Annotated in this window: 103 protein-coding genes (2 of these 103 running past the window's edge); 51 read left to right on the top strand and 52 right to left on the bottom strand. The window is 60.0% G+C overall.

Annotated elements, in window-relative coordinates; genetic code table 11:
- Positions 1–72: the start of a putative type IX secretion system sortase PorU2 gene (porU2, locus tag LGH70_RS07215; RefSeq protein ID WP_226184182.1), read on the bottom strand. It extends 5097 nt beyond the left edge of the window; only the first 72 of its 5169 coding nucleotides appear in the window; its start codon is at positions 70–72; the stop codon falls past the left edge of the window.
- A 72-nt stretch (positions 73–144) separates the two neighbouring features.
- Positions 145–1257, bottom strand: coding sequence for a putative type IX sorting system protein PorV2 (locus LGH70_RS07220; RefSeq protein ID WP_226184184.1), 1113 nt, complete (start codon positions 1255–1257; stop codon positions 145–147).
- A 317-nt stretch (positions 1258–1574) separates the two neighbouring features.
- On the opposite strand from LGH70_RS07220, the gene LGH70_RS07225 reads away from it, so the two are divergent.
- Both LGH70_RS07225 and LGH70_RS07230 read left to right on the top strand, forming a co-directional pair.
- Positions 1575–1934: a PadR family transcriptional regulator gene (locus LGH70_RS07225; RefSeq protein WP_226184186.1), complete on the top strand. Its 360-nt coding sequence runs from the start codon at positions 1575–1577 to the stop codon at positions 1932–1934.
- 61 nt (positions 1935–1995) lie between these two features.
- Positions 1996–4677, top strand: a complete 2682-nt coding sequence (locus LGH70_RS07230; RefSeq protein WP_226184188.1) for a GIN domain-containing protein — start codon at positions 1996–1998, stop codon at positions 4675–4677.
- 179 nt (positions 4678–4856) lie between these two features.
- Here LGH70_RS07230 and LGH70_RS07235 read toward each other — a convergent pair whose 3' ends face one another.
- From LGH70_RS07235 to mce, 3 genes are all read right to left on the bottom strand, one after another.
- A complete protein-coding gene (locus LGH70_RS07235) occupies positions 4857–6287 on the bottom strand; it encodes a CCA tRNA nucleotidyltransferase (RefSeq protein ID WP_226184195.1) in 1431 nt (476 codons plus the stop codon).
- Positions 6288–6564: 277 nt separating this feature from the next.
- Complete coding sequence (locus LGH70_RS07240; RefSeq protein ID WP_226184197.1) at positions 6565–7158, bottom strand: L-threonylcarbamoyladenylate synthase; 594 nt, start codon at positions 7156–7158, stop codon at positions 6565–6567.
- Positions 7151–7570: a methylmalonyl-CoA epimerase gene (gene mce / locus LGH70_RS07245; RefSeq protein WP_226184199.1), complete on the bottom strand. Its 420-nt coding sequence runs from the start codon at positions 7568–7570 to the stop codon at positions 7151–7153. The genes LGH70_RS07240 and mce overlap by 8 nt, the downstream gene beginning before the upstream one ends.
- A gap of 163 nt (positions 7571–7733) precedes the next feature.
- Between mce and LGH70_RS07250 the strand changes: the two genes are divergently transcribed.
- From LGH70_RS07250 to LGH70_RS07265, 4 genes are all read left to right on the top strand, one after another.
- Positions 7734–8948 carry an IscS subfamily cysteine desulfurase gene (locus LGH70_RS07250; RefSeq protein ID WP_226184201.1) on the top strand — a complete coding sequence of 405 codons (1215 nt, stop codon included), beginning with the start codon at positions 7734–7736 and terminating at the stop codon, positions 8946–8948.
- A 93-nt stretch (positions 8949–9041) separates the two neighbouring features.
- Positions 9042–9458, top strand: coding sequence for a Fe-S cluster assembly scaffold IscU (gene iscU / locus LGH70_RS07255; RefSeq protein ID WP_100336707.1), 417 nt, complete (start codon positions 9042–9044; stop codon positions 9456–9458).
- Between the two features lie 89 nt (positions 9459–9547).
- Positions 9548–9955 carry a hypothetical protein gene (locus LGH70_RS07260; protein ID WP_226184203.1) on the top strand — a complete coding sequence of 136 codons (408 nt, stop codon included), beginning with the start codon at positions 9548–9550 and terminating at the stop codon, positions 9953–9955.
- Positions 9956–10053: 98 nt separating this feature from the next.
- Positions 10054–10380: a HesB/IscA family protein gene (locus LGH70_RS07265; protein ID WP_226184205.1), complete on the top strand. Its 327-nt coding sequence runs from the start codon at positions 10054–10056 to the stop codon at positions 10378–10380.
- 76 nt (positions 10381–10456) lie between these two features.
- Here LGH70_RS07265 and LGH70_RS07270 read toward each other — a convergent pair whose 3' ends face one another.
- From LGH70_RS07270 to murI, 6 genes are all read right to left on the bottom strand, one after another.
- Entirely contained in the window at positions 10457–11032 is a 576-nt protein-coding gene (locus tag LGH70_RS07270) for a T9SS type A sorting domain-containing protein (RefSeq protein ID WP_226184207.1), read from the bottom strand.
- An 813-nt stretch (positions 11033–11845) separates the two neighbouring features.
- Positions 11846–16357 (bottom strand): T9SS type A sorting domain-containing protein, encoded by a 4512-nt coding sequence (locus LGH70_RS23795; protein WP_226184209.1) that lies wholly within the window; start codon positions 16355–16357, stop codon positions 11846–11848.
- A gap of 470 nt (positions 16358–16827) precedes the next feature.
- Positions 16828–19995, bottom strand: a complete 3168-nt coding sequence (locus LGH70_RS07280) for a T9SS type A sorting domain-containing protein (protein ID WP_226184211.1) — start codon at positions 19993–19995, stop codon at positions 16828–16830.
- Positions 19996–21278: 1283 nt separating this feature from the next.
- Complete coding sequence (locus tag LGH70_RS07285) at positions 21279–22457, bottom strand: glutathionylspermidine synthase family protein (protein ID WP_226184212.1); 1179 nt, start codon at positions 22455–22457, stop codon at positions 21279–21281.
- A 30-nt stretch (positions 22458–22487) separates the two neighbouring features.
- Positions 22488–23168, bottom strand: coding sequence for a Cj0371 family chemotaxis-regulating polar lipoprotein (locus LGH70_RS07290; RefSeq protein ID WP_226184214.1), 681 nt, complete (start codon positions 23166–23168; stop codon positions 22488–22490).
- 103 nt (positions 23169–23271) lie between these two features.
- Positions 23272–24108, bottom strand: coding sequence for a glutamate racemase (gene murI / locus LGH70_RS07295; RefSeq protein ID WP_226184215.1), 837 nt, complete (start codon positions 24106–24108; stop codon positions 23272–23274).
- A gap of 120 nt (positions 24109–24228) precedes the next feature.
- On the opposite strand from murI, the gene LGH70_RS07300 reads away from it, so the two are divergent.
- Complete coding sequence (locus LGH70_RS07300; RefSeq protein ID WP_226184216.1) at positions 24229–24462, top strand: hypothetical protein; 234 nt, start codon at positions 24229–24231, stop codon at positions 24460–24462.
- 72 nt (positions 24463–24534) lie between these two features.
- The gene (locus LGH70_RS07305) at positions 24535–26448 is read left to right on the top strand and encodes an ABC-F family ATP-binding cassette domain-containing protein (RefSeq protein WP_226184217.1); all 1914 of its coding nucleotides are present in this window, start codon (positions 24535–24537) and stop codon (positions 26446–26448) included.
- 56 nt (positions 26449–26504) lie between these two features.
- Here the strand turns inward: LGH70_RS07305 and LGH70_RS07310 are convergent, their stop codons facing one another.
- From LGH70_RS07310 to LGH70_RS07320, 3 genes are all read right to left on the bottom strand, one after another.
- A complete protein-coding gene (locus LGH70_RS07310; RefSeq protein WP_226184219.1) occupies positions 26505–27386 on the bottom strand; it encodes a hypothetical protein in 882 nt (293 codons plus the stop codon).
- Between the two features lie 108 nt (positions 27387–27494).
- The gene (locus LGH70_RS07315; RefSeq protein ID WP_226184220.1) at positions 27495–27884 is read right to left on the bottom strand and encodes a DUF952 domain-containing protein; all 390 of its coding nucleotides are present in this window, start codon (positions 27882–27884) and stop codon (positions 27495–27497) included.
- Positions 27885–28024: 140 nt separating this feature from the next.
- Positions 28025–28423, bottom strand: a complete 399-nt coding sequence (locus tag LGH70_RS07320; protein ID WP_226184229.1) for a hypothetical protein — start codon at positions 28421–28423, stop codon at positions 28025–28027.
- Positions 28424–28612: 189 nt separating this feature from the next.
- On the opposite strand from LGH70_RS07320, the gene hppD reads away from it, so the two are divergent.
- Entirely contained in the window at positions 28613–29746 is a 1134-nt protein-coding gene (gene hppD / locus LGH70_RS07325) for a 4-hydroxyphenylpyruvate dioxygenase (protein ID WP_226184231.1), read from the top strand.
- 150 nt (positions 29747–29896) lie between these two features.
- Here hppD and LGH70_RS07330 read toward each other — a convergent pair whose 3' ends face one another.
- Positions 29897–30934, bottom strand: a complete 1038-nt coding sequence (locus LGH70_RS07330; protein ID WP_226184233.1) for a type VI secretion system baseplate subunit TssG — start codon at positions 30932–30934, stop codon at positions 29897–29899.
- A 204-nt stretch (positions 30935–31138) separates the two neighbouring features.
- Between LGH70_RS07330 and LGH70_RS07335 the strand changes: the two genes are divergently transcribed.
- From LGH70_RS07335 to LGH70_RS07355, 5 genes are all read left to right on the top strand, one after another.
- Positions 31139–31978 (top strand): TssN family type VI secretion system protein, encoded by an 840-nt coding sequence (locus LGH70_RS07335; RefSeq protein ID WP_262905262.1) that lies wholly within the window; start codon positions 31139–31141, stop codon positions 31976–31978.
- Positions 31979–32050: 72 nt separating this feature from the next.
- Complete coding sequence (locus LGH70_RS07340; protein WP_226184237.1) at positions 32051–33226, top strand: hypothetical protein; 1176 nt, start codon at positions 32051–32053, stop codon at positions 33224–33226.
- 33 nt (positions 33227–33259) lie between these two features.
- On the top strand, positions 33260–34174 hold the full coding sequence (locus LGH70_RS07345) for a hypothetical protein (RefSeq protein WP_226184239.1): 915 nt from the start codon (positions 33260–33262) through the stop codon (positions 34172–34174).
- Between the two features lie 12 nt (positions 34175–34186).
- Entirely contained in the window at positions 34187–34612 is a 426-nt protein-coding gene (locus LGH70_RS07350) for a GPW/gp25 family protein (protein ID WP_226184241.1), read from the top strand.
- 33 nt (positions 34613–34645) lie between these two features.
- Positions 34646–36493, top strand: coding sequence for a type VI secretion system baseplate subunit TssF (locus tag LGH70_RS07355; protein WP_226184242.1), 1848 nt, complete (start codon positions 34646–34648; stop codon positions 36491–36493).
- A gap of 81 nt (positions 36494–36574) precedes the next feature.
- Here the strand turns inward: LGH70_RS07355 and LGH70_RS07360 are convergent, their stop codons facing one another.
- From LGH70_RS07360 to LGH70_RS07370, 3 genes are all read right to left on the bottom strand, one after another.
- Positions 36575–37393: an ankyrin repeat domain-containing protein gene (locus LGH70_RS07360; protein WP_226184244.1), complete on the bottom strand. Its 819-nt coding sequence runs from the start codon at positions 37391–37393 to the stop codon at positions 36575–36577.
- Positions 37394–37575: 182 nt separating this feature from the next.
- The gene (gene tssD, locus LGH70_RS07365) at positions 37576–39000 is read right to left on the bottom strand and encodes a type VI secretion system tube protein TssD (protein WP_226184246.1); all 1425 of its coding nucleotides are present in this window, start codon (positions 38998–39000) and stop codon (positions 37576–37578) included.
- A gap of 47 nt (positions 39001–39047) precedes the next feature.
- Positions 39048–41594, bottom strand: coding sequence for an ATP-dependent Clp protease ATP-binding subunit (locus tag LGH70_RS07370; RefSeq protein ID WP_226184248.1), 2547 nt, complete (start codon positions 41592–41594; stop codon positions 39048–39050).
- Between the two features lie 328 nt (positions 41595–41922).
- Here LGH70_RS07370 and LGH70_RS07375 point away from each other — a divergent pair, with 328 nt between their 5' ends.
- From LGH70_RS07375 to LGH70_RS07390, 4 genes are all read left to right on the top strand, one after another.
- On the top strand, positions 41923–42363 hold the full coding sequence (locus tag LGH70_RS07375) for a hypothetical protein (protein WP_226184250.1): 441 nt from the start codon (positions 41923–41925) through the stop codon (positions 42361–42363).
- Between the two features lie 65 nt (positions 42364–42428).
- The gene (locus tag LGH70_RS07380) at positions 42429–43796 is read left to right on the top strand and encodes a DUF5458 family protein (RefSeq protein WP_226184252.1); all 1368 of its coding nucleotides are present in this window, start codon (positions 42429–42431) and stop codon (positions 43794–43796) included.
- Between the two features lie 119 nt (positions 43797–43915).
- The gene (gene tssD / locus LGH70_RS07385) at positions 43916–44317 is read left to right on the top strand and encodes a type VI secretion system tube protein TssD (protein ID WP_226184254.1); all 402 of its coding nucleotides are present in this window, start codon (positions 43916–43918) and stop codon (positions 44315–44317) included.
- Positions 44318–44374: 57 nt separating this feature from the next.
- Positions 44375–44635: a hypothetical protein gene (locus LGH70_RS07390; protein WP_226184707.1), complete on the top strand. Its 261-nt coding sequence runs from the start codon at positions 44375–44377 to the stop codon at positions 44633–44635.
- Here LGH70_RS07390 and LGH70_RS23915 read toward each other — a convergent pair.
- From LGH70_RS23915 to LGH70_RS07430, 8 genes are all read right to left on the bottom strand, one after another.
- Positions 44603–44953 carry a DUF4259 domain-containing protein gene (locus LGH70_RS23915; protein WP_226184256.1) on the bottom strand — a complete coding sequence of 117 codons (351 nt, stop codon included), beginning with the start codon at positions 44951–44953 and terminating at the stop codon, positions 44603–44605. The genes LGH70_RS07390 and LGH70_RS23915 overlap by 33 nt on opposite strands.
- 43 nt (positions 44954–44996) lie before the next feature.
- On the bottom strand, positions 44997–45344 hold the full coding sequence (locus tag LGH70_RS07400) for a cyclic nucleotide-binding domain-containing protein (RefSeq protein WP_226184258.1): 348 nt from the start codon (positions 45342–45344) through the stop codon (positions 44997–44999).
- Positions 45345–45353: 9 nt separating this feature from the next.
- The gene (locus LGH70_RS07405; RefSeq protein ID WP_226184266.1) at positions 45354–49529 is read right to left on the bottom strand and encodes an RHS repeat-associated core domain-containing protein; all 4176 of its coding nucleotides are present in this window, start codon (positions 49527–49529) and stop codon (positions 45354–45356) included.
- A 516-nt stretch (positions 49530–50045) separates the two neighbouring features.
- Positions 50046–50438, bottom strand: coding sequence for a VOC family protein (locus LGH70_RS07410; protein WP_226184268.1), 393 nt, complete (start codon positions 50436–50438; stop codon positions 50046–50048).
- Positions 50439–50594: 156 nt separating this feature from the next.
- The gene (locus LGH70_RS07415) at positions 50595–51056 is read right to left on the bottom strand and encodes a hypothetical protein (protein WP_226184270.1); all 462 of its coding nucleotides are present in this window, start codon (positions 51054–51056) and stop codon (positions 50595–50597) included.
- Positions 51056–55390: a DUF6531 domain-containing protein gene (locus tag LGH70_RS07420; RefSeq protein ID WP_226184272.1), complete on the bottom strand. Its 4335-nt coding sequence runs from the start codon at positions 55388–55390 to the stop codon at positions 51056–51058. Before LGH70_RS07420 ends, LGH70_RS07415 begins: the two co-directional genes overlap by 1 nt.
- 65 nt (positions 55391–55455) lie before the next feature.
- Positions 55456–56295 (bottom strand): hypothetical protein, encoded by an 840-nt coding sequence (locus LGH70_RS07425; RefSeq protein ID WP_226184274.1) that lies wholly within the window; start codon positions 56293–56295, stop codon positions 55456–55458.
- An 11-nt stretch (positions 56296–56306) separates the two neighbouring features.
- Positions 56307–58142 (bottom strand): type VI secretion system Vgr family protein, encoded by a 1836-nt coding sequence (locus LGH70_RS07430; protein WP_226184276.1) that lies wholly within the window; start codon positions 58140–58142, stop codon positions 56307–56309.
- A gap of 367 nt (positions 58143–58509) precedes the next feature.
- Here LGH70_RS07430 and LGH70_RS07435 point away from each other — a divergent pair, with 367 nt between their 5' ends.
- The 5 genes from LGH70_RS07435 to LGH70_RS07455 all read left to right on the top strand — a co-directional run bounded on the left by LGH70_RS07435 (position 58510) and on the right by LGH70_RS07455 (position 63647).
- The gene (locus LGH70_RS07435) at positions 58510–59391 is read left to right on the top strand and encodes a hypothetical protein (protein ID WP_226184278.1); all 882 of its coding nucleotides are present in this window, start codon (positions 58510–58512) and stop codon (positions 59389–59391) included.
- Between the two features lie 89 nt (positions 59392–59480).
- Positions 59481–60242, top strand: coding sequence for a toxin-antitoxin system YwqK family antitoxin (locus LGH70_RS07440; protein WP_226184280.1), 762 nt, complete (start codon positions 59481–59483; stop codon positions 60240–60242).
- A gap of 113 nt (positions 60243–60355) precedes the next feature.
- Positions 60356–60886 (top strand): hypothetical protein, encoded by a 531-nt coding sequence (locus LGH70_RS07445; protein WP_226184282.1) that lies wholly within the window; start codon positions 60356–60358, stop codon positions 60884–60886.
- Between the two features lie 419 nt (positions 60887–61305).
- Complete coding sequence (locus LGH70_RS07450; RefSeq protein ID WP_226184284.1) at positions 61306–63042, top strand: phospho-sugar mutase; 1737 nt, start codon at positions 61306–61308, stop codon at positions 63040–63042.
- A 113-nt stretch (positions 63043–63155) separates the two neighbouring features.
- Complete coding sequence (locus LGH70_RS07455) at positions 63156–63647, top strand: hypothetical protein (protein WP_226184286.1); 492 nt, start codon at positions 63156–63158, stop codon at positions 63645–63647.
- A gap of 57 nt (positions 63648–63704) precedes the next feature.
- On the opposite strand, the gene LGH70_RS07460 is transcribed toward LGH70_RS07455, so the two are convergent.
- The 3 genes from LGH70_RS07460 to LGH70_RS07470 all read right to left on the bottom strand — a co-directional run bounded on the left by LGH70_RS07460 (position 63705) and on the right by LGH70_RS07470 (position 67146).
- Positions 63705–64457 carry an SDR family NAD(P)-dependent oxidoreductase gene (locus tag LGH70_RS07460; RefSeq protein WP_226184295.1) on the bottom strand — a complete coding sequence of 251 codons (753 nt, stop codon included), beginning with the start codon at positions 64455–64457 and terminating at the stop codon, positions 63705–63707.
- Between the two features lie 92 nt (positions 64458–64549).
- A complete protein-coding gene (locus LGH70_RS07465) occupies positions 64550–65494 on the bottom strand; it encodes a helix-turn-helix transcriptional regulator (RefSeq protein ID WP_226184297.1) in 945 nt (314 codons plus the stop codon).
- Positions 65495–66051: 557 nt separating this feature from the next.
- Positions 66052–67146 carry a hypothetical protein gene (locus LGH70_RS07470; protein WP_226184299.1) on the bottom strand — a complete coding sequence of 365 codons (1095 nt, stop codon included), beginning with the start codon at positions 67144–67146 and terminating at the stop codon, positions 66052–66054.
- Positions 67147–67593: 447 nt separating this feature from the next.
- Here LGH70_RS07470 and LGH70_RS07475 point away from each other — a divergent pair, with 447 nt between their 5' ends.
- Together LGH70_RS07475 and LGH70_RS07480 are read left to right on the top strand one after the other, a co-directional pair.
- Positions 67594–67983 (top strand): nuclear transport factor 2 family protein, encoded by a 390-nt coding sequence (locus LGH70_RS07475; RefSeq protein WP_226184301.1) that lies wholly within the window; start codon positions 67594–67596, stop codon positions 67981–67983.
- A gap of 270 nt (positions 67984–68253) precedes the next feature.
- Complete coding sequence (locus tag LGH70_RS07480; RefSeq protein ID WP_226184303.1) at positions 68254–69375, top strand: hypothetical protein; 1122 nt, start codon at positions 68254–68256, stop codon at positions 69373–69375.
- Positions 69376–69385: 10 nt separating this feature from the next.
- Here the strand turns inward: LGH70_RS07480 and LGH70_RS07485 are convergent, their stop codons facing one another.
- From LGH70_RS07485 to LGH70_RS07515, 7 genes are all read right to left on the bottom strand, one after another.
- Complete coding sequence (locus LGH70_RS07485; RefSeq protein ID WP_226184304.1) at positions 69386–71068, bottom strand: ABC1 kinase family protein; 1683 nt, start codon at positions 71066–71068, stop codon at positions 69386–69388.
- A gap of 136 nt (positions 71069–71204) precedes the next feature.
- Entirely contained in the window at positions 71205–71756 is a 552-nt protein-coding gene (locus LGH70_RS07490; protein WP_226184311.1) for a phasin family protein, read from the bottom strand.
- 230 nt (positions 71757–71986) lie between these two features.
- A complete protein-coding gene (locus LGH70_RS07495; RefSeq protein WP_226184313.1) occupies positions 71987–72958 on the bottom strand; it encodes an alpha/beta hydrolase in 972 nt (323 codons plus the stop codon).
- A gap of 199 nt (positions 72959–73157) precedes the next feature.
- Positions 73158–74321, bottom strand: coding sequence for a lysophospholipid acyltransferase family protein (locus LGH70_RS07500; RefSeq protein WP_226184315.1), 1164 nt, complete (start codon positions 74319–74321; stop codon positions 73158–73160).
- A gap of 101 nt (positions 74322–74422) precedes the next feature.
- Positions 74423–75649 (bottom strand): aspartyl protease family protein, encoded by a 1227-nt coding sequence (locus LGH70_RS07505; RefSeq protein ID WP_226184320.1) that lies wholly within the window; start codon positions 75647–75649, stop codon positions 74423–74425.
- Between the two features lie 129 nt (positions 75650–75778).
- Entirely contained in the window at positions 75779–76849 is a 1071-nt protein-coding gene (locus LGH70_RS07510; RefSeq protein WP_226184322.1) for an o-succinylbenzoate synthase, read from the bottom strand.
- A 148-nt stretch (positions 76850–76997) separates the two neighbouring features.
- The gene (locus LGH70_RS07515; RefSeq protein WP_226184324.1) at positions 76998–77282 is read right to left on the bottom strand and encodes a KGG domain-containing protein; all 285 of its coding nucleotides are present in this window, start codon (positions 77280–77282) and stop codon (positions 76998–77000) included.
- Positions 77283–77582: 300 nt separating this feature from the next.
- Between LGH70_RS07515 and egtB the strand changes: the two genes are divergently transcribed.
- From egtB to LGH70_RS07545, 6 genes are all read left to right on the top strand, one after another.
- Positions 77583–78875: an ergothioneine biosynthesis protein EgtB gene (gene egtB, locus LGH70_RS07520; protein WP_226184326.1), complete on the top strand. Its 1293-nt coding sequence runs from the start codon at positions 77583–77585 to the stop codon at positions 78873–78875.
- 48 nt (positions 78876–78923) lie between these two features.
- Positions 78924–79904, top strand: coding sequence for an L-histidine N(alpha)-methyltransferase (gene egtD, locus LGH70_RS07525; RefSeq protein ID WP_226184328.1), 981 nt, complete (start codon positions 78924–78926; stop codon positions 79902–79904).
- A 57-nt stretch (positions 79905–79961) separates the two neighbouring features.
- Complete coding sequence (locus LGH70_RS07530; RefSeq protein ID WP_226184330.1) at positions 79962–81065, top strand: pyridoxal phosphate-dependent aminotransferase; 1104 nt, start codon at positions 79962–79964, stop codon at positions 81063–81065.
- 76 nt (positions 81066–81141) lie between these two features.
- Positions 81142–82509 carry an MATE family efflux transporter gene (locus tag LGH70_RS07535; RefSeq protein ID WP_226184332.1) on the top strand — a complete coding sequence of 456 codons (1368 nt, stop codon included), beginning with the start codon at positions 81142–81144 and terminating at the stop codon, positions 82507–82509.
- 136 nt (positions 82510–82645) lie between these two features.
- Positions 82646–83179, top strand: coding sequence for a DUF922 domain-containing protein (locus LGH70_RS07540; protein WP_226184334.1), 534 nt, complete (start codon positions 82646–82648; stop codon positions 83177–83179).
- A gap of 24 nt (positions 83180–83203) precedes the next feature.
- Positions 83204–83551, top strand: coding sequence for a tRNA-binding protein (locus tag LGH70_RS07545; RefSeq protein ID WP_226184337.1), 348 nt, complete (start codon positions 83204–83206; stop codon positions 83549–83551).
- A 12-nt stretch (positions 83552–83563) separates the two neighbouring features.
- On the opposite strand, the gene LGH70_RS07550 is transcribed toward LGH70_RS07545, so the two are convergent.
- The gene (locus LGH70_RS07550; RefSeq protein WP_226184339.1) at positions 83564–83929 is read right to left on the bottom strand and encodes a DUF4296 domain-containing protein; all 366 of its coding nucleotides are present in this window, start codon (positions 83927–83929) and stop codon (positions 83564–83566) included.
- 91 nt (positions 83930–84020) lie between these two features.
- On the opposite strand from LGH70_RS07550, the gene LGH70_RS07555 reads away from it, so the two are divergent.
- From LGH70_RS07555 to LGH70_RS07575, 5 genes are all read left to right on the top strand, one after another.
- Positions 84021–84869, top strand: coding sequence for a DUF58 domain-containing protein (locus tag LGH70_RS07555; protein ID WP_226184341.1), 849 nt, complete (start codon positions 84021–84023; stop codon positions 84867–84869).
- A gap of 2 nt (positions 84870–84871) precedes the next feature.
- Positions 84872–85789, top strand: a complete 918-nt coding sequence (locus LGH70_RS07560) for a hypothetical protein (RefSeq protein ID WP_226184343.1) — start codon at positions 84872–84874, stop codon at positions 85787–85789.
- A 32-nt stretch (positions 85790–85821) separates the two neighbouring features.
- Positions 85822–86871, top strand: a complete 1050-nt coding sequence (locus LGH70_RS07565; RefSeq protein WP_226184345.1) for a vWA domain-containing protein — start codon at positions 85822–85824, stop codon at positions 86869–86871.
- A 136-nt stretch (positions 86872–87007) separates the two neighbouring features.
- Positions 87008–87691 carry a YggS family pyridoxal phosphate-dependent enzyme gene (locus tag LGH70_RS07570; protein ID WP_226184347.1) on the top strand — a complete coding sequence of 228 codons (684 nt, stop codon included), beginning with the start codon at positions 87008–87010 and terminating at the stop codon, positions 87689–87691.
- An 89-nt stretch (positions 87692–87780) separates the two neighbouring features.
- The gene (locus LGH70_RS07575) at positions 87781–88158 is read left to right on the top strand and encodes a DUF423 domain-containing protein (RefSeq protein WP_226184349.1); all 378 of its coding nucleotides are present in this window, start codon (positions 87781–87783) and stop codon (positions 88156–88158) included.
- A 138-nt stretch (positions 88159–88296) separates the two neighbouring features.
- On the opposite strand, the gene LGH70_RS07580 is transcribed toward LGH70_RS07575, so the two are convergent.
- From LGH70_RS07580 to LGH70_RS07600, 5 genes are all read right to left on the bottom strand, one after another.
- Complete coding sequence (locus tag LGH70_RS07580) at positions 88297–88842, bottom strand: DUF1573 domain-containing protein (RefSeq protein ID WP_226184351.1); 546 nt, start codon at positions 88840–88842, stop codon at positions 88297–88299.
- Between the two features lie 170 nt (positions 88843–89012).
- On the bottom strand, positions 89013–89675 hold the full coding sequence (locus LGH70_RS07585; RefSeq protein WP_226184353.1) for a DUF4136 domain-containing protein: 663 nt from the start codon (positions 89673–89675) through the stop codon (positions 89013–89015).
- Between the two features lie 109 nt (positions 89676–89784).
- Positions 89785–91218: an ATP-dependent DNA helicase gene (locus tag LGH70_RS07590; RefSeq protein ID WP_226184355.1), complete on the bottom strand. Its 1434-nt coding sequence runs from the start codon at positions 91216–91218 to the stop codon at positions 89785–89787.
- A gap of 34 nt (positions 91219–91252) precedes the next feature.
- On the bottom strand, positions 91253–91768 hold the full coding sequence (locus tag LGH70_RS07595; protein ID WP_226184356.1) for a hypothetical protein: 516 nt from the start codon (positions 91766–91768) through the stop codon (positions 91253–91255).
- 80 nt (positions 91769–91848) lie between these two features.
- Entirely contained in the window at positions 91849–92283 is a 435-nt protein-coding gene (locus LGH70_RS07600) for a PaaI family thioesterase (protein ID WP_226184357.1), read from the bottom strand.
- Positions 92284–92372: 89 nt separating this feature from the next.
- Between LGH70_RS07600 and LGH70_RS07605 the strand changes: the two genes are divergently transcribed.
- The 4 genes from LGH70_RS07605 to coaD all read left to right on the top strand — a co-directional run bounded on the left by LGH70_RS07605 (position 92373) and on the right by coaD (position 95255).
- Positions 92373–92966, top strand: coding sequence for a DUF4126 domain-containing protein (locus LGH70_RS07605; protein WP_226184358.1), 594 nt, complete (start codon positions 92373–92375; stop codon positions 92964–92966).
- A gap of 19 nt (positions 92967–92985) precedes the next feature.
- Complete coding sequence (locus LGH70_RS07610) at positions 92986–93504, top strand: NUDIX domain-containing protein (protein WP_226184360.1); 519 nt, start codon at positions 92986–92988, stop codon at positions 93502–93504.
- Positions 93505–93623: 119 nt separating this feature from the next.
- Positions 93624–94493 (top strand): DUF3822 family protein, encoded by an 870-nt coding sequence (locus LGH70_RS07615; protein ID WP_226184362.1) that lies wholly within the window; start codon positions 93624–93626, stop codon positions 94491–94493.
- Positions 94494–94775: 282 nt separating this feature from the next.
- The gene (gene coaD, locus LGH70_RS07620; protein WP_226184364.1) at positions 94776–95255 is read left to right on the top strand and encodes a pantetheine-phosphate adenylyltransferase; all 480 of its coding nucleotides are present in this window, start codon (positions 94776–94778) and stop codon (positions 95253–95255) included.
- Positions 95256–95259: 4 nt separating this feature from the next.
- On the opposite strand, the gene LGH70_RS07625 is transcribed toward coaD, so the two are convergent.
- Both LGH70_RS07625 and LGH70_RS07630 read right to left on the bottom strand, forming a co-directional pair.
- Positions 95260–95742 (bottom strand): hypothetical protein, encoded by a 483-nt coding sequence (locus LGH70_RS07625; protein ID WP_226184366.1) that lies wholly within the window; start codon positions 95740–95742, stop codon positions 95260–95262.
- Positions 95743–95762: 20 nt separating this feature from the next.
- Positions 95763–96467 carry an NUDIX hydrolase gene (locus tag LGH70_RS07630; RefSeq protein ID WP_226184368.1) on the bottom strand — a complete coding sequence of 235 codons (705 nt, stop codon included), beginning with the start codon at positions 96465–96467 and terminating at the stop codon, positions 95763–95765.
- Positions 96468–96673: 206 nt separating this feature from the next.
- Between LGH70_RS07630 and LGH70_RS07635 the strand changes: the two genes are divergently transcribed.
- Positions 96674–97180: a metallophosphoesterase family protein gene (locus LGH70_RS07635; RefSeq protein WP_226184369.1), complete on the top strand. Its 507-nt coding sequence runs from the start codon at positions 96674–96676 to the stop codon at positions 97178–97180.
- Positions 97181–97380: 200 nt separating this feature from the next.
- Here the strand turns inward: LGH70_RS07635 and LGH70_RS07640 are convergent, their stop codons facing one another.
- Complete coding sequence (locus LGH70_RS07640; RefSeq protein ID WP_226184371.1) at positions 97381–97566, bottom strand: hypothetical protein; 186 nt, start codon at positions 97564–97566, stop codon at positions 97381–97383.
- 115 nt (positions 97567–97681) lie between these two features.
- On the opposite strand from LGH70_RS07640, the gene LGH70_RS07645 reads away from it, so the two are divergent.
- The gene (locus LGH70_RS07645; RefSeq protein WP_226184373.1) at positions 97682–98722 is read left to right on the top strand and encodes a threonine aldolase family protein; all 1041 of its coding nucleotides are present in this window, start codon (positions 97682–97684) and stop codon (positions 98720–98722) included.
- Here the strand turns inward: LGH70_RS07645 and nhaA are convergent.
- On the bottom strand, positions 98719–99906 hold the full coding sequence (gene nhaA / locus LGH70_RS07650) for a Na+/H+ antiporter NhaA (protein WP_226184379.1): 1188 nt from the start codon (positions 99904–99906) through the stop codon (positions 98719–98721). The genes LGH70_RS07645 and nhaA overlap by 4 nt on opposite strands.
- 247 nt (positions 99907–100153) lie before the next feature.
- Between nhaA and LGH70_RS07655 the strand changes: the two genes are divergently transcribed.
- A complete protein-coding gene (locus LGH70_RS07655; RefSeq protein ID WP_226184381.1) occupies positions 100154–100813 on the top strand; it encodes a metallophosphoesterase in 660 nt (219 codons plus the stop codon).
- The gene (locus LGH70_RS07660; RefSeq protein ID WP_226184383.1) at positions 100800–101459 is read left to right on the top strand and encodes a DNA-3-methyladenine glycosylase family protein; all 660 of its coding nucleotides are present in this window, start codon (positions 100800–100802) and stop codon (positions 101457–101459) included. The genes LGH70_RS07655 and LGH70_RS07660 overlap by 14 nt, the downstream gene beginning before the upstream one ends.
- 4 nt (positions 101460–101463) lie before the next feature.
- Here the strand turns inward: LGH70_RS07660 and LGH70_RS07665 are convergent, their stop codons facing one another.
- From LGH70_RS07665 to LGH70_RS07675, 3 genes are read right to left on the bottom strand one after another with little or no spacing between them, the layout of a single operon-like run.
- Positions 101464–101682, bottom strand: a complete 219-nt coding sequence (locus tag LGH70_RS07665; protein WP_226184385.1) for a CHASE3 domain-containing protein — start codon at positions 101680–101682, stop codon at positions 101464–101466.
- Between the two features lie 30 nt (positions 101683–101712).
- Entirely contained in the window at positions 101713–101970 is a 258-nt protein-coding gene (locus LGH70_RS07670; RefSeq protein ID WP_226184387.1) for a hypothetical protein, read from the bottom strand.
- 1 nt (position 101971) lies between these two features.
- A complete protein-coding gene (locus tag LGH70_RS07675) occupies positions 101972–102889 on the bottom strand; it encodes a DUF58 domain-containing protein (RefSeq protein WP_226184389.1) in 918 nt (305 codons plus the stop codon).
- Between the two features lie 274 nt (positions 102890–103163).
- On the opposite strand from LGH70_RS07675, the gene LGH70_RS07680 reads away from it, so the two are divergent.
- The 4 genes from LGH70_RS07680 (at position 103164) to LGH70_RS07695 (ending at position 105843) form a co-directional block, all read left to right on the top strand.
- Positions 103164–103520: a DUF3276 family protein gene (locus tag LGH70_RS07680; protein WP_226184391.1), complete on the top strand. Its 357-nt coding sequence runs from the start codon at positions 103164–103166 to the stop codon at positions 103518–103520.
- A 356-nt stretch (positions 103521–103876) separates the two neighbouring features.
- Positions 103877–104977, top strand: coding sequence for a redox-regulated ATPase YchF (ychF, locus tag LGH70_RS07685; protein WP_226184402.1), 1101 nt, complete (start codon positions 103877–103879; stop codon positions 104975–104977).
- Positions 104978–104997: 20 nt separating this feature from the next.
- On the top strand, positions 104998–105207 hold the full coding sequence (locus LGH70_RS07690; RefSeq protein WP_019947089.1) for a zinc ribbon domain-containing protein YjdM: 210 nt from the start codon (positions 104998–105000) through the stop codon (positions 105205–105207).
- 87 nt (positions 105208–105294) lie between these two features.
- On the top strand, positions 105295–105843 hold the full coding sequence (locus LGH70_RS07695) for a hypothetical protein (protein ID WP_226184404.1): 549 nt from the start codon (positions 105295–105297) through the stop codon (positions 105841–105843).
- 56 nt (positions 105844–105899) lie between these two features.
- On the opposite strand, the gene LGH70_RS07700 is transcribed toward LGH70_RS07695, so the two are convergent.
- Both LGH70_RS07700 and LGH70_RS07705 read right to left on the bottom strand, forming a co-directional pair.
- On the bottom strand, positions 105900–107339 hold the full coding sequence (locus LGH70_RS07700; RefSeq protein ID WP_226184413.1) for a M48 family metalloprotease: 1440 nt from the start codon (positions 107337–107339) through the stop codon (positions 105900–105902).
- 209 nt (positions 107340–107548) lie between these two features.
- Positions 107549–109003: a M48 family metalloprotease gene (locus LGH70_RS07705; protein WP_226184417.1), complete on the bottom strand. Its 1455-nt coding sequence runs from the start codon at positions 109001–109003 to the stop codon at positions 107549–107551.
- A gap of 267 nt (positions 109004–109270) precedes the next feature.
- Here LGH70_RS07705 and LGH70_RS07710 point away from each other — a divergent pair, with 267 nt between their 5' ends.
- Positions 109271–110269, top strand: coding sequence for a DUF2157 domain-containing protein (locus LGH70_RS07710; RefSeq protein WP_226184419.1), 999 nt, complete (start codon positions 109271–109273; stop codon positions 110267–110269).
- Entirely contained in the window at positions 110250–111476 is a 1227-nt protein-coding gene (locus LGH70_RS07715) for a hypothetical protein (protein WP_226184421.1), read from the top strand. The genes LGH70_RS07710 and LGH70_RS07715 overlap by 20 nt, the downstream gene beginning before the upstream one ends.
- A gap of 229 nt (positions 111477–111705) precedes the next feature.
- On the opposite strand, the gene LGH70_RS07720 is transcribed toward LGH70_RS07715, so the two are convergent.
- Complete coding sequence (locus tag LGH70_RS07720; protein WP_226184422.1) at positions 111706–113046, bottom strand: type IX secretion system plug protein; 1341 nt, start codon at positions 113044–113046, stop codon at positions 111706–111708.
- A 194-nt stretch (positions 113047–113240) separates the two neighbouring features.
- Here LGH70_RS07720 and LGH70_RS07725 point away from each other — a divergent pair, with 194 nt between their 5' ends.
- Positions 113241–114368 carry the 5' portion of an alkaline phosphatase PhoX gene (locus tag LGH70_RS07725; RefSeq protein WP_226184424.1) on the top strand. 543 nt of this gene lie beyond the right edge of the window, so 1128 of the gene's 1671 nt are visible here — the first part of the coding sequence; its start codon is at positions 113241–113243; its stop codon lies beyond the right edge, outside the window.

Consider the following 114368-nt stretch of genomic DNA (forward strand, 5'->3'; position numbering starts at 1 on the left):
GCCCAGCAACACCGCTCCTAGCAGAACGACGCACCAGCACAGCAGATGTCGAAATCGGTAAACGTTAGTCATATTCACAATATCTGGAAGTCTCTGAAATACCCAGGGGCCCAGGCGTCCGGGCCGGGGTGGCAAAAATCGGGCTTACTTGAAGCCGTAGCCCAACGAGACGATAACCGAATTGGTAGAGCCCTGGTCGCCCACCTTCTCGATGGCCAGCCGCGAGAGGGCCAGATCGAGGCGCAGGCCGCTGAAGGCCACCCCTACGCCCAGGCTGGGCTGGGGGCGCCAGCCGCCTTTGCCATCGAAGGATTTGGAGGCGTCGACCTTCTGAATGTTGCTGACGCCGCCGCGCAGGAAAATAAGGTCGCGGTAGCCCAGCTCCAGGCCCGCCTTGGGGTCGATGCTGACGGCACTGCTGGAAACCAGCGTGTTGCGCTGCCCGTCGGTGGTGATTTCCAGGTCGACGGCAGCCAGGGCCGTGAGCTGGGCCGGCAGCTTCACGGTGCGGCCCACGCCCAGAATAAAGCGGGGCAGCGTGATTTCGGTACTGTTAGCCGGAATGGGGTCTTCGCCGTTGGCCGTGCCCTTAAACTCGTCGGAGTTGATGGACCAGGCATTAAACGTGGTGGTAATGTCGCGGGCCATTAAGCCCAGGCGCCAGCCGCCCTTGTCGTACTGCACGCCGGCATCAATACCGAAGCCCCAGGCGTTGGCAAACTTGCCTACGTTGCGGTAGATAATCTTACCGTTGCCGGCCAGCTTCAGGCCTTCCACCGCGCCTATTTTGCGGGCGTAGGAGAGCAGCAGCGCGTAGTCGGCCACTGAGAAGTACGTAACCCGGTCGTAGGAAACCTGGCCGTACTCGTTCACCAGGGCGCGGGTGTCGGCAATGTTGTCGACGCCGACGCGGATGATGCTGGCTCCGATGGCGCTCTGCTCATCTAGCGGCATGGAAAAGGCCGCGTAGTCGTTCTTGACAATCCCCGAAAACAGCTCCGAGTGCATCAGCACCGCATCGTACTTGGCTTTCTGATTCAGTAGGCCCGCCGGGTTCCAGTAGCCGGCCGTGGCATCACCCACCAAGCTCACCTGCACGTTGCCCATGCCCAGGGCGCGGCCCCCGACCCCAATGTTGAGAAAGTCGTTGCTGTATTTAGGGGTCAGGTCCTGTGATTGGGCCGCAGCCGTCGTGGCCAGTCCCAGGCTTAAGCCGGCGCCCACGAGTGCGGGAGCAATTCGGAAAAAGTGCAGCATAGAGTTGTAATGAATAAAAAAGGGGTTTGTCCGCAGCAGCAACGCAAGATACTTATTAATAGTGCGCGGGCGAATTTGGGTGGGGCAAGCTGAGCGGGGTCAGTCAGACAAAAACCCAATTCAGACCTCGGAAACACGGTTTCATCCCGGCTATTTACCGTAGTACGCGGCCTTTTGGATTGGCGGCGCGGATACTTTTTTCACCCCACCGGACCTATGTTATACCCAGTACTAAAAATAAATTCGACAAGTACCTTGCGTCGCATAGTACCTTCCATTATCTTTGTTTCATTCTTCACCGATTTCTGCCCCAGCCCATGAAAGTAGAGAACACCCAAGTGCAGATGCGGAAGGGCATCCTGGAGTTCTGCATCCTGGAAATCATTGCCCGCGGCGAGGTGTATGCGTCAGACATGCTGGAGGAGCTCACCGCCGCCCGCATGATTGTAGTGGAAGGCACGCTCTATCCACTGCTGACGCGCCTCAAAAATGCCGGCTTGCTTGATTATACCTGGAAAGAGTCCACCTCCGGACCGCCCCGCAAGTACTACACGCTCACCCCCGACGGCCAGGATTTTCTGCACCAGCTGCGCCTGACCTGGGAGGAAGTGCAGGATTCGATCCGCATCATCCGCCAGAAACCTCACCTCAATGGCGCCGCAACCCCACTGCCGTAGCGGCAACTAGTTGGCCCGGCCCATTCCTCCTTTCGAGTTACTCTTGATTTGCAGCACTGAGATGAAAAAGAATATCAGCATTAACCTCCAAGGCCTCATCTTCCACATCGAAGAAGACGGCTACGATGTACTGAGCCGCTACCTGGCCGAAGTACGGGCGCACTTTTCCGGCTACCGGGGGCACGAGGAAATCGTGGCCGACATTGAGGCGCGCATCGCCGAGCTGTTTGCCGCCCGCACCTCCGCCACCAAGCAGGTCATTACCCTGACCGACGTGCAGGAGATGGTCGGCAAGATGGGCCGCGTCAGCGACTTCCAGTCGGCCGATGAAGCCGAGGAAGAGGAAGAAGCTCTGGCCGGCGGCCCCGAGGTGTACACTAGCTACGCCAAAGCCGCCGGGGCCACTGCTTCGGCCACAGCCACCGACACGGAGCCCAAACGCCTGTACCGCGACATGGCGCACCGCAAGATTGCCGGGGTAGCCGCCGGTATTGCCCGCTACTTCGCCGTCAACCCGCTCTGGATCCGGCTGGGCTTCCTGACCCTGCTCCTGCTGCCCCCCGTAGCCTTCGACAACCACAACGGCCACAATGACTTCGGGGGCAACTTGTCCGGCTTCTCGCTGCTTGTTTACATCATTCTTTGGATTGCCCTGCCCAAGCGCTACGACACGATTTCGGCCGAGGATGATCCGACCTTTAAGAAGCTCTACCGCGACACCGATACCGGAAAAGTCGGTGGGGTATCCGCTGGCCTGGCGGCTTACTTCAAGGTCGATGTGGTGCTGATTCGGGTGCTGTTCGTGGCCTTCGTCTTTGCCGGCGGCTTTGCCATCCCACTCTACATTGCCCTCTGGATTCTGCTGCCCGAAGCCAAAACCGTATCCGACCGGATGCGGATGCGCGGCGACGCCCTCACGCTTTCCAGCCTCGACAGCAACCTGCGCAGCAACCCGGACGGCGACCCCGAAGTGGGCGGCAACAACCGCCCCGTGGGCACCTTTCTGGAGAACTTCTTCCGCAACGTGCGGCCCTTGCTGAACTTCATCGGCTCGGCCCTGCGCATCTTCATCGGCGTGATGATGACGATAGTGGGCTTCGGCTTCCTGCTCACGCTGCTTATCACCCTGGGCATTGGCCTGGGCCTGATTCCCGAGTCGCAGAACTTCGTCATCGGCGACATAACGGCCAGTGTGCTGATGAACACCGTGCCTACCTGGGCGCTGCTGGCCTTCTTCCTGCTGACGGCCATTCCGGCCCTAGCCATGATGCTGGCCGGCCTGGGGCTGCTGCTGCGCCGCTCCATTCTGAGCCGCACCGCCAACCTGACCATGTTCGGCCTCTGGCTGCTGGGCGTAGTGGGCGTGTCGGTGGCCATGACCCAGATCAGCCGCAACTTCCAGGAGGAAGCCCAGGCCAGCCAGACCCAGCGCTTCGCCGGTTTCGGTGCCTCGCCCAGCCTGTATCTGGATGCCCGTAGCGTAGACCGCGGCTCCGACCAGTGGGTGAACGTGAAGCTGGCTCCGGCCGACAGCGGAGCGGCCGTCGAAGTAGAGAAAATCTTCTCCGCCAGCGGCATTACCGAAGAGGAAGCGCGCCAAACGGCCGTGAGCACCATTGCCTACTCCGTGCGCCAGAGCAACGACTCCACCCTGCTCTTCGACGACCACTTCTCTTTCCGGGCCGGCGCTAAGTTCCGCGGCCAGGACCTGGACGTACTCGTGCGCCTGCCCCGCGACAAGACCTTCCGCCTCAGCCGCGACTTCTCTTACATGCTCAATGACGAGAATTTCGTGAACGACCAGAAGCCTAACGACCCGGAAAACCACCGCTACCGCCTGCGCGGCAACCAGCTGGAGTGCATCGGCTGCACCGGCGAGGACCTGGAAGACGACTTCAGCCGCTTTGAGGACGAGGAAGAAGAAGCCGCGGAAGCGGACTCGACCGATACCACCGTCAACGTGGATGCCGACGGCGAGAGCTACCGGATTCGGGTGGACACCGACGATGACGAGGACGGCAACGTGGGCGTTGATATTGACATTGACGACAAAGGCTTCTCGGCCGACCCTAGCCGCTACGGCACCGGCCGCCGCAGCTTCGATGTGCAGGGCTTCCGTAGCATTGAGGCCAGCGGCGCCTACCGCGTGTATGTGCGGCAGGGTCCCGAGTTCAAAGTGGATGCCGCCGGCTCCGACCGGGACCTGCGCAACCTGCGCGTGGAAACCAACGGCGACGAGCTGATGATCCGCACCCGCGACCGGAACTCGTTTATGCCCAGCCTGAGCTTCAACCGCAAGCCCGTACTGATTCGGGTGCAGATGCCCGACCTAACCAACCTGGACCTCAACGGTGCCTGCGAGGCCAACGTGGCCGGTTTCAAGGACCAGGCCCTGCGCGTCGAGCAGTCGGGGGCGTGCTTCGCCAAGCTGAACGTGAATGTGCCGCGCCTGGACCTGGACCTGAACGGCGCCTGCCGCGCCGACCTGCGCGGCTCGGCCACCGACCTGAACGTGGAAAGCTCCGGTGCCTGCTCGGTGCAGGCCCTGCGCATGACCACCCAAACCGCCGACTTCGACCTGGCCGGTATGAGCAAGGCCCGGGTGAATGTGGCCAACCGCCTACGGGCGGAGCTCAGCGGCGCCAGCCGGGTAGAGTACGCCGGCTCGCCCAGTCGGATTCAGAAAGATCTGTCAGGCTCCTCGCGCGTCGTGCGTCTGAAAGGCAACGACACCAACGAGTAGCACTTTTCAACAACACACTGACAGACAACACGCTACTCCATTTACCAATGCTTTCACGCGGTGCTCACCGAGCAGCGCGCCTCCTTGGCATTATTATTACGGCTAGCCGTATGCCGGTCAGGCAACCCTTTGGGGCTGGCCGGCATCTTTCCCGCAACAACACACGAGTTTGGGTTTACTTATAGGTGAGAGAACGAGTGACCCGGAGGAAGACCTTTTGCCTGTCCGAGCTGCAACAGGTAGGCATAGGCTTCCTCCATCTCGTTGCGGATTTTGCCGTCCAGAATGGCTTCCAGCACCGCCTCTTTCAGCTCGCCCACCTCGCGTGAGGGCTTCAAGCCAAAGGTTTCCATGATGACTTCGCCGGTAATAACCGGCTTGAAGTTGCGCAGATGGTCTTTGGCCTCTACTTCCTTTAACTTCTCTTCCACCAATCCGAAGTTGCGCAAATAGCGCTCTTTGCGTTGGTGGTCTTTGCTTGTAATATCGGCCCGGCACAGCAGCATCAGCCGGTCGATGTCGTCGCCGGCCTCGAACAGCAGGCGGCGCACGGCCGAGTCGGTCACAGTTTCCTTCACCAGGGCAATGGGCCGCAGGTGCAGGCGCACCAGCTTTTGCACCATGCGCATCTCCTCGCCCAGGGGCAGTTTCAGATCCGTGAAAATACCGGGTACCCAGCGCGCCCCCTTGTCTTCATGACCGTGGAAGGTCCAGCCTACCTTTTTATCGTAGCGCTTGGTAGCGGGCTTGGCAATGTCGTGCAGAATGGCCGCCCAGCGCAGCCACAGGTCGCCGCCGGCCGCCACCACGTTGTCGAGCACCTGCAGGGTGTGGTAAAAGTTGTCCTTGTGGGCATGATTCCCCACTTTCTCCACGCCGTAGAGCAGAGCCATCTTCGGAAAAATGAGCTGCAGCAGGCCGGTCTGAAACAGCAGCTTGAAGCCGTAGCTAGGCTTGGGGGCGTTAATAATCTTGTTCAGCTCGTCGGTGATGCGCTCCTGCGACACAATCTTGATGCGGTCCTTGTTGCGGGCAATGGCATCGTAAGTGTCGGGCTCGATGTCGAAGTCGAGCTGGGTGGCAAAGCGTACGGCCCGCATCATGCGTAGCGGGTCGTCGGAGAAGGTAATATCGGGGTCGAGCGGAGTACGAATGATTTTCTGCTCCAAGTCGCGCATGCCCTCGTAGCGGTCCACGAGCGTACCGAAATCATCCGGGTTCAGGCTCAGGGCCAGGGCATTGATGGTGAAGTCGCGGCGGGCCAGGTCTTCCTCCAGGGTGCCGGCTTCTACCTCGGGCTTGCGGCTCTCGGCCCGGTAGCTTTCCTTGCGGGCGCCCACAAACTCCAGCTCCACGGTTTCGGTGGGCAGCATGGCCGTCCCGAAGTTCTTAAACACCGTCACGCGGGGCTTGCCCGGCAGCTTGCGCCCCACGGCCTGAGCCAGCTTGATTCCGTCGCCCACGCACACCACGTCCACATCCTTGCTGGGCCGCACCAGGGCCAAGTCCCGCACGAAGCCCCCGATGACGTAGGCCGGGTAGCCCAGCTCACCGGCCGCCTCGGCAATGGTACGAAACAACGGATTTTCGGGAAGCTGGGGCGTTTTCATAGGCATGGCAAAAGTCAAACGGCCGCAAAGGTAGCTTTTTAATGTGCTGATGTGGTTGAATGTGAGTAATGTGCTGAACTCGTGTCATTGCGAACGAAGAGCGGCCATCCGTCCTCTGCGCAGTACGACCTGCCCTTCTACCACAAAGCCCTTTCCCATTAGCAACAGGAACGGGCTTTTCACATTAGAAGGCTCGGTACATTTCAGCGGACGGATTGCTTCGTGCCTCGCAAGGACGCATTTCGCATATTCCCCACATTTAACCACGTTCTCTACATCAGCCCCGCACCACTTCCAGGCCACCATCGGGCAGCACCCGCACTACTTTGGATGGCTGGCTGCGCGTGTCATCCTCTTGGCGCCAGCTTACCACGTAGTCGGCAGCCCGCACGATGGCCGGGCTGACTTCCGTGTACACGGCCGGCGTAGGCTCGCCGCTGAGGTTGGCCGAGGTGGATACCAGCCCGTGGCCCAGGCGGCGCACTACTTTGCGGGTAAACTCGTCCTGCAGCACCACCCGCAGGCCCACCGTGCCGTCCGGGGCCAGCAGGTTGGGAGCCAAATGGCGGCTGCCTTGCACGATATAGGTAGTGGGCCGCTCCTGGGCCGCCAGCAGCTCGGCCAGATTGGGCGGCACCACGGCGGCGTACTTGGCAAACATAGCCTCGTCGGCCACCAGCACGATACAGCCTTTCTCGGCCGGCCGGTTCTTTATCTTATAAAGCTTCTCCACGGCCGGCGGCACTTCCGCGTCGCAGCCCAGGCCCCATACCGTGTCGGTGGGGTACAGAATTACCTGCTGGAGCAAAAGCGCATCGACGGCGGCATCTACCTCCTGGCGGAAGAAGTTGCTGTTGGTGTTATTAGTCATGGGTGGTGGGGCTGATGGTCTGGCAAAGCTCTACCAATACGCCGGCCGCACTTTTGGGATGCACAAAGCACACCAGCTTGTTGTCGGCGCCGCGCTTGGGCTCTTCGTTCAGCAGCGTGAAGCCTTCCTGCCGCAGGCGCGTCATTTCGGCCCGGATGTCGGCTACCTCGAAGGCTACGTGGTGAATTCCCTCCGGCTTTTTTTCCAGGAACTTGGTAATGGCACTCTCGGGCGAGGTGCCGGCCAGCAGCTCGATTTTGGAGCCACCCACCTGGAAAAACACCGTATCCACGGCCTCACTGGCTACGTGCTCCTTCTTATAGGGCCCTTGCCCGAGCAGCTTTGTGTAAAGGTCGGTGGCCGCGTCGAGGTCGTGCACGGCCAGGCCGAGATGTTCAAGATTGGTAAACATGAAAGTTGGGGTGGGAAGCTGATGGAGGCTATTTGGAATATATCTACTTTTGTGGGGGCAAAGTAAAACCAGTTCGCCGGTTTTCGTGTTCTACCTGCGAATCATTCTCCACTAGGATTCGCCTGCTTACTCTGGTTTTTCGCTGATTTACATACTCCGAGCCATGCTCAAGCTACCTATTTACCTCGACAACAACGCTACCACTCCGCTGGATCCACGCGTGTTGGAGGCCATGATGCCCTACCTGACCGAGGTGTTCGGCAACGCCGCTTCCCGCAACCACCCCTTCGGCTGGGCCGCGGAAGAAGCCGTTGACTACGCCCGTGAGCAGATTGCTTCGCTGATCAACTGCGACTCCAAGGAAATCATTTTCACCTCGGGTGCTACCGAGTCCGACAACCTGGGCATCAAAGGGGTGTTTGAGATGTACGCCCAGAAGGGCAACCACATCATCACGGCTACCACCGAGCACAAAGCTGTGCTCGACACCTGCAAGCACATCGAGAAGCTGGGCGGCCGCGTTACCTACCTGCCCGTCAACGAGGAAGGCCTCATCAGCCTCGCCGACCTGGAAGCAGCCATGACGCCCCAGACCATTCTGGTCACCATCATGTACGGCAACAACGAAACCGGCACCATTCAGCCGATTCGCGAAATTGCCGCCATTGCCCACAAGCACGGCGCCCTGTTTATGACCGATGGCACGCAAGCTGTGGGTAAGATTCCGGTGGACGTTATTGCCGACGGTATCGACATTATGGCTTTCACGGCCCACAAGATGTACGGCCCCAAAGGTGTGGGTGGCCTGTATGTGCGCCGCAAGAACCCCCGGGTGAAGGTAACGGCTCAGATGGACGGCGGCGGCCACGAGCGTGGTATGCGCTCCGGCACCTTGAACGTCCCCGGCATCGTGGGTCTCGGCAAAGCCTGTGAGCTGGCCCGCCTGGAAATGGCGGCCGACACGGCCCGCCTCTCGGCTCTGCGCGATAAGCTGGAGCGTGAGCTGCTGACGCTGGAAGAAAGCTACGTGAACGGCTCGCGCGAGCACCGCCTGCCCCACGTGACCAACATCTCCTTTAAGTATGTGGAAGGCGAGGGCCTGATGATGGGCGTAAAAGACTTGGCGGTTTCGTCGGGCTCGGCCTGCACCTCGGCCTCCTTGGAGCCTTCCTACGTATTAAAGGCCCTGGGTCTGAGCGACGACTTGGCCCACAGCTCCCTGCGTTTTGGCCTGAGCCGCTTTACCACCGAAGAGCAGATCGACTATGCCATCGGCCACGTAAAGGAGGCTGTAACCAAGCTCCGCGAAATGTCGCCCCTGTGGGAGATGTTCAAGGAAGGCATCGACCTCAGCAAGATTGAGTGGGCTGAGCATTAATAGCTTGGTTTAGGGCTAGTGGTTTTGGGTTGTTATTCAACCGAAGCCAACGCCCGAAAACAAGCAACCAACAACAGAAAACCAAACAAAGCCATGGCTTACTCCGATAAAGTTATCGACCATTACAGCAACCCCCGCAACGTGGGCACGCTGGACAAAAGCAAGAAGAACGTAGGTACCGGCCTGGTCGGCGCGCCTGAGTGCGGCGACGTAATGCGCCTGCAGATTGAAGTAGACGAAACGACCAATACCATCACCGACGCCAAGTTCAAAACCTTCGGCTGCGGCTCGGCTATTGCTTCTTCGTCGCTTGCTACTGAGTGGCTGAAGGGCAAAACCGTGGACGAGGCTTTGGCCATCGACAACATGGAAATTGTGGAAGAGCTGGCCTTGCCGCCCGTTAAAATCCACTGCTCGGTACTGGCTGAGGATGCCATCAAGTCGGCTATTAACGACTACCGCGTGAAAAACGGCATGCCTGCCCTGGAAGAGTCGAAAGCTCACCACTAGTAGCACCCCGAACACGGAGAAGTGAGAAGTCGGCCGAAGTATTGGGGCCGACTTCTCACTTCTGAGTTCTACCCTCATCCTTCTAGGCAATGGAAGTTTCGCCCGATATTCACGTCGAGAGCAGCCGCATTCAGAAACAGATTGAAGACCACCTGGGCATGGGCCCGGGCAACCTGCTGTTCGAATACCGGCAGTTGGACGGCTTGGTTCGCCTGGATCTGATTACCGTTAATCCGCGCCACCACCAAAGCTTCCTGTTCCGCTACGAGGAAGGCTACGACAAGCTCGATGCCCTGCGCAAGATGCTGACCTACGTGCAGCGCCTGCGCGACACGGAAAGCTCCTACACCATTCAGTGGCGCACCCACGGCGACAAAGAGCTGCAGACCTCCTACTTCCGGGCCCACAATGCCTACGAGGCGCTCGACAAACTGTATTACGGGCGCGACCTGAACACGATTACAGTATTCAGTGTTGTGCTTAACCCCTCTTCCTAGATAGGAGGTTTCCGGAATCTCGCGGGCGTTTTTTGTGTTACACAAACGGCACGTAGATCTTCCTGCACGAATTTTCAGCCTTCCAGTTCCCCATAGTCATGATTACTGTTTCAGATAAAGCCAAGGAAAAAGTAGAGCGCCTGATGACAGATGCTCAGCTCGATGAAACCTACCGTTTGCGTGCTTCCGTCGCGGGCGGCGGCTGCTCGGGGCTTTCCTATAAGCTCGACTTCGACAACGAGGTGAAGCCCATGGACCAGGAGTTTGAAGACAAGGGTGTGCGCGTGGTAGTCGACATGAAAAGCTTCTTGTACCTGGCCGGCACCCAGCTCGACTTCTCGGATGGGCTCAACGGCAAGGGCTTCTATTTCGACAACCCCAATGCTTCGCGCACCTGCGGCTGCGGTGAAAGCTTCTCGGTGTAGCTCAGCATTTTTTCAGCCAACAAAAAGGCCTCCCCAAATGGGGAGGCCTTTTTTATTTTGGGTAGTACCAGGCTTTCTACTGCCGGATGAATCGTTGGGTGGTCAGGTTGCGGCCACTGCCGATTTCAAGAAAGTAGCTGCCGGGTTTCAGCTCCAGCACATCCAGGGTACCCGTAGCCGGTACGGTGCCTTGTTTCAGCATTTGCCCTACCGTATTAAAAATCCGGTAGCGAGTACCGGCCGCCGCGCCCGGCAGGTTGAGCTGGTCGACGGTAGGACTGGGATAGGCCACCGCCAGCACCGCTCCTACTACCCGCACCGGAGAGAAGCTGCTGGTGCCATCCGTATCCACCTGGCGCAGGCGGTAGTAGCTGGTGCCCGCCAGCGGAGCCGCATCGTTGGCGGTATAGGTGGTGGCCTTGGTAGTGGTGCCGGCTCCTGCTACCGTACTGATGGTAGCAAAGTTCTGCCCGTCGGCGCTGCGCTGCACCTCAAACCGGTCGTTGTTGGTTTCACTGGCGGTGGCCCACTTCAGCTGCACCGCATTGCTCTGCCGACTGGCCTGGAACGAGAGCAGCTCCACGGGAAGCGGCTGGTTGCTGTCGAACTGCAGATCATCAATGTCCAGATTCGACTGTCGGGGTACCGTCAAGGTAATTCGAGCTTGTACCGAAGCGGTGTTGGCAGGCAGCGTAATGGATACTGTTCCGGCACCGTTACCGGCGGTGATGGCAGTTGAACCCAGAGAGCCCATCGTACCATTAACTGTTCCCGTTGTATAGCTCCACGGAACGTTGGTATTGCCAGAGGTTGGGCCCGTAATAGTCATTGTATTGCCGGCCGCACCATAAGCGTTGTTATTCGTCCTCAGCTCAATGACAACTGAACCATCATTGTTGCTCATCCCGGCGCCAGTCACGGCTAGATTAAACTTAAGCGTAGTTGTGCTTGAAGTAGTAATCGGTACTACACCCGTTTCCACCGTGCCGACTACTGCCGTGTTTCCGTTGTTGTTTTTGATAATACGGTAACCATTGGTGCCATTTATACCGATACCAGGCGTTATGCTACCTGTTCCAACTGCAGTATACGGCAATGAAGTATTCGTCTGGGCATCAAAAGTCTGGGTTAGGTTGCTGGTGCGCGTCTGCCCGAAACCGAATACAGGAACGAACAAAAAGCCAGTGAGTAGAAGGGGCGCTACAATAGGTCTTTTCATAGAACAAGGTGTTGTAATAAGACCTGGAGTGAGCCAAGCCTCATGTGGAAGGATCAGGCAACGCTAGACAAGTAGTAGCGCGTCGTGAGCACTAGTACATGCTTTAATATTAGCAATATATAAAATTATATAATTAAAGTAACAAACATAAATTATAACCTGACCGTACTACACACCCACAAACAAGAGAGAGCCGCTATACTATATAGCGGCTCTCTCTTGTTTGTAAATGAGTGCTTTTACAAGCTACTCTTTCACGATTTTCTGCACCATGCGAGTAGTGCCAGCTCCTACGTGGAGAAGATACGTGCCCGGTTGCAAGGCTCGCATATCCAATTGCCCATCATGCCCCACGGTACTAGTTAGCATCACCCGGCCCGACAGATCAGTGAGCTGAACTGGCATTTTTTCGCCTTGGGTGGGTGGCACCTGGATAGTGAGTATGTGTTGCACCGGGTTTGGGAAGACTACCACTTCCTGGGCTGCCTGCACTGTTGCGATGGGTGAGAAGGCTGTTGTACCATCTTGGTCTACCTGCTTCAGCCGGTAGTAGGCCAGCTGGTTTACCGGCTGCTGGTCAAGGGCTTCGTAGCGGTGCATCCGGCTGCTGTTTCCTTGCCCGGCTACGGTGGCAACTACGGCGAAATCTTTACCATTCGTGCTGCGCTCCACGTCAAAATGGGAGCTATTCTGCTCCGAGGCAGTAGTCCAGCGGACGGCTATTGTGGCCTGCTGCCGTTCGGCGGTGAAAGCCGTGAGCTTCACGGGCAGCACCACCGGTGAACCAGGTGCGAAGGAGATTCCCCGGAATGCCTGATTGGTGGGTGCAACGGCCAGGGAGGTAAGCGTAGTCGTGCTGGGCGCCGTATTGTAGGCCACGTTGTCGAGCACGGTGTACAGGTTGCCAGCATTGGTGGCAAACAAGCGGATGCCAGTAGCAGTGCGCGAGCCGGCCAGGCCCCGCAGTGCAGTTCCCCCCGTGATGGTAGCCCCATTCTGAACCCAGCTGCTGCCCACCAGAGAGTATTTGCGGATGCCGGCGTTGCCATCGGCTACATATACCACGTCGGGGCCGGCAACGGCATCGGTCAGGTCGAAGAAGACGTAGCCGTAGGCATCCCCCGCCGTCAGGCCCGCCAGCAGCGTAGTGGTATTTCCCGCATCAGTCGGGGTACCCGTGCCCACCGTGTTGATACCGACGTTGCTGCCGGAACCAGTGCTGACATACAGCTGATCAAAATAGATGGCGGCCACGCGGGTATTGGTTGGGGAAGTGCTCAGTTGGGTAGAGGCCCCGCTGCTGCCGAGGGCCACGTAACGGGTGCCACCCGAAGCCGTGCTGACCGCGCCGCCGCCGCCGTTGCCAGCCGTCCAGAAGCCCGTGCCGTCGGTGGTGACGGCCGTGCGGATATCCCCGCTCAGGTAGCCATCCGTAATACGCGTGGTGGTATTCACGGCGCCATTGGCGGTAATTACTCCTACTACCCGCTCCACATTGGCGGCCGTGGCCACGCTGGCCGTACCGGGAGCCGCATTGTAGCCGGCCAGGGTAACAAACTGCCGGTTGGGCGACATCGTCAGCAGGCCATTGGTAGTCGACGTGCCGTTCACCGTTAGGGCGAAGTTGCTGCCGGCGGGGGCCGTAGGCACCGTAATGCTTCGCACCAGCGTACCGGCCGGCGTATATTCATCAATGAAAATGGGAGTAGCGGCCGAGGTCAAAGCGGCACTGCCATCCCCTACCCGCACCAGTGCCAGGTTGCCGGGGGTAAACGGCGTAGTGGCGGCGGGCTCACTGGCATTGCCGGTCACGGTAACGGGCGCCGATAGTGCACCGCTGGTATTGCTGATCGTGGCCGTGGTGGTGCCGGCCGTGGCCGGGGCCGTGAAGCGCACCCGCACCGATTGGCTGATGCTGCCCGTGGCGCTAGCCGTTAGCGAGGCAGCGCTGACGTAGGTGGCCCCACCGTTCAGGGAGAACTCAACGGCGGCGTTATCACTGCCCAGCGCTACTGTGGCACTGGCCGGCAGGTTATTGCCTTCTAGCAGGTAATCCTGCGTGCCGGTCTGAGTGGTCGTGGCGTTAATGGTTAGCACGTTGGGAGTTGCCGTAAGCGTGGCAACCGGAGCCGTGACGGTAATAACCACCTCATTGCTGGTAACCGGGCCGCAGGCGGCAAACGTAGATACCACCGTAACATAATAAGTGCCGGCCGTGGCGAAGTTGGGCGTATAGGTCAGGCTCGTGGCCCCGGCAATAGCGGTGGTCGGGCCGTTGACGGCCGTGGCAAAAAACCACTGGCGCGACACGGCAGCCGGCGTTTCGGTGGCTACGAGAGGCGTACCGTTGGCGTTAACTGCCAGGCTCTGCGGAGTGCTGGGCGCGACGGTTACCGCTGGGGCATTCACCAGCGTAATAGCCGCCGAAGCCGCGCCGATGGTAACGGGGTCGTTGGCCACTACCCGCAGCCGGTAGCCCGTGCCGCTGGCCGTACCCGCCGGAATCGTGATGCTGGCCGTGATAGGGGCCGCACCGCCGGTATTGTCAGTTACAGTACCCACCACCACCGGGCTGGCAAAAGAGCCGGCGGCGTTGGAGAGCTGCACCGAGTAGTCGTTGGTTGCCGCGAAGCTACCCGTGGGCGTAAAGTCGACAGTGAGCGTAGCGGCCGTGGTGGTGCAGAAGCTGGTGCCCGTAAACGACGGCGCGGCAATGCTGGTAGCCGAGCCGGTGAAGTCGGTAATGGTGATGTCATCAATGTTGAGGCGGGGGTTGCTGCCAACCGTACCATCGGCATGACGCACCCGCAGCCGGATATTACCGGCCACGTTCACCGTAAACGAGGTGGCGGTGAGCGTGCTGGTTACCACAGTGGCCGGGCCGTTGTAGGCATCGAAGGTTACGCCGCCATCCGATGATATATCAACGGCATAGGATGACGGGTTGTCGGTGCCGAAAGCGGCGGCGCTGATAGTCACCACACCGGCGCCATTAGCCTTGTCGAAGTTCATGAACACGCTGCCACCCCGCAAACGAGCCGACTTGGTGCCGTTCTTCTTATCATTGGCCAGGTTGCCGACAGCCGCTTCGTTGAACGTCCAGCTACCGGTAGCGGTAACTACTGGACCGGAGCCGTACCCCGTCTTTATGATGTTCGTCACCTCGAAATCCTCAAACAACCCGGCAAATGCCGCCGTGGTGGTGAAGGTTTGGTCGGGGCCGTAGGTGGTGCCGAACTCACTGATGGCATAGGCCGCCACGTAGTAAACAGTCCCGGCAGTAAGCCCGGTGAGGTTGCTGCTGAAAGAGCCCGTGGTACCAGTGGCCGTCACCTGCCCAACGCCGGCGCCGCCAATACGAGGATTGGCCGTAGTGCTGAACACGACCCCGCGCCCGGTGATGGTAGCGTTGTTACCCGTCACGGCCCCGCCCGAGGTTGCCGTAGTAGTAGTAACGGCCGACGCTGCCGTTGTCGTTACCGAGGGTGCGGCTGTCACGGTGAAAATGCCCGGGGCATTGTAGATAGCCACGCCATCGGACAGCACCACGGCCGCGGCGCCCAGCGGAGTGCCCGCACCCACAGTGGCCGTCACGGCGGCGGCCGTGGCCGATACGTCGGTTGCGGCCACGCCCCCGAAGGTCACGCCGGTGATGGTATTCAGGTTGGAGCCCGCAATGGTAACAACCGTGCCGACGGGGCCCGCAACAGGGTCGAAGCCAGTAACGGCCGGAGGGGGCGCAAGGGTGGTTACGGTGAGGCTGACGGGAGCCGCCTGCAGATTTGCCACGGCATCATCGGCTACCACATACACACTATAGGTAGTGGCCGGGGCCAGCCCGGTAATAGTGCCGGTTACAGCCGAGTTGGCAGTAGTGTTGGTCAAGGTTCCTTTCAGGGCAGCCGCTGTACCGCTGGCATCCTGCCCGGCTTTCACCTGCGCCGCCGAAGGAGCCGTTGCGCCACTTGCCAGCACGACGTAATACGTAGCTCCCACTTCATCCAGAGTCGACGACAAGGTAAAGCCGCTAGACGTTATAGCCGAAGCAGCCGGAGAGCCGGCGGCAAAAACCGGCGGCGTTGTATCGGCTGAGGCTTGGGTCGTGACGTCGACTTTAACAGCCGCTGTCTGACTATTGGGCGTTGGCGTAATGTTGTCTTCAGCCACGAAGTAGACGTCATAACTGGTGCCCACGCTGAGCCCGGTAACTGCCAGGCTTGCTTCCGCCGCCGCGCCGCTGCTGATGTTGCCACTGGCTACCGGCGCCCCGCCCCCACTGCTCTGCCCACTTCTGACTTCTGCCACGGTAGGCGCCGCGGCGTTATTGGGCAGCACAACGAAATAGGTTTTGCCGGCCTCATCGAGCTTGGTCAGGGCAGTGAAGCCGGTGGCCGTAACGCTGGCCACCGTTGGATAACCGCTCAGAAAAGCGGGCGGGGTAGTATCGGTGCCGCTAAGTTTCAGGTTGTCGATTCGGTTGTTGCCGGTCGTAGCAGAACCACCGCTAAAAGTAATGCGGACTTTAAAGTTGGCATTGTTATCAGCCGCCGCAATAGTGGAGAAATTTACAGTCTGCAGTGTATACGAGGTAGGAACTGTGACGGTAGCAATGCTGGTATAGGCGGTGCCATCCGTTGAGTATTCAACAGTTTGCGTGCTGAAACCAGTAGTGCCGCTCTTCTGGGTTACATAGGTTAGTATGGGGTCCGTGTAACCGGTAGTGGGCAGGCTAAGAACAATGGCTTTACCGTTGTTCACATTCGACGCACCTACTTGTGGGGAGAAACTTAAGCCATTACTCACACTAGGCTCAGCGTTGATTGGTGAGCCTCCAAAGGCGTCCAACGAAACGGTGATATTGTGCGTCAGCTCTCCTGAACCAATATCTGCGGGCAAGGGAGAAGACCACCGAGGTGAGCTTGCAGAAGAAGGCGTGTTGAAGTTCCAGTAGTGAATGGTGCTTTGTGCCTGCCCGACGAATGGGAGCAGAATCAGCATAAACAAAAATGACCAAACCGCAGGGCGGAATGGCCGAAGTAGAGTACTGGTTGCTAGCATGCAGAAGGAAGCTAAGGTTCAGACTACATCAGGAGTAATGTAGCCTTCAAAGATAGAATTATAACCTTATCAGACTGCCTAGTAGCTTGATTACGGAATCTTTATCAATACCATAATCACAAAAAAAGGCCTCCCATCACTGGGAGGCCTTTTTTTAGCAGTGGCTTAGATTAGTTCTTCACCAGCTTACGGCTCACTTTCGCGGCGCCTTCACCAATGATAACAATGTAAGTACCGGCTTTCAGGTTCTGGGTGTTCAACTCGCCCTGGCTGCCCAGGCGGGTCTCGAGTACCTCACGACCCGTCAGGTCGGTGATGCGAACCAAGATACCTTCGGTCGAGCCGGCTGGCAGTGCAACGTTGACGATATCAGCACCCTGCGTTGGGTTTGGATATACCGTTACGTCGGTCATAGCAGCTTTCACAACAACAGCCTTCGAGTACGAAACCGTACCGTCCGTGTCGATCTGCTTTAGGCGGTAGTAAGAAACACCGGCCAGTGGCTTGCTATCAACGGCTTCGTAGTTGGTACGGGTAGTAGCGCTACCGGCGCCTTCCTTGAAGAGGATAGACTTGAAGGTCTTGGCATCCGAGCTGCGCTCTACTTCGAAACCACGGTTGTTGGTTTCGCTGGCAGTAGCCCAGTTCAGTACTACAGTATTGTCGCGCAGCTTGGCCGAGAACGATACCAGCTCCACGGGCAGTGGGTTCTGGGGCTCGTTGTTTGGCACACGGTAGTTCTCAGCGTTCAGTACACCGTCGTTGTTGAATTCGAAGGCGAAGAAGTAGTACGTCAGGTTCGGGTCCAGATTGCTTACCGTGAAGTTATCGGAAGCGGCGCTGAACACTACATAGGTGTTGCTGGAAGCTTCGATAGCCGTGCCGCTGCCGAACTGATAAGCACCACCCACGGTCGTACCGGGGTTGAAGTTCTGCTTGTCGCGGGGGAACAGGCTGGTGGGCAGCTGCTTGTAGGTACTGCTGGCAATTACCAAGCGGTTCTGGCCGTAGCTGGTGCCAGCGGGGGGGTTCGACAGGTTGAAAGTAATCGTTGCCGAGCTGCCGTTGCGCACGATAGTAGCCGTTGACTGTACGGTAGGCTCGGTAGCAATACCGAAGCCCGTGGTACGACCGAAGCCGCTGGTCAGAGCGAAGAAGTTGCCACCAAAGAAGCTGGCGTTGCTGAACTGCAGTTCCTGAGCAGCGTTACCTACGCGGGTCGGGGCGTAGCGCACCAACAGGTTGCGGGTGAAGTTGCCGGAGCTGTCGGGCGTAACGGTAGCCGTTTTCACGTAGGTCAGACCACCATCCAGCGAGAATTCGAACTGGGGAATCTGGGTAGGGTTACGCGTTGGGTCGTTAGCATCCGGAGGGAAGCGCAGCGTTACGTCGCCAGCCAGCAGGAAGCCATCCAGACGAACCGTAGTTGGGTTCGACTGCGTGCCTTTCACGATGTTGTCGGGGAAAGCACCAATGCCACGGTCCAAACGGATGGTAGGCTCACTGATACCGGTTACCGATACGTCGAAGTCAGGGGCCGGAGCGCTTGAGTTACGAATGTTGGCGCTCACCGTCACGGCGTTTACACCCGGCACGAAACGTACGTAGATCGGACGCTGGGTAACGTTGCCCTGGCCGTCTGGCGTAAATGACAGCTGCGATACGAAGTTGATGTTGTCGGACGACACCTGGAAGTAAGCAGCATTCGGACCGATAGGCTGGACAATCAGCGGATCAATCAGGTTGGTACCAGCTACCAAGTACGACTGCGAAACCGACTGGGTCGTGGGACGGGTTACGAAGGTGAATTCGTTGCCGTTGGGGTTCGATACCGAGATGTCCGAAATAGCACCGCTCGTGTTGGTACCGGTGATAGAAACAGCAGTTACAACACCCGTCGAGGTTACATCGATACGCTCATTGAAGTTGCCCTGGCCTACCAGTGGCACCAGGCGAACTTCGATAATCTGCGAAGCAACCGTACCACCGAATTGGTTAATAGTCAAAGGGCTCGACGAGAACGTGCCGCCAGCCGAAGCATTCCGGATCTGGATGTTGCTTACGCTCGGCGTCAGCACGATGGCCGACTGCAGGTCGGTACCGCTGATTTCGAAGCTCCGTACGCTCGTACCACCACTGCTGGTGATAGTGCCGAAGTTGATAGAAGCGGGGTCCAGGTTAACGATTGGCTGGCCCGAGCTGGCAGTACCTTCGCCCGTTACGCGCACCAGTTGATTGGCGGCGTTAGTAGAAGCTACCGTGATATCACTGGCGTACTGCTGAACAACCGTGGGGTTGAAGCGCACGTCAATCGTCGTGTTGGCCAGCGTACCGTTGGTGGGGGTCAGCGTAATAGCTGAGGTCGAGAAGAAGTTCGTGCCGGTGCGGATGCGGAAGCCAGCAGGAGGCGTGATGGTCACGGGGCCCTGCAGGTTCTGGCCGCTTACGGTGAACGAGCGGATGATGGTGCTCGAAGAGCCAACCGTTACCTGACCAAAGTCGGCCAGCGTGCCGGGCGTAGCCGTCAGAACTGGAGGAGGCAACGTACCCGTACCCGATACTGCCACGTTTTTGGTAACAGCACCAGTGCTGGCGAAGGTCACATTCACGTTGTCGTAGGTGATGGCCTGCGTAGGCACGAAACGGATATTCACCGTCGTGTTCACGCTACCACCCGTCTGGGGCAAGCTCAGCGAAGTGGAATAAGCACCACCGTTCACGCCGCTATTGCTTACTTCGTAGCCCGTAGGAGCGGTAACAATAATAGGGGCCGTCAGAGAGGAGGCATCTACTACTACTGCCTGCGGAGCCGAAGCCGTGTTGACGGTCGTAGGAGCGAAAATCCGGGCATCAGGCGTTACGCTGATCGTCGGCGTGCCGGCAACACCTGTACCGCGCACAAAGATGTTGCGCGAGTAGTTGTTGAAATCAGCATCCGAACCTGTAACGATGATACGGCCGCTGGTCTGGCTTACCGAAGTCGTGCCAATGAAGGTTGGGCGAAAACGAACAAACAGGGTACCACCAGCGGCGGGCAGCGAAACGCTCGAGCTGAAAGTGACACCATCCGCACTGCCTTCGAAGCCAGCAGCGGTGGAGAAGCTGGCGGTAATGCTACCTACCAAGTCAGTACCGGTTACGGTATACTGTCGGGCAGGCGAAGAAACCGAGCCTACTGCTACCGAGCCGTACTCATCTGGAGCAGCAACGGAGGTAACCGGACTTACGGTAAGAGACTGAGCCCGTCCTACGAACGGTAATGCCAGCAAAAGCAGCAGCAAAAACCGCAGGTGCGGTTTCTGAGCCCACTGCAGGGCATTCAAGTAAGTGTTTTTCATAGTATGTTCAGGTAAGGGTTACAAAAGAAGGGTAAGAGAAAAAGCGGTTCACAAGGCCGAGCCTTGAACTCAACGTCATTACGGGTAAACCCAAAAAATAGATTACTAAATTTCGCAGGTTACATGGTATTTTTTTGTGATCAAAGAGGATTGGAAGTTTTTCCAAAGCAGCGCTCTGCGTTCATATTTCGTGCCAAATACCCTATTTGTGAACGTTAGCATTAGAGAACTGGAAATAAGCGTACTATATCCGAATTTAACTTTATAGTTAAATTATAGTATTCCAGTATATATGTATTTATCATGATATTCCGTTCAGCGGTGCAAAGTTGCATCATTTTCTCCATATCCTTCGCACGAATAAAAAGTGAATAAAGGGGGTTAGCGGGTCGAAGCCGCAGAAAAATTAAAGACTTACATACTTGCCACTGTACCACAGGAAAAGCAGCGCTTATACAAGGCAGGAGGCCGTCTGGTTCAGTTATAGTTGCAATTACAGTGGAGATACATGCTAGCACCTTGAATCGCAGGCTTATACCTTTAAGCAGATTTGTTTGTTGCTGCCGAGCAAAAAAACCCTGACCAACAGGTTGCGGCAGCAACACTGTTGATCAGGGTATTCAGGGGAAGCAGAAAATATAAACGGGGGCCCTTAATTAAGGTGTAAGGAGTTGCTGTGCTTAAAAGCAGATACTCCACCTCAGCATTGGCATCTGTTCTTAAATACTGGCATCACGTTTATATATTAATATATAAATATATACCCGACTCGTAACCAGGCTACCTGATTCTTATAAAGTAGCAACATTCAACAGCCACTGCGGTGGGAGTATAACTAGCCAGAAGCGTTTGAGCCCGGGAGGCACTCCGCCTCCCTGTAGTCAGCAGCGTGAGGAGCCGTAGCAAACAGAGCAGCTAGGCCGTGGCAGAAGCCAAGACCAAACCCAACCAACACCCCAGCCCCATCATCCAAGGGCGCCACCACAACACCATAAGCGTGTGCGGAGTAGGAGAAGTGGAAACCGGCACTTCAATTTTGGGGCTTACACACTTATTCATAACGATACAGGCTTGCTGGAGGGTTGAGAGAAGAGAAAACCAAACTTTGCTAGCTAGGCAAGAGTAAGCTCAACTAACTATTCTACTGATTAAACTTAATTATTTAAAAGAATAATACAACACCATACTCTATCTTTTCGCATAATATTTTATCCGCATTGCTTGTATAGCAACGGTTTGCCCCCCAAAGCACCTTCTCCCATAGCTGCAGACCTGTTTTGAGGTCAGCTTAGCACATGCGGCACGAATTCCGATAAGTTGGTGATAACCCCGGCCTGCCGGCGGAAGCTTAGGGCGCAGGCTTCTCCGGCCCAGAATACTCCGGCCTGATAGCGCCGTTGCTGGGCGTCGCGGGGCAACTCGGCCCACCGCTGCCGCACCTGGGGTTGCTGGGCAAAGCTGCCGGGCTGTTCGTACAAAACTCGTCCGGCGTCAACTTCCACTACGTTCTGCCCCTCCCGGCCCAGGAGCGGCTTGCGCACGTAGCGCCCGGCCAGATCCTCCAACGAGGCCTCCAGCAGCAACGGGTGATGCGGATACACCTGCCACAGCCAGGCCAGCAGGCCCTTGCTTTGCAACAGCAGGGCATAGGCGGGATTGGCAACCACAACGTCGCGGCTAAGCAGCAGCTGGCTTAAATCGGCGGTGAGTTGCGGCTCTTCTTCGGCCAGAATCTCCCAGGGCACCAGCTTAAACAGGAAGCCAAACCGTAGCCACTCGCCTGGCTTTACCTCGGCCCACACGCCCCGCTCCTGCCCCGCTACCGACACCTGCATGGCATCGACGGGGCACACGTATACCTGACTAAACCCAGCTGCACGAGCTGCTTCCGCCACTACCGCGCAGTTGGCTTCATCTTCGGCACTATCCGGTAGGTGCACCAGCAACAGAGTGCTTTCCAAGTCGGAATTAAGGCCCAACCAGTGGCTAAGCTGCGCCTCCAGGCCCTCAAACAGCCCGTTGGCCTGCCGCTCATCATCATCCTGCTGGGCTGCTACCAGGCTGGCCCACTGCACTACTGCCGTTTCCGGAATACTGGTAGCTGTATCGGCATTGAACTCAATCAGCTTGGGTCCTTCGGGCGTGCTGGCCAGATCGAAGCGGCCGTAGAGGTGCCAGTGCCGGTCGTCGTTCCAGGAGTGGCGCACGGCGGCCCACAGGTTGGGCGGAATTGCCAGCAGCCGCAGCAGGTCGTCGGGCACATTATCAGGAATGGCGCGCACCATCATATCATATAAGGTGTCGGCGGCGGCCAGCAGGGCATCGGCTTCGGCCTCGGGCAATAGCACGGCTTCCTGAGCCACGTAGTTTTCGCAGGCTTCTTCCACTGCCCACTCCCACCCCAGGCCGCGCACAGCCGGGCCTACATTGCCAGGCAATGGCAACAGTTGAATTGTGTTCATCCCAATAGATTTTGCGAGTGGATGCTGAGCTTACCCTCCAAAGCCGCCGGAGCTGCTGCGGCCGCCAAAGCCACTGCTGCGCCCGAAGCGTGGGCCGCTGCTGCGCACCTGGGAGCGGGATACCGACGTGCTGGGCCGAATACCCGACGACGCGCTGCTCCCCGCAGTACCCGAAAAGCCACGGCCGAAGAAACCCCGCCCCTGCTGCCGCTCACCCTGCACGCGCTGGCGCCAGGCCCCGTTCTGCTGCATGATGCCCGGATTGGCGTAGTAGCCCGGGTTGGGCGTCAGGAAACGGCCGGCCATGTAGCCGATGCTGCTCCACATCAGCACATCCATCATGCTGGTGCCGCCCACCCGGTTTTCGGGATACTGCCGGCTGTAGTCCTGCATCTGCCGCTGCAAGGCCGCGCCCTGCAGGGTATCTACTTTGCCGTCGTGGTGGCGCATGATGGCAGCCACTTCCTCTTTGCCAGCGGGCCGCTCAGCCGTAATTTTCCACTGGCCGGGCGTGGTTTCGGTCATTTCTGTAATGACGCCTTCCGAGTAGCTGCCTTCGTTGCCGCTGCCCCACTCCTGTTGCGCACCGGCAGTATCAGAGCCCGAATCGGAGGAGCAGCCGGGCAACAGGCCGAGGCCCAGACTGGCGGCAGCGGCTACCAACAGCGCATTGCGGCGCCAGTCGCCCAGAGGATAATAGTTCTTTTTCATGGCGGTTAGATCGGGAGGAAAAGAATGAAGGCTCGTGGTTAGGGGCAATATAAAGTCCTGCGACTTAGTACGCGGGTTGCAGCCCGTTGGGTACCCACCGAGGCTACTCCCACAGCGGGTAATGCTCCAGGTGCACTTCCTGACCGAAGAAAATACGGGTGCTTTCCTCGAAGGAGCGCGTGAAGTCGGACACGTAGAACTGGTGGCGGGGCGGCGCAGCCTGCGCCGGCGCGGCCAGCCCGTTGGCTTCCAGATACGCTTTTACGTGGCTGGCCACTACGTCGGAGGCGTCGAGCACGGCCACGCGGCCTTCGTAGTACGCCTTTATCTGGTCCTGGATGAGCGGGTAGTGGGTGCAGGCCAGTACCAGGGCCTCAATATCGGCCAGCACCGGCTGGGCCAGGTAAGAGCTGATGATGTTTTCGCTGATGGTGTTATTAAAGAAGCCTTCCTCAACCATCGGGGCCAGCAGCGGTGTAGCCAACGAGCGAAGCTCCACGCCCACGTCAAGGTCGTCAATCTTCTTCTTGTACACGTTGGAATTGACCGTCTGCTTGGTCCCGATCAGGCCCACGGTGCGCTCGGCGTAGGCCTCGCCCACGTGGGCCACGATAGGGTCAATAACGTTGAGCACCCGGGCCTTGGAGCCCACGTACTCGCGCACCAGCTCGTAGGCCGCCGCCGAAGCCGAGTTGCAGGCAATCAGAATGACCTTACAGTGCTGCCGCAGCAGCAAATCGCAGATTTTAACGCTGTAGGCCTGAATAGCGGCTGTCGACTTGTCGCCGTAGGGCAAGTGAGCCGTGTCGCCGAAATACACGAGCTGCTCGTGGGGCAGCACCCGGCTCACGGCCCGGGCTACGGTCAGGCCGCCAATACCGCTGTCGAACACACCGATGGGGCGGCGGCTCAGATCGGAAGAAGTTGGAGAAGATGCCATACGGGGCGAAGGTAAGGCCTTTTTCAGCGGACGACAGCACCCGCATTTAAATGCTGTAGCGCTTCACTTATTTGGGCAATATTCTATATTACGGCACTCTGCACGCCCACCCTTCTCCCCATGAGTAAAATTCTGGAAGAAATTGACCGCGCCCTGGTCGCCTATGATTCCAGCCACGGCCGCCCCGTTGCCATTGAGCTAGGGGAGCGGAAATACACCCAGCTGGTGCTCGACGTGGCCGACCGGCACAGCGCCGGTGGCGAGCTAACGACCAACACTGGCCGGCCCCTGGCCTACAAGGGCCTGGAGATTCTGCGCGACGACCGCAACGTGGACCGCATCCGCGTTATTTAGTCTGGTTTCCCGCTGGATGCTTATTTGGCCGTTCGGGCTGGCTTACCGCGTTCAGTGCCGTACCTTTGCGGCATGAATCTGCTTTCCGGGGAAAACCTCTCAAAAAACTACGCGGACCGCTGGCTCTTCCGCGAGCTGGGCTTTGGTCTGAATCAAGGGCAGCGCGTGGCGCTGGTTGGTATCAACGGTACCGGCAAAACCACGTTGCTGAAAATACTGGCCGGCCTAGAGCAGCCCGACACCGGCTCGGTGAGCGTGCGCAAGGGCATTCGGGTGGCCTTCCTGGGCCAGCAGCCGGTGTTCGACGAAAACCTGACGGTGGAAGCCACCATCTTCGCCTCCCAGAACGACACGCTGGCCGCCATCCGCGACTACGAGCACGTCGTGAACGATGAGAACCACAAGCCCGACGATTTGCAGCGGGTAATGGAGCTTATGGACTCGCTCAACGCCTGGGACTACGAAGCCCAGGTGAAGCAGATTCTGGGCCGCCTGGGTATTCTGGGCGAGCTGCTGGAGCGCAAGGTGAGCATGCTCTCGGGCGGACAGCGCAAGCGCGTGGCCCTGGCCCGGGTGCTGATTGAGGAGCCCGAAGTGCTGATTCTCGACGAGCCCACCAACCATCTGGACCTCGACACCATCGAGTGGCTGGAAGGCCGTCTGGCCTCCCCTTCCCTCACGCTGCTGATGGTAACCCACGACCGGTATTTCCTGGACAAGGTTGCCAACGAAATCGTGGAAATGGACCAGGGCAAGGTGTACCGCTACCAGGGCAACTACTCCTACTTCGTGGAGAAAAAGGCCGAACGGGAGCAGATTGAGGTGGCTGAAGTGGAAAAGGCCCGCAACCTGCTGCGCAAGGAACTCGACTGGATGCGCCGCCAGCCCCAGGCCCGCGGTACCAAGCAGAAAGCCCGCATCGACGCCTTCTACGAAACCCAGGAGAAGGCCAAAACCAAAATCAGCGGCCCGCAGATGGAGTTGAGCGTGAAAACCACGCGCCAAGGCGGCAAAATTATCGAAGTTGAGCACCTACACAAGCAGTTCGGCGACCATGTGGTGCTCGACGACTTTAGCTACGTCTTCAAGAAGAAGGACCGCATCGGCCTGATCGGGCCCAACGGCGCGGGCAAGTCGACGCTGCTGAACATGCTGACCGGCAAGCTGCAGCCCGACTCCGGCACCGTAGACGCGGGCCAGACCACCGTGTTCGGCTACTACACCCAGACCGAGCTGGAGTTCGACGAAACCCAGCGCGTGATTGACATCGTGAAGGAAGTGGCCGAAGTGGTGGAAATGGCTAACGGCGAAGTCGTGACGGCCTCGCAGTTCCTGCAGCACTTCCAGTTTCCGCCGGCCCAGCAGTACACCATGGTCAGCAAGCTGAGCGGGGGCGAAAAGCGCCGCCTGCAACTGCTGCGCGTGCTCATCAAGAATCCAAACTTCCTGATTCTCGATGAGCCCACGAATGACCTGGACATCATCACGCTCAACATCCTGGAGGACTTCCTGCTGAATTTTGCGGGCTGCATCCTTATTGTGTCCCACGACCGGTACTTCATGGACGCCCTCGTGGAGCACGTATTCGTGCTGGAGCCCGGCGGCCAGATCCGGCAGTTCCCCGGCAACTACACCGACTACCGCGAGTGGCAGAAGGAGCACCAGGCCGAGGAATACGCCCGCGAAAAGGCCCAGACGGCCAAAGCCGCGGCCGGCATTGCGCCTTCGGCAGCGCCCGTAGCGGCCCCGCCAGCTTCGGCCGGAGCGCCTAAGCGTAAAGCTACTTTTGCCGAGAAAAAGGAGTACGAGACGCTCGAAAAGGACATTGAGAAGCTTGAAGCCCGCAAGCAGCAGCTCATCGAGCAACTCAACGCCGGTACCGGCTCCCACAAGGAGTTGGCCGACTGGGCCGCCGAACTCAAGCAAGCCGATAAGGACCTCGACGCCAAAGGCGAGCGGTGGCTGGAGCTGGCCGATCTGATGTAGCCGCCACAGTATATGTCATAAAAAAGCCCTGTTAGATTTCTAACAGGGCTTTTTGCTTAGGGAGCCGTAGCAGGCTGCGGTGGTGCCCCAACCGGAGTTGTAGTAGCCGTGGGCGGCACCGGAGCTGGTCGCGCCATGGGCTCGTACTGGTTTTTCTTGCGGTCCTGGTCGAAATCAAAGAACAGGGTGCGCCGGCCCACGGGCAATGATACGCGCAGCAGCGCCGTCTGCTCGTAGCTGGGGAAGGTGACGTAGCCGCGGGCCAGCTCGCCGGGCTGCAGGGTGTTTTTGCGCAGCACCTCCACTTCCCACAGCTGCTTATCCACTACGGCCTGGTTGGCCTGCTGGGCGTGCTGAATCCGCTGCTCTTCGAAGAAGATTTCGTCATTGATGCGCTTATCCTCGCGGCGCCACGCTTCGGCCTTCTTTTCCTGCTCGGTGCCTTTCACCGGCGTCAGGCTTTCGGCAATGTTGCCGGCCAGGCTAAACCATTCCAGCGCGCTGGTACCCGTGGCTTTGCGGGCCTCCTTCCGGAGCTTGGCACTGATCTGCTGAATCCGGGCCTCGGGGTCGACGGCATACACCACGGAGGGCATAATCACGTTGCCGTTGAGCTTTACGCCGTTCTTTTTGGCCGTGACCTGGTCCGGCACCACGGGATGGTAGTAAAACGAGCTGGGGTTGATGGTCACCGCACTGTCGGAGCCGTTGCGGACTTCCACCTCAAACATCAGCTCCTTGTCGCGCAGGTGAGAGTAGCATATCTGTACTTCCACCCGGTCAAAATTGGTGCTTACGGCTTTGCGGCCGTCGTGCCACTCACTATCGGGCTGGCTGGGCTTCACGGCCAGGTAATAGGACGGGCCGCAGCTGCTAAAACCGGCCAGAGCCAGGAGGACAAAAGCCGCTTTTTGCGGCAGGGAATAGCGCTCAATCATAAAACAACATAATAGTATTAAGGATAGGAGCCGGGAATAGCCGCTTGCGTGGCAGCCGGAGCAGGGTTTTTCTCGGGTCCTGCCCAAACATAAGCAGCCTCGGGCGAACTAACTACTCCCCGGCGGCTGCCGGCTTCCGGCTAGTTCAGCCGGCAAGGCAAATGCCCCGTCGGCACCGGGCTGAAAGGGCAGCGGCCGGATAATGGCGGTCAGGGGAATGGGGCCAAACACGTGGGCAAAGGCCTGTCCTCGCGCCTGCACCCATTCCCGCTCCACCCGCACTCCGGCCGCCAGCAGCCGCGCTTCGTCAATTTCGAGCAACACCATGTCCCGGCGGCCGGCGTAGTAGCGCCGGGCCGTTTCCAGGATTTGGGTTTGGTGGGAGCAGTGAATGAAGCCTTCGTTGGCCAAATCGGGGCTGGCAAAAAAGCCGGTCTGCTGCGCCCGGTCCCAGTCGGACTGGTCGGCAATGCGGTAGAGAAATGCGGCGGGGCTCATGGCTATAGAATAGAATACCGGCCAAAACAACAAGGGGGCCTGCGCGCCGCAGGTAGCTCAGCCGGGCACTACTTGCCCCAACCAAAACCAGCTGCCGCACCCAGACCCCACTTCCTATCGGGTGTCAATCAGGGGCGTCCTTACGCCTTCCAGACCTCTTTGCGTACGCTCTTGCCCACCGACAGAATCAGGCGTGTGGGGTTGGGTACCAGCACGAGGCGGGCTTCTTTGCCGGGGAATTCGTCCGAATCGACCCAGACGCCTTCCTTGTGCGAAGGCAGGTAGCCGGTGTCGCCCTTGATATCGTTGGGCAGGTAAGCCGTGGGCAGCAGCACGTCCGTATCGGGGCAGAGCTGCTCGTGTACTTTCTCCAGCACCTCCTCCAGGTACTGGCCATACTCCTCATTAAAATCGTCTTCCAGATCGTGTAGTTGTTCTTCCACGTCGTCGTAGCGGGCATCGTCGTAGGTCAGCTTGTGCAGCTCCTGCTTTTTTTCGATCAGCGCAACGAGGGCCTGGTTGAGTTCCTCCTTATTCATAGCTACGGGGAAAAAAGGGTTAATGCACAAAGGTGCGTAGGATTCTGCAATTGTACGCACCAAAACCGGCAAACGCCATACTCCGCCGGGCCAGGGCCATGTTGGGCTGAATAGGAACGATTTGCGCCAAACCTGTATTTTTACCCAGACAACCCCTTTTCCACCCGCCTCCTTACCTTCTATACTGCCATGCAAACAATGACTTCGCCTGAGGTGCAGGCCCACCCCGCCCACGACTTCCTCCCCCTGAAAGGCACTGACTTCGTGGAGTTTTACGTCGGCAACGCCAAGCAGAGCGCCTACTATTACCAAGCCGCTTTCGGCTTCGAGCTGGTGGCCTACGCCGGCCCCGAAACCGGCCTGCGCGACCGGGCCAGCTACGTCCTGCAGCAGGGTAAAATCCGGCTGGTGCTCACCACTTCCCTGCTCCCCGATTCCGACATTACGCGCCACGTGGCCCAGCACGGCGACGGCGTGAAGGTAATGGCGCTGTGGGTCGACGACGCGCGCAAGTCGTGGGAGGAAACCACCAAGCGTGGCGCCCGCTCGGCCTTCGAGCCCTACACCATCGAGGATGAGTTTGGCAGCGTTACGCTCTCGGGCATCTATACCTACGGCGAGAGTGTGCACACCTTCGTGGAGCGCACCAACTATACCGGTCCGTTCATGCCGGGCTTTGTGGCCAAGAGCAGCGGTGTGCCGCAGAGCACCCCGGTGGGCCTGCTCCACGTGGACCACTGCGTGGGCAACGTAGGCTGGGGCGAGATGAACCAGTGGGTGAAGTTCTACGAGGACGTAATGGGCTTCAAGCTGCTGCTCACCTTCGACGACGAAGACATCAGCACCGAGTACTCAGCCCTGATGTCGAAGGTCGTTTCCAACGGCAACGGCTACGTGAAGTTCCCCATCAACGAACCGGCCGAGGGCAAGAAAAAGTCGCAGATTGAGGAATACCTCGACTATTACCACTCGCCCGGCGTGCAGCACATTGCCATTGCCACCAAGGATATCCGCGCTACCGTGACCGAGCTGCGCCGCCGCGGCGTGGAGTTCCTGACCGTACCCGGCGCCTACTACGAAGACCTGCTGGAGCGCATCGGCGCCATCGACGAGGACCTGGAGTCGCTGAAGGCTCTGAACCTGCTCGTAGACCGTGATGAGGAAGGCTACCTGCTCCAGATTTTCACTAAGCCGGTGGAGGACCGCCCCACGGTGTTCTATGAAATCATTCAGCGCAAAGGCGCCAAGAGCTTCGGCAAAGGCAACTTCAAGGCTCTGTTCGAGAGCATCGAGCGGGAACAGGCCCTGCGCGGCAACCTGTAAGCATCCGTGCCAGGCGTCTTTCAGGCGCCATCAGATTGCAAAAGCCCCGGCAGCAGTGCCGGGGCTTTTTTCGTAAATACCGTCTGGCAGGATGTAGGTGGGGCTACCCGCAAAGCGGCGCTGCTGGTTCCGGAACTACCGGTGGCCGGGCTACAGGCCGGAGGTGGTGTAGCCCAGCACGGCAGTTTCACCCTCATCGGCCAATACAAAGCTCTGACTGGTAGCAGCTACCTCGTAGTGCAGCACTACATCCGTTTCGAAGGCAATGAAATACTGGCACAGCAGCTGCAGGGCCCGGGCCTGCCAGGTAGCGGGGGCCAGGTACACCTCCAGCTGGGCCGTGGATAAAGAGTGCAGGCTGATTTCCAGGGCCGGCAGGGTTTCCTGGTAGGCTCCGCTCAGCACAAAGTCACGGCCCAGCTCGCCCTGGCCCAGTAGCGCTCCGGCCGTGCCCTCAGCCGTTTGGATGGCCTGATTGTTAAACTGCAGCGGCGCCACGGTGCGCAGGCGCACGGGCATTTCCAGCACGCTCTCAAAGACCTGCTGGGTGCGTTCCAGGTCGCCGACGATGCGGTGGGCCAGGGGCAGTAGGTACAGCAGTGTCGTCACCTGCCGGGGCGGCAGGTAGCCCGACAGCTCCCAGAAGCGGGCCAGCACTTCGTTGTACCACTGCGCCGATAGGTTGGTCATGTAGCGGCGCTCCTCCTGTTCGAGCAGGACCCGAAACCGGTAGAACTCCTGCTCGAAGGGCAGAAAGAAGCGTCGGGTGGCTTTTTCGCGGCGGCGCTGGACCTGGATATCCTCAATCATGGCCCGTACGCCCTGCTGGGTTGGGTCGCCGGGGTGATGAAAGAGCTGCTGGGGCAAGGCATCGTAGAGCCCTTCCCGGTGCACTTCCACTGCCGTTTTGGCGGCCAGCCACCGTTCGGGCTGCTCCTCGGCCACGGTGCCAATGTCGCGGCGGTAGCGGCGGGCAAAGAGGCCCACGGGCCGGATGATAAAGTCGTCGAAGCGGTAGCCGTGGGCCAGCAGGTCGGCTACTACTACCTCCAGGCGCAGGTCGAAAGGCCGGCGGCGCAGCTGGTGCAGCAGCTGCCGCGGTGTGGTGGCCGGGGCCGCCCCAACGGGCCGGATTGGCCCGGCGGGCACCGTTTCGAAAAAGCGTCCATACGCGCTTGGGTTTGGCATACTACCTTTTTTCTGACAACTTACAACCGATTGGCGCATGCTCCCCGGTTCGGATGGGTAACCAGTTTCACACAAATTGGGTACTGTGAAGACCCCGGCCAAAGCATTCGTGCTGCCAATATTATCTAATCCGGACTAAGAAACAGCCTTTTTTATTCCGGATCCATCAGGTTTTCCGTCTTTATCCAGTACCGCTAGCCCCCTATGCTGAACATCAACCCGGAAGCACACGCTCGTAGCACGGCAAGCAATACCCTCTCCAACGCCCGCTCCAGCCTCCAGCAAAATCCAAAGTTCATCAGTATTTTTCTATATATGCTGGCCAGCATGGCGCTCTTCGCGCTGGTGGGGGCCGGAGCCGTTTATAGCCCGCTTTCCTACAAGGTCACGTTTCTGCTGGTGCAGGCCGCGGCCCTGCTCCTGGGCATCTTTCACCTCTACGCCCAAAGCCGGTGGCTGTCGTGGTTCGACGCCGACGGCTGGGTACACGGCACCGTCATGACGGTGCTGGGCTGGATGGCCGGCGCCGCGGGCATTGCCCTACTGGTGTGGTTGCCCGCTCTGGAAGACCGCACCGCCCCGACGGCCTTCATTATGGCGACGCTGCCAGCCGTGGTGCCTTTCTTTTTCTACGAGGCCTACCGCTCCTGGCTCCAGATTCCGACGAAGCAGTATAAGCTGTGGTACTACCAGCCCAACTCGCCCGGCCCCGACCTGGCCCGCATGGACCTGAGCAACTTTATGGTGATACATTTCTGGATGTCGCGCCGGTTTGGGGAAGCCCTCTACCACGACTTCTCGTCGAAGGCGCCCTACGAAATGCACTTCAGCGACCTGTTCCAGATTTTCCTCTCCGACTACAACGTGCTCAAGCCCGAGCAGGCCATTCAGTACCTCGATGAGCAGGGCCGGGCCTACGGCTGGATATTCTACGCCAAACAGCCCTGGTGGAAACCCCGCCGCTACATCAACCCCGACTACAGCTTCCGCGACAACTTCCTCAAGCAGGGCGACATTATTGTGGCCCAGCGCGTGGCCAGCTAGCCGCGGGGCGCCGTTCCGGTGGCGCTTGCCTAACTTGCTCCACCATCTATCCTTTCCTTTCTGTCCTTTTCTATGCTACCCGAAATCAAGCATTACCCCGTGAACTGGGTTGATGGGATGAAGATATCCCGCCGTCATTTCACCGAGCTTGAACAGTTTACCACCGAGCACCTGCGCGACGCGACGGCCCTGGGCCTGAGCGCCCACCGCTACGGCCTGCTGCCCACCGACTCGCACGGTCTGTCCTCGTTCGAGCTGCTGCTCAGCGTCGATCAGCAGCAAAGCGTGACGGCCCGCCTCACCCACTGCCGGGCCGTTACGGCCGGCGGGGCGCGCCTCGAAATAACGAGCGGCAGCGAGCCACTCACGCTGCGCACCAGTCTGGCCCAGCTGCTGCACGAGTTCAACCTGCCGGCCACCGAGCAGCTGCGCTTCAGCGTGGTGGCCTCGGTGAACCCCTACGTGCGGGTTCCCATGGGCCAGCCGGCACCCGAAGAGGTGCCCCCGCGCCACCCTTATACCCGGCCCGAGTACCAACTGAGCATCGTGCCCACCCAGCAGGTCAACACGGCGGCGGTCAGCTCCTTTCACTTGGTGGTGGGCGAGTTGGTGTACGCTGAGAGCATGCTGCGCGCCGTCCCCCAGTTTATTCCGCCCAGCACGGCCCTGACCAGCCACCCCGGTCTGCTCAAGTGGCTCCACCAGATCGAGCACCTGTTGCAGGAGGTCGAGACGGACGCCTTTAAGGTTATTCACAAGGTGAAGCTGCGGGCCGACAAGAAAAGCGCCCTCAGTGAGCAGGTGCAGTTTCTGGCCGAGCGTACCGTGTTTGCCCTGGCCCAGCACCTGACTACCCTTCACCTGAGTGCTGCCGAGCAGCCGCCCATTTACTTGCTCGACACGCTGCTGCGCATGGCCAAGCAGGTAAAAACGGCCCTGGAATGCTTTACCGAGGCCGAGCGCGAAGAGCTGCTCAAGTACTTCGAGCAGTGGTCGGAAACGGCGCCGGCTACGCTGCTCGGGGCCCTGCACGCGGCCGTGACCCTACGCTACGACCACCACCGGGTGCACGAGCACCTGGAGCAGCAGGTGGCGCTCTGGCAGTTGGTGGCCACTGTGTTCCGGCAGCTCACCCAGCTCGAGTACATCGGCAAGAACAAAGAGGGCTGGAAAACCTTCATCAACGAGAATCCGGTGGCGCCGGCCGCTGCCCCGGAAAAACCCATTACGCGGTGGAATCCTTTCTAACCTTCTTCTTCGCCCGTAACCCTTCCCGCCTGCATGAAGCCCCTTAACCACACCGAACGTACCACCCGTCTGTGGAAATTCACGCTCTTTTACCTGCTAGCCCTGGCCTTGCCGCTGCTGGCGTCCTACTTCCTGTTTTCCGACGGCACCATCGCCGATGAAAACAAGAATCTGAAGCGGGAGCTGCAACGCACCCGCGACGAGCAGCACAAGCTGCTGGCCCAGCTCGACACCCTGACCGGCTACCTGCAGCGCATTGAGCTAACCGACCGGCAGCTGCGCACGGAAAGCAACGACCTCGTGGTTGGGGAGCTCAACAAGCGCAGCCAGGACTACCTGAACGCCATTGCCGTGACGCTCAGCGAGCTGCGGCGCGACTCCACCCAGATGCAGTTCCTGACCAACAAGCGCCTGGCCCATAACATTCTGCGCGACTTCGACCTGTTCCGCAGCAACCGCAGCACCGTGGACTTTCTGCGGCAGTCTCTCGATAAGCGCGGCATCGACGTATCGGGCAAGGAACAGATTGCGGCCGAGCTGGCCCAAACCAAGCAGCTGCTGGCCACCTTTCAGGCGGCGGCAGCCAACCGTCCGGCTCCGGCCGCTGGCGGGGGCGGTGGTGGCTACGGGGGCGGCGGCTATAGTGGTGGCAGCAGCAGCGGGGGCGGCAGCGCCCGGTCGGCTGATCTGCAGCGCCGCCTGCAGGAAAGCAGCAACCAAGTGGCCCTGCTCTCCGATCAGGTCAACTTCGTGAATGCCGACTGCCTGCGGCTGCGGGCGGCCAACATGAGCAAGGAGCAGCGCAAGGAAATGCTGGAACAGGCCCGCAAAGGCTTTGTCGCCATTCTGCAGAATCCCAGCTCGGAAGACATGAAGGCCAGCGTGGAGAAAATGATTGATTCCATCGACAAAGAACTGGGCCGCAAGCGGGGCCTGTTCGGCGGCTAATTCCACGCCCGCATGAGCCACCAGTACTACCGCCTGCCGCTCAATTTTGAGGATCTGCTGCAGCGCCGCCCCCTGGCCCGCTGCTCGGTGCAGGAGTCCATTGCCGAACACTTGTACCTGATGCTGACAACCCACTTCGGCGAGTCGCGCTTCGACCCGGGCTTTGGCTGCGTGGTCTGGCAGCAGGACTTTGAGGCCATGACCACCATGCGCTGGAAAGACAATGTGCAGCGCTCCGTGGAGCAGACCATAGCGGCCCGCGAGCCGCGCCTGGAGCAGGTAAAAGTGCTGGTCGGCATCGAGGATTTCGAAATGAAAGGCATCAACCAGCGCATCCGCAAGCGGCTGGAAGTGACCGTGCGGGCCGTGCTGCACCGCACCAACGAGCCGTTTGCCTTCCGGGCCAGCCTGTTTGTGGCCCCCTTATCGGTAGTATAGGCCCGCTCCTATTCTTTGCTTATTCTGTAATTTATGCACGCTTCCGAAGATTTTACCAGAGCCGGTATCAAAAGTCGCCTCACCCAGAAGGCGGCCGAAATGTGGGGCTACAGCGAGGCCGATATGGAAGGCTTCGACCCCCTGGTGCAGCTGCTGCTGGAAGCCTGCGCCGTGGAGCTGGAAAAAATCGGGCAGGAAATCAACAACACGCAATACCGGCTGGTAGAGCGCCTGGCCAGCCTGCTGAACCCCGACGTGGTGGATGCCCCGCGCCCGGCCCACGCCATTGCCCACGCCCAGCCCCGGGAACCGGTGTCGCTGCTGCCCGCCGACGCCCAGTTTGCGTACCACCGCACGGCTGCGGGCCGGGCTGCGGCCGGCCCGGCTACCTTCTTCTCGCCTTTGCAGGCCACTCGCCTCACCGATGGCGCCATCCGCTACCTGGCCACCGACGACCAGATCTGGCGGGCCGAAGCAGGCGGGCAGAAGCGCCCCCTGGCCATGGCCGCCCGCCCCGAGCCGGCCGAGCACCGCAGCCTCTGGCTTGGGCTGGAGCTGAATCCGGAGGTAACTTCCCTGGCTGACCTCTCCTTCTACTTCGACTGGCTGAATGAGCCCCGCCGCGACGCCTACCTGGCTTATCTGCCCGGCGAGACCTGGCGCCTGGCCGAACGCACATTGCCCGTAGCCCTGGGGCTCGATTCAACGGACAGCGAAACGGTGCCTCTGCTGCACCAGGAGTACGATTTCCTGCAGCGCGTAGAGCAGCATGTGCGCCATCTCTACGCCCCCAATTTTGTGCGCGTGCTGCCCTCCCCCGGCGCTGAACTAGCGTTTTACCTGCGCGAAACCTTCCCCGCACCGCTCGTGTCCCGCTTTGCCCCGGAGGTGCTGGAATCCTTTACCCAGCCGCTGATCTGGCTGGAAGTGCGCTTTTCGCACGCCTTGCCCCCGGAGGCCCTCTCTTCGGTGACATGCGGCCTGAACTGTTTTCCCGTGCTGAACCGCCGCCTCAACAAGCAGCTGTTTCGCCTGCAGCCCGCCCTCAATATCTTCCCGTTGGCTTCGGAAGAAGCCTTCCTGGCCATCCGGGAGGTGTATAGCCTGCGCAACGTCGTGTTTCGCTCCACGACCCTGAGCAGCCTGCAGGAAAACGAAATTGACACCTACACGCTCCGCTACGGTGCTGGCCGCTTCGATGCCCGCTCGGGTAAGGAGGCCCTGCTGGAGCTGCTGGAGCTGCTGCGCGACGAAAGCCGGGCTTTCACGGCCACCGGCACCGATTTTGTCGCCAACACGCTGCGCGAGCTAAACCAAAGTCTGGCCCGCCTGGAAGAGCGACTGGCCCAAACCGCCACCGACTTGGCTACCGACCCGGCTCCCTACGTGATGCTGCGCCCCCAAGACCCCAACGACAGCGTGTACCTGGAGTACTGGTCCAGCGACGGAGAAGCGGGCAACCGTATCCCCAACGGCAGCCGCCTGCAGGTCTACGATGGACATTACCTGGAAGGCGTGCAGCTAGTAACGACCACCAGCGGCGGCCGCGAACGACCCCGCCCGGAGGAGCGGGTGCATACGCTGCGCAAAAACCTGCTCAGCCGCAACCGCATCGTGACAGTAGAAGATATCCGAGCGGCCTGCTGGGCCGAGCTGGGCAATCAGCTCAGCCAAGTGCATATTGAGAAGGGCTTCCGCAATGGCACCACGCCCACGGCGGGCTTCGTGCGCTGCATCCGGGTGGTGCTCACGCCCGCACCGGGCAGCCGCCTTTCGGCACCGGAGTGGCAGCGCACGGCCCAGGAGCTGCAGGTGCTGCTGGCCAGCCAGTCGGCCATGAACCTGCCCTACGAGGTGAGCGTGGCCACTTCGGCACTGTAAAGTCTGTAATTCGCAAAAAAGCCGCACCCGGCACTGCTACAGCAGCAGTGCCGGGTGCGGCTTTTAAAGTCAGTGGCCTGGCTATTTGCCGCCCGGTGAAGGCATAAAGAACGGCGGCTCGGGAATGCCCTGCTGCTGCATCCAGGCTTTCATAGCGGCCACCGCCTGATCTTCCTGCTGGACCCAGGGCTTGCCTACCACCTCGGGCTGGGCGCCCAGGGCATCGAGCTTTTCGCGCCAGGCCCTTCCTTCCGGCGTCTGCTCCCACCGCTCCCGGATTGCCGCGTAGCGTTTGGCTCCTGATGAGGGCACCGGAAACTTCACGCCGTGCGCCAGCAACCACTGTTTCACCTTGATCTGCCACTGAGTAGCCTCCGCGTTGCCCACGCTTTTCTCCTGAGTGCTTACAGCTACTTCGTTATTATTCGTGCGCCAGTCGGCTCCCCTTTCGAGCAGGTAATACACCATCTCAAAATTGTTCAGGCTGGCCAACGTTGCCGTTATCGTCCCGCCCGCACTATCTGTGGCATTGATATCGGCCCCGTGGTCGAGCAGCATTTTCATGCGCGTATAGTTATTGATGTATATGGCATTATGCAGAGCTGGCATCTTGCGCTCATCACGGCTATTGGGGTCGGCACCCAGCTCCAGCAAAGCCAGTAGCAGCTCGTCTTTGGGGCCTTCGGTGGCGATATTAAGCAGGTGTGTGGTATCTACTCCGCCGCTGTTGTTGGGCAGGTGCAAAGGCTGATTCACGTTGGCCTTATGGGCCACCAATGCCTGCAACGATTTCACATGGTGGTGCGAGTAGGCCCACAATAGAAACGTGACGCCCTGCTTGCCTTCCAGATTCGGATTTAGGTCGGGATGCTGCCGAAAAACAGCATCAATTTTAGCCACATTATCTTCCCGGATGGCTTGCGCAAGCGTTAGCGCCGGTCTAGTAGGAAAGTACTCTTCAGGCTTATGCTTATAGATTGGGTTAGCGGACGATTCCATGGAATGACATTGGGTGAGGGAGATGAGCGAGAGCCACAGCCAGCATAGGGCAGCAGAGAAAAGCTTGACGCCAGCCAGTAGCCTCATGACCCCAGATAGTTGGTAATGGTACCGATATCCTGATCTTTCTCATGTTCGATGTGGTCTACCATCTGCGGGGCAATACCGTGCCCGTGCAAGGCCATGGTCACGGCGGGCTTAAAGGGATTCAGCGCCGCCAGATCCTTCCACTGGTGCTGCCACTGCGGGGCGGGTGTCACGGGGCGGGAGGTACCCAGAGCCTTTGGCAGCACCACTCCGCCCGGAATACGCATTCCATTCTGGATGTTATTCAACGGGTCGGAGGTGGAGCGGTAGGCTTCAATCAGGCTGGAAGCCTCCTTCATGACCTGCCGGGAGAGGTTATAGGGTGGCCGCTTAATGGTGTTTACATGAAGGCCCGCCGCATTGAAGGTGTAGCCCTGGGTGCCGGTAATAACACTGGCGGCCGAGGCCAGCCCTCCACCGAGCGAGTGGCCCGTCGTTTCGACCGAGGCCTTGCCGATCTGCTTGACCACGACGTCTGCCAACCGCATCGACTGGTTATACTGTTTCTCCTCTAGGCCGATGCCCTGGCGTAAATCGGCCATGATATCCGGCTTATCCTCCGTTCCGGCGTAGGCAATTACCAGTTTGGGCGGTACCTCGAAGCTCGACTGATATATGGCCGCTTTAAAGCCGGTTTTGGGGTCAAGTAGCAGTTCAGGGCTGGCGCCTACCTGCGCCAGTTCTGGCGCACTCAGCATGTGCCAGCCTTCGGGCTCAGGTACGGGCGGTATTTTGTCGCTGTTATAGACATGGCCGCTCAGGCGGGCCCGCTCCACGGCTATGTTGTTGCGCTCCAGGCGAGTCAGCGCATTTTGCACGTTGGCTTCGGGCGGCCCGGCTAGCTCTGGCGGCACCTGACCAAGCTTCGTGCTGGCCGACTGCATCAGGGTGCGGCGGGCCGTGTAGCGTTCCTTTTTCGAGAGCTGCGGTGTAGCCTCTGCTGCTATCTGCTGGCTGGCAGCTAAGGCTTCCGTCGGCGTTTCGGCCTTAGCAGCGGCTTTTTTGGCCGCTGCCCGCGTCTTGGGCGGCTTATTCCAGCGCTGCTCCAGCACCTGCCCGTCTAGTTCCAGCTGCTGGGCCGAAAGCACCAGCAGACAATGGTGGGCCGCTTCGTCGGCGCCCGGCACTAGCTGCACGTGCTGGTGCACGCAGCGGGCATCGGTAAAGGCCAGGGTGCGGCGGGGCTGGGTCACGTCGTCGGGGAAAAACACGACTTCCCCGCTGCGCAGGCTGTCGGGCAAACTGGCCCACTCGGCCAGCTCGGTCCCTTCCTCCCCATCGAGCAGCAACTGCAGGGGTGTGCCCGTTACTTTCGAGTTGGGCCGGCCCCGGGCATCGGTATTCTGGCGAAATCCAAACGAGCAGGCGGCCAGCGGGTAGGTATGGCCCGCTAGGCGCAGCTCAGCATTGATGTACGTCATAGAAGAACAGATAGCACGAATTGGAAACTCCTGCCGCCGACGGGCAGCTAGCTAATAACTTCGGCGGTTGGCAAGGCCGCCTGTTCAGCTGGCTCTTCGCCGGCCTGAACCTGCCAGGTCAGCTCCTCGGCTTCCAGGGCTTTGTCCAGCGCAATGACTGCACCTTTGCCTACTTCCCCGGCAATAATCATCCGGGAAATGGGCCGCCGCAGCTGCTGCCGGATTACGCCCTTGATGGGCCGGGCGCCGTAGCGCGGCGTGAAGCCCGACAAGGCCAGATGCTCGCGGGCCGCCGTCGACAGTTCCAGCGTAATGCCCTGGCGCTTGAGCTGCTCCTGTAGGGGCCGCAGGTGAATGTCGAAAATCTGCACCACGTTTTCCTCGGAAATGGGCGCAAACGGGACAATTTCGGTGAGCCGGGCCAGAAACTCGGGGCGGAAGTGGCGGCTCATGGTTTCCATCAGCGTGTTGGTAGCCGGAATCTGGCCCTGGCCAAACGACTGGATGATCTGCTCACTGCCGATGTTGGAGGTGAACAGAATCACGGCGTTGGAAAAGTCGCCCTCCCGGCCCAGCCGGTCGTGCAGGCGGCCTTCGTCCAGGATCTGCAGGAAGATGTCGAACACCGAGCTGTGGGCCTTCTCGATTTCGTCGAACAGCACCACCGAATAGGGCTTCTCCCGAATCTTGTTCACCAGCATGCCGCCTTCCTCGTAGCCCACGTAGCCGGGAGGCGCGCCGTAGAGCAGGGCCGCCGAGTGCTCTTCCTTGAACTCCGACATATCGAAGCGAATCAGGAACGACTCGTCGTTGAACAGGAAGTCGGCCAGGGACTTGGCCAGCTCAGTTTTGCCGGTGCCGGTGGGGCCCAGCAAAAAGAACGAGCCAATGGGCTGTCCGGCTTTGGTCAGGCCGGAGCGCGACTCCAGAATGGCTTCGCACAGCGCCTTCACCGCGTGGTTCTGGCCCACCACCCGCTGCTGCAGGGTCTGGTGCATGTTCAGCAGCTTGTCCCGCTCGTTGCTTTGCAGCTTGCCCAGCGGAATGCCGGTTTTGCCCGATACCACGGCGGCAATATCGGTGCGGTCCACGCTGTCTTTCTTGGTAGCCGACAGCACTACCACGGCCGCCAGCAACTCCCGGATATAGGTTTCCAGGGCTTCGGCGGTTTCCAGTGTGTCGGGCTGCTGCTCCTGGTCAAGCTGGTTGAGCCAGAGGTGGCTCACTTGGTTCTGCACCTGGTACAGAAACCAGCGCAGCTCTTTCAGATAATCAGCCTCGGCCAGCTTGGGCTTGCGGGCCACCAGCAGCTCGAAGTCCTGCTGCAACTGCAGCAGCTCGGCGCTGGCGTGCTCGTCGAGCATCCGGATGGCGGCCATGGTACGGTCCACAAGGTCGATGGCCGAGTCTGGTAGCTGCCGGTCCTTAATGTAGCGCTTGGCCAGGCGTACGGCTTCACCCACGGTGCCCTCTCCTACTTGCAGGCCGTGGTGGGCGGCGTAGTAGGGCAGCACGCTTTCCACCATGCGCTCAGCCACCACCACACTCGGCTCCTCCACCCGTAGCACGTCGAAGCGGCGGTTGAAGGCTTCGTCGGCCTCGATGTACTGGCGGTACTCGTCGTTGGTCGTAGCCCCGATAACCGTTATTTCGCCCCGGGCCAGCTCGGGCTTCAGCAACTGGGCAATACCGGCCCCGGCCGAGCCTTTGGGGTCGAGCAGGGCGTGAATTTCGTCGATAAAAAGGATGGCGCGGGTATACTGCTTGATTTCGCTCAGCACGCTCTTGATGCGGTCCTCTACCTCGCCTTTGTAGGAAGCTCCGGCTACCAGCGTACCCAGGTCCAGCTCAAACAGCACTACCTGCTGCAAGTGCGTGGGCACTTTCTTTTGCACGATCTGCTGGGCAAAGCCTTCCACCAGCGCCGACTTGCCCACGCCCGGCTCGCCCACCAGCAGCACGTTGGGTTTGGTGCGCCGCCCCAGAATCTCGGCCATCTGCCGCGTTTCCCGGTCGCGCCCCACAATGGGGTCCAGCTTGCCGGCCTCGGCCTGGGCCGTTTTGTTCACGCAGTACGTCGCCAGCGCCCCGGCTTTGCCGGCCGGCGCGGCGCGGTCCGTCAGCGGGGCCGACTGCTGCCCGTCGGCGCATACGGCCACGGGTTGCATAGCTTCGGGTTCTGCGGCCTCTATCACCTCGCGCTGGGTGAGGGGCAAAGATTTGAGCTGCTCAGTGGTATAGGCCAGCCCGGGCCGCAGCACGGCCGCAAGGGCACACAGCGGGTCGGTCTGGTCCTTGGACAGCTGCAGGGCCACCAGGTCGGCTACTTCCAGAATGGGCTTCAGGTCCTTGTCGGCGGCCGGCGTTTCTGGGGGGCGTACGGCTTTGGGCAGGCCTTCGAGACGCACTTCAGCCCATTCGCGCAGGTAATGAATGTCTTTGCCTAGCTCCACGGCCAGCCACGAGGCCAGCCCTATTTCATTGTGCAGCAGGGCCGTCAGCAGGTGTGGGGCGGCGTAGTACTCGTGGCGGTATTCGTGGGCCACCGCCTGGGCAATGTGTAAGGCTCGCTTTAACTCTTCGGTGTAGGCCATAGACGGAAATAAGATATGAGGCGAAGCAAGAACGGCCCAGGACCGCTCAAGGATACTATAGTCGGTTCGCCTGCGGTGGTAGGATTGGGGCGGTAAGGTAGGATAATATCCCTTTGTGCGGGCCGCAACCACCCGCACATAATTTTTTCTTCTTTCAATAGGGCATTGACAACATTCTATTATATAGTAATTTGCATATTAATAAATCAAGATTTCAGCTTTTTTCTTAGTCAGTTTTTTATTTTCCTGTACCTTACGGCCCAGATGGGACGTATAGAGCTCATCCGAACAGGTTGATTGTGGTCGGTTTAGCTAAAAAATTCAGCTTATGTTTAACTACGGAATCGGGGGGCAGGAACGTAAACTAGATAATGCCTCAGAAGCAATTTCCGACATCCCACTGAACCGCACTCTGCTGGTTCAAAAACTCACCTCCGATCCGCCCCTGCGGGCTCAGATCGTGGAAGGACTCAAGACTCCGGAGGCCGTATTTGCCCATTTCAAGCCCGCCGTTGAAGTGGAGTTTGAAAAGGAAGACGGCACGGTGATGCCCGAAACCCTCCAGTTTCAGTCGCTCGGCGACTTTGGCAAAAGGGGCATCATCAACCAGAGCACTTTCCTGCAGGATCTGAATACCCAAGCGGATGATCTGCAGAAGCTGCTGCGCCAGCTCAAGTCCAACAAGATTCTGAAGTCGGCCCTCGACACGCCCGAAACCAAGGCCGCTTTCCTGGCCGCCATTCAGGCCATGATCAGCGAGCTGGACTAATCCGGCCCAGCGGCTCTTCAGTATTCCTTTCCAACATCCGCTCCTAACCGATAGGTTTTCCCTATATGGCAACCGAACAACAACCCGCTTCTGCCAATTCCCGTGCGCGGGAGCTGGCACCCCGCCTAGAAGAAAACACCCAGGCCCTCGCCAAATTCGGCGGCTTCGACCTGCTGGAAACCACCATTGACGGTGCTTCCAACCTGAATCCGGAGAAAAAGGCCCGCAAAAAGATCTTTCTGACCGAAGACAGCAAGAAGGCCGACCGGCAGCAGCTCAAAAAGCGGCTGGCCCTCTGGCACGAAATGCTCAGCAAAGCCGAATCGGTGGCCGATGCCGTGGAGCAGTGCGAGGCCCAGGTGGAGTCGTCGAACAACCAGCTCACCGACAACCTGCGCAAAGCCATTGAGGCCACGCACGACATGGAGCAGTCGTACCGCTCGGTGGCCCTGTTCTACCGCAACACCGACCAGGACGAGGTCAAGAACATTTCCATCCTGAACGCCGACAAGGATCAGCTGCAGGACCTGGACAACACAACCTTCATTGATGCCGTGTCGGGGGAACTGGAGCAGAACTTCGACCGCCTCGACCTGCGCGACAACTACTCGCTGCTGGTGGTGCCCGGCTACCTGGGCTCCAATAAGGTTATCGACAAATGGGCCAAGATTGCTCATAAGAACAAGGTGATGATGGTCACCGACTTTGAGCACTACGACACGCCCGACGACGTGATTGAATTGTTTGAGGAGGCCAACCTGACCGGCGCCGACCCGCACAAGTCCAACGTCATTATGGCCTGCAACTGGCTCGTGGGCCGCGGCAAGCTGGAGGAGTTGGGCGAAGAGGAAGACCTGTTCGTGCCCCCCTCCTCCGCCCTGGCCGGCCGCATCTATAGCACGCTGGCTTCTCAGGTAACGGCCGGACGCAAGCACGGCACCCTGAACGAAGTAGATGGTGTGCGCTTCCCGCTGCGCAAAAGTGAAATTGCCAACCTCGAAAAGCTGGGCCTGGTGCCCATGGTGAATGAGTACGGCCGCGTTATGGCTTTCTCGGCCAAAACCCTGTTCAACGGCGACAACATCGGCCTGCAGACTTACTCCGTAGTGCGCGTGTTTGACTACGTGACCAAGGTGCTGATTGACTTCCTCAACCGCCGGGCCTTCGAGAACTGGGACCACAACATGCGCATGGACATTCAGAGCCAGGTTGTGCGGTTTCTGGATGGTATTGCCGGCCCGGGTAAACTGATTGAGAAGTTCTCCATCAAGAAGTTTGAGCGCGACCCCAACCAGAAAGACCGGATCCTGCTCGACATCCACATGGTGCCCTACTTCCCGGCCAAGACGTTCCTGGTGTCGCTCGATGGTACCAAAGGCGACGACCCGAACGACCCCGGCCGCGACTGGAACGCCGAGTATAAGCAGCAATAAGGTATCTGAGAAGTGGGTAGAGGCTGAAAGCTGTCGTGTGACGTTGACGACCTGACATTGAGTACAGTATTTCCTTTCCTTTTCTTTTCCACCATTTTTTAACCCTTAACAATTGTATTATGGCCTCATTTAGTGCATTCTTCAATGCCGCTGGCAGCGGTGACTGCGAAGTAGTAAGCTGCAGCTACTCCTTCGATCAAGCCATCGACGACAAAGGTCGTCCTTCGTCGAAGGTTCAGGGCGGCACTATTAAAGTGACGATTGTTTCTACCGACAGCGCTTCGCTGACGAGCTGGATGCTGGACCCGTACAAGCGTGAGAGCGGCAAAATCCAGTTCAAGCGCATTGACCAAGACTCGACCCTGAAGGAAATCTCCTTCGAGGAAGCCTACTGCGTGAGCTACTCCGAGCACTTCGATGCCCGCGGCGCCGACACCAACACATCCATGACGTTAAGCCTGACGATTTCGGCCAACAAGATCAACGCCAATGGCGCTGTTCTGGACAACAAGTGGGTATAAATCTGCTTCGCGCTACATAGAAAAAGCCCCGGCAACTCCTGTTGCCGGGGCTTTTTTATGGCCGTACAAAACAAGCAGTTGGCTTCAACCATGCTTGGCAGCGGCAATGGCTCAAACACCAGCGGCAGCTTGGCTCCGACTTTTTTCCGGCTCGGCTACTTCAGCGTTGCATTTAAGGGGTACAACTTACCTTCAAGTGGTTCGGCGCCTCCGAGCTTGGCAATGGTGGTTTCGATGGACATTCCAGGCTATCCGCATGTGCAATCCCCACAGCAGAACTGCCAATTAACAAGGCAGGCTATCCAGCCGAAGCTGTAGCGTTTGCCGCTCATTTGCTACGGCCGCTCTTATCTCCTCGGAATAGCAATATTCATCGTCTTCTTCCACGATTTGTAATGCCTTTATCGCCCGGGCTAAATCAGCCGTCAAGTGTTTTACCGGCCAAACGTATACATGTCCGAATTGCACTAAGCAATAAGCGGCAGCTCGTAATAAGGGCGCGTTTTCCTCATCTGGCTCAGCCGTTTCTGCTACTTCCAAAGTGGCTCGCACCCGGTCTGGTAACGCGCTTTTATCCAGCAGATTAGCAAACCAGTCAGCGGCCCGGTCATTGTCCCAAGGTTGAATTCCCCACATAAGCTTTTCAATGTGCTGCTAACGGCAACAATAAATGGTAAAATCAGTGGCCTAACTGCTCAAGTTCGGCAAAGAGGGCATCTGCCGACTCCTTGATTCCCTCGCGGAACTTGGCGGGAATTTTGGCCGAACAACGCGCATACCAGTCGTAAAACCCTTGCTTCCACTTAGCAGCCTCTTCGCGCTGTATGGTCAGGTTGGCCAGGGCCGGATATTTTTTACTTAGGTGCAGCAGAATATCCAGATTCACCAGCAGCACCTGCACGGGCTTGTCGGTCTGGATGATATGCTCATAGCTTTTCTGTAGGCGCTTCTCGGCCAGGTTGAAGTAGTGGGCCGGCTCCAGATCCGCGGCTTCATTACCATCGGGGGCAGTGCTGTAAACTTTCATGGGTGCTTGTTACTTTTTGGGGCAAGTCGTGGGTACGACGCGGGTCGGAGTTTCCAGGCGGGGAACGTCTTTCAGGGGGTTGGTAGGGTTCCAACGGTCTATTTCCCGACCTCGGTTTTTATTCAGGAGTCCTGACTTCTGCAGCTTCGTTTCGATGGAATCATCAATATCGTAGTCATCAATTCTCTCGGCTAATCGTTTCCGAATCAGGCCGCCTTCCAAAGAACGGGCTTGGTCGTGGGTGAGGTCCTCGGCCAGTACTTCCATATGGGAAAAGTCTTTACCGGCCAATACGTGCTCATTGGCACGCTCCAGGGCCGTGCGCTCGGTGATACCATAGTACACTACCTTCCCATCCTTTACCAGCTGATAAACGAGTTCGGCCAAACCCAGCGGGTCGAGCCAGCTTAGCGGGTCGTGGGCGTAGCTGTAGAGAGCCATTCCGCCCTTCAGCCGAATAGGATCCTGGGAAATGTACTGGCCGGCCTGGGGGTCGTAATAGCGGAAGCGGTTGTAATAGAGGCCGGTTTCGGCATCCTCGTACTGCCCCTGATACCGGAATGGACAGGCCGTAACCTCACCGGTGCTACGGCGCACTTGGCCGTAACTGTCAAGTTCCACCGACCACACCGCAGAGCCCGATGGGGCGTGCATCTCCAGAGGTGTGCCAAGGTAGTCGGTAATGATGTTATACCGCTCGGAACCTTGCAACTTGGCCATAGGGGCAAAGCTGGTTTCCTCAAACAGCCAGGTGATGACGTCTTCTACATTGGTCTGATCGACTTCCAGCGTAGTCCACTCGTGCAAGGGCACATAGCCGTCCCATACCCAGTGCGTTACCTTGCCTTTGTAGCGCTTGCTCATGCGCCGGCCCAGCGCATCGTAGGTAAAGCGTACTACCTGCCCATCAGGCCGTACGACTTCCTCCAGATGGCCGGCTGCGTTCCACGCATAGCACCATTCCTGGCCCTGGGGTAGGATCTTGCGGTACAGATTACCAGCCTCGTCGTATTCGTAGCGGGTACCATTGGCTTCTAGCAACTGCCCCGCCGGTCCGTAGCGCCGGTCTTGGCGGTCGGAGCGGCGAAATAAGTTGCCTACTGCATCGGGCAGGCGCAACTCGTGGGAACCGTCGCTGAAGGTAGTTGCAGCCAAGTTGCCCCACGTGTCATGCTCAAAACCCGTCCGCCCGTGCTGTGAGTCGGTAATGGCGCGTAGCTGGTCATTGGTCTGCCAATCGTAAGTGCGTACTCGGTCGGCACTGTGGGTGGTAGCCAGGCTTACACGCTGCTCAGTGGGCCGGCCGAATTGGTCGCGCTTCCACCGGGTGCGCAGCCCACCGCTGAAGGTACGCTGCATCTCCAGGCCTTGAGCGTCACGTTCAAACAGGGTCTGCCAGCTACCCGACTGGATCTGAGTGACGTGTCCATCCTCATCACGGCTATACCGTACTTGTGCACCCAGGGTAGAAGCTAAGCCGATACGCTTGCCAAGAGCATCATACTCATTGCTGATGGTGTACTCCCCCTGGCTTTCCTGCAAGAGGTTGCCCAGCATATCCCGCTCAAAAGTTACGGCTACCGTTGCGTTGATGGCAGCAGCCAAGGCTCCATCCTGCCGATACTGATACATGGCATTGGTACCATCGGCGTACGTGACTTCCTGCACCCGGCTGGCGCGGTCGTAGCGGTAACGGGTGCGTTGTCCGGTAGGCAGCTTAAGTTCCACTACCCGCCCGCCTACGTCGCGCTGAAAATGGCGGGTGAGTCCATCGAAGCCGGTTTCGGTGATGACATCACCTTCCGCATCCAGTTCGAAGCGGTAAGCTAAGCCATGCTCGTTAACAACAGCCCGCAGTCGTTCTTCCGTATCGTGCCAAAACTCCACCGTGTGGCCGGCTTCTGCCCGTCGTATTATCCGACCCAGGCCCCGGTATGCATACTGCACATCCTGTTGGCGGTCTTGGGCCCGGGTCACATTGCCCAGTGCATCATAGGCGAAGCGACGTACGTTGCCATCAGCCTCGTGCACCAAGGTTACGCGGCTAAGTAAGTCGTACTCCCGCCACTGCACATTGCCACGCGCGTCGGTAGCTTTGCGCACCCGGCCCCAGTGGTCATGTAGCCAACGGGCACGCTGGTTGTCGGCCGTATGCACCTCACTCAGGTTGCCGTGGTGGTCGTAACGAAGCGTGGTGGTGCGGCCTGTTACTATATCGGTGATAGAGCTGAGTTGGCCCCGGTCGTAGGTATAACGGACGGCCCGTCCCGTGGGGTCGGTACGCTGCACTAGTTGCCCAGCATCATTGTAGGACCGTTGCCATTGCCCTTCTACTGCATCGGTGAGTTGAACAAGGCGACCAAACGCATCATACTCTTGTGTGAGCGTAGCACCATCCGGCAACTCAATAAGCAGGCAGTTGCCCCGGTCGTCGTACTCGTAGCGGGTTTCATTGCCCAGGGGGTCCGTCTCGCTTACTACCTCCATGTACTCGTTGTACTCGGTCACCGTAAGCCCGCCCCGGGCGTCAAATAGGCGGGTGACGACGCCTAGCTCCGGGTCGTACTCATACACGCGCTGGGCCCCGACCGAATCCACGACGATGGTTTGGTTCGCCTCGGTATTGTAGCTAAGACGGCAGGCGTAAATGCCTTCGTCGCCCCAGGTGCGCAAGCAGCGGGCCCCGGGCTCAGTACCGTCGTATTCGTAGTAAAAGCTGACGCCGTTCTTGTAGGTAGCCTGCATCAGCAGCCAGCCCTGATACCGGAAAAGCCAGGCTTGGCCCAGCGCGTCGGCGGCCGAGGTCAGGCGGCTTTTGCCATCGTAGGCGTAGCGCACTAGCTCGACCAAGCCCCGGGGTTCGGTCGGATGGGGAGCCCGGATGGTCAGTATCCGTCCTTCGGCATCGTGCTCTACCAGCAAGGTGCGGCCGGCGCTATCCAGAATACTTTCCAGGTAGCCAGCCGCCGAATACTGAAAGCTAATGGCCGTTTGGGCAACCTCTTTGGCCAGGCGTAGCAGCTTGTAGGAGTCGGTGGCTTCGACGTAGGCAAAGCTGTGCGTCAGGCCTTGCGCATCGGTGTAGCAGTAGGTGCCGGTGGGTTCCCGGGTCAGCGTCAGCTTTTCCTCCCGCAAATAAACCGACTCGCCCAGGGCCAGGGCCTCGGAGCCGGTATAGCGCCCGTCGCTGAGCCGGATAATTACAAACTCACTGTCCGCAAAAATCTCTTCGTCGTAGGCATGATGCCAACCCCGACCCAGGGCGCCATCGTGCGTGGAGGTAGAGTACCAAGTGCGGGCCCAGACCAAGGGTAGCGGGCCCGCCAACTCAAAATCAGTTCCTTCGTTGATAACCTTGCCCGTCGCCACGTCTATCGGTTCGCCAACCCGCCCGCACTTCGATTGAGGGGCTCGGTTACCGGTACAGGTCTTGGCAAACCGGTCCTCCATCTTCTTGGCGAAGGGCGAGTTCATAATCCTTTTTCCCAAGCCCGACTTGGCAATCTTCTCAATGAGCTTGCCGCCCAGCTTCTGCATCACGAAGTTTTTGGCCGCCTCGAAAGCGACCTCCCCCACAATGGCCAAGCCTACTTCCTTGCTTGGGTCGCGGGCAAACTTGGTGGCGCCTTTGGCTACGGCCGCCCCCGTGGCCAGCACCGTGCTGGCCGTCATCAGGTAGCCGGCACCCGTTATCATGGCCGCGCCCAGCGGGGCACCCACGCCGGTAGCCACCAGCAGCGCCCCGCCAATACCCATGGCCAGCCCGCCCCAGAAGGCCCACCCAGAGGCCTCCTCGGCGGCTTCGGCGGCTTCGTCTATCTTGTCCAGCTTTTGGTCAAGCGCGACGGCGGCATCGGCGGCGGCTTTGTTGAGGTGAATGTTGATTTTGCCGCCCACGCCGCACTGGCACTTGCTGGTATCGAGCAGGGGTCGGCAACCCAGGGTGGTTACTCCCGTGTCGGCTACCCGGTCCCACATAATGGGGGCCGGCACGCAGGGCGTGCGCGTGACCTGACACACGCCGAAGGGCAGGATGTTGGTCAGCGGGATGCGGTCGGCCTCGTTGGCTATCTGCGCATCGTAGAGCAGCACGGGCTTGGGCGTCACCATAAAGCGCGTCGGCATTACGCCTTTGTCGCAGGAGAGGAACGCCCCGTCCATGACATATTTGTCACCAGTAGCCATAAGCGTAAAAGTTAAGCGTTACCGGGTTACAAGGTGGTCCTGGCAGCGCGTTAGGTCATTACTTGGTAGCATAAACTTTGCTAAATCTATGGATTTCCCGGTCGAAGGCACAGGCGGCACCAAACAGGCCGGTTTCATTCGTAAGCCAAACGACCGGTTGTCGCCGCTCATTCTGTAAAACCAAACGGCGTACCCACCATCTGCTTTGTGCTTGAGCGGGGACTCCGGCCGGACTTTTTCGGGCCGTCAGCCCAGTAGATACGCAGCTTCTGAAGATCATTTTTTCCTCACTGCTGCTATCACTGCGCTTCCCGGGCTGACGACAGTTGATCAACCTGACGCCTGAATACCCTTGCTGTTTACCTGATGCTATTCCAGGTTCAACGTAAGACCATGGCTTTTATTCATGTTCGCAAGTAGCCGTTGCGCATCATCCCAGAGGCCTGCTTCAGCTTGTCAGTTCGTAGGTCCATTAGGGCACGACAAGTTTAGTGATGATGTTACTCGTGGGCCTGCTCATGCATCTACCCAGTATTCCGACAGGCAGATCTTATTGCCGTCCGGATCAGTCAGGTAGGCAAAATTGCCAAAGAGCGTGCTCACTAAATCCCTGGTTAAAGGCGCTCTGTTTTGCACTAATGCGTTATAGTGCTGCTCCAAGTCGGACACTTCCAGCGTAATGTATGGATAGTTCCCGGATTGTTTACCGGCTGGCTGCTGTTCCCAATCCGATAGGGGCAGCTGCAAAGACAGGTGAATATTGTAGTCTTTGTTTCTCAAGCGTACAATTCTTTCTTCTCCCGCTTTGTGCCAATCGTAAGCTATTATAAAGCCCAGAAATTTGCAGTAAAAGACAATTGAAGCCTCAACATTGCTAACCACAACCACGAATGTTGCCAGTTGGGTCATGGGTAAATATTTAGGCAACGCCACATTTTTTTACTCTGCTTATTCTGGTTTTTCCGCCTGGTCACGGCTCTTCTGACCGATCAGGTAGGCGTATAGCTCATGGGAGGCCACGGCTTTTTGCAGGCAAGCCCACTTTTGTTCCTTAGCCATGAGGGCTTAGAGGCGCAAGTTCAGTTGATGCTCTTCGTTTATGTTGTGCACCATACGCCGCGCATCGCCCCACAGCCCATCTGGATAATCGCGGCCGCCCCACTTAGTTGCCTGCTGTAAGGCGCCTTTGGTAGCGCGCAGGTTGGCCAGTACAGTCGCCGACAGAGCCGTCAGATCAACTGGGCGCTGGCGCCGCGAGTACCGCAGGTATTCTACCAGGTAGTACAAGCTGAGCCAGGAATACTCGTTGTCGGCGCTCAGGACCAGCAGGCTGGCATCGAAATCGGCCCAAACAGAGGTATTTCCGGTCATGTCGAAGTAGCTGACTACCGAGCCAAACACTTCCGCTGGGTAGGTTGGCATATCCGCGTATGGATTGCGGTAGGCATAGCCGTTTTCTCCGACCATATACTCGAACAATTCGCCTTTACCCAAGGCTTGCTGCAGCTTATCGGCTTGTGGATTCATTAAGGCACGACGATTTTAGTGATTATACTACTTGCTGGAATTGGGTCAACGACTGCTTCCGGGCTTCCGCCAGGCACGAAGCCCCCTGGCTCCCAGAGTTCATTGGCGCCACCTTCGTTACCGTTCGGCATACGGAGGTTGAATTTTTCTGGATTCTGGATATCCACCCGCACAATACCGCCTTTGCCCTGCCAGCCATTCGGTCCCGGCTTTATACCAAGCTCTTTCTCGATTAGCGCAACGTCGCCATTCGAGCGGCTCAACACGCCGTCGATATCCGTTTTCGTGGATATAAACTGACCATCTGGTCTACCCACGAAAGGCCTGCCTTTGGCAAAGTCGCGGTAAGCGTCACCGGTCATCAAGTAGGAAGCCTCACCGTGAAACTGTTGCAGATGCTGATCTGTGTAGCGCTTCTTAAGATACTTGTTCGGGTTTTTGGGGCGGGAGCCCCAGGGCATGGCGGCAATCTTGTCCTTGTCATACCCTTTGCGGAAAGCGCCTTTGAGCTTATCAGCGGCACTCCCACAGCCGCATTTTTTGCCACTTAAGCCGAAGACGTCCACCCAGCCGTTGGGGTTCTGGACGTAGCTGTACAGCGCGGCGCCGCCTTCCAGGCCAAGGGGGTCCTGGGAGATGTACTGACCGGCTTGGGGGTCATAGTAGCGGAAGCGGTTGTAGTAGAGGCCGGTTTCCGGGTCTTCGTACTGGCCCTGGTAGCGGAAGGGACAATCGGGGGCAGCACCCAACTGCTGCTGGCGCTTGCCGTAGCTGGTCAGGGCCGTGGCCCAAGTGGTCTGGCCGTGCTCATCGTGCATTTCCAACGGGGTGCCCAGGTGGTCGGTCAGGATGCTGTAGCGCCGGCCATCCACCAGCTTGCCGACTGGAGCAAAGCTTTCTTCTTCAAACAGCCAGGTGATAAGCTGCTCCACGTTATCTTCAGCCAGGCCCAGCGTGGTCCACTCGTGCAGGGGCTTGTTGCCATCCCACACCCAGTGGGTGGTTTTGCCCTGGAAGCGTTTGCTTACCCGCCGGCCCAGTGCATCGTAGGCAAAGCGCACCGCGTCCCCATCGGGCCGCACCACTTCCGCCAACTGCCCGGCGGCGTTCCAGCTATAGGTCCATTCTTCGTCCGCGGGCGTCGTTTTACGGATTAGGTTGCCCTCCTCATCGTAGGTGTAGCGCGTGCCGTTAGCCTCCAGCAGCTGCCCGGCGGGGCCGTAGCGGCGGTCCTGGCGGCTGACAGTGCCGAAGAGGTTGCCTACCGCATCGGGCTGGCGCAGCTCCTGGCCCGCATTGGGGTAGCGCGTGGCCGTAAGGCTACCCAGGGCATCGTATTCGAAGCTTGTAAGTCCCCGTTGACTGTCCTGAATACCAGTCAGCAGGTCATCGGTAGCCCAGGCGTAGGTGCGTTGCCGCTCCGGTTGCCGCGGGCCCGCGCTGATGTGCTGTTCCAGGGGGCGTCCCAGCTGGTCGCGGCGCCAGCGGGAGCGGATACCACCGCTCAGGGTGCGCTGCAACTCCAGGCCCTGGGCGTCGCGCTCGAACTGCAGCTGCCACTGCCCGGATTTTATGCGTTCCAGGTTGCCCTGCGCGTCGCGGCCGAAACCCACTGCCGCCCCCAGCGAAGAAGTCAGCTCCGACCGGTAGCCGAGGGCATCGTAGTGGCTGGTAACAACGTGCTGGCCCTGGATTTCCTGCTGCTCCCGGCCTTTGGGGGCCCGCTCGAAGCGGACTGTAGTGGTGGCGTTGGTAGCTTCCCGCACTGTCCCATCGGGGTGATAGGTGTAGCTTTCCTGGGTGCCATCCTCGTAGAAAACACCCGCAATGCGGCCCGTGGGGTTGTAGGCGTAGCTGGTACGCCGGCCCGAAGCCGTGTGCAGCATCGTTACTTGCCCACCTACGTTGCGCTGGTAGTGGCGGGTAAGTCCATCAAAGCCGGTTTCGGTAATAACGTCACCCTGCTTGTCCAGCTCGAAGCGGTACGTCAGGCCGTGCTCGTTCACAATGGCTCGCAGCCGCTCTTCCGTATCGTGGAGGTACTCGACAGCCGTGCCCGCCTCGACGCGCCGGATAAGACGACCCAGCCCCCGGTAGGCGTAGCGCACGTCCTGCTGCCGGTCTTTGGCCCGCACAATGTTGTCGAGGGCATCGTAGTCGAAAGAGCACACGTTGCCGTCGGGCTCGTGCACCCGTACCACGCGGCTGAGCAAGTCATACTCGCGCCACTGCACATTGCCCCGCGCATCCGTGGACTTGCGGATACGCCCCCAATTATCGTACAGCCAGCGGCTGACCTGCCCATCGGGTGTGCGCAGCTCCAGCAGGTTGCCGGCCGCGTCGTAGTGCAGCGTGGTAGCGCGGCCGGTGGCTTCGTCGGTGATACGGCTCAGCTGCCCCTGTTCGTAGTCGTAGCGGATGCTGCGGCCGGCCGGATCGACACGCTCGGCGAGCTGACCAGCCGGGTTGTACTGCCACTGCCATTCGCCCTGCTGAGCATCTACGGCCTGCACCAGCTGCATTTGCTCGTTGTAAGTGCGCTGCAGCTCACTGCCGTCGGGCTGAATTTTGCCCGTACAGTTGCCGAGTCCGTCGTAAGCATAGTGGGTTTGGTTGCCCAACGGGTCGGTTTCGCTGAGCAGCTCGCCAAACTCATTGTACTCGTAGCTGCTGACGCCTCCCCGGGCATCGAAGAGCTGCGTGACAACGCCCAGCTCCGGGTCGTAGGCGTACACCCGCTGTGCGCCCACCGAATCTATGACGGTGGTGCGGTGATTTTCCAGGTCGTAGCTGAGCTGGCAGGCGTAGATACCTTCGTCGCCCCAGGTGCGCAGGCAGCGGGCCCGGGCGTCGGTACCATCGTATTCGTAGTAGAAGCTGACGCCATTTTTGTAGGTAGCCTGTACCAGCAATGGACCTTGGTAGCGAAACTGCCAGACCTGATTCAGGGCGTCGGCGGCCTCCACCAAATTTCCCTGGTGGTAGGAATAGCGCACTAGTGCTACTTGGCCCCGGGGTTCGGTAGGATGCGGCGCCTGAATACTGAGCAGGCGCCCGGCCGAATCGTGCTCTACTGTGAGCAGCCGGCCGGCACTGTCGATGACGCCAGCCAAATAGCCGCGGGAAGAATAGTTGAAAACGATGACCCCCGCTTTACCAGCCTGCTCCAAGCGAGCTAGCTTATAGGAATCGGTGGCGCTGACGTAGCCGAAATGGTGGGCCAGTCCGTCCGCATCAAGGTACACGTAGCCGGCCGCGGTGTGGGCCAGCGTTATTTTCTCGTCCCGGATAAAAACGGCTTCGCCCAGCGGAATCGGCTCACTACCAGTGTAGCGGCCGTCGGGGAGCCGCAGAATCAGCACCTCGTCGTCGACGTACAACTCTTCGTCGTAGCTGTGGTGCCAGCCGTGGCCCAGCGCACCTTCGTGGGCGGAAGTGGAATACCACACCCGACTCCAGACCAGCGGCAGCGGACCATTCAGCTCGAAATCGGTTGCTTCGTTGATTACCTTGCCCGTGGCTACATCTACCGGCTCGCCCACGCAGGTCGGTTTGGCGGCGCGGTTGCGCTTGAGGGCGTTGGCAAAACGATTCTGCATGGTGCGGGCAAACCGGGAGTTGGCAATGCGCTGCCCAAGCTTGGAGCCGGCCAGCTTGCCAATGAGCTTACCGCCGAGCTTCTGCATGACGTAGTTTTTGGCCGCTTCCCAGGCTACTTCGCCCACAATGGACAAGCCGACTTCTTTGCTGGGGTCGCGGGCAAACTTGGTAGCCCCTTTCACGGCTACGGCGGCCGTACCAGCAATGGTGCTGGCCGTCATCAGGTAGCCGGCGCCGGTTATCATGGCCGCGCCCAGCGGGGCACCCACGCCGGTAGCCACCAGCAGCGCCCCGCCAATACCCATGGCCAGTCCGCCCCAGAAAGCCCAGCCCGAAGCTTCCTCCACGGCGTCAGCGGCCTCGTCAACCTTATCGAGTTTCTGGTCGAGCTCGACAGCAGCTGTGGCTCCGGCCTTGGTGAAATGAATGGCGATTTTGCCGCCCAGGCTGCACTGGCACTTGCTCGTATCCAGCAGGGGCCGGGCCCCGAGTACGGTTAGTCCGTCTTCCATTACCCGCTCCCACATAAGGGGAGCCGGCAGGCAGGGTCCTTTGCTGATGCTGCACACCCCGAAAGGCAGAATATTCACCAGGGGAACTTTGTCCAGCTCGTTGGCGAAGTGCTCATCGTAGAGCTGCACGGGCTTAGGCGTGACCATGAACCGGGAGGGCGTCACACCTTTGTCGCATGTCAGCCACACCCCGTTCATTACGTACTTATCGTCAATAGCCATATCGTCGTCAGTAAAGAAGGAACAAAACACCCGGTGAGCAGCACCTTTCCTGTCGGCACCAGCTGCTAACTCACCGTTTCGATGTGATGATGCACTTCATTCTGGTAGATACCCGGCACTTCGGCGCTCAGGCGCTGCTCAGCCCGTATGAGCCAGCCGGTAGCCGCCTCTAGGTCGTAGCGCTCCTGGCAGGTGGCATTCATACTCACCTTCAGCAGGGGGTTGTCGGCCATAGTGCGAAGCAGGCGCCGCAGGTCATCGTCGCGGAAAGCCTCTTCGTTGAGTGTGCCCGCCACCTTCAGGCGCAGCACATTATCGGCGGGCTCGGTGGGCTGGAGCGTGGTCGTCGTCAGCAGCGGTAAGTCGACCTGGTTGATAAACTGCTCCAGCACCCGGCGGCCCGTTACGGGTGCTTCGGCCGAGTAGCCGTAGCCGTAAATTCCGGGCAGCAGCACGCCGTGCAGACCTTTGTGGCGCAGGGTTTTCTCGAAGAGGCCCGCCACCTGGATATTTTGCCCAAAGGCGTCGAAAAAGGCCTTGGGATAAAGCTTCTCGTACTTTTTCACTACCCCCGAGCGGATGCGCTGCCAGGTTTTAAGCATGTCGGCCTTGTTTTCAATCTGCTCCAGCCGCCCGTAGATGTCGGTCTGAACCACCAGCGAATTGCTAACCTGGTTGAGGTCGGCGGCCAGGGCCGTGAAGAACGAAGGATTCTCGGCCTCGAAGCTGAGCACCTCGATTTTCAGCCGGTAGGTATTGTTGGGTTTGCGCGCCAGCAGCGTTTGCCGGGCCACGGTGTGGTACACATTTCGCTCCTCCGCCGCGTTCATGCGCATGTGGGAGGTCGTGGTAAGCTTGTAAGTACGCGGGGCCGCCAGAGCCCCCAATGCCAATGGCACGGACATAGCAGCAGAGTTTAGTGAATCTTGGTTTTGCCGGAGCTGATGCTGGCTTTACTGCCCCCGTTCACATCCAGGGAGGAAGTAGCGGCAATTTTCATCGTGTTGCCGGCCTTGATGGACGTGGCCTTGCCGTTCATATCCATCTTCTCACTGCCGGTTATCTCGATTTCCTTGGCCTTCTTGGTAATTTTGGTCTTGGCCTCGATAGTCACGTTTTCGGCCGTGAGCTTGATGTCCTTTTTGGCCGTGAGCGTAATGTCGCCGCCGGCAGTCAGGCTAATGGGGCCATTGCTTTTGATGCTCACGCTGCCATCCCCATTGAAGCCGACCTCGATGGCCGTACCCTTGTTGTTGGAGTTGGAGATGTGAATCTTCTGCTCGCCCTGGGTGTCGGTCATCACGAACTTGTTGCCGCCCGCCGTCTGAATGCCCTTCATCGAGTTTTTGTCGGGCGAATACTTGGCTCCCTGCTTGTTGTTGGCATGGAACATATTGCCCAGTACGAAGGGCTGCTCGGCTAGGCCACCCTGGTAGCCGATCAGGACCTGGGAGCCGACTTCGGGCTTGAACAGCTGGCCTTTGCCGTCGCCGCTGTAGGGCGTCAGGAGCCGGATCCAGTCGGTTTCGGCATCCGTGGGGTTTTGCACGGGCCAGTGGTAGCGCACCTTCAGGCGGCCCAGCTTCTGGGGGTCGGCATCGTCAATTACCTCGGCCAGCTCGGGCGTGCCGGCCGGCGGGTTGTAGCCGGGGCGCACGGGCGGCACGTTCAGAAAGTGGGGAATGGCCGTGAAGGAGTTGCTGTAGTTGCCTTCTGCATCGACGTGGTGCGAAATGCTGATGATGCGGTATTTACCGAAGCTCTCGGAGGTGATGTGGCGGCTGCCCAGCCCCTCCCCGCTCACGTTGATGACGCCACCCACGCGCAACGACGGATTGTCGCTGTTGCCCTCGAAGGTAATGAGCTCGGCCGCGGTGTTGGCCTTCACCATCTTGGCTTCCTCATCCAGCTCGCTGGCGCTGGCAATAACCATTTCGGCCGAGACGTGCAGCTCGTCGGTAAAGAGCTTCTCAGACTGCTCCAGGGCGAAGCTGCCGAACGGGTGGCCGGAAATGCCGGGTACCTGCTGGCTGCTGGTCGAACTCTTGAACTTCTCGTTTTTCTGGTAGCTGTACTCGTACATTTTCACCCGGGCCGGCTTGAGGGCCATACCGAAGGTGAAGTTGTTGTAGGCCCCATCAGCCACGAAGTCTTCTTCGTCACCGGCGGCCGGGGCCCCCAGCTGCAGGGTTTCACCGTCGTAGAAAAACCACTCGCCGTACTCCGTGGCCAGGCGGCTCAGGAAGTCGAAGTTGGTTTCGTCGTACTGGGCCACAAACGGGATAGGGGCCGTGTGCTGGGGCTTGATGCTGTGCTTGAGCAGGTTGCCGGGGTAGGCCTGCAGCACCTTGTTGAAGATGCTGCTGAGCGTCTGCTTCACGAAGGTGCGCCGCTTCAGGCCGTCGGTCAGCAGGAAGTTGGGGCTGTAGCCGCGCACGATAATGCTGCCGACGTAGTCCGTGTCCTTGCTGGTGGCAATGTTGGTGACCAAGCCCTTAAACTTGAACACCTGCCCCAGGTTGAAATGGAAGGAGTCGGCGGTCAGCTCCATGCTCAGGGGCTGGCCCAGCAGGCGCTTGTGGGCCTGCGAAAAAAAGGCGACCTGCGGCCCCTCCACATTGTCGAACGGCACCACTACCTCGAAGTGGTGGTGCCCAAATAAATCCTGATGCAGCACCAGGTATTGAATGTCCTGAGCCGGGGCGAGCAGACTGCCGGCACACTGCACGGAGGCGGTAACTTGACGAGCCATAGGATGATATTAATAACGTGGTAGCCCGCCAAGGTAGAAAACTTTATGGTATGTTCGCCGGAACAATACTTTCAGCTGGCTATATTCCATAGTCGAAGTTGAACAGGCAGCAGGTTGTTGCGTACCTTAAGCAAGTCCATAAAATTCGTTTTATAGCGCTATGCCAAACCCTTCGAGCAGTTCCCGATCCAAGCAAGCCGCCGGCCTGAGCGGCCGGCCTCCGCAAGTCCGCGGGGTAGGTGCCCGGGCGCAGTATGCTTCTCTGACCAAGAATCCGAGCCTGCTAAAACAGGGTGGCATCCAGGATAACACGGCTGCCAGCCGCGTGCTCGGAGCGCGGGCAAAAGCAGTGGCCAGCCGGCATGTAATGAGCCCCGGACTAGCTGCCAAGCCAGCAGCGGGCTACTTTGCTATGGTCGTTACGCTGCCCCAGGGGCAGCTGGGCGTCTATACTCCGCTGGCGTCCCCGCTTGACCCCCGGGGTGTTTTTACCCGCCATATAGTGTGGGTGCCGCCTACTGCTTCCTCCGTGCAGGGCCGCAGCCAGGCTGTGCTCCGGCAAGGGCATGCCGCCGACATCGACTGGGGCCGGCTGTGGCAGCGTATTCTGGCCAGCTTCCCCGAACCCAAGGACGGCTATATTTTCTACGGCGACGATGCCCACTCCACGGGCTCGGTACCTACGCACGCCCGCCAGGGCCACGTAGTAGGCGTACTCGACATTACCATGCTGCTGCGGGTAATGGACGTTACGACCTCGTCCTGGGACGGTGGGCTTGGAATTCCGCATCCTTCCCAGAAAATGCGGGAAAAATGGCTCAAGAATGCTCAGGACGCTTTCAAAACGAAGCCCGGCCGTTACAAATACATTTTTGAGATGATTGAAACGGCCGTCAAGCAGTTCAAAAACTGCATCGGCGCCAAAAGCGTGGGCGAGAGTACCGTTAGCACCACCCAGGATGCCTACAAGAAGCTGCAGGAAGCTGGCTGGGTACCCCAGCCGATAGACTCAGCGGCCGTAGCGCGCCTGCCGGTCCGGGCCATTGTGCCGGCGCGCGTGACTTACTCCGGCAAAAAAACCTCCCAGCAGCAGATTGATAGTTTGTATAGAACTCCTTCTCCGGATGGCACTTCTACTTCCGGGGGCCACTATCGGCTCGATCCGGTCACCGGCGACAGCATCTATACATATACAGATTACCAGGGAGAAACGCCCCTACGTAATGTTACCATCAGACCGAAAAGATGATTAGCAGATGTCTGACACTACCACTGGGCTTTGCTTGGGTACTCAGTTCCTGTAGCTCCGGCTCAGAGCAGAAAAGCTCCGGGCCGCCTGTGAAGATACAAGAAACCCGGGACGCAGATGGTACCCGCAAAGTCACCCGGGAGGTCGATGGCCTACTGGATGGCCGAACAATTGTATACCAACCCAACGGTGTTATAGGCGCCCTGTTTTACTTTCGGGGCGGCCGCTTACACGGCAAGCAGTACCGCTTTTACCCTAGCGGTAAGCCAATGCTCCTGGAAAATGCCCAGGATGGTCAGCTGGAAGGTAAATCCTATAAGTTTTACGAAAGTGGACGTATAGCTATGATACGCCAGATGGTTCGAGGTAAACGGTCGGGCCGCTACCTGGAGTTTTACGACTCGGCAAACAAGAAGCCAAAGCTGTACTCTCAACTGGTCGTCGTCGATGGGAAGGAACACACCAACGGGTATATCTTGTACGATTCATTGGGCCGCGTGCAGGACAGGTGGGGGTTTTTGCAGGTAAGTGCCGCTCAGGATACCATCCGTTTGGGACAAACGCTTGCGCTGCGCCTGCAAGTCAGATTTCCCAAAGAAGCGTATGTCTTAGCCAATGTATACGGCTACGACTCACTTTATCGACTCGTAGCACCCCAGGAAAAGGTAACCGTACTGGGTGATAATCATGTAGTAATGCTCACGATTCAACCCCCGGGGCGCGGCCGCGCCGAAGTGCGGGGCTATGTAGCGGATTACAAAGCGGCGCAGGAACTACAGGAGAACCAAAGGAATACGACTGTAACAGACGAGCGCCGCATCTACTTCACCTACCCCTATTATGTGCGCTGACCAGGAAACTAAGTAGCGCCCTGCTACTGCTAGCTGGTTCGCGTTTCAATAGTAAGGCTGAGCGCGTATGTATCAGGCAGGCACACTCTCCCATTGACCACGTAGAGCATCCGATGAACGGCCAAGTGGTGCACCAAGTACTGCTGGCGGGCACCGCAAGGCAACACCAAGTACGCATGTCGTGCGTACTTGGTGTTGCCTTGCGGACGGTTGATCAGCCAGAAAAAACAGTGGCCCTGCGATACATGCTGTATACCTGGCTCCTACAACACTACGCGCTGGTCGTTTGGCTGACTACCGGCCTCGATACGAAAAAACGCAAACCTGCTCCCTTATCCCAACTGGCGCGCTTAATCAATACCACAATAACGGGGCAGGCCCTGTTCCTCTTTCTGAGCGGCTACTTTTTAGTCGGCGGGCGCGCCTGGCCTGACAGCTTCCTTGTAATCAGCATTGTATTGGTCGGCGCCGGCTTGCTCGTCTGGGTGTTGCCAGGCCTGCAAACCCGTACCCAACAGGGTGGTATTCCCGCGCTGTTTCGCCAGCTTAGCATCGGGCAGCGCCGTACCCAGGCCTGGGCTGGTTTCCTGCTGTTCTGGGCATCATTTGCCAGTATTTTCGTCGTGGCCGCTTCTTTGCCGTAGCTTCTCTCAACTCCTTTTTTTGTCTTTGCCTGTAGGCTGATTGGGCTGATACTGGAGTTAGCGGTGCTCGTACTCAGAGAGGCACTCTGCCCGCCCAGCCCCAACGTCTGTCAGGCCGCCGGGACTTTCTCGTGCCTGATTCCCGGAACCTAACAGTTTTCCAGGCGGCCGTAAAACTGCTAGGTCGCCAGCATGACAGAGTTCCGGCCTGCACCCTCCCGCCCAACGCAAAAGCCCCGGCCGCGTAACCCGTAGCCGGAGCTTTTGCGTTACTTGCGGGCCGCTTCGGCCGTTTTGCGCGCGGCCTGGCCTCCGGTAGCCTTCTTTTCCCTTCCCGTCGGCTCGCCGTGTTCTGCCCCGAACATGGTTTGCAGCCAATATTTATTTTCTTTACCCGCACAACCTTACCCTTCCCATTCATGGCCCTGACCTCCGACATCCAAGCCAAAATCAACACCTGGCTGACCGGCAACTACGACTCCGACACCAAAGCCAACATCCAGCAGCTGCTCGACGCGGGCGACGAGGACACCCTGAACGACGCGTTTTACCGCGACCTGGAATTCGGTACCGGCGGCCTGCGCGGCATTATGGGCAATGGCTCGAACCGCATGAACCGCTACACGCTGGGCATGGCTACCCAGGGCCTGTGCAACTACCTGCTCAAGTCGTTTCCCGGCCAGGACATCAAGGTGGCCCTGGCCCACGACTCGCGCAACAACAGCCGGGAGTTTGCCCGCATTGCGGCCGGCATCTTCTCGGCCAACGGCATTCACGCCTACCTCTTCTCCGACCTGCGCCCCACGCCCGAGCTGTCGTTTGCCATCCGGCACCTGGGCTGCCAGAGCGGCTGCGTGATTACCGCCTCGCACAACCCCAAGGAGTACAACGGCTACAAAGTGTACTGGCAGGACGGCTCCCAGGTGGTAGCCCCCCACGATAAGAATATCATTGCCGAAGTCAACGCCATTCAGAGCGTGGACGACGTGAAGTTCCAGGCCAACGAGTCCCTGATTCACCTGCTGGGTGAGGAAATTGACGCCGCCTACCTGGCCCAGGTGAAATCGTTGAGCATCAACCCCGCCGCTATTCAGCGCCAGCACGATCTGAAGATTGTGTACACGCCCCTGCACGGCACCGGCATCACACTAGTACCCAAGGCCCTGGCCCAGCTGGGCTTCACCAACGTGAGCATCGTGGAAGGTCAGGCCACGCCCGACGGCAACTTTCCCACGGTATTGTCGCCGAACCCGGAGGAAAAAGTAGCTATGCAGATGGCCCTCGACCAGGCCCGCCAGCAAGATGCCGACCTGGTTATTGCCACCGACCCCGACGCTGACCGCGTAGGCATTGCCGTGAAAGACAACCGCGGCGAATGGGTGCTGGTGAACGGCAACCAGACGGCCGCCCTGCTCACGCACTACCTGCTCTCGGCCCGTAAGCAGGCCGGCAAGATGTCTGACAAGGACTTCATCGTCTACACCATCGTGACCAGCGACGTACTCGGCGACGTGGCCCGGGCCCACAACGTGAAAGCCTACCAGACCCTGACCGGCTTCAAGTACATTGCCGGCATCATCCGCGACCTGGAAGGCCAGGAAAACTACATCGGCGGCGGTGAGGAAAGCTACGGCTACATGATTGGCTCGTTCGTGCGCGACAAAGACGCGGTATCGGCCTGCGCCCTGCTGGCCGAAATGGCGGCCGTGGCCAAAGACAACGGCCAGACGCTCTACCAGGCCATGGTGGAGATGTACGCCACCTACGGCCTCTACAAAGAGGACCTGATTTCATTGACCAAAAAAGGCCAGCGCGGAGCCGAGGAAATCCAGGAAATGATGGCCAGCCTGCGCGCCAACCCGCCCCAAACCATTGCCAACTTGCCCGTAGTCGAGCTGCGCGACTACAAAACCGGCGTGATTCGCAACCTGCAAACCGGCGAGGAGCGCGCCACCGGCCTGGAAAGCTCCAACGTGCTCCAGTTCATCCTGGCCGACGGCAGCAAGATTTCGGCCCGCCCCTCGGGCACCGAACCCAAAATCAAGTTTTACTTCAGCGTGAAGCACCCGCTCAAGTCGGCCGTGGACTACGACCAGGCCAACCAGAAGCTCACCGACTACATCAACCTCATCATCGAGGACATGCAGCTTCGGTAAGACGACTGATTTTTACCCCGTATGTTTATAGCCCGGCACTATAGTGCCGGGCTATAATTTTTTCAATTACTATCCCATCGACCGTGCTTAGCTACTTTTTCCGCTTACTGTTAATGGCTGCTTGCAGCTTCAACTCGATCAGCAGCTATGGACAGGCACCCGCCACCGGCCCGGCCCGGCAGCCGATGCCCGAGCCACTGTATATCATCAATTCAACCATCATTGCTAATGGGCTGGTGGCGGAAATTGACGTGCAGGCTATTAAGAACATGGTGGTTTATAAGGGGCAAAGCATCCCCGATGAGTTAAAAAACATGACAACGACGGGCATCATTGCCATTACCTATGCCGGTCGAATCAAGAGCAAATCGTTTGCGGCACTAGGCCGGCAATATGGCGTGCGGGGTCCCCGGAGTGTCGTCCTCAACGGGCACAAGCTGAGCCCTGAGCAGGCCTCCACCCTGCGCCTTGCCCCCGAGGCCATTGGGCAGGTGCTGGTTATCCCTCCCACTGCCGATACGGCGGAGACGCTGCTAACCATCCAGTTGGCCGTAAGCAAGCCGGCTAGTCACCAGTATCCCCCCGGTACCATCATGCTTCGTTGAGCAGCGGCAACAATGTCCTGACTGTTCCTAAGTTCGTTGTTGCCGCTGCTGCTGGCTTCATAGCATCATCCCGCCCGTAGCCTCTATACGCTGGCCGTTGAGCCACCGGGCGGCATCAGAGCAGAGGAAGGCGACGATGCCCCCGATGTCGTCGGGCTCGGCCACGCGGCCCAGAGCCGTAATTTGGGCCACATAGGCGCGGATTTCCGGCGTATCCGTCATGGCGCCGCCCCCGAATACGGCTCCGGGCGCTACCACATTGGCGGCTATGCCCCGCGGGCCCAGCTCCAGAGCCAGGTAGCGCGTGAAAACTTCCACCGCGCCTTTCATGCTGGCGTAGGCCGAACTCCCGGCGAAAGCCACCCGCGTAGTACCGGAGGAAATATTGATAATTCGGCCCCCGTCGCGCAGGAGCGGCAACGCCTGCTGCGTGAGGAAGTACACGCCCTTGAAATGAATGTTAAGCATCTCGTCGAACTGCGCCTCGGTCGTTTCGGCAATGGAGGCAGTGAGGCTGGTCCCGGCGTTGTTGATCAGAAAGTCGAACCCGTCGGTGCCGAAGACATCGGTGAGGGCCGTGGCAACCTGGGCGAAGAAGGCCTCGAACGTGCTGATGTCGGCGGCGTTCAGCGGCAGGGCCACGGCGCGGCGGCCCAGGGCCTCGATTTCAGCTACCACGGCGGCGGCTTCGGCCCGCTGGCTGCGGTAGGTCAGGATAACGTCGATGCCCTGCTGTGCCAGTTTCAGGGCCATGTCTTTGCCCAGGCCCCGGCTGCCGCCCGTTACCAGGGCTATTTTGGAAGTACTCATACGAAGAGGTTTGTGGTGTTAATAAAACACGACAAAGGTCTCTGGCTTGGGGCCCGGCAGTGTTGTAGGCACCAATCAACTTCTTGTATAAATCAAACCGATACGGCTTCCAGGGTCCGAAAAGCGCCGGGGCTCACGGCGGCGTAGCGGCGGAAGAAGTGCGAGAAGTGCGCCACATCGACGAAGCCCAGGCCGTCGGCAATTTGCCAGAGCGTCCAGTCGGTGTCGCGCAGCAGCACCTTGGCCTCCTGGGCCAGCCGCCCGCCGATAAGGTCGGAAGTGGTGCGGCCAGTGTTGTCTTTGAGCACCTTGTTGAGGTGGTTGACGTGCACAGCCAGGTGGTCGGCAAAGTCCTTGGCCGTGCGCAGCTGCACGCGCTGCTGGGGGTTGGCCAGCGGAAACTGCCGCTCCAGGAGCTCCACGAAGCGCGAGCTGAGCCGGGCCGCCGCCGAGTGGGCCGGGTGCAGGCGGGTAGACGGCTGCCGCTTCTGGCCCAGGTGCAGCAGCTCCAGCACGTAGGCCCGCAGCAGGTCGTACTTGTGGGCGTAGTCGGAGGCCAGCTCCTCGTGTATGCGGGCAAAAAGGGCCGCGACCTGCGCGGCTTCGGCCGGCGTGAGCTGAAACACGGGGTAGCCCTCGGCCCGGAACAGAGACAGCTCGTCGGGGGCCAGGCCGCCGAGCACGGGCAGCAGGAATTCGGCGGTAAAGAAGCAGAAATGCCCCTGCTGGGTCTCGGTCGGCAGCCACTGAAACGGCACCTTGGGCGTCGAAAACACCAGAGCATCGGGGGCAATGTCGATGGTTTGGTCGGCGTATTCGGCGCGGCTGTGGCTGCGCAGGAAGCTGATTTTGTAGAACGAGCGGCAGGCGTAAGGCGGGGCGGGCTGCGCGGGGGCCGACTGCCAGAGGTCGGCTATATTAAACGCGTTGAAGTGGCCCACTTCGCGCTGGATGTCTTGGGGAAGCAGCGCACCCAGGTCCAGTCCGGTGCAGGGAGCCAGCTCCTGATAAAGGGCATTAAGCGCGTCAGTCGTCATGGCAGGCAGTGCTTGTAAGATTCAAAGCACAGCAACCTGCCCGGGAGTGGAAAGTTTGCCGCCTCCCTTCCTCCGCCGGCACGGCTAGCCCGCCCTGCCTACAGCCCGGACGGTTGCACGTTCTCGTTGTTGCCCGGCTCACCCAATCAGCATTCGGGCGTAGGGCCCGTGAATGAGCTACTAAGCGGTGCCAACGACTTACTCAGCAGCGTGAATCATCTTCCAAGGACCGATAGTGACCTTCTAAGCGGCGTGAATGACCTGCTAAGTGGGGTGAACGATATTCCAAGGACCGTGAATGGTCTTCTAAGGGCCGTTGCCCCCCTCCCAAGCACTGTGAACCCACTACCAAGGCCCGACAATGCTGTTCTAACCGGTGTGAATCATCGCAGGAGCAGCGGGCCGGTACCGGGAACACGCCCGGCTGAGGGTGGGCAGAGCCAGGCCCGAACCTGACCGACGCTAACGGAGCCCGGCAATTGACTTGCCGGGCCCCGTTGGGTCCAATAGCTCAGAAAAGCAGTGCTGATTCAGGTTGCCGATACCTTAGGCCAGGGCTAGAACACGAAGTTGAAGGAAGCCTGGCCCAGGATGCCGCGCAGGTCGCGGCTGCGGCTGTAGAGCGGCACGAAGTAGCTGGCTTTGGTATCGAGCAGGATGTGGCGGGTTTTGAGCAGCTCCACGCCCAGGCCCAGGTTCAGGTTGGGGATGAACTCGTTGCCCTGGTCGTTGTTGCGGTTCAGAATGAAACCGCCCAGCTGGTAGCTGGTGTAGAGGTTGAGAAACTTGCGCCGGCCCCGCCCGAAGTTGCGCGGGTAGAAATCCTGCCCGAAGTTGATGACGAACAGCTCATTGACGAACTCCTCCCCTTCGCTCTTCGTCAGGGGCTTGTACACGCCCAGGTTGAAGTAGCTTTTGCCCCGCGTAAACATGTACTTGATGGCGTAGCCCTGGTAAGCGCGGCTGGTCAGGCCCGGTTTGGGGTTGTCGAGGCGCAAGTAGCTATATTCCACGCCGGGCATATTCACGAAGCTTACCTTGCGGTTGCCGGTCGGGAAGCTTACTTCATCGTAGAGGCGCAGGCTCACGTAGGCCAGCCCTTGGTTGCTGGTCAGGGCCGCCAGCTTCTGCTGGGTGCGGCGCAGGCTCGTTTCCTGCCGCTCGGCCTGGCGCAGCAGGGCTTCGCGCTCCTCCTTGGGCGGTTTGCCCGTGCGCAGCTGCTCGCGGGTAGCGGCCAGGTCATCGGCCTGGGTTTTTTCCTCGTCCTGCAGCTCCTGCTGCCGGGGCCCGAGCGTGTGCGCGTTCAGGTTGTTTTCCAGCACAAAGCCCAGCGTAGCGGCCAGGGAGTCGAGCTGGCCCAGGCGACGGGTAGGCAGCGTGAATTCGGCCGTCAGCTGATCGGGCGTTTCCTCCTGCTTCTGCACCCAGGCGGCCCGGCTGCTGATAAAGGCTTTGAGTGCCGTGCGGGCCTCAGCAAACTTGGTGACGCCCACGCTCAGGCGCTTCTGGGTTTCAAACAGCTCCTGGTCGTGGGAAGACTGCGCCAGGGTGGGCAGCGCCAAGGTGCTTACGAGAACAACAGCGGCCCAGCGGCGCAGGGAGAAAGAGGGAAACAGGTGCATGATGGTAGCCTGGATAGTTCGACCTGCCAAATGGTAGCAGGCAGGACAAAGTTGACCTTTATTCAGCAGCCACTATATATTTCCCGTAGACAAAAACAAGGAAATTCAGACTTTATACTTTGTTTAATTCAAATATTAAACAATTAATAATCAATATTATACAGGCAATTCATCAGACTTAAAAATATTCCATACACTAGCTACCTCCCCCCGTTTACCAGCACATTGCGCGCCGGCACGAGGCGCCGTCGGCACCTCCCTGCCTGGCGGACAGCCCCCACTGATTGGATACATATAATATTTTCTCTATATTATATAAAGCCCTGGCACCCGGCAGTGTTGCCGGGTGCCAGGGCCCCAGTCCCCTAACCCCCATGCTATGAAACACACCTTTTGTTTTCTGCTGCTCGCGCTTGGCTTTCTGAGTGGGCAGCTCAGCAAAAAACCGCCGTTAAAGCGGCTGGCAACACCGAAACCATGAAAGCCGCCCTCATTCAGCTCGATCAGGACTGGGCGGCCGCCACCGTGCGCAATGACCTGGACTTCGTGAAAAAGCTCGTGGCCGATGACTGCCTCTTTACCGAAGCCAACGGCTCCGTGGCCACCAAAGCCCAGGTGATTCAGGAAATGCAGGCGGGCACCTCCAACACTACCTCCAACCAGCCCTCCGAATACACCGTGCGCTTCTACGGCGCCGATATGGCTATCATCCGGCACAATATGACGACCACGGGCACCGAAAACGGGAAGGACGTGAGCGGGGAATACCGGCGCATGCACGTGCTGGCCCGCCGTGAGGGCCGCTGGCAGGTCGTCGACAGCCAATCGGTGCGGGTAGGCCCGGTGGCAGTGGCCGCGAAACCGTAGCAACGGCTCGTCGGGGCATGAAAAAAGCGTGGGCCGGCCTGGTCCACGCTTTTTTCATGCCCCGACGAAGCGCCCACGCCAGAACCGGCGGCGCGGGGCGCTACGCGGCCGTGCGCTCCGAACGGAGGCTTCAGCAGCAGAAAGTAGGTGTGTCAGGCCCGCCCCTTTTATTCTGGCTCAAAGCCTGGCTCTAGCAATAGCGCCGGGCTTTTCGGTAAGTTTGTCCTTCTTATCTGGATAAATCTGCTTGTTAGCTTCTATTTAACTTCTATGGTTCGTTTTTACTGGTTACTGTGTCTGTTGTTCGTGGGCAAAATCGGGTGGGCGCAGGGGCTGCCGGGCTACGTGCTTACTACTGTCGGCGACACGCTTCGCGGTGATGTTGTCGAGAAATCCGGGCAGCGGGTGCACTTCTATCCAGCAGGTGATGAGCCTGTGCAGCACTACCGCCCCAGTCAGCTTCGGGGGTATGGGCTGCGAAACCATGCCCCTATTCTGAGCAAGGTCGTGCAGCTGGCCACCGGGGCCGACTCGGCCCGTTTCGTGCTGCTACAGACGGCGGGGCCGGCCAGCCTGTACTCCTTTGCCAATGACCAGGGCTTGCTGCTCGGCATGGGCACCGATACGCTCTACGAGTTGACGGCCGTCAACTGGCACGTGGTCCTGAACCGGCACCTGCGCGCTTGTGCCAGCCTGCGCCACACCGCCCCCGAGCTGATGGCGCTGCCCTTCTCGGAAGCGGATATTCGCCGGGTGCTGGTCCGCTACAATACCTGCGTCGAGCCCCAGTGGCAGTCCCGGCCCCATGTAAACTACTCGGGCTGGCGGAAGGCTGTCGGGGTGCACCTGGGCATGCTGCGAACCGGCGAAAGAAGCTTATTCGACCAAGAAAGTTACATCCAGACCCGGCAGGCAGGCCTAGAGTGGGGCGGCATACGCGCCAGCGGCCTGCAGAGCGGTATTCAGCTGGGCTACGTGAATATTACCGGGCGCACGCGGGCTGTCCAGGTACAGGGCCCCAACAAAATGCTGCTCGAGGAGCGTCAAATCTACCGCTCTCATACTATATCCCCTGCCCTGACGGTCGGCAAACGCTTTGGCAGGATGCGGCGGCCCAACTTTTACCTCGGCGGCGGCCTCGGTCTTGCGCTGAACATACATGACACCCGCGAAACCCAGCAGCGCGCGGCTGGCAGCAACACCGACTTTCAACGCGTTTCTACGACCGGCAATGCCGGTGTCGGTGAGCTGTACGCCACTGTTTCCACGGGAGTGCTCCTGACTTTGCCTTCAGACCGGGAAGTACGGCTGAACGCCATGTACCAGCGCTTTCTAATTAGTGACATTACCCTTTTGGGGGTCCAGCTGGCCTACTACTGGCTTCTGAAATAAGCCCGCCGGCCTACTCCCGCCTCTTCTGCGTGCCCAGAATCAGCAGAATCAGGAACAGGAAACCGGTGATGCCCAAGCTCCACCAGGTCAGGATGGGAATGCCGTGCAGGTAGCGCATTTCCGGCGAGTAGTGCCCCAGCAGGCTCAGGCCCGAAAACAGCAGAAACGCCACCGCAATTAGGGCAATGATGGTGCGCGACACAAGCCGGTCGGCGGTGCGCATCAGGGCCTGATAGCCGCTCAGCTCCACTTTCAGGCGCAAATCACCCCGCGAGATTTTGCGCATGATCTGGCGCAGGTCGGCCGGCAGCGTCTGCACCAGGGCCAGCAGCTGGGTGCCGGTGTACTGAGCTTCGCTGAGGATATTCTCGGGCGAGTACTGCTCGGCAATGATGCGGGCGCCGTAGGGCCGCACAAACTCGAAAGTGTTGAAGCGCGGGTGCAGCACCTTGCCGATGCCCTCCAGAATCACCAGGGCCCGCAGAATCAGGAACACCGCACCGGGCACCTGCAGCTTGTAGTCGTAGATGATAACCTGCAGCCGGTCGGCCAGGTCGCTCATGCTCATTTCCTTCACGTCGAGCATGGTGAAGTCCTCAATCAAGTCGTTGAGGTCGGCTTCGAAAGTGCGCATGTCGGGAATGTCGGCCGTGAGGGCCAGGCGCCGGAAGTTCAGGGCCATGCTGCGCGCATCCTGCCGGGCCATACCGATAAACACGCCCGCAAAAGCGTACTTCTGCTGCTTGCTGAGCTTGCCCACCATCCCGAAGTCGATGAGCACCAGCGTGCCGTCGGGGCGCACCAGCACGTTGCCGGGGTGTGGGTCGGCGTGGAAAATCCCGAACTCGAAAATCTGGGTCAGGTAGATGTCCATGCCGGTTTCGGCCACCTTTTCCGGGCTCAGCCCCCACTCCAGCAGCTGGGGCTTGTCGGTAATCTTGCAGCCGCTGACAAACTCAATCACCAGGATTTTGGCCGTCGACAGCTCCCGGTAAGGCTTGGGAATGGAGAACGTCTCGTAGGCTTCGTAGAGCTTACGAAACTGCTCCATACTGCGGGCCTCGGAGGTGTAGTCCAGCTCCTTCATCATGCTCCGCTCGAAGGCATCCACGATATCCTGGGGGTTGCTCAGGCCGTGGTTACGCAGAAAGCCAGCCGTGAGGCGTACCAGCTCGTGCAAGAGGCTCAGGTCGGTGCGCACTTTCTCCTGCACGTCGGGCCGCTGCACCTTCACCACCACTTCCTCGCCCGTGAGCAGCCGGGCCTTGTGCACTTGCCCGATGCTAGCCGAGCCCAGGGGCTTTTCCTCAAACTCGCTGAACACGGCCGTAATCGGCTGGCCCAGCTCCCGCTCGATAATCTGGCGGGCCAGGCGCACATCGAAGGGCGGCACGTCGCTCTGCAGTTTCTGAAACTCGTCAATCAGGGCTTCGGGCAGCAAATCGGGCCGGTTGCTCATGGCCTGGGCCAGCTTGATAAACGTGGGTCCCAGGTCCTCAATCACCATGCGGACCCGCTCCCAGCGGCTGGTTTCAAACACGGCCCGCTCGGCGTGCTGCCACGATATGCGCCGCTTCTGGGTCACGAGGCGGCGCAGGGCCGTGGAGGTTACTACATCCTCAAACCCGTAGCGCACCAGCACCTCCACTACCTGCCGGATCCGGCCCAGATTGGAAATCGTGTTTTTGAACATGCGCAGGCGAACGGGATGTGGATGAGTTTAGGAATGCAAAATACGCGCTGGGGCCGCACCAATAACGGCTGCCGCACAAAAAAGCCAGTGCCCCACACGCGTGGGCACTGGCTTCTTATGCCTGAAGAAAGCCGAACTACGCGGCCGAGGTATCGGTGCTGCCGGCCGGAGCGGCGGGCGTAGGCTTCTTCGCGCTGCCCGTGGCCTTGCTGCCCGACGACTTGGAGGCCCCGGCTTTGGCGGCAGCCGATTTCTGGGCCGTACCGGCGGCGCTGCTCACGCTGTCGGCGGCTTTCTTGGTGGCGCCGGCGGCTTTGGCCGTCGTGCTGGAAGCGGGCTTAGCGGCCGACTTGGTGCCGCCGCTTTTGCCGGCTGAGGACGACGAAGCAGAGGAAGCAGCAGATGACTTAGAGCCGCCTTTTACGCTGCGCTTCAGCTCTTCCACCTCGGAGTTGGGAGCCACACCCACGCTTTTCATGAGCTTGGTCGCAATGCTGCTGAACTGCTTTTCCAGCTCTTTGCGCTTGGTTTCGGAGTTCTTTTTCAAGTCATCCATAATCTTCTTTCCCTCTTCCTCCGACAGCTTGCTTTCCTTCACCAGCGCGTCAATTGTGCTTTGCACCCGGTCACTGGTCAGTGACACGAAGCCGACACCGGCATTGATAAATTTCTTAAACAAATCTTCCATGGTGCTAAACGGTTAAAAAGAGTTGGAGTGAATGGAAAACAACGCTACCAGCGCGTCAGGCAGGAAAAGTAGTATGCAAGCCGACTATCTTCGGCAAACCTACAAAAACATGGCTATATAGTTGGCTATGAGGGAAGAATTTTTCCCGGCGCGCTTCCATATGTGGGGTCTTTGGTGGCAAAAGCCCGGCCGGAACCGGCTCATAGCCTTGGTGAGGTCAGTGGTTAATGTTATAGCCGGGCGCGCAGCCGCACATCCGGTTTGATTCTTTTTGCGCTGGTACGAGCGGCCAGCACTACCTGCGCGGCAGCTTCCTGCGCCGCCCAGATGCCATTGGTAAAGCTGGCCACCTGGTCGAGGGCGGTGCGGGCCTCGGGCAGCACGCGCCAGAACAGGTGCCACCAGTGTACCAGCCCGGCAAACGTCTGGAGCGTGACGGGCACGCCGGCAATGCGGGCTTTAGCGGCAAAGGTCAGCACGTCGTCGTAGAGCACTTCGGCGTCGGAGGTCTGAAGCAGCAGCGGGGGCAGCTCGTGCAGGCTGGCCCGCACCGGCGACACGAGCGGCTCAGTCAGGGGCGCGGTGCCGGCGTACTGCCCACCCCAGCCCCGGATAGCCAGAGCTTCCAGAAACTGTAGCTCCTCGTGGGCTACCTTGCGAATGGTGGCCGTGGGCAATACCAGGTCGGTCCAGGGCGAGAGGCCGATGGCAGCGGCGGGCAGCGGCTCCTGCCCGTCGCGCAGGGCCAGCAGCAAGGCCAGCGCCAGGCCGCCGCCGGCCGAGTCGCCGGCCACGATGATGTCGTGGGGCCGGTAGCCCTGGCGCAGCAGCCAGCGGTACGCCAGCAATGCGTCTTCCAGGGCGGCGGGGAAAGGGTATTCCGGGGCCTTGCGGTAGTCGATGGCCAGCGCGTGCAGGCCGCAGCGCTGGGCCAGGGCCCCTACTAGGCTGCGGTGCGTATTGAGGGAGCCCAGCACGTAGCCGCCCCCGTGCAGGTACAGCAGCACGCGGCTTGGGTCGGCCTTATCGGGCTTGATCCACTCGGCGGCCATGCCTTCGAGCTGGAAGCTGTCGAGGTGGACGCCCCAGGGCAGAAACTGGCCGAGGCTACTGATTTCCAGGCTCAGGCGCATGGTGGAAATACCGGGCTGACGCCGGGCCAGCGGCGCGGTAACGGCCGTCAGGAATTGTTTGAGAAGCAAATGCTGGGGGGAAGGCATTTGAGCAAAATAAAAAGCGGGAAAACGAAATCGGGGCGGCAGGGCCACGCGCAGCGCGTGGTATTTTGGCAAGGAGAAAGGCCGCCACAGGGGCAGCACCGAAAGTTAGTATTGTCTTTTACTGGCTGAGACAGAACAGGTTTCGGGAAACTGCCCCGATTTTAACTTTATCCAGGAGAGGTTAGCTCTTTTTGCCCAACCGGTGCCCTTTATAGCCCCGGATAGCAATGGGAATCCAGCCCAGAATGGGAATAAAAAAGCTGATGGTAAACGGGTTGCGCCAGATCATACGCAGCCAGGCGCCCGGGCTGGTCAGGTCCAGATTGACGTTCTTTTGCGGGCCCTGGCGGGTGTACTGCTTTTCGAACTCGGTGAAGACGGCCGGCCAGGCGAAGGGCAGGAAAAACGGGAAATAGCGCCAGTTTTCCTTGATACGCTGCCACATTTCGGCCCAGCGGTAGGGCTGCTGGCCATACTGGCGCACGGCGGCGTCCATTTCGGTTTGCATGCGGCTACGCACCTTGTTGGAAAGCGCCTCGTACTCGTCCCGGCTCAGCTCGTCGTGGGCCTTGTCGGTCAGCTCGTAGGGCTTGATGCGGGAACCCAGCACGAAGGTGAGCTTGGCCGGAAAAGCCATGTAGAAAAACCAGGGCTGCAGCAGCACCATCAGGATAATGGGGCCCATCGGGATGAAGGGAATACCGATTTTCTTGCTCAGGTTGTTGATCCAGTCCCAGCTGTAGGCGTAGGGGTTCAGGTACTCGCCGTTGATGGTGTAGAAGGGGATGATGTCGGTGCGGTGCTGAATGCCCAGGCGCACGATGCTGGTAGCCAGGCGCTGCAGCTGGTACTTGCGGTTGAAGCCCTTGCCAATGCCCGGCACGCCCTCGGGGTAGAGCATCAGGTTGTGCTCCGTGTAGTACATCATCGTCTCGAAGTTCAGCGTGGTGGCATCCACGCAGCCGCAGCGCTTCCAGAAGTTGCGCACCAGAAACGGGTTCATCAGGGCCGACTGCGACAACATGGGCGCCGATAAGGGCCGGGGCAGGTCGCGGAGGCTGGGCAGCTTGCGCCACAGGTGCGAGAGGGCCACCATGGCATCCCAGGGAAAGGCCATGCCCGAGTGGTTGGAGGCAAAAATCAGGGGCTTATCGGGGTTGTTGCGCTGGGGGTAGTCCTCGAAGCCGACCAGCTCGGAGCGAAACCAGACCCGGTCGAGCAGCTGCAGGATGTTCTTATCGAGCTGATAGACGAACTCCTCGTCGAAGTAATCGGAGTAGATATGCTGATTGGCCCGGATTTCGGGCGGCGGGGTCGGCAGCGCGGGCGAAGGGGCCGTGGGCATCAGGCAAAAACGGGCGAGAAGTGGGGTGGCAAAGGCAAGGCGGGCTTCTAATGTAGGAAAATATACGGCAGCACGCCCCCAAACGACGGTTACGGGCCGGCTTAAATCTCGCGCTTGAGCTGCACCTGCATCGTGGCCAGCTCGCCGTCGGCCCGCCGCACAATCAGCAGCACCTTGCGTCCGTCGGCCGAGTGCAGAATGCGGCTGATCTGCGTCAGGGACAAGGCGTTGGCCGGCAGGAAGTTGATAGACAGTATCTCATCATTGACCTGTACGCCGGCTTTGGCGGCTGGCGAGCCGGGCACAATCTGGGTGATGACATAGCGCCGAAAATCCGGGCCGGCGGCCACCAGGTCCATCCCGCACATGTCGTGCTCGAAGGGCTCCCGGTAGAGCATGTTGGGCCGCAGCAGCAGGTAGTTATGGCTGTAGTTGATAACCGTATCGAAGCGCTTGAGCAGCTCGAAGCCGATGTTGCCGTTGCGGGGCACGTCGGCGCGCATGGCCACGTCGGTCGAGTCGGGAAAGGACGTGAGCAGGTAGTTGATCTGGTAGCGGCCCAGCTTCATGCCCGACACGCGCCCCAGGTAGCCGTTGATAAAGCCGTTGAGGCCCTTGCCCAGCTGGGAGCGGAGGCGCTGGGGCGGCACGCGCAGCTGGTTGCTGGAGGTGGTTTCGAGCGACAGGGCGTGGCCGGCCCCGGTGTCCAGAATCAGCTTCAGGGGCAGCTGCAGCGAGTCCGTGACCTGCACCTGGGTGGTCAGGTAGGGCCGGTTACCTTCCAGATCCAGGGGCAGGCTGGTCCAGCGGCGGCCCCGGGGCTGGCGGTAGTGGGCCGGGTCGTGAAACACCAGCATGCGTTCGGCGGCCCGTACCTCCACCACGAAGCTGCGAAACACATCGGAGCCCAGAATCCCGTGAATAGGCATGCCCACGTAGCCCGACAGGTTCAGAATATCCTCCGACAGGGTCAGAAACAGCATGGAGGGCGCCACCACACCGGGCAGCTCCACCCGCACGCTGTCGGTTTCGGAGGCTTCCAGCGGGGCTTCGTTGCCGGCCCCGGCCACCCGAAAGCTGCGGCCGGTGCGCAGGCCCAGCGTCAGCCGCAACGATGGGTCCGTGATAAGCGAAGTGCCCACGCCGGTGTCGAGCAGAAAGTTGAAGGGGCCCTGCCCGTTGAGCATGGCGTTTACCACAATCAGGTTACGCTCCAGCTCGAAATGAAATTTCACTTTATGGGCCTTGGCCCTGGCAAAGCGAAACGGCCCCTCCGCCTGGGCTACCGCCGCGGACGGCAGCAGCCCAAGCAGTAGCAGTAGCAACAAAATCATCCGGGGCAGCCTCACGAGGCTGCGGCAGCTGAAATTATATACTCCTGAGCGGGACATAGCGTGGTCATGGCGGCCTTGTAAGATAACAAAAATTTTGGCCGTCTGCACACCTGGTGGGTATGGTTATTCCAAGCTACCCCACCGCTGAGCTGGGTCGTAGTGCAGATGCCCCCGGCGAATAACCAGCGGGGCAGCTATGTTGTTGGTATAGAGCTGCCCCGTGCCCAGACCCTGGGCGAAATCGGGGGGCGCTACCTCGGCCGCAAACTGGCTGATGGCGTTCAGGCCGACATTGGATTCGAGGGCGGAGGTAAGCCACCAGCGGATGCCACGGGCCTGGGCCAAGTCAATCCAGTGGCGAGTAGCGCCCAGGCCCCCAACCAGCGTGGGCTTGAGAATAATATACGCCGGCCGCGTGTGGTCGAGCAGGGCCTGCTGCTGCTCGGGTGCCGTCACGCCAATCAGCTCCTCATCCAGGGCCACCGGCACCGGCGACTCCCGGCACACCCGGGCCATCTGCTCCCATTGCCCGGCCCGGATAGGCTGCTCGATGGAATGCAGGTCGAACCGGGCCAGCTGCTCGAGCTTAGCCAGCGCGTCCTCGGGGGCAAAGGCGCCGTTGGCGTCTACGCGCAGAGTCAGTTGGTCGGGCCCGGCCACGGCCCGGATTTCGGTGAGCAGGCGCAGTTCGGTGGCGAAGTCGATGCCGCCGATTTTAAGCTTGAGGCAGGTGTAGCCTTCGGCCAGCTTTTTCCGGATTTGCTCGCGCATAAAGGCCGCGTCGCCCATCCACACCAAGCCGTTGATAGCAACGCCGGCCTGGCCCCGGCTGAAGGCGTTATCGAAAAGCTGCCGCTGCCCGCCCTGCTGCAGGTCGAGGGCGGCGGTTTCGAGGGCAAAGCGCAGGGTCGGCAGTTCGACGGGCACCAGGCCAGCGGCGTCGGTTGGGCTAAGAGCGGCGAGCTGACGCTGATTGAATTCCTGGCAGAACGTGCTGATGCGTGCTTCCGTGTCGGGGCCGTAGTCGGGGCTGAGGCCGGCCAGCGGGGCGGCTTCGCCCACTCCCTCGGTGCCGGGCCGGGCCGAATGGCTCAGGCGCAGGTAGTAGGCGTGGTGCTCGGTCAGGGCGCCGCGGGAGGTGCGGGCCGGAAAGTTAAAGCGCAGAACACGCTTGGAGTAGGAAAGGCGCAGCATGCAGCAGAAAGCGGGTGGACGGGCAAGTAACAACGAAATCAGCCATCCGGCTGGGCTGGGCGCTAAAAAGAACAAGCCCTCGTGTAGAACACGAGGGCTTGTCGGCTTGGTGGCGGCGGGTTAGCGTCGCCGATACTTCAGAGAGAAACTATCGGGTGGCACCGCCCTGGTTGCTCCGTCCGCGACTTGCCTGGCCCCCCTTACGGCCGGCTTCACGGGCTTCCTCTGAAGTAAAACGATGGCCGCGGCCACTTTCATGCGAGGCCTTGCCTCCTTCACTGGCTATGCGGCGCTGTTCGGCCGGATCCATGGCGGCAAAGCCCCGGAGGCTTTTGCCGGCTGGCGTCGTTTTGCTGGTACCGGCGCGGCTGGCCGAGCGGGTAGTCTCGCCCTGACGGGAAGTGCTGGTGCGGGTTGTGTTGTTCGTAATCATAGTCTTGTAGGGTTTGGAGAACGGGTGATGTGGACTTGCCCTCTTCAACGGGCGTCGCTTAACAAGGATAAGCATTTCAGACCCTAATTCACCCCCTAAACCCCAAAATACCAACTACTACTGATGAGCTGCTGCGTAGTTAAAATACGGTAGCGCGATAAGTACCCACGAGCCGCAAAAGCGGGCCCGAAACCAGCCTTTTTCGCGAAATATCCTGCTTTCAGTCCCCGTGCGTTCTTACTACGTAGAAACCACCACCCGCTTTTTCGGTTACCTTTCCACGCCCCTCCCCTTCGTGCTATGAATCCTGCTCCCTTCCTGACAGCCCCCGCCACTGATGCGCTGGTAGCGCGCTACCAGGCCGTGCGCCACCAGACCGAAACCCTGTGCCGGCCCCTGCTGCCCGAAGACACAGTGGTGCAGCCCGTCATCGACGTGAGTCCGCCAAAGTGGCACCTAGCGCACACCACCTGGTTTTTCGAGACGTTTCTGCTGGGCCAGTACCAGCCCGGATACCAGGTGTTTCATCCCGACTACGCCTTTTTGTTTAACTCCTACTACAACTCGCTGGGCAGCCGCGTAAACCGCGCCGACCGGGGCACCCTGTCGCGCCCCGCCCTGGCCGAGGTATACGCCTACCGGGCCTACGTAGACGCGTGCATGGCCGAGCTGCTAGGCAACACGGCCGAGCTGCCGGAGCCGTTCTGGGAAGTGCTGGAGCTAGGCCTGCAACACGAGCAGCAGCACCAGGAGTTGCTGGTCACCGACATTAAATACATTCTGAGTACCAGCCCGCTGGCCCCGGCCTACCTGCCGGCCTCTTCCAATGCGCCCGTAGCCGAAACTACCCCGCCGCCCGCCGCCTGGCTGCCCGTGCCGGGCGGCGTGTACCGTATCGGCTACGAGGGAACCGGCTTCCACTTCGACAATGAGCAGGCCCCCCACGAGGTGTACGTGGCCGACTTCGCCCTGCAGAACCGCCTGGTGACCAACGCGGAGTACCTGCAGTTTATGGAAGCCGGGGGCTACTCTGATTTCCGCTACTGGCTAGGCGAGGGCTGGGAGCTGGTGCAGCAGCAGCAGTGGCAGGCCCCGCTGTACTGGGTGCAGCAGGCGGAGGGCTGGTTCCGTTTCACTCATCACGGCCTGCGCCCGGTTGATCTGGCCGCGCCCGTCACCCACGTGAGCTTTTACGAGGCCGATGCCTACGCCCACTGGGCCGGGGCGCGCCTGCCCACCGAGCAGGAATGGGAAATTGCGGCCCGGCAGTTTCGGCCCGAGGCGGCGGCCGGCACCTTCGTGGAAAGCCGCAGCTTCGACCCCCAGCCTCTGCCCGCCGATGCCGCCCCCGACCAGTGCCACCAGCTGCTCGGCGACGCCTGGGAATGGACCTACTCGGCCTACCACCCCTACCCGGGCTACGTACGAGCGGCTGGGGCGCTGGGCGAGTACAACGGCAAGTTTATGCTCAACCAGCTGGTGCTGCGCGGCGGCTCCTGTGCTACGCCCGAAAGCCACATTCGGCTTACCTACCGCAACTTTTTTCACGCCGATAAGCGCTGGCAGTTCACCGGCATCCGGCTGGCCCGCTAGTGGCACCCGCTCCATTTTCTTCTTCTCTCCACTCCCCCGCTCCTTTCCATGTCCGGTTCCCCTCTCCCGGCCGTTGCTTCCTCCGATCTGGCCCGCCACGTGGCCCAGGGGTTGCGCCGCACGCCCAAAACCCTGTCGTCGATGTACTTCTACGACGATGCCGGCAGCCAGCTTTTTCAGCAGATCATGGCCTTGCCGGAGTACTACCCCACCCGCACCGAGTTTGGCCTGCTCACCCGGCACCAGGCGGCCATCAGCCAGGCCTTGCGGCCGTCTAACCTCGCCGAGCCTTTCTTCCTGCTGGAGCTGGGAGCTGGCGACGGGCTGAAAACCAAGATCTTATTGCGCCACCTGCTCGACACGGGCGCCAGCTTCACCTACGTGCCAGTAGATATTTCGGCGGCGGCCATCGACGGCCTCGTGGTGAGTCTGCACCAGGAGCTGCCGGAGCTGCGCGTGGAACCGCAGGTGAGTGACTACGCCACGGCCCTGACGCGGATGGCCGCCCGCCCCGGCCGCAAAGCCGTGCTGTTTCTGGGCTCCAACATCGGCAACTTTCTGCCCGCCGACCGGCGCGAATTCCTGCGTAAGCTGGCCCAGCCCCTTACTCCTGACGACCGGCTGCTCATCGGCTTCGACCTGCAGAAGGATCCGCGCCAGATCCGGGCTGCCTACGACGACGCGCAGGGCGTAACGGCCGCCTTCAACCTGAATCTGCTCACGCGCCTGAACCGGGAGCTGGGCGCCGACTTCGACCTGACCAGCTGGCAGCACTACACCGACTACGACCCGCTCAGCGGAGCGGTCCGCTCCTATTTGGTCAGCACGCGGGAGCAGCGCGTGCGGATTGACGCCCTGGACGAAACCGTGGCTTTCGACGCCTGGGAGGTGATTCACACCGAAAACTCCTACAAGTTTACCCGCCACATCATTCAGCAGGCCGCCACCGAAGCCGGGCTGGAAGTCGCGCATTTCTTTACCGACGAGCACGACTACTTCGCCGATGTGGTGCTGGCTCCGGGCGCGTAACGCCGCTAGAATGCACTAAAAGTTGCTGGTGCTGGCCAAGCATCAGTAGTTTCGCGCATGACTTCTTTCCCGACTAGTATCAGCCTGGCCTCGGGCTATGGCAATTTCAACCCGCCCGTGGCGGCCGTGCAGCAGGCCGCACAGGTACTGCAGGCGGGTCCTTTGCCGCTCAGCCCTATTGAAGGACTACCGGCCCTGCGCACGGCGCTGGTCGCGCGCTATCAGCGGCAGGGCGCGGTCGTTACGCCCGAGCAGGTAGTGGTAACGCCCGGCGCCAAGCCGGCGCTGCTGGCCCTGCTGAAAACCCTGCTCCAGCCCGGCGACGAAGTACTGCTGCTCACACCCAACTGGTTCGGGTTTCGGGGGCTGGTGGAAAAAGCCGGGGGCAGGCTCCGCACGCTCCCGCTTGATGCCACTAATGACTATGCGCTAGACCTAGATGCCGTGCAGGCGGCTCTCACGCCCCGCACCCGGCTGCTGCTGCTAAGCAACCCTAATAACCCCACCGGCCGCGTTTACACCCGGCCCGAGCTGGAAGCTCTGCTCCAGGTAACGCGGCAGTGGCCGCAGCTAATGGTCGTGTCCGACGAGATTTACGATGGTATCTGCTTTGCTGCCGACCGGGTGCCGTCCCTGCTGGAGTTTGAGGACCCGTTGCGGCAGCACGTGGTGGTCAGTGGCTACTCCAAGTCACTGGCCCTTATCGGCTGGAGCGTGGGCTACCTGGTGGCTCCGGTGGCAGTGGCGCGACAGTGCGCGGCCTGGCAGTTTGCCACGGCCGCACCGGTAGCGGCCCTGTCGCAGGCGGCGGCCCTGGCTGCTACCGAGCACACTGAGGCTATTAGCCGGGAGCTATGCGCGGGCCTGGAAGCCAACCGGGAGCTGATGCGGGCGGCGCTGGCGGAAATTCCCCGGCTCAGGAACCAGTTCCCGGCGGGCACCTACTACGTCTTCCCCGACTTTCGGGCGTTTCTGAATCCCAATCTGGAACCTGAGGCGGCCTCGGCCGAGCTGGCTGCACGGCTTGGGGCCGCGGGCGTGGAAGTCGTGGATGGCGCCAGCTGCGACGCGCCAGGTTTTTTCCGAATGTCCTACGCCGTGCCCGAGGCGCAGCTACACGAGGCCCTGTGCCGCCTGGCCGTGCTGCTGGCGGCAGGCTAAGGCAGCTTATTTCTGGTTTGCCAGCTGCCCGGCCCAACAGGCGTCGTACCTTTGCGCCTCGTTTTTGCCCTGCCCCATGCCATTTGCTCAGATTCGCCCCCATATCAAACCCACCCTGCTGCTGGCTTACCCTGTCGTGCTGAGCCAGCTGGGCCATATCCTGGTGAGCGTATGCGACAGTGTGATGGTGGGCCAAACCGGCAAGCTGCCCCTGGCGGCCGTGTCGTTGGGCGTGAGCGTGAGCACCGTGGTCATGATTTTCGGCATGGGCCTGTCCTTCGCCATTACGCCCATGGTAGCCGCCGCCGACGGCAAGCGCGACATTCCGACTCTGGGCAACCTGCTCACCGGGGGCGTGTGGCTCAGCACCGTGGCGGGCCTGGTGCTGGCTGGCGTGGGGTTTCTGGTGGCACCTTTCCTGAAGTACCTCGACCAGCCAACCGAAGTGGTGGCCCTGGCCGCGCCCTGGGTGCGGGTGATGTTCCTGTCCCTGTTTCCCCTGATGATCTTTCAGGGTTTCAAGCAGTTTGCCGAAGGCCTGGGCCTCACGCGCCAAGCCATGATCCTGTCGTTGATGGCCAACGTGGTCAACGCGCTGCTGTGCTACATGCTGATTTTTGGCAACTTCGGGGCACCCAAGATGGGCATGATGGGCGCGGCCTGGGCTACGCTGGTTGCCCGCATTCTGATGGCCATCCTCATGGCGGCCTACGTGCTGCGGGCCCAGCGCCTGGCGCCCTACCGTGCGGCTGCCACCCACTGGCTGCGGCCCGACGGGGCCACCATTCGGCGCCTGGTAGCGTTGGGCGCGCCTATCGGGGTGCAGATGATGTTTGAAATGGGGGCTTTCAGCTTTTCCGCCATCATGATTGGCTGGCTCGGCGCTACCTCCCTAGCCGCCCACCAGATTGCCATCAACGTAGCATCGGTGACCTACATGGCAGCCAGCGGCATTGCGGCGGCGGCGACTATCCGGGTTGGTAATTTCCGGGGACACGGAGATGCCCAGGGCGCGCGGCAGGCGGGCTTTACGGCCTACCTGATTACCTTCCTGTTTATGACCGCCACGGCCCTGCTCCTGATTGTGGGCCGCCACCTGATTCCGCACTTCTACAACGACGACCCGGAAGTGGTAGCCCAGGCGGCCACCCTACTGCTGATTGCGGCCCTGTTCCAGATTTCCGACGGGCTCCAGGTCGTTGGCTTGGGCGCCCTGCGGGGGCTGGAAGACGTGAAGGTGCCCTCGGTCGTCGCGCTGCTGGCGTATTGGGCCATTGCCCTGCCTTTCGGCTATTGGCTCAGCACCCGCCTGCACTTGGGCGCTACCGGCGTGTGGATTGGTCTGCTCACGGGCCTGTCGTTGGTGGCCGTGATGCTGCTGTGGCGCTTCCGCCAGCACAGCGCCTCCCTGGTGACTCCGGCCACCGCCACCATAGCCCGCTAATACGGGTCCGGATTTGAGCACGAGATTTGAGTAGCGGGGAATTGAAATTCGGCGAATGTAGTTTTGCTCGCAAGCCATGCTCTGGGGCGTTGCCGATTGTACTTTCCTGCTATAGCTTATGTTCGTTTTCTCTTTTTTGCTACCCGTTCTCCTGCTGCAAGGTCCGCAGCCGGCTACGCCCAAGCCCGCTCCGGCCCTGATTGGCTGGTCGGCCAACCGGCCGCTTACCTGGGCCGACTTCCAGGCCAAGCCCCAGCCCACCGAGCAGCTGGCCGCCCTCACGGCCGCCAACATCGACGTGCAGGTAGGCTGCAAGGATTACGTGTTTTCCTCGGAGGTGAAGGCCGTGTTTATTCCCACCGAGTCGTGGGTGCGCGACAAAGGCAAGGCCTCGCCCGAGCTGCTGCGCCACGAGCAGCTGCACTTTGATATTACGGAGCTGCACGCCCGTATGCTGCGCCAGAAAATCAGTCTTATCAAGCTGGACTGTGAGCATCTGAACCCCGCGTTTAAGAACCTGACAACCGCCTCGTTTGCGGCCTGGAAGCGCGAGGAGTTCAACTACGACCGGGAAAGCAACCACGGCCTGAACACCGTGAAGCAAACCTATTGGGAAGCCCAGGTGAAGCAGCGCCTGGCGCTGCTGGAGAAGTTCGCCTCCCAGCCTTAGCCTTCGGTTTGCTAAGTTGCGGCCATGAACTCTGCTGCTCCTATTTCCTGGGCCGACTTTGAGCGCGTCGATTTGCGCGTCGGCACCATTCTCCAAGCCCGCGAATTTCCCCAGGCCCGCAAGCCGGCCTACCAACTGCTCATCGACCTAGGCCCCGAGCTGGGCCAGAAACGTTCCAGCGCCCAGATTACCCACCACTACATGCCGGCTGATCTGGTGGGCCGGCAGGTGCTGTGCGTGGTCAACTTTCCGGTGAAGCAAATCGGGCCGTTTCGCTCGGAGGTGCTCGTCACCGGCGCCCCCGATGCCGAGGGCCACATTGTGCTGGCCGCTTTGGCCGGGCCGGTGCCCAACGGCAGCCGCCTGGCGTAGCCCGAGGCCGCGCTACTGCTTGGGCATGGCCTGCATCTTCACCTTGCGCATGGCCAGGCTGTCGAGCACGATGCCGTACATTTCGTCAAGGTCTTTCTCGTGCACGGCGTAGTAGCGGTAGCTCTGCCAGAACGCGGAATCGGACACCTCGTGGCGCCAGAACATGTCTTTCTGCAGTTGGTTGAACAGGGCCTGGGCCGAGTCGGCGCGCATGCGGGAGCCTTCCACGCGGCTCTCGTTCAGGTGCACCTCTACCAGCAGCTGAATCATTTTCTCTTTGGGCAGCAGGCTGGAGGGCGGCACGGCCTCTTCCGGCCGCTGACAGCCAGCCAGCAACGCACTCAGAATCAGGGCCAGGCAGATGGGAAGCTTTTTCACGCGTGCAAAGTTAGGAGGAACCCGTAGTTTAGCTGAAATGAATTCACCGGCCCTTACTCCTTTCCAACAACTTGTCCGGAAGCTGCGGCAGATGGAAATACGCATTCTGAAGGCCGCGGATGCACAGCTACAGGGCGATTTTCATTCCGTTTTCAAAGGTACCGGCCTCGAATTCGACGACGTGCGCCTCTACCAGTACGGCGACGAGGTACGCGCCATCGACTGGGCCGTGTCCAGCAAGGGTCACGGCACCTTCGTGAAGACCTACAAGGAAGAGCGGGAGCAGTCGGTGCTGCTGCTGCTCGACGTGAGTGCCTCCCAGCAGGTGGGCGCCGAAGGCCGCCGTAAGATCGATGTGGGCCGCGAAATCTGCGGCATTCTGGCCCTGGCCGCCGCCCGGCAGGGTGCTCAGCTGGGTATTCTGGCCTTTTCCAGCCAGAAAGAGCTGTATCTGGCCCCCGGCAAGGGCATTCACCATGCCTATTCGCTGATCAAGCGTTTGTTTGAGCTGGAGCCTCGTTCCCGGCAGACGGCCGTGGGCGGCGGCATCAAACAGGCCCTGGGGCTGCTCAAGCGCCGCAGCATCATCCTGCTCATTTCCGATTTCATCGATACCAACTACGAGCGGGAGCTAACTATGCTGGCCCGCAAGCACGATCTGGTGGTGTTGCAGCTGCTGGATAAGCGCGAAAAGGAGTTTCCGCCCCTGGGCATCGTGCCCCTGCTCGACCAGGAAACCGGCCGCACCGTGTGGGTGAATACCTCGGCCGAATCGTTTCGCAAGCGGTACCGGGCCACTTACGAGCAGAACCGGGAGCAAATCGGGCAGATCTGCCGCCGCCACCGCACCGAGTTCCTGTCCATTGCCACCGATACGGACTTCGTGCCTCAGCTTGTGCGGCTGTTTCGGCGGCGCAACCAGCGGGGAGGCCGGGTATAGACATGCGCTGCCTCCTTCCCCTTGCTACCGCGTTGCTTTTCGTGCTGCCCGCCGCGGGCCGCCCCGCGCAGGAGGCGCCGCCCGTGCCCCGCAGCCGGTTTATGCGGCCCATTACCCGCGTCGGCGAAATCATTGATTACGAGCTGAGCTACGCCCACGCCCCGGGCCTGGAGGTGATTTTTCCCGATTCTACGGCCGAGTTTAAGCCCTTCGAGTACGTGGGTAAAACCTTCTACCCCACCCGCACCCGCCGCGGCCAGAGCCTGGACCGTACCATCTACCACCTGCGCACCTTCACCCTCGACTCGGTGCAGCGCCTGAGCCTGCCCGTGACGCTGCTCCAGGGCAACGACACTGTGACAGTACCCAGCACACCGGCCTCTGTGCGGCTGGCGCGCACGGCCCCGCCCGTGGCCGGCCCCGAAGCTCCGGTACTACGTCAGAACACCCGGCTGGTAGCGGTGCCCGCGCAGTTCAACTACCCCTACTGGCTGGCTGGCTCGGGCATAGTGGCCGTGCTGTTGGGCGGCGTGTTTATCGGGTTCCGGGGGGCCCTGCGCCAACGCTACCAGCGCTACCGGCTTCGGAAAAACCACGCCTATTTTCTGGCGCAGTATGCCCGCCACATCGAGCGGTTTACGCTGTCCAGGTCGTTGACCAACATGGAGCGGGCCATTACGCTCTGGAAAAACTACCTTACCGGCCTCGAAGACAACACCATCAACAGCCTGACAACCAGGGAAATAGTAGCCCACTACGAAAACGACTACGACGTGAATACCGCCCTGCGTATCACCGACCGGGTTATCTACGGCAACCAGTTTACGGAGGAAGAAGCCGAAACCGACCTGGCCTTTGAGCTGCTGCGCGACTTTGCCCAACGGCGCTACGACTTGGTTTCCGCCCGGCTGCGGGCGTAGATTGCCGCTTTCTTTTCCCTTATCCACCCCGCATGAATCAGCTCTGGCAACGCTTTCTGGTCCCGATGGTGGACGGCCTGCGCTATGCCACGCTCACGAGCTACAGCTGGCAGCAGCCGCGCCTGCTGCTGCTCATCGCCCTGATTCCGGTGCTGTTTCTGGTGCGCTGGCTGCTGATCCACCGTCGCCGGCCCCGCCTGGGCGTAGCCTTCGTGGCCGGTGAGTTGCGCCACGACTGGAGCGCTGGGCTGCGCTTCGTGCCCGATATCGTGCTGGGCCTGAGTCTGGCCTTTGGCATTGTGGCCCTGGCCCGGCCCCAGCGCACCGACGAGCGGGTGGTGCAAACCGGGCAGGGCATCGATATTCTGCTGCTGGTGGATGTGTCGTCGTCGATGGAGCTGCAGGATTTGCGGCCCAACCGCCTGGAAGCCGCCAAGCGCGTGGCCCGGGAGTTTGTCGATGGCCGCTCCGGCGACCGGATCGGCTTGGTCGTGTTTGCCGGCGACGCCTACTCCCTGGCCCCGCTTACCACCGACTACGAGCTGCTACGCGAAAACCTGCAAGGCCTGAAGCTGGGCATGATTGCCAACGACGGCACGGCCATCGGCACGGCCCTGGGCGTAGCCACCAACCGCCTGCGCGACTCCCGTAGCCGCACCAAAGTCTGCATTCTGATTTCGGATGGCGAGAATACCGCCGGCAGCCTCGACCCGCTCACGGCGGCCCAGCTGGCCCACGTCTACGGCGTGAAAATCTACACCATCGGGCTGGGCAAGGATGGCTTCGTGCCCTACGGCCAGGATGCCAACGGCCGCCCGCGCTTCGTGGAAACCCAGCTCGACGAAACCACCATGCGCCAGCTGGCCCAGGCCGGGGAAGGCCAGTTTTTCCGGGCTACCGACAACGGGGCCCTGCGCGGCGTGTTCCGCCGCATCGATGAGTACGAGAAATCCGAAATCAAGCAGACCCGCTACCGCAACACGAAAGACTATTACCGCATTTATCTGTTCTGGAGCGTGGGTCTGTGGCTGCTGTGGCTGGGCCTGAAAAACACGTTTCTCACCAACTCCCTGGAAGACTGACTTTTGTTACTGTGAGAAATGTGCTTGAATGTGCTGATGAGGAAAATGTGAAAGGCAGCCTCCTTCAAGCTGTAACAGACAACACCAATGCCTTTTCCACATTATCCACATTCCAACCCATTAGCACATTTATAAAATGCCCATTGCCGAAAATCTCCGCTACTTTGAAAGCCAACTGCAGGGCACTGGGGCCCGGCTGGTGGCCGTTACCAAGACGCACCCGGTAGCTTTATTGCAGGAAGCTTACGACGCGGGAGCCCGTCTTTTCGGCGAAAACAAGGTGCAGGAACTCGTGGCCAAGCAGCCCGAGCTGCCCCAGGACATTGAGTGGCACCTCATTGGTCACCTACAGACTAACAAGGTGAAGTACGTGGCGCCTTTCGTGCACACCATCCAGAGCGTCGACAGTCTCAAGCTGCTCCAGGAAATCGAGAAGCAGGCTGCCAAGCACGGCCGCGTGATTCAGTGCCTGCTGCAGTTTCACATTGCCGCCGAGGAAACTAAATTCGGTCTTTCCCTGCCCGAGGCCGAAGAAATTCTGCAGTCGGAAGCCTACCAGGCCATGCGCCACGTGCTGATAACCGGCGTGATGGGCGTGGCAACCAACACCGACGACGAACCGCACCTGCGCCGCGAGTTTGGCGAACTGCGCGGCTACTTCGAGCAGCTGCAGGCCCGCTATTTTGCCCAGCAGCCAGCTTTCCGGGAAATATCCATGGGCATGAGTTCCGATTACCGCCTGGCCTTGGAGGAAGGCAGCACGCTGATTCGGGTCGGCAGCGCTATTTTTGGGGCCCGCAATTATGGGGTTGCAGGTTGATAGTTATTCGTGGTAGCTCACGCTGCCCAAATAACGAACAACCGGAAACCAACAGCTAACAACAGACAACGAACAACCAACAACGATACATGACTGCTCGACTTATCATTCAACTCGCGGCCCTGCTGGGCGGGCTGGGCGTGGCCATCGGCGCCTTCGGGGCCCACGGCCTGCGCAAGATGCTGGAAGCCTCCGGCCGCTTCGAGACCTTCGAAACCGCCGTGCGCTACCAGTTCTACCACGCCCTGGCCCTATTAGCCGTGGGCATTCTGCTGGCCGTGCGCCCCGAACTGAAAAGCCTGGGCACCACGGCCTGGCTGTGGCTGGGCGGGGTCCTGATTTTCAGCGGCTCGCTCTACACCCTGTGCTTCACCGGCATCACCAAGCTCGGCGCCGTAGCTCCTCTGGGTGGCCTGCTGCTCATTGCCGGCTGGATCAGCCTGTTGCTCGCCGCCCGGCAGATGTAGGTGCAATAGGGAGATGGTGAGCTGATATCCCCCCCCCTTGTCATTGCTTCGTCGTACCTCCTCGCAATGACCATATGAAATCAACAAAAAAGGCGGCCTGCTGATGCAGGCCGCCTTTTTATATGTCGTTACAACTAATTACGAAGACTTGCGCTTCGCTTTGATTTTGTTGTCGCCAATCTTCGATTTCTGCTTGGCATCTTTCTCGTCCATCACGCCGTTGGTCTTCGACTCGACGGTCATTGTGGGCGTAGCGTTGGCGGAGGCAGCGTCTTTTATTTCGCCTACCAGGGCTACCATGGCGTTGCCGCCGGCCGAGTTCGACTCTACGGTCAGCACTTTGTTTTGCATGCCCATCTTGCCGGCGCTGTTAAACTTGGCCGAGATGACGCCGCTTTTGCCGGGCATGATGGGGTCCTTGGTCCAGTCGGGAGTGGTGCAGCCGCAGCTCACGCCGATGTTGGAAATGACCAGCGGTTGGGTGCCCACGTTTTTGAATTTGAACGTATGGTCTACCACGTCGCCCTGCTTGATGGTGCCGAAGTCGTATTTCACTTCTTCAAACTGAATCTGAGGGCCAGCTACCTTCTCCTGCGCGTTGGCGGGCTTTACTGCTGCCGACTGCGCCTGAGCTGCCAAGCCCGTCAGCGAAAGCGACAAAGCCAGAATGAGTGCCTTTTTCATGAGGTGATTTCGTTAGTAAATTGAGGTTAACAAATTTAAGGATTTTGAGGTGGGAGCCAACTATCCTGCCAGTTTTCGCCACCTCAGCTCTCCTCCCGTCAACCACAACCTGCTACCCTCACCCGAGGTTCAGATGCGGGCTTGAATCTGCTGCTCAGGGCACGTCCGGCCTATTCTTTAAACTCCTTGGAGTAAGGAAATTGCCGGGACGCCTTGCGCATGATGGTCGTGACGATGGTATTCGTGTCGCTGCCAAAGCCGCGCGACAGCGACTTGTCGTACTTCCAGAGCAGCTCGCCGGTAGCCCCGTCGTTGATGTTAATCATCAGCTTGCCCGTGTTGGTAGGCCCGCTCATGCCCACGAGCACCGACATAGCCACCGCCGCCCCGGCCGACATGGGCTGGGTGCTGGTGAAGGTGCCGGAAATGACTCCATCCACACCCAGAAACTGCGCGAGCTGCTCGGGCGTGAAGGTAGCCATATTGGCCGCCGTAACGCCGTTTTTGGCCAGCAGCGCATTGGTGCGGGCCAGGTCCTGCACCTCCACAGTCATGTCGTTTTCTTCCTTGCGCTTCAGGAAGTACGACTGCAGGGCACTTTGCACATCCAGGCCTTCGCGCTGCTCCAGCTTGGCCACGCCTTCCGGGCCGCCGTTCTTGGTTACCTCGTTGGGGCGCAGCTGCAGGGTGACGGTGAAGGGCAAAACGGCCAGGGTCTTGTGGCTTTTGGCCAGCGCACCGAACTTGGGGCTGGTGTAGATTTCACGGGTTTGGGCCGTTGCTCCCATTACCGTTAGGAACAAGCAAAGGGTGGCGAAAAGGAAGGTTTTCATAGCGGGAAAAGGTTAGAGGAAGAATTTGGCTGCAAGCTACTGCCGCCGAAAACCCTCCGCATCCCCACTTTATGTGATGCCCAATCACATTTATGTGCTACTATTTGTTCTAATATTCTCTTTCCACCGGCGCATCGCCTACCAGCTTCTGGTTGAAATTCAGCAGAAACAGCCGGTCGGAAGCGCGGGTGACGGCCGTGTAGAGCCAGCGGGCAAACTCGCTGTTCACCATCTCGTCCTTCAGGAAGCCGTGGTCGACGAAAACGGCCTGCCACTGGCCACCCTGGGCTTTATGGCAGGTCAGGGCGTAGGCAAACTTCACCTGCAGGGCGTTCAGAAACGGGTCTTTGCGCAGGGCCGCGCTTTTGTCGCGCTTGGTAGTGAGATGGGCGTAATCCTCAGAAATCGTCTTGTACAGCTCGTTGCTGCGGTCGGCGGGCAGGGCCGGGCTTTCGGTGTGCAGCGTGTCGAGCAGCAGCTTCACTTCCTGCTCCTCCTCGTCGGGATAATCCACGAACCGCACGCGGGCATCGGCGAAGCGGAAGCCGAACTCATCCTGCCGCCGCACGATTTTGGTTACCTGCACAAAGTCGCCGTTGGCCAGAAAGCCCATTTCTGAGTCTTTGGGCAGCCAGAAGTAGTTGTTGCGCACCACCATCAGGTAGTCGCCGGCCTCGATTTCTTCCTCGGCATCAAACAAGGTGCGCCGGATCATCTGGTTATACAGGTTGGCGTTTTTGTTGGAGCGGCAGATGATGGTCGTGTTTTCGTGCCCGAAGTTCTTGTAGGCCCAGCGCAGGCCGTCTTCGAGTTTGTCGCCACCGACGCGAAAAATATCGGGGTAGCCTTTGGTGAAGAACTGAATGTGGGGCGCTTCCTGGCGCAGCTCTTCGCGCAGGGCCGTAGCGTTCATCAGGATGCCCGATTCTTCGGCCTGGCGCATTACCTGGCGCAGCTCCACGCCATCGACTTTGGCCTTGAAGCGGTGGGCCAGCAGCTCGGGGTCGAGGGCCGGCGACAGAGCCTGGCCTACGGGCGGCAGCTGGGCCGTGTCGCCGATGACGAGCAGCTTGTTGCTGGGCTTCTCAAACACGTAGCCCATCAGGTCGTCGAGCAGGCCGTTTTCGCCGAAAGATTTCTCGTCCGAAATCATCGAGGCCTCGTCCACGATGTAGAGCGTGTCGGTAGTGCGGTTGGGCTGGCGCTGAAACGAGAGGCTGTCGGAGGGCGTGGCGGAGGTCTGGCGGTAGATTTTCTTGTGAATCGTGCTGGCCGCCACGCCCGAGTAGGCGCTCATAACCTTGGCCGCCCGGCCCGTGGGCGCCATCAGGGTGTATTTGCGCTGCATGCGGTGCAGCCACTGCACCAGGGCGCTGACCACGGTGGTTTTGCCCGTACCGGCGTAGCCGCGCAGCACGAACACCTTGCGGCCCGGCAAATCATCCTGGAGAAACTCGTCGAGCTTCCGGAACAGCGTGGCCTGGTCCTGCGTGGGGTCGAAAGCAAAATAGTCGCGAACGGAAGGGGTGCGAACGGAAAGCATAGAGAGAATAAGGGAAGCGGGCCCCGAAGGCCCTTTAATCGAGCAGGGCCGGATTGACCTCGCTCAGAATCTTCTGCAAGAACACCATTTCGGCCGTAGAAAGTCCCGCCCGACGCGCACTATCCAGGGCCGTAGCCTTGAAAGTAGTTAGCGCCGCTTGCCGCTCGTTGGCGGTAGCCAGCCGGGTGCTCTGGCCCCAGATCAGCTGCGGCCGCAGCAGCGACCCAGGGTGCTGATACAGGTAATCGAGCAGAAATGTGAACTGCTGGTCCCAGATAATAGCTGCCGCTTCGTCTACGGCCTCGGTCACGTAGCCTTCGCTGATGCAGGCCATGGAATCGAGCTTCTGCAGGGCGGCCAGCGACTGGTGCTGCGTCACGGCCTGCTGCAGGCTGTCGATGTAGGCCAGCGTATGGTCGTCGATGGGTCCTGGGTCGGGCGGCACCACCGTAGCGGCCGGCTGCTCCCGCACGGGTGCATCCGGGCTGCAGCTCATGGCCAGCACCGCGACGATGTATAACCCGAGCTTCACTTTATTCGGCGAATTCATAGCAGCACTCCCGGACTAGGCCGAAAAGAAAGAGGTACGGAAAAGGCGTCGGCCGGTGATTCTGCGCCATCAATGCTTGGCTACAACTCCACCACGGCCATCGTGGCCGAGGCCTTAGCTACCAGCACATCGTCGCTCCACACCTCGGCTTCGCAGAAATGCAGGCGGCGGCCCGGCTTCAGCACCCAACCCACGGCCCGCAGCGTCTGGCCGGTTCCGGGCCGCAGATACGTCGTTTTCAGCTCGGCCGTGACGACGCCCTGACCTTCGGGCACCAGCGTGAGGGCGGCAAAGCCGGCAGCCAGGTCCGACATCGTAGCCACCAAACCACCGTGCGCAAAGCCCAAGTTCTGGTGGTGGTGCTGCTCCAGCTTCAGTTCAAACACCACGCGGCCCGACTCGATGGTGGTGAGGTCGGCGCCGATAAGATGCATAAAATACTGGCGTTCCAGCTTGCGACGGATGCGAACTTCGAGGGTTTCAACGTTTAGCTCAGGGGTGGCAGTAGTACTCATGCCGCAAAGGTACGCACCGGGCCGGCGGCCGCAATCCGCCGGCTTGCGTATCTTCCCGCCACAGCCTTTCCTGAGCCCGTACTATGCCCATGACAACACTAGAGTATTTGGTAGCCGGGGGCCTGGGTCTGGCGCTTGCAGCCTGCAGCGGCTTCCGCATCTTCGTGCCGCTGCTGGCGGCCAATCTGGCCTATCTGTCCGGCTTCATGGCCCCGTCGCCGGGCTTTGCGTGGCTGGGTACCTGGGTGGCTTTCGGCGTGCTGGCCACTGCCACCCTAGCCGAAATGCTGGCTTACTACGTGCCGGTTATCGACAACTTTCTGGATACGATTACCACGCCGGCCTCGTTTATAGCCGGCACCCTGCTCATGACCTCGGCCCTGCCCGACCTCGACCCGGTGGTGCGCTGGGGTCTGGGCGTACTGGTGGGCGGCGGCACGGCCGGCATGGTGCAGAGTGGTACGGCGCTGCTGCGGGCCGGCTCCACGGCCACAACGGGCGGCTTCGGCAACCCGATTCTGGCCACGCTGGAGAACTTTCTGGCCGTTGCCGGTTCTGTACTGGGCCTGTTTCTGCCGCTGGTTATGGCGGGCCTGGTCGTCGTGCTGCTCCTGTATTTGGGGGGCCGGTTCCGCCGCCTGTTTTTCCGCCGCTCCTCGCCTCCTACTACCACCAATTCCTAGCTCCTATTGCCCATTCGGTATGCAACCTCCTTTTCCCGCTCCTTCCGCTGCCCTCCCCGATTCGCTTCTGCAGGCCTACACCGGCCAGGTACGGGTGCGCGTGTGCGGTATGCTCATTCACCAGGGCGCCATGCTGCTGACGGCGCACCGGGGCCTGCTGGCGGGGGAGCTGCCATTCTGGTCGCCGCCCGGTGGGGGCTGGCAGTTTGGCGAAACCATTCAGGAGTGCCTGCGCCGCGAGTACCGGGAGGAAACCGGCCTGGAAGTAGTTGTAGGTCGTTTCCTGCACCTGCACGAGTATAAAACCGACTCCCTGCAGGCGCTGGAGCTGTTTTTCGAAGTCAGGCTCGTGGACGAAAAAGCCACGCCGCGCCTGGGCTCCGACCCCGAGCACAGCCCCGAAGCCCAGCTGCTCACCGGGCTGGCTTTTCTCACGCCACGCCAGCTGGGCGCGCTGCTGCCCACGCAGCTTCACCCCATCATCCGCCACGTCATCAGCCTCGACGACGTGTTTATTCCCCACATCCTGTTTCAGTAACGCGCTGGCCGGTGGCCGATTTGCTGCGGAGCGGTTCGCGGCCCTTTCGTACCTTTAACGGTCCTATTGCCGCATTTCTCCGCTCTGCCGTGTCCTCTAACCCTTTGTCTGCCGCCGCTTTGCCCCTTCCCGCCCCGCCAGTTGCCTTGCAGTCGTTGCGCGATGAAACGCTGGAAACCGCGTCGCCGGCGGGCTGCAACCTGTACTTAACTGCCGGGGCCAACGGCCTGCGGCTGGGCGTGGCCGACATTCGCCGCAATAAGTTTGTGGCTCTGGAAGACTATGCCGTATCGAATACCGCAACCTGGGCCGAGCAGTTTCAGGCCCTGGCCCAGGAGCACGACCTGCTCGGCCGGACCGGGTGGAACCAAGTACGCCTAGCCGTGCAAAACCGATCCTTTACCCTGCTTCCGGCCCCGCTGCTGCGCCCCGGCGACGAAGCGGCGTACCTGCGGCTGCACCATGCCCTCGACCCCGAGGAAGAAACGGTGGGGAGCTACCGGCATTCCAGCATGGAAATGGTGAGCGTGTTTGCGGCCGAAAAAGCCTTGGCGCGCTGGTTTCAGGCTACCTACCCGACCGGCAAGATGCTACACCAGACCAGCGCTTTGCTCGAAGGCATTATTCACCAGAGCGAAGTGGCCGCCCCGCGCCGCCTCTACCTCAGCCTCGGCCACCAGGAAGTTACCATCGTGGCCGTGCGCGACAAGCGCCTGGAGTTCTGCAACGTGTTTGCCTTTGCCACGCCCGAAGACCTGATTTACTACACCATCCTGGTAATGCAGGAACTGCAGCTCAACCCCGACCAGGACGGCGTGGTGGTGTGGGGCGACCTGATGCACGACTCCGAGCTGTTTACCATTCTGCGCAAATACATCCGCAACATCCGCTTCGGCAACCGTCCCTTCGATTTGGCCTACAGCTACCGGTTGAACGACGTGTTCGAGTACCGCTACTTCGAGCTCTACAGCCTGCATCTGTGCGAATAAGCCAGCAGTCCTTGCGAGGCGCAGCCGCGGCACCCGCAGGACAGCACCGCTAATCCGTCCGCTGAAATGTGCTGAGCGTTCTAACGTGAAAAGCCCCTTGCTACCGCAGTAGGAAGGGGCTTTCTGGTAAAAGGTCATTGCGTACCGCGCAGAGGACGGATTGACGCCGCTTGAGGCGCCTCGCAAGGACACGAGTTCTGCAGTAGCATATTCTCCGCATCAGCACATTAATTCAAGGTTTTTCTCACCTTCGTGCTGCCAAAACCATCCATTCCGCGACGCATGAAGCGCATTGCTCTCTTCCCTGGTTCCTTCGACCCGTTTACCAATGGCCACCTCGACGTGGTGCGGCGCGGTACCGCGCTGTTCGATGAGGTCATTATTGCCATCGGCAACAACAGCAGCAAGTCGCGCTACCTGCCCGTGGAGCAGATGGTAACCATGATTGAGGACGTATTCCGGGAGGAGCCGCGCGTGTCGGTGCGGGCCTACAAGGGCCTGACGGCCACGTATGCGCGCGAAGTGGGGGCCAAGTTTCTGCTGCGCGGCCTGCGCAACACCACCGACTTCGAATACGAGAACACTATTGCCCAGGCCAACCGGCACGTGAATCCGGAGCTGGAAACCGTGTTTCTGATTACTTCCCCGGCTTTGGCCGCTATCAGCAGCACCATCATCCGCGAAATTCACCGCTTTGGCGGCAATGTGGATGATTTCGTGCCGTTTCAGCTGCCCGTTTACGAAACTCCGGCCGGCAGCTAGGCTACTAGCGGCGCGACACCATCCGGACGCCCGAAATAGCCTGGGGCCGCTTCGGGTCGGGTACGGGCAGCACGATGTACTCGGGGGCCGTCATAACCAGGTTGCCCCGGCGCATCAGCTCATCCTCATCCGAGCCGATGAGCACCATATCGAGCACTTTGCGCGACTTGGCATTGAAGGTGACGACGATAGTCGAGCCACTTTTCTCGAAGGTGTTGATCCAGTCGGCACCCTTCGTGCTTTTCATCTGCTCCGAGTTGGGCTCCAGGCCGATGGCTTCGTCCTTGCCTTCGAGCGGCTTGCCCAGGGCCCGGCGTACTTGGTCGATATTTTTGCCGACCAGGGAAGGCATATCCAGCTGGCTGGGATTGGCGGCCGTGCCCTGTTCGGTTTTGGGGGCGCTGTTTTCGGAGGCATTCTGGCTGCCGGTGCACGCGGCAACGCCACTCAGTAATAAGACAAAAGGCAAGTAGCGGAACGGGCGCATAAGCAGTACGTGAGGTTAAGTTATTTTTCTTTGGCCGACTCTTTCGCTGGCTCCGTGCCGGAGGTTTCGCCCAGATAATGGCGCACCACGAGGGCAATCGAAGCGTAAGCTTTGTCTAATACGGCCAAAGCCTCCTGCGGGGTCATCCAACGTACCTCTTCAATGTATTCTTCGGCCTGGGGCTTCATTAGCGAGTCGTCGGAACAGCTCATGATGTACCAGTTCGTCTTCTTCAGAATTTTGTTGCCGTTGTAGGCGTAGGAGTGCCAGGTGCTGGGCAGCTCTTCGCCCATTTCCACCTTGATGTTGCACTCCTCCTCCACTTCGCGCAGGGCACCCAGGCCCGGGTCCTCGTCCTTCTTGAGCTTGCCCTTGGGCAAATCCCACTTGCCGAGGCGGTAGATCATCAGCACCATGCCATCCTTCACTACAAGGCCGCCGGCGGCCTTCACGATGCGGAACTGGTCTTTCAGGTGCAGGATGAGCCGCTTCTTCTTGCGGGCCAGCAACGTCAGCGACTTAAGCTTCTTGAGCTTCTTGACTTCCATCAGCCGCAGGATCCGGTCGATGAAGGGGTCTGTCACGTCGCGCACCAGCACGTCGCCGATCAGATCTTTGGAGCTGAATTCATCCTCCGCGTTCAAGATCAGGTCGTAGCGGTGCTTGTATATCTTCTCGCTGTTCTTTTTGATAATCAGCGGAATATCGTTGATGAAGACGTTCATCGCAGGGTAATCTGAGGGGCAGAAAATGAGGAAGAGACGCCGGGGTCCGTTGCAAAACACAGCATAAAATTCGGCATACGGAAATCGGGGAAAGCTGGGCAAGATACGGGATGCAACCGGTTCTGTTGCCGAGCCCTAGCACAACAGGGCTTTTCCCAAACCCATATTCCCCGTAAGCCTCAGACAGGCCTTACTTTTACGCCGCAATGAAAAAAATCGGTTTACTCTCGGATACCCACAGCTACTGGGATGAGCGCATCCTGCACCACCTGGCGGGCTGCGACGAAATCTGGCACGCCGGCGACTTTGGCACGGCCGCCGTTATTGAGGCCCTGGAGGCCGTAGCGCCGCTGCGGGGCGTGTATGGCAACATCGACGGCCGCGACGTGCGCCAGACCCAGCCCCTGGTGCAGCGCTTCGAAATCGAGGGCCTGCGGGTGCTCATGACCCACATCGGCGGCTACCCCGGCCACTACTCGCCCGCCGCCCGCCTCCTAGTGACGCAGGAGCGCCCCGGTCTGTTTATTTCCGGCCACTCCCATATTCTGAAGGTAATGCCCGACCCCAAGCTGGGCTTGCTGCACCTGAACCCCGGCGCGGCCGGCATGCACGGCTTTCACAAGGTGCGCACCATGCTGCGCTTTGAAGTGGCCCACGGCAAGGTGCAGCAGCTGCAGGCTATTGAGCTGGGCCTGCGCGCGGCCGGGCGCTAAAGCCGGGCACTGGCAGCAGGCCAAGCCCGGCTTTGAAACACAAAAAGCGTCTTTCTCCGGGGAGAAAGACGCTTTCCTGATGCTAATAGAACCTACCGACGCGGAGAGCAAGCCGATGTGCAGGACAGCTTCCGACTGGGAATTTTCGTCCTGCCTACCGTCTTGGTTTGCGGACTATCAGCTTCGTCAACTGGGGCAGCTTACGCCTCAGCAGTGGCCGTAGTGGCTGCGGCCGAAGTCGTGCCGCCGTTGAAACGGGACTTCAGTTCGTCAATATCCACGTTCTTCAGAACGGGAGTCAACAGCAGTTGCTTGATAACGCGCTGCTTGTTGTTGGCGCGGGCAATGTTCTTGCGGTGCTTCCGCTTCAGTCGGGTGACGCTCATATCCGGGTCGGTTAAAGTCTTTTTGTAAAGGAGGGGCAAAAGTAAGTCTTATTTTTGAATCGGGAAACAGTTGCGGCTTCTTCCTTGTCTTTCCACTTTCTCTTTGCTCCCGGCTATGTCTGAACCCATTATCGATTTACGCTCCGATACCGTCACCCGGCCCACGGCCGCCATGCTCGAGGCCATGCTCCGTGCCCCCGTCGGCGACGACGTGTACGAGGAGGACCCCACCGTGCGCGAGCTGGAGGAAACCTCCGCGGCCCTGTTCGGCCTCGAAGCCGGCCTGTTCTGCCCCTCGGGCACCATGACCAACCAGATTGCCATTAAAGCCCACACCGAGCCGCTGTCGGAAGTTATCTGCGAGCAGACGGCCCACGTGTACCTCTGGGAAGTGGGCGGCATAGCCTTTCACTCGGGCGCCTCGGTGGCCCTGCTGCCCGGCGACCGGGGCCGCGTGACGGCCGCGCAGGTGGAGGCCGCCATCCGGCCCGCCGACAACGTGCACTACCCTACTTCCAACCTGATTTGCCTGGAAAACACCAGCAACCGCGGTGGCGGCAGCTGCTACAGCTTGGAAACCATTGCCAGCATTGCCGAAGTAGCCCAGCGCCGCGGCCTGGCCCTGCACCTCGACGGGGCCCGCATCTTCAACGCTCTGGTAGCCACTGGCCAAAGCGCCGCCGACTACGGCAAATACTTTGATTCTATTTCGGTGTGCTTGTCCAAAGGGCTGGGGGCACCGGTGGGCTCGGTGCTGCTGGGCAGCAAGGCCTTTATTCATAAGTGCCGCCGCATCCGCAAAGTGATGGGCGGCGGCATGCGCCAGGCCGGCATTCTGGCCGCCGCTGGCCTCTACGCCCTGGAGCATAACGTGGCGCGCCTGGCCGATGACCACCGCCGGGCCCAGGAGCTGGGTGCCGTGCTGGCCGCTCAGCCCTACGTGGCCGAGGTGCTGCCCATCGAAACCAACCTGGCTATTTTCCGCCTCACCGACGAAATGCCGGCCGAAACTTTCCTGGCCCAATTGGAGCAGCAGGGCATCCGGGCCTCGTCGTTCGGCCCCCAGATGATTCGCTTCGTGACCCACCTCGACGTGGACAACACGATGGTGGAGCGGGTAAAGCAGGCGCTGCTGGCGCTGAGCGTCCCGGCTTAGGCTTTCACTTCTGGCTTGAGGGCAAGGTCGGCGGGAGCTTCGCTTTCGTCGGCCTTGTCGGCCAGGTGCAGCACCAGCAGCCCGGCCAGAGCGGCCAGCAACGAGCCCACGATAACGGCAATCTTGGCCAGGTCAATCCGGCCGGGGTCCGAGAAGGAAAGGTTGGCAATGAAAATGGCCATGGTGAAGCCGATGCCCGCCGTGAGGCCCAGGCCCAGCATTTTAAACCACGTCACGCGTTCCGGCAACGACGAGATACCGGCTTTCACGGCCAGCCAGCTGGCGCCGAAGATACCAAGCGGCTTACCCAGCAGCAGCCCTAGCCCGATACCCAGCCCCAGCGGACTCAGCAGTTCCCCCACCGACTCCGCCGACACGACAATGGCAGTATTGGCCAGGGCAAAGAGCGGCAGTATCAGGTAGCTGATGGGCTTGTGCAGGGCGGCTTCCAGCTTCTCAATGGCCTCGGTGGGAATGGTGAGAGCCAGCAGCACGCCGGCAATAGTGGCGTGCACTCCCGATTTCAGCACAAAAAACCACAAGCCCAGCCCCAGCAGGAAATACAGCGGCAGCCAGCTTACTTTCAGGCGGTTGAGCACGATTAGCGCGGCAAAAATCCCTCCGGCGGCCAGCAGGTAGGTCAGGTTTAGCTCGGCCGTATAGAACAGGGCAATGATGAGCACGGCAATCAAGTCGTCGATAATGGCCAGGGCCGTGAGAAAGACACGCAGACCGAAGGGCACTTTGTCGCCGAGCAGGGACAGAATGCCGAGCGAGAAGGCAATGTCGGTGGCCGTGGGCACGGCCCAGCCGTGGCTGGCGGGCGTGCCGGCGTTGAACAGCAGGAAGATGCCCGCCGGCACCGCCACGCCACCCACCGCCGCCAGAATGGGCAGTAGCGCCTGGCGAAAGTCGGTCAGCTCACCGTAGAGCACCTCCCGCTTTATTTCCAGGCCCACGGAAAAGAAAAACACGACCATCAGCCCGTCATCCACCCAGTGGGCCAGCGTTTTGACCAGTGGCCCCGCGCCCAGCTTGGTTTCCCAGAAATGCAGGTAGGCCTGGCTCCAAGCCGAGTTGCTGACCAGCAGGGAAACAACAGTGGCCAGCAGCAGCAGCAGGCCCGAGAGCTTGCCGCTTTCGGACAGTTCCCGAATCGGGACAATTATTCGGCGAAGAGGCATCAGGCGAACATAAGGTGGTCAGCTCTTGAACTGGGCGGCGGGGGCAATACGTACGGCCTTTGCTTTTGTCCTATTCAGAACTCTAAAAATCCGGTAGCTGCGGCCATTCGGCCAGCGGCCGGGTAGCCCAGCCACGGAATATATTTACCCGTAAACCTACTACTAAGAACTAACTCACATCTTTGCGCCCACCCCGCCCACGCGCCCCGGTAGTCTATTCCCGCCCTCTGCCCCGCTTTCCTCGCCCATGAATCTGTTTGTAATCGGTGACGTTCACGGCTGCTACCACACGCTGCTGGAGCTGCTGCAGCACTGGCAGCCCGAGCAGGAGCTGCTCATTCAGGTCGGCGACCTGATGGACCGCGGCAACTTCGCGCCCGATACCGTGGCGCTGGCCATGAACCTGAGCGAGCGGCACCCGGGGCAAACCGTTTTTCTGAAAGGCAACCACGAGGTAGGCATGACGCGCCACTACGGTCCGCAGGGCCCCTACCCCAACTGGCTGCTCTGGGGCGGCCGCCAGACCCTGACCCAGTATAGCCGGCGCAAAGAACTGCTGCCCAGCCACCTACCCTGGCTGGGCCAACGGCCGCTGTTCTGGGAAAATGACCACTTATTCGTCAGCCACGCCGGCATGGCCGATACGCCCGAGCCACTGGATGAAGACAACCCGGACGGTATTCTGTGGCGGCGCGGCCCGCTGCAGAACATTGGCAAGCTCCAGGTAATCGGCCACACGCCCACGACTGACGGCCGCCCCGATTTTGACCCGATTCAGCACGTGCTCAACATTGATACCGGCGCCGTGTACGGCCGGGTCCTGACCGGCGTCCGGATTTCGCCCCAAGGCGACGTGCTACAAGTAGTTTCCGTGCCCACTCACCCCATCGACAGTGACCGAGCCTGATCTGAACCCTACGGTGCCTGCTTTTTCCATGGAAGCGGCCCTGCTCCATTTACGCCAGGCCGATGCCGTGCTGGCCGCCGTTATTGCCCGGGGCCGGCCCATTCAGCCCCGGCCCCACGAGGATCTGTACCTGGCCCTGCTGCGCGCCATCGTCAGCCAGCAAATTTCGACCAAGGCCGCGGCGGCCATCTGGAAAAAAGTGCAGAGCCTGTTTCTGCCCGAAGGCTACCCCGAACCCAGCGTACTGGCCCAGCTCACCGATGAGGAATTGCGCGCGGCGGGTATCTCGCGTCAGAAAGCGGGCTACCTGCGCGCCATTGCCGACTTCGCCCAGCAAGGCCAGCTCGACCACGCCCACCTCAGCCAGCTCGATGCCGACGCCTTCACCGCCCACCTAACCCAGATTAAAGGCGTGGGCCGCTGGACGGCCCAGATGCTGCAGATGTTTGCCCTGGATCAGCCCGACGTGTTTCCCGAAGGTGATTTGGGTATTCAGAATGCCATGCGCAAACACTACGGGCTGGAGGAAACCGGCCGGGCCCTGCTGCGCCGCATGCTGGAAATTGCCGAGCCCTGGCGGCCCTACCGCACCCTGGCCAGTAAGTACCTGTGGCAGTCGTTGGACAACACGCCCGAGGGCGACTAGCAGCCTAGCGCAAATCGGCGTCGGAATTCGGCTGGTTGTGGGCGGCCCGCTTCTGGTCGTAGTAGGTCACGACCATGGCCACGAAGATGGCCACGAAGGGCACGCAGAACCCAAACAGCATCCAGCGCCACAACGAACGGTTGTTCATGTGGGCAATGTAGCCCGTGAGCAGGGCCGACGGAATACTAAGGAAGAGGATTGCAAAAAGGTAATCGAGCAACATGCAGGGCGTGGAAAAGAGACGGGGGAAGAATTACTGATACTGGGCCGGAACCTGGGCCAGCTGCGCGGCCAAGTCCCAGTCGGTGGGCTGCAGCTTGGGGTAGAACCATTTCGCGCCTTTGCTTAGCCAAGTGCGACGGTACGCTTGCGTGCTGAGCACGGAATAATCGTCGACCCCAAACTGGACGCCACAACACTCGCAGGTATCGTAACTTGGCTCGTCCTCATTCGGGCCCCAGGGTGAGTAGTCGTAATCGAGGCCGCAGACGCGGCAGTACCAGAATGCCATACTACCGGACTTTGCCCCGCTTTACCAGGTAGGCATACAGCACCTTATCGAACGGCTCCCGAATGTCAACCGGCACAAAATCGATGCGGTACTGGCCGCAGCGTAGGGCCAGTTCCTGCTCGTACTGCTGCATGGCGGCGCGGTACTGCTCGCGCACCTGGGCCGGCTGCAGCTTGATCTGCTCCCCGGTTTCCACGTCCTCAAACAGGTAGGGCCGCTCGGCAAAGGCAAATTCCGACTCCGTGGCGCGGTCCATGATGTGAAACAGCAATACTTCGTGCTGCTGGTGGCGCAAATGCTGCAGCGCGGCTAGGCTGGCCGTCTGCTCCTCGGGGTTGCGGCCCAGCATGTCGGAAAACAGCACCACCAACGAGCGTTTGGGAATCTGCTGGGCAATCTGGTGAATCACGCCCGACACGTCGGTGGCCCGGCGCGGGGCGGCGGGGCGCTCCAGCAGCTGCTGCAACGTGAGCAGCAGGGTGTGGCGGTGCGAGGTGGTGGAGCGCACCGGGGTTTGCAGCTCAATCTGGTCGGCGAAGGTCACCAGGCCCACCGCGTCGCGCTGCTTCTGCAGGAGCGTGGTGAGGGCGGCGGCGCAGAGCACGGCAAAGCGCAGCTTGTCGTGGCCGGGCGCCGGGTAGTACATGCTGGGGCTCACGTCGAGCAGCAGGTGGCAGCGCAGGTTGGTTTCTTCCTCGTAGCGCTTCACAAACAGCTTATCGGTGCGGGCAAATACCTTCCAGTCGATGTGGCGGGTACTTTCGCCGGGGTTGTAGAGTCGGTGCTCGGAAAACTCCACCGAAAAGCCGTGGTAGGGCGACTGGTGCAGGCCGGTAATAAAGCCCTCGACGAGCTGGCGGGCCAGAAACTCCAGGTTCTCAAACGAGCGGACAGCAGCCAGATCAAGCGGTTGTGACATCGGTGAAGTCGTGTAATAGTGAAGTAGAGCCGGAAGGCCGCACCCGGGAGCAGTACATAGGGCTTACTAAATATAATCCAGCTTTAAGCTTTTCCCCAAGTTTTTCTCCGCTCCGTCCTAGAATCCTGCCTGGAAAGCCCCAGCGAGGTAAAACAAAGATACCCGGCATTTTGTGTAAAAAATTTGACCTCAATATTTTTATATACGGCTGGAACACTTTACTTTGGGTTGTAATTCAATCATCTTGGAATAAATCAACCTATTTGAAGGCACCGTGGAAGACCGTCACGATCAGGAAGAAATCTACTCCCAACGCATTAAAGCGGGCAAACGCACGTACTTTTTCGATGTAAAGGCCACGCGCGGCCAGGACTACTACCTCACCATCACGGAAAGCAAGCGCAAGCTGCGGGATGATGACACGTTTTCCTACGAGAAACACAAAATCTTCCTCTACAAGGAAGACTTCGCCAAGTTCGTGGATGCCCTGCAGGACGCCGTGGACTATGTGCGCGAAGAGCTGCTCTCCGAAGAGGAAGTAGCCGAGCTGGACCGCCCCCGGCCTGCTTATGACAATTACGAAGGCGGTGAGCCCGGCTTCAACCCCAACCGCTCCGACGACAACTACTAGCCCCGAAGCTTAGCGAAACACTGCTCTACTCTTTATTCAGGTATTCAGAACCTTCGCGCGGCGCGCCTGGACCCCAAAGTCCAGGCGCGCCGTTTTTTATTGCACTGCTGTCATTATGTGCTCTGTCATCCTGAGTGTAGTGCAGCGCAACGAAGGACCTTAGCACGGCAGCACGACAATCGTAGCAACGACTTGTTTCAGCGGGATAAGGCTCTTCACTCTGCTCCGCGCCGTTCAGGATGACAGGCGAAGCCAGATTCCGCCAAGGATTCCCCGAAAAACAGCCGTACCTTTGCCCCTCGAATTGCGCCTGTAGGGCGTGACTCGCCATTTCACCAACTCACCATTTCACTATTATGGGTCTCCGCTGCGGAATCGTCGGTTTGCCGAACGTGGGTAAGTCCACGCTGTTCAACGCCCTTTCGAACGCCAAGGCCGAATCGGCCAACTATCCTTTCTGCACTATCGAGCCCAACGTGGGCGTGATTACCGTGCCCGACGAGCGCCTCCAGATCCTGGAAGCGCTGGTAAACCCCAAGCGCGTGCTGCCCACCATCATCGAGTTTGTGGACATTGCCGGCCTGGTAAAAGGTGCTTCCAAGGGCGAAGGCCTGGGCAACAAGTTCCTGGCCAACATCCGCGAGGTGGATGCCATCATTCACGTAGTGCGCTGCTTCGACGACCCCAACATCGTGCACGTAGCCGGCGGTGTCGACCCGGTGTTCGACAAGGACGTTATCGACACGGAGCTGCAACTCAAGGACCTGGAAAGCATCGACAAGAAGCTGCAGAAGTCGGAGCGCTCGGCCAAGGCCGGCGACGCGGCAGCCAAGAAGGAAGTAGCTATTCTGCAGCGCTTCAAGGCAGCCCTGGAAGCTGGGCAGAATGCCCGCGCCGTAGCCGCCGACGAGGTGGAGCTGGAAGCCGTAGCTGATTTGCAGCTGCTCACCATCAAGCCCGTGATTTACGTGGCCAACGTGGACGAGGCCAGCATTAAGACCGACGGCAACCACCACGTGGCAGCCTTGCGCGAGCATGTGCAAGCCGAAGGTGCTCAGGTGGTGCTGGTGTCGGCGGCCATTGAGGAGCAGATTGCCGACATGGAAGACCCCGAGGAAAAGGAAATGTTCCTGGGCGAGTACGGCCTCACCGAGTCGGGTCTGAACAAGCTCATCCGGGCCTCCTACGAGCTGCTGAACCTGATTACCTACTTCACCGCCGGTGTGCAGGAAGTACGCGCCTGGACCATTCACCGCGGCGATAAAGCTCCCCAGGCGGCCGGCGTCATCCACTCCGACTTCGAGAAAGGCTTTATCCGGGCCGAGGTTATCAAGCTGGCCGACTACCAGGAGTACAAGACCGAGGTAAAAATCAAGGAAGCCGGCAAGATGGCCGTGGAAGGCAAGGAATACGTGGTGCAGGATGGCGACATCATGCATTTCCGCTTCAACGTGTAAGTGCGGTCAGCCACGAACTCATGGACGTAAAAGACAGCAACGGCAACCTGCTCGCGGAAGGCGACTCGGTGACACTGATTAAGGACCTGAAAGTGAAAGGCTCTTCCCTGACGCTCAAGCGCGGCACGGTGGTCAAGAACATTCGCCTGACCAACAGCCCGGCCGAAATCGAAGGCCGCGCGGGCGGCTCTACGATGGTGCTCAAAACCGAGTTTCTGAAGAAGGCCTAGCTACGGCGGGTTCCTCGGCGGCAACTTATAACTTCAACGCCCCGGCTGGTATCCAGTCGGGGCGTTTTTGATTCTTTGATGTGCTTGATGATGGAAGACGATAGATACCCGGAATGGCTGGCTGACAAATTGCTGAATGTGACATTTGACTGGAACGCTGCCAGAAAAATTTCTATATCCGATTTTTTCGAATGTGTCTCACTACACGATTCCAGTTGGTACGGCACTTCAATGGACAGAGGTAATGCCATAATATGGGTAATCCATCTTGATGCAATCTGGAACAAGGACTTTTGCCATATTCTAGAGGATTGGCCTTTTCTGATTATCCGAATTCAGAATGTCCTAAGCACTTTTCAGGATTTCACCTCTTATGATGGGTTCTACAGTACGATAAGCTCGGCTGCAACCAAACCAGTGAATATTCCTGACTTCAAGGAATGGGTTGATTTCTCTAAAGTAGCTGAACTGTTTCCCGCGGATTTTTATCAGCGACTGAGCCATATCAGTGATTTAAACCGAACTGATATCGAAACTATTTACGGAGGAAGCCTAACGGTAATCCATCAGCCGATGGTAGAGCTACTGCTTTACACTGAGCAGGGAATTCCCTTGGCTATCAACTTCCCCATATAGAAAAACGCCGCTGAGATATTCCTCAACGGCGTTTTTCTATGTGCAGAAAAGGCGTGTTACTTCCCAACCACCTTAAACAAGGTACCGGCAGGCATTTTGGTCGTCAGCTGCATCCCATTCAGGATGGCCAGCTCCTCGCGGCGGGACGAGGGAATACCGTTGGCCGCCAGGGCTGCCCCGAGCGTGGTAGCCGTTTTCACGGTTTTGATGCGGATTTTATCGGACTGACGGTTCAGCTTGCTCGCGTCGGTGAGGCGGGCGAAACCCTGGGCTACTTGGGTGAAGACCGGGGCGTAGGTGGCGAAAGTGGTGGGCGACGACAGGCCGATGAAGGCGTAAATGCTGCTGCCGTCCTGAATCAGGTAGCTCAGCGTGCGGGCCGACTGCTCCTGGGTCACCTGGTCGCCCTGAATAGCCACGGCGGGGAAGCCGTTGATGGTAGTGCGGCTGGCCTGGGCGTTCTGCAGGCTCAACTGCTTCACGAGGGATTCGGCGGCGGCGTCGAGCGAGGAGCCGGGCGCGGGTACCAGGGCCATCAGGGCTTTGCCGCTAGGCTCGCCCATCTGGAATTGTGAGGGAGAGTTCTGGGTTTTCCAGCCCGAAGGCACCGGGAAGCGGAATTTCAGGTCGGGGTGGTAGAACGTGCTGCCTTCCACAAAGCCCTGGCGAGGGTCTTCCCCGTAGGGCAGGCCTTCAATGGAGCGCAGATACCCGTCGCGGTTCACGGCCAAGCGGGACGAGCCGGTCTGCTGCTTGGCCTGAGCCGCCAGCCCCTTCACGCGGGTGTAGCGGTCAGCCGAGTTGGGGTGGGTAGAGAGGAAGGTAGGCACACCACCGGCGCCGCTCTGGGCCTCGGTGCGCTGCAGGGTCTGGAAGAAGTCGGCCATGTTGGCCGCGTCGTACCCGATTTTAGTCGAGTACTTCACGCCCAGCACATCGGCCTCATTCTCCGCGTCGCGGCCGTACTTGAGCAAGCCCAGGCCCACCACCTGCGACAAAGGCTGGGCAAAGCGGCCCACCAGGTTGGGCGACACCACCGAGCCCAGCAGCAGGCCAATGTTGGCAATGGTGGAGCGGCTCTGCTGCTTCTGGCCGTGGCGGGCCGTGATGTGGCCCAGCTCGTGGCCCAGCACACCAGCAAATTGCGCCTCGTTGTTGAAATGGGCCATAATGCCGCGGGTGAAGTACACGTGGCCGTCGGGGGTGGCAAAGGCGTTAATCACCGGCGAATCGACAATGGTGAAGCCGTAGTCGCCGGGCCGGTCCGACACCTTGTTCATCTGCTGGCCCTTCGTGTCGATGAGCCGCTGCAAGGTGGCGTTGTTATAGAGGCCGAACTGGGCAATAACGGCCGGGTCGGGCTTGGGGCCCTGCCAGGCGCTCAAATTAAGCGTCAGGGGCTTGGCGGCCGGAGCCGGATTGATCGAGCTGCCGAGAGGCAGTAAAGAGAGCAACAGGGCGCCAGTGGTCAGACCGCGCGAGAGAGAAGATGTCATAGGGCAGAAAGGCGGCAAAGGCCGCGTAGCGTGGGGAAGGATGAGCTTGCAACGGCCCGGGTATGGGCAGGGTTGCAAACCGGGAGAACTGCTCCCTGTCCGCAGAAAAAGGCGCGGTTGAAACAGACAAGCCAAAAAACCTGCCAACCTTACCCAACCCCACTTCCCGTTGGGAGAGGGGTTGGGGTGGGGTCCGGGCAATGAGGACTCTACTTGCCCACCACCTTAATCATGGAGCCGGCATTTACCTGCTCATTAAGCTGCATACCGTTGAGAATGGCCATTTCCTCAAGGCGGGCCTCGGGCACGCCGTTGCTTTTCAGGGCCTGGCTGAGGGTGCTACGCAGCTTCAGGGTTTTGATGCGCACGTGCTCGGGCTGGCGGTTTAGCTTATCGGCCTCGGTGAGGCGGGCAAAGCCTTCCATGGTGCTGCTGAACGTGGGCTGGTAGCTGGGAAAGTCGGTGGGGGCCGAGGCGCCGAGCAGGGCGTAGATGGTTTTGCCGTCCTGAATCAGGTAGACCATGGTGCGGATACCGGCCACCGACTGCCCGGTCTGGGGGTCCTGCTGCACCTGGTCGGCCACGAAGGCCAGGGCCGGGAAGTTGTTCACCGTGACGCGGCGCGAGTCGGTGGGCTGCAAACTAAACTGCTTTACCAGAGCCTGGGCGGCCTCGTCGAGGGAGGCGCCGGGGGCCAGGGCCAGCATCATGAGGGCCTTGCCGGCGGGGTCGGCCATCTGAAACTGCTGGGGCGTGTTCTGGTGCTTCCAGCCGGCGGGCACCGGGAAGCGGAACTTCAGCTCGGGGTGGTAGAAGGCGTTGTTTTCCACGAAGCCCTGGCGCGGGTCTTCCCCGTACACGATGCCGTCAATCAGGCGCAGGTACTGCTCCCGGTTGATTTTAAGATTGGTCGGGTTGCCGTTCTGCTGCTTCCACTGGGTGGCCAACTGGTGCACGCGGTTGTAGCGGTCGGCCGGGTTGGGGTGGGTTGAGAGGAAGTCGGGAATGGCTTCGGCGCTGCTTTTGGCCTGCTCCCGCTGCAGGGTCTGGAAGAAGTCGGCCATCTGGGAGGCGTCGTAGCCGATTTTGGACGAGTACTCCACCCCCAGCTCATCGGACTGGCTTTCGTCGTCGCGCCCGAACTTGAGGAAGAGCAGCTGCATGCCCTGGGCGGCCTGCTCGCCAAACTGCGCTAGGCGGGGCGAGGCAATCATAGCCCCCATCAAACCCACCTGCCCGATAATGGCATTGGTTTGCTGCTTGGCCGAGTGCCGGGCCGTGACGTGGCCGATTTCGTGGCCCAGCACGCCGGCAAACTGCGCCTCGTTGTTGAAGTGGGCCATAATGCCGCGGGTGAAGTAGACGTAGCCGCCGGGCACGGCAAAGGCGTTAATCACCGGCGAATCGACGACGCGGAAGGTGTAAGTAAGGTCGGAGCGGTGGGAAATGGCGCCCATGGCCTTGCCCTTCTCGTTGATGAAGTTCTGCAGCTTCTGATCCGGATAGAGGCCAAACTGCGCCGTTACGGCCGGGTCGGACTGCTGCCCCATGGCCAGCTCCTGCCCTTTCGAGACGAGCATCACTTCTTTTTTCCCGGTCACGGGGTTGGTGGAACAGGCCGACAGGGCCAGCAGCGCGGCGGCAATGGGCAGGGTTGGTTTCATCGGGTGGCGGTGAGAATAGGCGTGTGTTGCTGCAACGGTACGCTAAAACTTTGGTTGCAGCGGCCCTCAAGCCGGCCTGGGGAGAGGAGTAGCTTCTGTTTTTATTGCCGGAACCTACTCCACACCTGGCGTACCTTCTACTTTTAATATCAATAGGTACGCCACGCTACACCTGCCGCAGCAGCAAACCATTGAATGGGGCTGATAATCGGGAAAGCTCTATGTTTGCCCGGCAACTTGCCTACGCTGCTTTCCCATCCCGTACCTATGACCGAAAAAATCCTGGCTTCACTCCGGGCCCTGCACCTGATTTCGGCCGAACAAGCCGACGTTATTGCCACCCACGAGCGGGAAAAGCCTTTTTCGCTGTACTACGAGCTGCGCACCCTGCTTTCCCTGGGCGTCACGCTGCTCAGCGCCGGGCTGGGCCTGCTCATCTACCAGAACATCGACACGTTGGGCCACGGCGTAATTGTGGCCCTCATTGCCCTAATTTCGGGGGCGGGCTTCGCCTATGCTCACCGGCAGCGGCAGCCGTTTTCGTGGCGGGCCACTCCGGCCTCTACCGGGGCCGACTACGCCCTGCTGCTGGCCTGCCTCACGCTGCTCACCCTGGTGGGCTACCTACAATACCAGTACAATTTCTTCGGCTCCCGCTACGGCCTGCTGGTGATTTTGCCCACGCTGGTATTCTTCTACTGTGCCTACCGCTTCGACCACCGCGGGGTGTTGTCGATGGCCCTGACCGGACTGGCAGCCTGGGTGGGCGTGAGCATTGCCCCGGTATCGGCTTATACGGCCAACAACTACGCCCTGCCCCACCTCGATGCGGTGGCTATTGCCCTGGGCCTGGGGCTGGCCGCCGTGGGGCTGGCCTCCGAACACCAGGACCGCAAAAAGCACTTCGGCTACACCTACGTGCTGCTGGGCAGCAACCTGGCCCTGGTAGCCCTGCTCACGGCCATGTTCCGGGGCTCCTACGAGGCGGCAAGCTTTCTGCCGCCGCTGCTGGCGGCCCTGCTCATCATCGGGCTCAGCGGCGCCCTGTACTGGTACGCCCGCCGCACCCACTCCTACATCTTTGTGCTGCTGGGCGCGCTCTACGGCTACATTGCCGTGACGTACCTGTACTTCCAGCTGTCGGAGCTGAACCGGGATTTTGAAGTAACGGCCTTCCTGTACTTTCCGGCCTCGGCCGTGGGCGTGGTATTGCTACTGTTGAATCTGAAGAAAATTGTGGGCAGCCATGAGCAAAAAGGCATATAACGAGCAGTGGATTTTCAACCGGGAGGTGCAGGACACGGCCCGGCGCTGGGGCAAGAGCAAGCTGCTGCTACCCGAGCAGGTGCAGGCCATTGGGGCGGCGTTTCCGAGCGAGTTCTACCAGCCGCACCTGTTTATCCGCATTGCTTTGTTCGTTTTTACCTGCCTGGCCAATATGACGGCCGCGGGGCTGGTGTTTCTGGCCGTTATGGGAATCGGTGACTACAGAAGCGGCTCGGAGGAAGTCCGGATACTGCTGGGTTGCCTGCTGTGCGGCGGGGGCTCGTTGCTGCTGCTGGAAACGCTGATTTCGGCCAACCACCTCTACCGCTCCGGCATCGACAACGCCCTGCTCTACCTGAGCGTGGCCTACCTGGCGGTGGCCCTGGTGATTAGCTACGGCCTACTGCTGCCCCTCTCCCTCGAACCGGATGACTTGCAGGAGCAAGGGCTGCTCTGGCCGCTGCTGGCAATACTGGCCGCGGCAATGCTCACGGCCATCATCCGCTACGCCGACCCGCTGGCCGCCGTGCTCACCCTGCTGCTCTACCTGGGTATCGTGGGCACGGTGATGCTCCGGCTGCCGCTGGGCAAGGCCCTGCTGCCCTTTGCCCTGATGCTGGCCTGCGCCGGCAGCTACTGGCTGGTGCAACAGCTCACCCGCCGCCCCGACTACCTCTACTACCGCCCAGCCGTGCGCACGGTGAAGTTTCTGACGCTGGCGTTCTTCTACCTGGCCGGCAACTACCTGGTGGTGCGCGAGGCCAATGCCCTGCTCAACGGCCTACCGTACTCGGTGCAGATCAGCTTTGCGCCGCTGTTTTACTTCTTTACGGTGGCAATTCCGCTGCTTTACCTCTACCAGGGCCTGCGCCGCGCCGACCGGATTTTTCTCTACGCCGGCCTGCTGACCCTCGTTTTTTCCATCTACACCTACCGCTTCTACCGCTCGGTGCTACCCCCGGAATGGGCCCTCACATTGGCCGGCACCTTCCTGATTCTGCTTTCCGGCTGGGCCCTGCGCTACCTGCGCCCCGCCCGCCACGGCCTCACCTCCGAGCCCGCCAACACGCCCTCCGAGTTCAGCCAGCTCAACCTGGAGTCGCTGGTCATGTCCCACGTCACCGAATCTACCATGCAGGTGCCCGAGCCCGGCTTCCAGTTCGGCGGCGGCCAATCCGGCGGCGGCGGCGCCGAGGGAAAGTACTAGGACGTGAGATGGTGAGTTGTCGTTCAATGCCCCGTGTCATTGCGAGGCGTGAGCCGAAGCAATCAGTGCTCTGAAATGTAGAAAGCATCCTTAAGAGAAAAGCCCCTTGCTACCGCGGTAGCAAGGGGCTTTTTGGTAAAAGGTCATTATGCACTGTGCAGAGGACGGATGGTCACGGCTACGCCGCGCAAGGACATGGTTTTTAACTCCCCATTTCACCACCTCACCGCTAGGGCCGGCGGCTGTTCACGGCTATCATCTGGTAACCAATGAGCAGGTCGGCGCGGGTGCCTGGGGGGCGGTAGTAGACGAGCAGGTCGTACTGGTTTTCGGTTTCCTGGTGGCTGCCTTCGAAGTACACGCCGTCGGGGGCGCCGGTGGTTTTGCCCACCACGTACTGGTAGTTGTAGTAGCCTTGCTTGAGCAGGGCTGCGCCAGTATACTGCTTCTGCTCCTCATTATAGGTCAGCTTGAACTCGTCCTTGAGCTGCCAGTCGCTGAGGGCGCCGAAGACGTAGACCGGGCCGGGCGCGGCCGACGGGGCCCTTAGTTGGAACGTGACATTGGCGTAGTCGGCATTGGTGGCGCCATTGCCGTATTCGCGGCTTTCGAAGATGCGCTGCCCATTGATGTCGTCAAACTGGGAGTAGGCTTGGCCGTTGCGGGTGGCTTCCGGGCTCAGCACCACGGCCCGGGGCGAGGCGGCGGGGTCGAGCTGGGCAATGCCGGCGCCCAGCACGCGCAAGGAGCGCGTGTCGAAGTAGCGAAACTCGCTGCCGGCGGCAAAGGCGTTTTCGAAGTTGAAGTACTGGTAGTCGAGGCGGCGCTCGGCGTCGCGCACGAAGGTGGGGCGCAGGTTGACTTTGGCGTTGTCCCAGCGGAAGTTCTGGCGCAGCATCACCTTCACCTCCTGGCTGGGGTTCACCAGGTTGGAGCCGCCGTAGCTGATGGAGAAATCTACCTGCTGCAGGGTGTAGCGCTCCTGCCCGGCCACCGGAATGCCCTGCCGGATGGCCACTTCCACATCGTTCTGATACACGAGCAGGCGGCGGCTTACCACCGGCACATTGCCCGCCCCGCTCACCACCAGCAGGTAGTTGCCACTGAGCTTGACGCGCGGCACCTGCATGCGGTAGTGGTAATACGGCACCTTCACGTTGACGCCCGTGCGGTAGTCGGTGATGAGAAACTCGTTGATTTCGTTCAGAAACTGCATATCCGTCAGTACCGAAGGCTTCCAGTCGGCGTCGCAGTGCACGAGCTTGGCCGTCATCCGCTCGGAGTTGGTGCCCAGCAGGTCAAACTCCAGCACGATGGGCTGCTGCTGGGTGATGGGCACCACCGGGGGCTGGAAGATGTCGGTGTTCTGGCCCGTAGCCACGTAGCACTGCACCGAGCGTACGTCGGGGTTGTAGATGTAGTCCTGGTAGCGCAGGGCTTTGTCGGCGTAGTACTCCGGGGGGCGCTGCTGGCTGCCGCGGGCGGCGTTGGGGTCGGTGATGGGCGTACCGAGCGGCACACAGGCCACGGCACCAAGCAGCAGGGAGGCAAGAAGGGAATAGCGGGGCATAGAAACGAAGGTAGCGCGAACTTTCAGTTTGTGACTAGTACGACGCCCGCGCTCCGGCGTCGGCACTAGTTGCCCGGCAGCGGGAGGTAACGTTAACGTCATGTCTCCTTTATCTAGTCTTAACCCAGCGGTAAACCAGGCGAAATAGTGGGTTTCGTACTTGCGGCACCTTTCAACCCCTTCGCAAGCCCCTTATGAAACACACTCCTACTCTTCTGGCGGCAGCTCTGCTGAGCGGTAGCGCCGCGCAGGCCCAGGCGCCCTGTGCCACCCTGCCCGCCGACCACATCAGCCGCTTCACCTCGGTGCAGCCCTCCACCCAGCCCCAGGACCTGCGCCTGCCGGCCACCCATACCTTCCAGCTGCTGGTGCAGGGCGGGGCAGCCTACTCTACGCCCGCCGACGGCACCGTAAAAGAGTCGTTCGACTTCACCGGCTACGTGCCCGCGGGCCCCAATAACACCAGCGGCTACCTGTCCATCAACCACGAGGGCTCCTCGGCAGCTACTTCCGGCGTAACCCTGCTGGATTTGGGCTTCAACCCCACCACCAAGCTCTGGGGCGTTACAGCCAAAAACCCGGTGAACTTCGCCTCAATCGTCGGCACGTACAATAACTGCTCGGGTGGCGTCACGCCCTGGAACACCATTGTAACCTGCGAGGAAAACACGCCCACGGCCCCGACCGACAGCAACGCGGACGGCTACCTGGACTTCGGCTGGAACGTCGAAATTGACCCGGCGACCCGCCTGGTGAAGGATTACAACGGGGACGGCAAGCCCGACAAGCTCTGGAAGATGGGCCGCATGAAGCACGAGAACATCGTGGTGGCCGCCGACCGCAAAACCGTGTACGAGGGTGCCGACGACGGCTCGGCCAACAGCTTCGTCTACAAGTTTGTGGCCGACGTGGCCGGCAATCTGGCCGAGGGCAAGCTCTACGCCCTGAAGCTGGACGGAGCCATCGGCACGGCTACCACCGGCACCTGGATTCAGGTACCCAACTCCACGCCGACCGAGTGCAGCAACACCACCCCGGCCGCTCTGGCCCTGGGTGCCACTAGCTTCAACGGCGTGGAAGACCTGGAAATCAGCCCCGTTACCGGCCAGATCTACTTCACGGCCAAAGGTCCCGGCACCACCTACCGCTTCACCGACGCGCCCACGACGGTCAGCGCCTTCGGCATCTTCGTGGGCAACTCGCCCGACAATACCAGCCGCAGCTACCCCATCAACTACGGCACGGCCACGGTGAATGAAGCCTGGGGTACCGGCAACGATAACCTGACCTTCGACTCGCAGGGCAACCTCTACGTGCTGCAG

It is taken from the genome of Hymenobacter nitidus (genome assembly GCF_020447315.1).
Classification (GTDB): domain Bacteria; phylum Bacteroidota; class Bacteroidia; order Cytophagales; family Hymenobacteraceae; genus Hymenobacter; species Hymenobacter nitidus.

Excerpts from the sequence above, each read along its gene's own strand:
- LGH70_RS07220 (WP_226184184.1), bottom strand. The coding sequence starts at position 1,257 with ATGCTGCACTTTTTCCGAATTGCTCCCGCACTCGTGGGCGCCGGCTTA.
- LGH70_RS07225 (WP_226184186.1), top strand. The coding sequence starts at position 1,575 with ATGAAAGTAGAGAACACCCAAGTGCAGATGCGGAAGGGCATCCTGGAG.
- LGH70_RS07230 (WP_226184188.1), top strand. The coding sequence starts at position 1,996 with ATGAAAAAGAATATCAGCATTAACCTCCAAGGCCTCATCTTCCACATC.
- LGH70_RS07235 (WP_226184195.1), bottom strand. The coding sequence starts at position 6,287 with ATGAAAACGCCCCAGCTTCCCGAAAATCCGTTGTTTCGTACCATTGCC.
- LGH70_RS07240 (WP_226184197.1), bottom strand. The coding sequence starts at position 7,158 with ATGACTAATAACACCAACAGCAACTTCTTCCGCCAGGAGGTAGATGCC.
- mce (WP_226184199.1), bottom strand. The coding sequence starts at position 7,570 with ATGTTTACCAATCTTGAACATCTCGGCCTGGCCGTGCACGACCTCGAC.
- LGH70_RS07250 (WP_226184201.1), top strand. The coding sequence starts at position 7,734 with ATGCTCAAGCTACCTATTTACCTCGACAACAACGCTACCACTCCGCTG.
- iscU (WP_100336707.1), top strand. The coding sequence starts at position 9,042 with ATGGCTTACTCCGATAAAGTTATCGACCATTACAGCAACCCCCGCAAC.
- LGH70_RS07260 (WP_226184203.1), top strand. The coding sequence starts at position 9,548 with ATGGAAGTTTCGCCCGATATTCACGTCGAGAGCAGCCGCATTCAGAAA.
- LGH70_RS07265 (WP_226184205.1), top strand. The coding sequence starts at position 10,054 with ATGATTACTGTTTCAGATAAAGCCAAGGAAAAAGTAGAGCGCCTGATG.
- LGH70_RS07280 (WP_226184211.1), bottom strand. The coding sequence starts at position 19,995 with ATGAAAAACACTTACTTGAATGCCCTGCAGTGGGCTCAGAAACCGCAC.
- LGH70_RS07285 (WP_226184212.1), bottom strand. The coding sequence starts at position 22,457 with ATGAACACAATTCAACTGTTGCCATTGCCTGGCAATGTAGGCCCGGCT.
- LGH70_RS07290 (WP_226184214.1), bottom strand. The coding sequence starts at position 23,168 with ATGAAAAAGAACTATTATCCTCTGGGCGACTGGCGCCGCAATGCGCTG.
- murI (WP_226184215.1), bottom strand. The coding sequence starts at position 24,108 with ATGGCATCTTCTCCAACTTCTTCCGATCTGAGCCGCCGCCCCATCGGT.
- LGH70_RS07300 (WP_226184216.1), top strand. The coding sequence starts at position 24,229 with ATGAGTAAAATTCTGGAAGAAATTGACCGCGCCCTGGTCGCCTATGAT.
- LGH70_RS07305 (WP_226184217.1), top strand. The coding sequence starts at position 24,535 with ATGAATCTGCTTTCCGGGGAAAACCTCTCAAAAAACTACGCGGACCGC.
- LGH70_RS07310 (WP_226184219.1), bottom strand. The coding sequence starts at position 27,386 with ATGATTGAGCGCTATTCCCTGCCGCAAAAAGCGGCTTTTGTCCTCCTG.
- LGH70_RS07315 (WP_226184220.1), bottom strand. The coding sequence starts at position 27,884 with ATGAGCCCCGCCGCATTTCTCTACCGCATTGCCGACCAGTCCGACTGG.
- LGH70_RS07320 (WP_226184229.1), bottom strand. The coding sequence starts at position 28,423 with ATGAATAAGGAGGAACTCAACCAGGCCCTCGTTGCGCTGATCGAAAAA.
- hppD (WP_226184231.1), top strand. The coding sequence starts at position 28,613 with ATGCAAACAATGACTTCGCCTGAGGTGCAGGCCCACCCCGCCCACGAC.
- LGH70_RS07330 (WP_226184233.1), bottom strand. The coding sequence starts at position 30,934 with ATGCCAAACCCAAGCGCGTATGGACGCTTTTTCGAAACGGTGCCCGCC.
- LGH70_RS07335 (WP_262905262.1), top strand. The coding sequence starts at position 31,139 with ATGCTGAACATCAACCCGGAAGCACACGCTCGTAGCACGGCAAGCAAT.
- LGH70_RS07340 (WP_226184237.1), top strand. The coding sequence starts at position 32,051 with ATGCTACCCGAAATCAAGCATTACCCCGTGAACTGGGTTGATGGGATG.
- LGH70_RS07345 (WP_226184239.1), top strand. The coding sequence starts at position 33,260 with ATGAAGCCCCTTAACCACACCGAACGTACCACCCGTCTGTGGAAATTC.
- LGH70_RS07350 (WP_226184241.1), top strand. The coding sequence starts at position 34,187 with ATGAGCCACCAGTACTACCGCCTGCCGCTCAATTTTGAGGATCTGCTG.
- LGH70_RS07355 (WP_226184242.1), top strand. The coding sequence starts at position 34,646 with ATGCACGCTTCCGAAGATTTTACCAGAGCCGGTATCAAAAGTCGCCTC.
- tssD (WP_226184246.1), bottom strand. The coding sequence starts at position 39,000 with ATGACGTACATCAATGCTGAGCTGCGCCTAGCGGGCCATACCTACCCG.
- LGH70_RS07370 (WP_226184248.1), bottom strand. The coding sequence starts at position 41,594 with ATGGCCTACACCGAAGAGTTAAAGCGAGCCTTACACATTGCCCAGGCG.
- LGH70_RS07375 (WP_226184250.1), top strand. The coding sequence starts at position 41,923 with ATGTTTAACTACGGAATCGGGGGGCAGGAACGTAAACTAGATAATGCC.
- LGH70_RS07380 (WP_226184252.1), top strand. The coding sequence starts at position 42,429 with ATGGCAACCGAACAACAACCCGCTTCTGCCAATTCCCGTGCGCGGGAG.
- tssD (WP_226184254.1), top strand. The coding sequence starts at position 43,916 with ATGGCCTCATTTAGTGCATTCTTCAATGCCGCTGGCAGCGGTGACTGC.
- LGH70_RS07390 (WP_226184707.1), top strand. The coding sequence starts at position 44,375 with ATGGCCGTACAAAACAAGCAGTTGGCTTCAACCATGCTTGGCAGCGGC.
- LGH70_RS23915 (WP_226184256.1), bottom strand. The coding sequence starts at position 44,953 with ATGTGGGGAATTCAACCTTGGGACAATGACCGGGCCGCTGACTGGTTT.
- LGH70_RS07400 (WP_226184258.1), bottom strand. The coding sequence starts at position 45,344 with ATGAAAGTTTACAGCACTGCCCCCGATGGTAATGAAGCCGCGGATCTG.
- LGH70_RS07405 (WP_226184266.1), bottom strand. The coding sequence starts at position 49,529 with ATGGCTACTGGTGACAAATATGTCATGGACGGGGCGTTCCTCTCCTGC.
- LGH70_RS07410 (WP_226184268.1), bottom strand. The coding sequence starts at position 50,438 with ATGACCCAACTGGCAACATTCGTGGTTGTGGTTAGCAATGTTGAGGCT.
- LGH70_RS07415 (WP_226184270.1), bottom strand. The coding sequence starts at position 51,056 with ATGAATCCACAAGCCGATAAGCTGCAGCAAGCCTTGGGTAAAGGCGAA.
- LGH70_RS07420 (WP_226184272.1), bottom strand. The coding sequence starts at position 55,390 with ATGGCTATTGACGATAAGTACGTAATGAACGGGGTGTGGCTGACATGC.
- LGH70_RS07425 (WP_226184274.1), bottom strand. The coding sequence starts at position 56,295 with ATGTCCGTGCCATTGGCATTGGGGGCTCTGGCGGCCCCGCGTACTTAC.
- LGH70_RS07430 (WP_226184276.1), bottom strand. The coding sequence starts at position 58,142 with ATGGCTCGTCAAGTTACCGCCTCCGTGCAGTGTGCCGGCAGTCTGCTC.
- LGH70_RS07435 (WP_226184278.1), top strand. The coding sequence starts at position 58,510 with ATGAGCCCCGGACTAGCTGCCAAGCCAGCAGCGGGCTACTTTGCTATG.
- LGH70_RS07445 (WP_226184282.1), top strand. The coding sequence starts at position 60,356 with ATGAACGGCCAAGTGGTGCACCAAGTACTGCTGGCGGGCACCGCAAGG.
- LGH70_RS07450 (WP_226184284.1), top strand. The coding sequence starts at position 61,306 with ATGGCCCTGACCTCCGACATCCAAGCCAAAATCAACACCTGGCTGACC.
- LGH70_RS07455 (WP_226184286.1), top strand. The coding sequence starts at position 63,156 with ATGGCTGCTTGCAGCTTCAACTCGATCAGCAGCTATGGACAGGCACCC.
- LGH70_RS07460 (WP_226184295.1), bottom strand. The coding sequence starts at position 64,457 with ATGAGTACTTCCAAAATAGCCCTGGTAACGGGCGGCAGCCGGGGCCTG.
- LGH70_RS07465 (WP_226184297.1), bottom strand. The coding sequence starts at position 65,494 with ATGACGACTGACGCGCTTAATGCCCTTTATCAGGAGCTGGCTCCCTGC.
- LGH70_RS07475 (WP_226184301.1), top strand. The coding sequence starts at position 67,594 with ATGAAAGCCGCCCTCATTCAGCTCGATCAGGACTGGGCGGCCGCCACC.
- LGH70_RS07480 (WP_226184303.1), top strand. The coding sequence starts at position 68,254 with ATGGTTCGTTTTTACTGGTTACTGTGTCTGTTGTTCGTGGGCAAAATC.
- LGH70_RS07485 (WP_226184304.1), bottom strand. The coding sequence starts at position 71,068 with ATGTTCAAAAACACGATTTCCAATCTGGGCCGGATCCGGCAGGTAGTG.
- LGH70_RS07490 (WP_226184311.1), bottom strand. The coding sequence starts at position 71,756 with ATGGAAGATTTGTTTAAGAAATTTATCAATGCCGGTGTCGGCTTCGTG.
- LGH70_RS07500 (WP_226184315.1), bottom strand. The coding sequence starts at position 74,321 with ATGCCCACGGCCCCTTCGCCCGCGCTGCCGACCCCGCCGCCCGAAATC.
- LGH70_RS07510 (WP_226184322.1), bottom strand. The coding sequence starts at position 76,849 with ATGCTGCGCCTTTCCTACTCCAAGCGTGTTCTGCGCTTTAACTTTCCG.
- LGH70_RS07515 (WP_226184324.1), bottom strand. The coding sequence starts at position 77,282 with ATGATTACGAACAACACAACCCGCACCAGCACTTCCCGTCAGGGCGAG.
- egtB (WP_226184326.1), top strand. The coding sequence starts at position 77,583 with ATGAATCCTGCTCCCTTCCTGACAGCCCCCGCCACTGATGCGCTGGTA.
- egtD (WP_226184328.1), top strand. The coding sequence starts at position 78,924 with ATGTCCGGTTCCCCTCTCCCGGCCGTTGCTTCCTCCGATCTGGCCCGC.
- LGH70_RS07530 (WP_226184330.1), top strand. The coding sequence starts at position 79,962 with ATGACTTCTTTCCCGACTAGTATCAGCCTGGCCTCGGGCTATGGCAAT.
- LGH70_RS07535 (WP_226184332.1), top strand. The coding sequence starts at position 81,142 with ATGCCATTTGCTCAGATTCGCCCCCATATCAAACCCACCCTGCTGCTG.
- LGH70_RS07545 (WP_226184337.1), top strand. The coding sequence starts at position 83,204 with ATGAACTCTGCTGCTCCTATTTCCTGGGCCGACTTTGAGCGCGTCGAT.
- LGH70_RS07555 (WP_226184341.1), top strand. The coding sequence starts at position 84,021 with ATGGAAATACGCATTCTGAAGGCCGCGGATGCACAGCTACAGGGCGAT.
- LGH70_RS07560 (WP_226184343.1), top strand. The coding sequence starts at position 84,872 with ATGCGCTGCCTCCTTCCCCTTGCTACCGCGTTGCTTTTCGTGCTGCCC.
- LGH70_RS07565 (WP_226184345.1), top strand. The coding sequence starts at position 85,822 with ATGAATCAGCTCTGGCAACGCTTTCTGGTCCCGATGGTGGACGGCCTG.
- LGH70_RS07570 (WP_226184347.1), top strand. The coding sequence starts at position 87,008 with ATGCCCATTGCCGAAAATCTCCGCTACTTTGAAAGCCAACTGCAGGGC.
- LGH70_RS07575 (WP_226184349.1), top strand. The coding sequence starts at position 87,781 with ATGACTGCTCGACTTATCATTCAACTCGCGGCCCTGCTGGGCGGGCTG.
- LGH70_RS07580 (WP_226184351.1), bottom strand. The coding sequence starts at position 88,842 with ATGAAAAAGGCACTCATTCTGGCTTTGTCGCTTTCGCTGACGGGCTTG.
- LGH70_RS07585 (WP_226184353.1), bottom strand. The coding sequence starts at position 89,675 with ATGAAAACCTTCCTTTTCGCCACCCTTTGCTTGTTCCTAACGGTAATG.
- LGH70_RS07590 (WP_226184355.1), bottom strand. The coding sequence starts at position 91,218 with ATGCTTTCCGTTCGCACCCCTTCCGTTCGCGACTATTTTGCTTTCGAC.
- LGH70_RS07595 (WP_226184356.1), bottom strand. The coding sequence starts at position 91,768 with ATGAATTCGCCGAATAAAGTGAAGCTCGGGTTATACATCGTCGCGGTG.
- LGH70_RS07600 (WP_226184357.1), bottom strand. The coding sequence starts at position 92,283 with ATGAGTACTACTGCCACCCCTGAGCTAAACGTTGAAACCCTCGAAGTT.
- LGH70_RS07605 (WP_226184358.1), top strand. The coding sequence starts at position 92,373 with ATGACAACACTAGAGTATTTGGTAGCCGGGGGCCTGGGTCTGGCGCTT.
- LGH70_RS07610 (WP_226184360.1), top strand. The coding sequence starts at position 92,986 with ATGCAACCTCCTTTTCCCGCTCCTTCCGCTGCCCTCCCCGATTCGCTT.
- coaD (WP_226184364.1), top strand. The coding sequence starts at position 94,776 with ATGAAGCGCATTGCTCTCTTCCCTGGTTCCTTCGACCCGTTTACCAAT.
- LGH70_RS07625 (WP_226184366.1), bottom strand. The coding sequence starts at position 95,742 with ATGCGCCCGTTCCGCTACTTGCCTTTTGTCTTATTACTGAGTGGCGTT.
- LGH70_RS07630 (WP_226184368.1), bottom strand. The coding sequence starts at position 96,467 with ATGAACGTCTTCATCAACGATATTCCGCTGATTATCAAAAAGAACAGC.
- LGH70_RS07635 (WP_226184369.1), top strand. The coding sequence starts at position 96,674 with ATGAAAAAAATCGGTTTACTCTCGGATACCCACAGCTACTGGGATGAG.
- LGH70_RS07640 (WP_226184371.1), bottom strand. The coding sequence starts at position 97,566 with ATGAGCGTCACCCGACTGAAGCGGAAGCACCGCAAGAACATTGCCCGC.
- LGH70_RS07645 (WP_226184373.1), top strand. The coding sequence starts at position 97,682 with ATGTCTGAACCCATTATCGATTTACGCTCCGATACCGTCACCCGGCCC.
- nhaA (WP_226184379.1), bottom strand. The coding sequence starts at position 99,906 with ATGCCTCTTCGCCGAATAATTGTCCCGATTCGGGAACTGTCCGAAAGC.
- LGH70_RS07655 (WP_226184381.1), top strand. The coding sequence starts at position 100,154 with ATGAATCTGTTTGTAATCGGTGACGTTCACGGCTGCTACCACACGCTG.
- LGH70_RS07665 (WP_226184385.1), bottom strand. The coding sequence starts at position 101,682 with ATGTTGCTCGATTACCTTTTTGCAATCCTCTTCCTTAGTATTCCGTCG.
- LGH70_RS07670 (WP_226184387.1), bottom strand. The coding sequence starts at position 101,970 with ATGGCATTCTGGTACTGCCGCGTCTGCGGCCTCGATTACGACTACTCA.
- LGH70_RS07675 (WP_226184389.1), bottom strand. The coding sequence starts at position 102,889 with ATGTCACAACCGCTTGATCTGGCTGCTGTCCGCTCGTTTGAGAACCTG.
- ychF (WP_226184402.1), top strand. The coding sequence starts at position 103,877 with ATGGGTCTCCGCTGCGGAATCGTCGGTTTGCCGAACGTGGGTAAGTCC.
- LGH70_RS07690 (WP_019947089.1), top strand. The coding sequence starts at position 104,998 with ATGGACGTAAAAGACAGCAACGGCAACCTGCTCGCGGAAGGCGACTCG.
- LGH70_RS07695 (WP_226184404.1), top strand. The coding sequence starts at position 105,295 with ATGATGGAAGACGATAGATACCCGGAATGGCTGGCTGACAAATTGCTG.
- LGH70_RS07700 (WP_226184413.1), bottom strand. The coding sequence starts at position 107,339 with ATGACATCTTCTCTCTCGCGCGGTCTGACCACTGGCGCCCTGTTGCTC.
- LGH70_RS07705 (WP_226184417.1), bottom strand. The coding sequence starts at position 109,003 with ATGAAACCAACCCTGCCCATTGCCGCCGCGCTGCTGGCCCTGTCGGCC.
- LGH70_RS07710 (WP_226184419.1), top strand. The coding sequence starts at position 109,271 with ATGACCGAAAAAATCCTGGCTTCACTCCGGGCCCTGCACCTGATTTCG.
- LGH70_RS07715 (WP_226184421.1), top strand. The coding sequence starts at position 110,250 with ATGAGCAAAAAGGCATATAACGAGCAGTGGATTTTCAACCGGGAGGTG.
- LGH70_RS07720 (WP_226184422.1), bottom strand. The coding sequence starts at position 113,046 with ATGCCCCGCTATTCCCTTCTTGCCTCCCTGCTGCTTGGTGCCGTGGCC.